72 protein-coding genes and 3 pseudogenes are annotated in these 81095 nt (G+C 61.5%); 50 read left to right on the forward strand and 25 right to left on the reverse strand.

The features are described 5' to 3' along the window. The 4 genes from ACTJKM_RS30120 to ACTJKM_RS30135 form a co-directional block, all read left to right on the forward strand. A partial coding sequence (locus tag ACTJKM_RS30120) for a cadherin domain-containing protein (protein ID WP_440661562.1) occupies positions 1–1979 on the forward strand: 1979 nt, incomplete at its 5' end. Between the two features lie 462 nt (positions 1980–2441). After that, entirely contained in the window at positions 2442–4214 is a 1773-nt protein-coding gene (locus tag ACTJKM_RS30125) for a type I secretion system permease/ATPase (protein ID WP_440638819.1), read from the forward strand. Next, positions 4198–5511, forward strand: a complete 1314-nt coding sequence (locus ACTJKM_RS30130) for an HlyD family type I secretion periplasmic adaptor subunit (RefSeq protein WP_440638817.1) — start codon at positions 4198–4200, stop codon at positions 5509–5511. The genes ACTJKM_RS30125 and ACTJKM_RS30130 overlap by 17 nt, the downstream gene beginning before the upstream one ends. Positions 5512–5870: 359 nt before the next feature. Continuing rightward, entirely contained in the window at positions 5871–7085 is a 1215-nt protein-coding gene (locus ACTJKM_RS30135) for a GGDEF domain-containing protein (protein ID WP_440661564.1), read from the forward strand. A gap of 351 nt (positions 7086–7436) precedes the next feature. On the opposite strand, the gene ACTJKM_RS30140 is transcribed toward ACTJKM_RS30135, so the two are convergent. Beyond that, positions 7437–7736, reverse strand: coding sequence for a HigA family addiction module antitoxin (locus ACTJKM_RS30140; RefSeq protein ID WP_440638844.1), 300 nt, complete (start codon positions 7734–7736; stop codon positions 7437–7439). Positions 7737–7766: 30 nt separating this feature from the next. After that, positions 7767–7925, reverse strand: a pseudogene (locus tag ACTJKM_RS30145) (type II toxin-antitoxin system RelE/ParE family toxin); the annotation flags it as partial. A gap of 126 nt (positions 7926–8051) precedes the next feature. Here ACTJKM_RS30145 and ACTJKM_RS30150 point away from each other — a divergent pair. From ACTJKM_RS30150 to ACTJKM_RS30160, 3 genes are all read left to right on the forward strand, one after another. Further along, positions 8052–9101 carry an IS110 family transposase gene (locus ACTJKM_RS30150; RefSeq protein WP_440638811.1) on the forward strand — a complete coding sequence of 350 codons (1050 nt, stop codon included), beginning with the start codon at positions 8052–8054 and terminating at the stop codon, positions 9099–9101. A 448-nt stretch (positions 9102–9549) separates the two neighbouring features. Next, positions 9550–10641: a nucleotidyltransferase family protein gene (locus ACTJKM_RS30155; RefSeq protein ID WP_440638809.1), complete on the forward strand. Its 1092-nt coding sequence runs from the start codon at positions 9550–9552 to the stop codon at positions 10639–10641. A 136-nt stretch (positions 10642–10777) separates the two neighbouring features. Further along, positions 10778–11044, forward strand: a complete 267-nt coding sequence (locus ACTJKM_RS30160; protein WP_440638807.1) for a type II toxin-antitoxin system Phd/YefM family antitoxin — start codon at positions 10778–10780, stop codon at positions 11042–11044. Positions 11045–11275: 231 nt separating this feature from the next. Here the strand turns inward: ACTJKM_RS30160 and ACTJKM_RS30165 are convergent, their stop codons facing one another. The 4 genes and pseudogenes from ACTJKM_RS30165 to ACTJKM_RS30180 form a co-directional block, all read right to left on the reverse strand. Then, positions 11276–11554, reverse strand: coding sequence for an HU family DNA-binding protein (locus ACTJKM_RS30165; protein ID WP_058322636.1), 279 nt, complete (start codon positions 11552–11554; stop codon positions 11276–11278). Between the two features lie 339 nt (positions 11555–11893). Next, positions 11894–13240, reverse strand: coding sequence for an SLC13 family permease (locus ACTJKM_RS30170; RefSeq protein WP_058328091.1), 1347 nt, complete (start codon positions 13238–13240; stop codon positions 11894–11896). Between the two features lie 104 nt (positions 13241–13344). Then, positions 13345–14853: a malonate--CoA ligase gene (locus tag ACTJKM_RS30175; protein WP_440638804.1), complete on the reverse strand. Its 1509-nt coding sequence runs from the start codon at positions 14851–14853 to the stop codon at positions 13345–13347. Next, positions 14807–16263, reverse strand: a pseudogene (locus tag ACTJKM_RS30180) (malonyl-CoA decarboxylase). The gene ACTJKM_RS30175 and the pseudogene ACTJKM_RS30180 overlap by 47 nt, the downstream one beginning before the upstream one ends. 151 nt (positions 16264–16414) lie before the next feature. Between ACTJKM_RS30180 and ACTJKM_RS30185 the strand changes: the two are divergent. Then, positions 16415–17065, forward strand: coding sequence for a GntR family transcriptional regulator (locus ACTJKM_RS30185; RefSeq protein WP_058328139.1), 651 nt, complete (start codon positions 16415–16417; stop codon positions 17063–17065). A gap of 149 nt (positions 17066–17214) precedes the next feature. Here the strand turns inward: ACTJKM_RS30185 and ACTJKM_RS30190 are convergent, their stop codons facing one another. Both ACTJKM_RS30190 and ACTJKM_RS30195 read right to left on the reverse strand, forming a co-directional pair. Beyond that, entirely contained in the window at positions 17215–18276 is a 1062-nt protein-coding gene (locus tag ACTJKM_RS30190; protein ID WP_058328093.1) for an aldo/keto reductase, read from the reverse strand. Between the two features lie 17 nt (positions 18277–18293). Continuing rightward, positions 18294–19379, reverse strand: coding sequence for a LacI family DNA-binding transcriptional regulator (locus tag ACTJKM_RS30195; protein WP_058328094.1), 1086 nt, complete (start codon positions 19377–19379; stop codon positions 18294–18296). 196 nt (positions 19380–19575) lie between these two features. On the opposite strand from ACTJKM_RS30195, the gene ACTJKM_RS30200 reads away from it, so the two are divergent. The 7 genes from ACTJKM_RS30200 to ACTJKM_RS30230 all read left to right on the forward strand — a co-directional run bounded on the left by ACTJKM_RS30200 (position 19576) and on the right by ACTJKM_RS30230 (position 27650). Next, a complete protein-coding gene (locus ACTJKM_RS30200) occupies positions 19576–20598 on the forward strand; it encodes an ABC transporter permease (RefSeq protein WP_058328095.1) in 1023 nt (340 codons plus the stop codon). Between the two features lie 29 nt (positions 20599–20627). Further along, positions 20628–21638: a substrate-binding domain-containing protein gene (locus tag ACTJKM_RS30205; protein WP_058328140.1), complete on the forward strand. Its 1011-nt coding sequence runs from the start codon at positions 20628–20630 to the stop codon at positions 21636–21638. A 75-nt stretch (positions 21639–21713) separates the two neighbouring features. Beyond that, complete coding sequence (locus ACTJKM_RS30210) at positions 21714–23282, forward strand: sugar ABC transporter ATP-binding protein (protein WP_440638801.1); 1569 nt, start codon at positions 21714–21716, stop codon at positions 23280–23282. After that, the gene (locus ACTJKM_RS30215) at positions 23279–24313 is read left to right on the forward strand and encodes an ABC transporter permease (RefSeq protein WP_058328097.1); all 1035 of its coding nucleotides are present in this window, start codon (positions 23279–23281) and stop codon (positions 24311–24313) included. Before ACTJKM_RS30210 ends, ACTJKM_RS30215 begins: the two co-directional genes overlap by 4 nt. Before the next feature lie 23 nt (positions 24314–24336). Continuing rightward, positions 24337–25338: a dihydroxyacetone kinase subunit DhaK gene (locus tag ACTJKM_RS30220; RefSeq protein WP_058328098.1), complete on the forward strand. Its 1002-nt coding sequence runs from the start codon at positions 24337–24339 to the stop codon at positions 25336–25338. 4 nt (positions 25339–25342) lie between these two features. Further along, the gene (locus ACTJKM_RS30225) at positions 25343–26014 is read left to right on the forward strand and encodes a dihydroxyacetone kinase family protein (RefSeq protein ID WP_440638798.1); all 672 of its coding nucleotides are present in this window, start codon (positions 25343–25345) and stop codon (positions 26012–26014) included. 10 nt (positions 26015–26024) lie between these two features. Further along, positions 26025–27650: an FGGY-family carbohydrate kinase gene (locus tag ACTJKM_RS30230; RefSeq protein WP_440638796.1), complete on the forward strand. Its 1626-nt coding sequence runs from the start codon at positions 26025–26027 to the stop codon at positions 27648–27650. A 106-nt stretch (positions 27651–27756) separates the two neighbouring features. Here the strand turns inward: ACTJKM_RS30230 and ACTJKM_RS30235 are convergent, their stop codons facing one another. Beyond that, a complete protein-coding gene (locus tag ACTJKM_RS30235) occupies positions 27757–28725 on the reverse strand; it encodes an EamA/RhaT family transporter (RefSeq protein WP_440638794.1) in 969 nt (322 codons plus the stop codon). A gap of 381 nt (positions 28726–29106) precedes the next feature. Between ACTJKM_RS30235 and ACTJKM_RS30240 the strand changes: the two are divergent. From ACTJKM_RS30240 to ACTJKM_RS30255, 4 genes and pseudogenes are all read left to right on the forward strand, one after another. After that, positions 29107–29309 (forward strand): annotated as a pseudogene (locus tag ACTJKM_RS30240) (XRE family transcriptional regulator); the annotation flags it as partial. 375 nt (positions 29310–29684) lie between these two features. Further along, positions 29685–30605 carry a nucleotidyltransferase and HEPN domain-containing protein gene (locus ACTJKM_RS30245; RefSeq protein WP_058328101.1) on the forward strand — a complete coding sequence of 307 codons (921 nt, stop codon included), beginning with the start codon at positions 29685–29687 and terminating at the stop codon, positions 30603–30605. Between the two features lie 571 nt (positions 30606–31176). Further along, positions 31177–34056, forward strand: a complete 2880-nt coding sequence (locus ACTJKM_RS30250; RefSeq protein WP_440638792.1) for a DNA translocase FtsK — start codon at positions 31177–31179, stop codon at positions 34054–34056. A gap of 171 nt (positions 34057–34227) precedes the next feature. After that, positions 34228–34908 carry a DUF930 domain-containing protein gene (locus ACTJKM_RS30255; protein WP_440638790.1) on the forward strand — a complete coding sequence of 227 codons (681 nt, stop codon included), beginning with the start codon at positions 34228–34230 and terminating at the stop codon, positions 34906–34908. A gap of 75 nt (positions 34909–34983) precedes the next feature. Here the strand turns inward: ACTJKM_RS30255 and ACTJKM_RS30260 are convergent, their stop codons facing one another. The 6 genes from ACTJKM_RS30260 to ACTJKM_RS30285 form a co-directional block, all read right to left on the reverse strand. Continuing rightward, entirely contained in the window at positions 34984–35862 is an 879-nt protein-coding gene (locus ACTJKM_RS30260) for an SDR family NAD(P)-dependent oxidoreductase (RefSeq protein WP_058328103.1), read from the reverse strand. After that, positions 35859–36641 carry a hypothetical protein gene (locus ACTJKM_RS30265; protein ID WP_113513139.1) on the reverse strand — a complete coding sequence of 261 codons (783 nt, stop codon included), beginning with the start codon at positions 36639–36641 and terminating at the stop codon, positions 35859–35861. Before ACTJKM_RS30265 ends, ACTJKM_RS30260 begins: the two co-directional genes overlap by 4 nt. Positions 36642–36651: 10 nt before the next feature. Continuing rightward, on the reverse strand, positions 36652–37239 hold the full coding sequence (locus ACTJKM_RS30270; protein ID WP_058328105.1) for a protein-S-isoprenylcysteine O-methyltransferase: 588 nt from the start codon (positions 37237–37239) through the stop codon (positions 36652–36654). Between the two features lie 225 nt (positions 37240–37464). After that, positions 37465–38037, reverse strand: a complete 573-nt coding sequence (locus tag ACTJKM_RS30275) for a hypothetical protein (protein WP_113513137.1) — start codon at positions 38035–38037, stop codon at positions 37465–37467. Between the two features lie 147 nt (positions 38038–38184). Then, positions 38185–38316, reverse strand: a complete 132-nt coding sequence (locus ACTJKM_RS30280) for an ABC transporter (RefSeq protein WP_082640836.1) — start codon at positions 38314–38316, stop codon at positions 38185–38187. A gap of 186 nt (positions 38317–38502) precedes the next feature. Next, the gene (locus ACTJKM_RS30285) at positions 38503–39090 is read right to left on the reverse strand and encodes a L,D-transpeptidase (RefSeq protein WP_058322622.1); all 588 of its coding nucleotides are present in this window, start codon (positions 39088–39090) and stop codon (positions 38503–38505) included. Positions 39091–39421: 331 nt separating this feature from the next. Here ACTJKM_RS30285 and ACTJKM_RS30290 point away from each other — a divergent pair, with 331 nt between their 5' ends. The 18 genes from ACTJKM_RS30290 (at position 39422) to ACTJKM_RS30375 (ending at position 60940) form a co-directional block, all read left to right on the forward strand. Further along, the gene (locus tag ACTJKM_RS30290; protein ID WP_113513135.1) at positions 39422–40177 is read left to right on the forward strand and encodes a glucose 1-dehydrogenase; all 756 of its coding nucleotides are present in this window, start codon (positions 39422–39424) and stop codon (positions 40175–40177) included. Between the two features lie 194 nt (positions 40178–40371). Further along, positions 40372–41445 (forward strand): LacI family DNA-binding transcriptional regulator, encoded by a 1074-nt coding sequence (locus ACTJKM_RS30295; RefSeq protein ID WP_440661565.1) that lies wholly within the window; start codon positions 40372–40374, stop codon positions 41443–41445. 19 nt (positions 41446–41464) lie between these two features. Beyond that, entirely contained in the window at positions 41465–42211 is a 747-nt protein-coding gene (locus ACTJKM_RS30300) for a transporter substrate-binding domain-containing protein (protein ID WP_057251726.1), read from the forward strand. Between the two features lie 80 nt (positions 42212–42291). After that, a complete protein-coding gene (locus ACTJKM_RS30305) occupies positions 42292–43947 on the forward strand; it encodes an amino acid ABC transporter permease (protein WP_113513131.1) in 1656 nt (551 codons plus the stop codon). Continuing rightward, positions 43928–44620, forward strand: a complete 693-nt coding sequence (locus ACTJKM_RS30310; protein ID WP_113513129.1) for an SDR family oxidoreductase — start codon at positions 43928–43930, stop codon at positions 44618–44620. Before ACTJKM_RS30305 ends, ACTJKM_RS30310 begins: the two co-directional genes overlap by 20 nt. A 17-nt stretch (positions 44621–44637) precedes the next feature. Further along, positions 44638–47670 carry an aminotransferase class III-fold pyridoxal phosphate-dependent enzyme gene (locus tag ACTJKM_RS30315; RefSeq protein ID WP_440661567.1) on the forward strand — a complete coding sequence of 1011 codons (3033 nt, stop codon included), beginning with the start codon at positions 44638–44640 and terminating at the stop codon, positions 47668–47670. Positions 47671–47866: 196 nt separating this feature from the next. Then, entirely contained in the window at positions 47867–49015 is a 1149-nt protein-coding gene (locus ACTJKM_RS30320) for a sn-glycerol-3-phosphate ABC transporter ATP-binding protein UgpC (RefSeq protein ID WP_113513125.1), read from the forward strand. Positions 49016–49035: 20 nt separating this feature from the next. Further along, positions 49036–50265, forward strand: coding sequence for an ABC transporter substrate-binding protein (locus tag ACTJKM_RS30325; protein WP_113513123.1), 1230 nt, complete (start codon positions 49036–49038; stop codon positions 50263–50265). Between the two features lie 19 nt (positions 50266–50284). Continuing rightward, the gene (locus ACTJKM_RS30330) at positions 50285–51241 is read left to right on the forward strand and encodes a carbohydrate ABC transporter permease (RefSeq protein ID WP_058328115.1); all 957 of its coding nucleotides are present in this window, start codon (positions 50285–50287) and stop codon (positions 51239–51241) included. Then, the gene (locus tag ACTJKM_RS30335; RefSeq protein WP_058328116.1) at positions 51234–52046 is read left to right on the forward strand and encodes a carbohydrate ABC transporter permease; all 813 of its coding nucleotides are present in this window, start codon (positions 51234–51236) and stop codon (positions 52044–52046) included. The genes ACTJKM_RS30330 and ACTJKM_RS30335 overlap by 8 nt, the downstream gene beginning before the upstream one ends. Positions 52047–52050: 4 nt before the next feature. Next, positions 52051–53757, forward strand: a complete 1707-nt coding sequence (locus tag ACTJKM_RS30340; protein ID WP_113513121.1) for an MGH1-like glycoside hydrolase domain-containing protein — start codon at positions 52051–52053, stop codon at positions 53755–53757. A 29-nt stretch (positions 53758–53786) separates the two neighbouring features. Next, on the forward strand, positions 53787–54821 hold the full coding sequence (locus ACTJKM_RS30345; protein WP_113513119.1) for a LacI family DNA-binding transcriptional regulator: 1035 nt from the start codon (positions 53787–53789) through the stop codon (positions 54819–54821). A 127-nt stretch (positions 54822–54948) separates the two neighbouring features. Then, positions 54949–56961 carry a beta-galactosidase gene (locus tag ACTJKM_RS30350; RefSeq protein WP_440638841.1) on the forward strand — a complete coding sequence of 671 codons (2013 nt, stop codon included), beginning with the start codon at positions 54949–54951 and terminating at the stop codon, positions 56959–56961. A gap of 335 nt (positions 56962–57296) precedes the next feature. Then, positions 57297–58046, forward strand: a complete 750-nt coding sequence (locus ACTJKM_RS30355) for a GntR family transcriptional regulator (RefSeq protein ID WP_058328119.1) — start codon at positions 57297–57299, stop codon at positions 58044–58046. A gap of 4 nt (positions 58047–58050) precedes the next feature. After that, a complete protein-coding gene (locus tag ACTJKM_RS30360; protein WP_057251715.1) occupies positions 58051–58836 on the forward strand; it encodes a transporter substrate-binding domain-containing protein in 786 nt (261 codons plus the stop codon). Positions 58837–58909: 73 nt separating this feature from the next. Then, positions 58910–59581 (forward strand): amino acid ABC transporter permease, encoded by a 672-nt coding sequence (locus ACTJKM_RS30365; RefSeq protein ID WP_057251714.1) that lies wholly within the window; start codon positions 58910–58912, stop codon positions 59579–59581. Further along, a complete protein-coding gene (locus tag ACTJKM_RS30370) occupies positions 59578–60237 on the forward strand; it encodes an amino acid ABC transporter permease (protein ID WP_057251713.1) in 660 nt (219 codons plus the stop codon). The genes ACTJKM_RS30365 and ACTJKM_RS30370 overlap by 4 nt, the downstream gene beginning before the upstream one ends. Then, positions 60215–60940 carry an amino acid ABC transporter ATP-binding protein gene (locus ACTJKM_RS30375; protein WP_057251712.1) on the forward strand — a complete coding sequence of 242 codons (726 nt, stop codon included), beginning with the start codon at positions 60215–60217 and terminating at the stop codon, positions 60938–60940. The genes ACTJKM_RS30370 and ACTJKM_RS30375 overlap by 23 nt, the downstream gene beginning before the upstream one ends. 45 nt (positions 60941–60985) lie before the next feature. Here the strand turns inward: ACTJKM_RS30375 and pcaF are convergent, their stop codons facing one another. The 3 genes from pcaF to ACTJKM_RS30390 are packed head-to-tail and all read right to left on the reverse strand — an operon-like array spanning position 60986 to position 63846. Beyond that, positions 60986–62191 (reverse strand): 3-oxoadipyl-CoA thiolase, encoded by a 1206-nt coding sequence (gene pcaF, locus ACTJKM_RS30380; protein WP_057251711.1) that lies wholly within the window; start codon positions 62189–62191, stop codon positions 60986–60988. Next, positions 62191–62973 carry a CoA-transferase subunit beta gene (locus ACTJKM_RS30385; protein WP_113132220.1) on the reverse strand — a complete coding sequence of 261 codons (783 nt, stop codon included), beginning with the start codon at positions 62971–62973 and terminating at the stop codon, positions 62191–62193. Before ACTJKM_RS30385 ends, pcaF begins: the two co-directional genes overlap by 1 nt. A gap of 12 nt (positions 62974–62985) precedes the next feature. Next, positions 62986–63846 carry a CoA transferase subunit A gene (locus tag ACTJKM_RS30390; RefSeq protein ID WP_057251709.1) on the reverse strand — a complete coding sequence of 287 codons (861 nt, stop codon included), beginning with the start codon at positions 63844–63846 and terminating at the stop codon, positions 62986–62988. Between the two features lie 177 nt (positions 63847–64023). Between ACTJKM_RS30390 and ACTJKM_RS30395 the strand changes: the two genes are divergently transcribed. Continuing rightward, complete coding sequence (locus ACTJKM_RS30395) at positions 64024–64779, forward strand: IclR family transcriptional regulator (RefSeq protein ID WP_057251708.1); 756 nt, start codon at positions 64024–64026, stop codon at positions 64777–64779. An 88-nt stretch (positions 64780–64867) separates the two neighbouring features. Continuing rightward, entirely contained in the window at positions 64868–65530 is a 663-nt protein-coding gene (locus tag ACTJKM_RS30400) for a sulfite oxidase-like oxidoreductase (RefSeq protein ID WP_057251707.1), read from the forward strand. A 20-nt stretch (positions 65531–65550) separates the two neighbouring features. Here the strand turns inward: ACTJKM_RS30400 and ACTJKM_RS30405 are convergent, their stop codons facing one another. Further along, positions 65551–65757: a hypothetical protein gene (locus ACTJKM_RS30405; protein ID WP_156414669.1), complete on the reverse strand. Its 207-nt coding sequence runs from the start codon at positions 65755–65757 to the stop codon at positions 65551–65553. Positions 65758–66280: 523 nt separating this feature from the next. Here ACTJKM_RS30405 and ACTJKM_RS30410 point away from each other — a divergent pair. After that, positions 66281–67222, forward strand: coding sequence for a sterol desaturase family protein (locus ACTJKM_RS30410; protein ID WP_113513115.1), 942 nt, complete (start codon positions 66281–66283; stop codon positions 67220–67222). Between the two features lie 49 nt (positions 67223–67271). Here ACTJKM_RS30410 and ACTJKM_RS30415 read toward each other — a convergent pair whose 3' ends face one another. After that, complete coding sequence (locus ACTJKM_RS30415) at positions 67272–68720, reverse strand: NCS1 family nucleobase:cation symporter-1 (protein ID WP_058328125.1); 1449 nt, start codon at positions 68718–68720, stop codon at positions 67272–67274. Between the two features lie 248 nt (positions 68721–68968). Between ACTJKM_RS30415 and vapB the strand changes: the two genes are divergently transcribed. Together vapB and vapC are read left to right on the forward strand one after the other, a co-directional pair. Then, complete coding sequence (vapB, locus tag ACTJKM_RS30420) at positions 68969–69202, forward strand: type II toxin-antitoxin system VapB family antitoxin (protein ID WP_058328126.1); 234 nt, start codon at positions 68969–68971, stop codon at positions 69200–69202. Further along, positions 69202–69609: a type II toxin-antitoxin system tRNA(fMet)-specific endonuclease VapC gene (vapC, locus tag ACTJKM_RS30425; RefSeq protein ID WP_057251702.1), complete on the forward strand. Its 408-nt coding sequence runs from the start codon at positions 69202–69204 to the stop codon at positions 69607–69609. Before vapB ends, vapC begins: the two co-directional genes overlap by 1 nt. A gap of 29 nt (positions 69610–69638) precedes the next feature. On the opposite strand, the gene ACTJKM_RS30430 is transcribed toward vapC, so the two are convergent. After that, complete coding sequence (locus ACTJKM_RS30430) at positions 69639–70526, reverse strand: helix-turn-helix domain-containing protein (RefSeq protein ID WP_440638773.1); 888 nt, start codon at positions 70524–70526, stop codon at positions 69639–69641. 112 nt (positions 70527–70638) lie between these two features. On the opposite strand from ACTJKM_RS30430, the gene pobA reads away from it, so the two are divergent. Continuing rightward, positions 70639–71811 carry a 4-hydroxybenzoate 3-monooxygenase gene (gene pobA / locus ACTJKM_RS30435; RefSeq protein WP_440638771.1) on the forward strand — a complete coding sequence of 391 codons (1173 nt, stop codon included), beginning with the start codon at positions 70639–70641 and terminating at the stop codon, positions 71809–71811. Positions 71812–71826: 15 nt separating this feature from the next. On the opposite strand, the gene ACTJKM_RS30440 is transcribed toward pobA, so the two are convergent. After that, a complete protein-coding gene (locus tag ACTJKM_RS30440) occupies positions 71827–72348 on the reverse strand; it encodes a GNAT family N-acetyltransferase (protein ID WP_058328130.1) in 522 nt (173 codons plus the stop codon). 79 nt (positions 72349–72427) lie between these two features. After that, positions 72428–73354 carry a pca operon transcription factor PcaQ gene (gene pcaQ, locus ACTJKM_RS30445; protein WP_113513187.1) on the reverse strand — a complete coding sequence of 309 codons (927 nt, stop codon included), beginning with the start codon at positions 73352–73354 and terminating at the stop codon, positions 72428–72430. Between the two features lie 93 nt (positions 73355–73447). Between pcaQ and pcaD the strand changes: the two genes are divergently transcribed. The 5 genes from pcaD (at position 73448) to ACTJKM_RS30470 (ending at position 77178) form a co-directional block, all read left to right on the forward strand. Continuing rightward, complete coding sequence (gene pcaD / locus ACTJKM_RS30450; RefSeq protein WP_440638769.1) at positions 73448–74260, forward strand: 3-oxoadipate enol-lactonase; 813 nt, start codon at positions 73448–73450, stop codon at positions 74258–74260. After that, positions 74253–74657 carry a 4-carboxymuconolactone decarboxylase gene (pcaC, locus tag ACTJKM_RS30455; protein ID WP_058328133.1) on the forward strand — a complete coding sequence of 135 codons (405 nt, stop codon included), beginning with the start codon at positions 74253–74255 and terminating at the stop codon, positions 74655–74657. The genes pcaD and pcaC overlap by 8 nt, the downstream gene beginning before the upstream one ends. A gap of 12 nt (positions 74658–74669) precedes the next feature. Then, complete coding sequence (gene pcaH, locus ACTJKM_RS30460; protein ID WP_440638767.1) at positions 74670–75419, forward strand: protocatechuate 3,4-dioxygenase subunit beta; 750 nt, start codon at positions 74670–74672, stop codon at positions 75417–75419. Continuing rightward, complete coding sequence (pcaG, locus tag ACTJKM_RS30465; protein ID WP_058328134.1) at positions 75419–76033, forward strand: protocatechuate 3,4-dioxygenase subunit alpha; 615 nt, start codon at positions 75419–75421, stop codon at positions 76031–76033. Before pcaH ends, pcaG begins: the two co-directional genes overlap by 1 nt. 89 nt (positions 76034–76122) lie before the next feature. Beyond that, positions 76123–77178, forward strand: a complete 1056-nt coding sequence (locus ACTJKM_RS30470; protein ID WP_058328135.1) for a 3-carboxy-cis,cis-muconate cycloisomerase — start codon at positions 76123–76125, stop codon at positions 77176–77178. A gap of 10 nt (positions 77179–77188) precedes the next feature. On the opposite strand, the gene ACTJKM_RS30475 is transcribed toward ACTJKM_RS30470, so the two are convergent. Then, positions 77189–77926 carry a FadR/GntR family transcriptional regulator gene (locus ACTJKM_RS30475; protein ID WP_058328136.1) on the reverse strand — a complete coding sequence of 246 codons (738 nt, stop codon included), beginning with the start codon at positions 77924–77926 and terminating at the stop codon, positions 77189–77191. Between the two features lie 86 nt (positions 77927–78012). Then, a complete protein-coding gene (locus ACTJKM_RS30480; protein ID WP_440638764.1) occupies positions 78013–78807 on the reverse strand; it encodes an NAD-dependent epimerase/dehydratase family protein in 795 nt (264 codons plus the stop codon). A 297-nt stretch (positions 78808–79104) separates the two neighbouring features. Here ACTJKM_RS30480 and kdgD point away from each other — a divergent pair, with 297 nt between their 5' ends. Further along, positions 79105–80016 carry a 5-dehydro-4-deoxyglucarate dehydratase gene (gene kdgD / locus ACTJKM_RS30485; RefSeq protein ID WP_440661568.1) on the forward strand — a complete coding sequence of 304 codons (912 nt, stop codon included), beginning with the start codon at positions 79105–79107 and terminating at the stop codon, positions 80014–80016. Positions 80017–80034: 18 nt separating this feature from the next. Continuing rightward, a partial coding sequence (locus ACTJKM_RS30490; protein WP_440661570.1) for a mandelate racemase/muconate lactonizing enzyme family protein occupies positions 80035–81095 on the forward strand: 1061 nt, incomplete at its 3' end.

The raw sequence follows: 81095 nt of genomic DNA on the forward strand, positions 1-81095 counted from the left end.
CGCTGTCCGGCACGGACGCCGCGCTGTTCGACATCGACGCCGCGACCGGTGTTGTCACCTTCAAGGCGGCGCCCGACTTCGAGGCACCGGCCGACGCCGATGGCGACAATGTCTACGATATCGTCGTCACGGCCTCCGACGGCACGCTCGCCACTGACCGGGCGGTCGCCATCACGGTCACCAACGTCAACGACAATGCCCCGGTGTTCTCGTCTGGAGCGACGGCAAGCTTCGCCGAAAACGGGACCGGCGTCGTCTATGATGCCGACGCCAGCGATGCCGACAATCTCGGCGCCCTGAGCTATTCGCTGTCCGGCACGGACTCCGCGCTGTTCGATATCGACGCCGCGACCGGTGTTGTCACCTTCAAGGCGGCGCCCGACTTCGAGACACCGGCCGACGTCGATGGCGACAATGTCTACGACATCGTCGTTACCGCCTCCGACGTCACGCTCACTACCGATCGGGCCGTTGCCATCACGGTCACCAACCAGAACGAGAACGGATCACCTTCGATCACCTCGAATGGCGGTGCTGAAACGGTACAGATCTCGGTGCCTGAGAACACCACGGCAGTAACTACCATAACGGCGACCGATCCGGACGCCGGCGACACGCTGACCTACACTGTCGTCGCGGGGGCGGACTACGCTCTGTTCCAGATCGACGCACTCACCGGAGTGTTGAGGTTCAAGGCCGCTCCCGATTACGAGATGCCGGCTGATCAGAATGGAGACAACGTATATGAGGTCGTCGTTCAGGTTTCGGACGGCGCGCTTCATGACAGCCAGGCGATTTCGGTGGCAGTAACTGATGTTAGTGGCGTGACAGTCTCGGGGAGTGCGAGCAAGGGCGATGCCCTTACTGGAACCGGGGAGGGCGACACGCTCAATGGCCTTGGTGGCAATGATACGCTCTCTGGATTGGCCGGAAATGACCTTCTCGACGGGGGAGCAGGTAAGGACACGCTTGTTGGCGGCACTGGCAACGACACGTTCGTCGTGGATAACACGGGTGACGTTGTATCCGAGAACCCAAATGAAGGAGTTGACACCATTCGATCGAGCATAACCTACACGCTTGGAGCATATGTCGAAAACCTGCAATTGACAGGTTCGACGAACATCAATGGTACTGGGAATGAACTCGATAACGTGATTGTCGGTAACAGCGGCAACAATGCCCTCTTCGGGATGGCGGGCGCCGATGTTCTCGATGGTCAGGAAGGTATTGATACCGCATCCTACGTCGCTTCGTCATCTGCGGTGAATGTAAGCCTGGCCGCCGGAACAGCCATTGGCGGCGATGCGCAAGGAGATTCGCTGATCAGTATTGAGAACCTGATTGGCTCGGCGTTTGATGATGTCCTGGAGGGTAATTCCGGCGACAACCAACTTACCGGCGGAGCGGGTCTAGACACCATTACATATCAGCACGCCGTAAGCGGGGTTACGATCAATTTAGCCGCAACGGTGGCCCAAAACACCGTCGGTGCTGGCATGGATACGCTCTTCTCCTTTGAAAACCTCACGGGCTCGGCTCTCTCCGATCAGCTTGCCGGAAACGCGGGTTCAAACGTTCTGAACGGCCTGGACGGGGATGACGTCCTGATCGGAGGTGGCGGAGGAGATACGCTTTTCGGTGGCTCCGGGCGGGATAGGTTCGTGTTGAATGAGGTGGCCGACAGTCTGTCCAGTGCGTCGGACATAATTCGGGACTTTCTGCATGGCGTTGACCAGATCGACCTCAGACTGATCGATGCTAATATCTCAGGTAAGGCGAAAGGAGATCAGGCGTTTGCTTTCGCAGGTCAAAACGCCGGCGTTGTTGCAAATAGTGTCACCTGGCATGAAACGACCATAGACGGCTCGTCCTTCACAACTATTCAGGCAGATGTTGACGGTAAAGGGGGAGCCGATCTCGTCATTCAGCTTACTGGAACAGGCTTGAATCTCACGGCGTCCGACTTTTGGCTATAGAGGCCCACGCCGCGGAGAATGCCGTCAAGCGGCTGTCAGCCCCTCGCACCGACGAAGGCGGCTGCCATCCCGAATGCATCGCAGGGTACAAGTCTGCGCATTATCTGTTGAAGATCGCGCCGATGACCCGCAGTAGGTGGCGGGTTCACCTCAGGGCCAGAAGCTATTGGAGAAGGGTAGATTTGCAGCGGTCGTTGTCGCGTCACTTGCCTTGCTCGCATGTCCGGCCATTGCAACGAAAGATAATTAGAAAGGACTAATATTTAAGGCAACCATCCCGTGATAAAGATGTGCATGCGAACTTAAAGGCGAGTGGCGCCTCCGATCCTCTCGGGGAATTCTCGATTGATCTATTTCAGGCTCTGAGACTGTGGGCCGACGCTGTCGACTGCCCGAGATCAAAGTGGCCTGATTGAACAGAATATTGATTGTGGAGCTATGCGTTTGTGGAGTTAACAGCCGGTGGCAGAATTTGCAGCAGCATCGAACCGCAGGAATACCGATCCCGCCTCTCCCCTGCGTGATTGCCGTAGCGCCTTCATTGGCGTCGGTATCGCCAGTGCCTTTATCAACATTCTCTATCTCACGGGCTCGTTCTTCATGCTCGAAGTCTATGACAGGGTTCTGCCGAGTCGAAGCATTCCCTCGCTGATCGCGCTGAGCCTCCTCGCGTTGCTGCTCTACAGCTTCCAGGGCGCGTTCGAACTTATCCGCGGCCGAATGTTAGTGCGCGTTGCGGAGGTCCTCGACGAGACAATGAGCGGGCGCATACACCGAGCCCTCGTCAAAGCGCCGTTGATGCTCGAGATGCGTGGAGACGGTCTTCAGGCGCTACGTGATTTCGATCAGGTCCGTTTGTTCCTTTCGAGCTCCGGTCCAGCCGCATTCTTCGACCTACCGTGGTTGCCGTTCTACGTCGCCATCTGCTTCCTGTTCCACCCCATTATCGGCCTTGTTGCAATCGGTGGCGTGCTGGTCCTGACAGTGCTCACCTATCTCACCGAGCGCGGCTCGCAAGTGCCCGCCAAGAAGGCGTTCGAGGCAGGTGGGTTGCGCAATTCGCTCGCCCAGGCATCGCAGCGCAATGCCGAGGTGGTCCAAGCCATGGGTATGTCGGCACGCCTGACGGCGCTTTGGGAGAGCCGCAATGCCGTCTTCCGGGAAGGGAACCGGCGCACGTCCGACGTTGGCAACGGCTATGGCGCGCTGTCGAAGGTTTTCCGCATGGTGCTGCAGTCTGGCGTGCTCGGCGCAGGTGCGATACTTGTTATCGAAGGGCAGGCATCGCCCGGCATCATAATCGCCGGCTCAATTCTGACGGCGCGGGCGTTTGCTCCAGTGGAGCTTGCGATCGGAAACTGGCGCAGCCTCGTCGCCGCGCGGCAGAGCTGGAAGCGACTGAGGGAACTTCTCAGGGCATTGCCGGAAACCCAACCGCCGCTGCCGCTACCGGCTCCGCGTGAAAGTCTGAGCGTTGAGGGGCTGGCGAGCGGTCCGCCGGCACCAAAGCACATAGTGTTCACGGATATGAACTTCACCATCCACGCTGGCAGTGCGCTTGGTATCATCGGCCCCAGCGCATCAGGAAAATCATCGCTCGCGCGCGCCATCCTCGGCGTCTGGCCCGTCTATCGCGGCTCCGTGCGGCTAGACGGCGCAGGCCTCGACCAATGGGACCCAGAGGCGCTCGGCAAATATGTCGGCTATTTACCACAGGACGTCGAGCTTTTCGCTGGAACTGTGGCGCAGAACATCTGCCGTTTCGCCGAGGATATGGCCTCCGAGCTTATCGTCGCCGCCGCCAAGGCGGCGGGTGTGAACGACCTGATACTCAGGCTCCCAAGCGGCTATGACACCGAAATCGGCGAGGGAGGCATGTCACTTTCGGCCGGCCAGCGCCAGCGCGTTGCGCTTGCGAGGGCCCTTTATGACGACCCCTTCCTCGTTGTCCTCGATGAACCCAATTCGAATCTCGATGCAGAGGGCGAGCAGGCGCTGAGTAATGCGATCAAGAACGTGCGTGCGCGCGGCGGCATCGTCGTCGTAATCGCCCACCGCCCGAGTGCCCTGGCTAACGTGGATTTGGTTTTAGTGATGAGCGAGGGACGCATGCAGACCTTCGGCTCGAAGGACGACGTGTTGGGTAACGTGCTCCGCCCGCAGCAGATAACGGCGCCCCCGCAGCTAAGATCGTCACAGAGGGCGAGGAGCCGAGGCAATGAGCGGCAGCATTAGACAGGCGCAAAGTGCACATCGTTCGCTTTCGCGACATATGATCGGAGTATCGGTGCTTACACTCGCGCTTGTGGCTGGTGTCGGCGGTTGGGCCGCGACGACGAAACTTTCAAGCGCGGTCGTAGCAGCTGGTGTCGTCGTGGTCGACGACAACGTTAAGAAAGTCCAGCACCTAACCGGGGGGATCGTCGGCGAACTGCTGGTCAAGGAAGGCGACCGCGTCAAGGCAGGGCAGGTCTTGCTACGTTTGGACGGTACGACGGTCCGAGCGAATCTCGCGATTATCGAAAGCACACTCGCGCAGCTCTATGCCCGCCGCGCCCGCCTCCAGGCCGAACGCATCGGTGCGACAACCATCGATACCGCCGACGAAGGTAGATTCATCCCCGGCCAGGCCGCATTGAAGCTCATCGACGGTGAGCACAAGCTCTTTGAAAGCCGCCGCGCAGCGCTCATCAGCATGAAGGGGCAGCTGGCGTCGCGAAAGGAGCAGCTCGCGGACGAAATCAAAGGACTAACGGTACAACTGAAGGCAATCGAGGAGGCGTTAAAGCTGATTGCAGAGGAACTTTCGGGCGTCGATTTCCTCTATAATCGGGGCTTGGTGCCGATGCAGCGGGTGACAACTCTGAAACGCCAGCGTACTGAACTCGAGGGCGAGCGCGGGCGGCACATTGCGGCCAGGGCCCAGGCCCGCGGCAGGCAGAGCGAGGTCGACCTGCAGATTTTGCAACTTGATGAAGATCGACGCGCCGAAGTCTCCAAAGAACTTGCGGATGTCGAAGTGAAGGTCACCGAGTTTGAGGAGCGCCGAACCGCTGCGGCCGACCAGTTGCGACGGCTTGACATTACTGCTCCCCTGCCAGGGCGCATCTACCAACTTGTGGTCCACACCATCAACGGCGTCGTCAACGCTGGCGAGACGCTGATGCTTGTTGTTCCGGATGCTGGCGATCTTACCGTCGAGGCCCGGGTGGCGACCCGCGACATCGATCAGATCCGTGTTGGCCAGGTAGTAGACGTCCGTTTCAGTGCCTTCAATCAGCGCACCACACCCGAAGTCGAAGCGGAGGTCATGACCGTCGCTCCTGATCTCGTGACGGACGAGCGGACCGGTGCTAGCTACTATCCACTCAGAATTCGCCCCAAGCTAGAAAGTCTCGCCAAACTCAAGGGCCTTTCCCTCTATCCCGGTATGCCGGCCGAGGTATTCATCAAGATCGCCGACCGCACGGTCATGTCCTACCTTACCAAGCCCCTAACCGATCAGATGCGGCATGCGTTCCGCGAGGATTGAGATCGTTAACTCGAAGGTAGCGAGTGAGCGTGGGCCTTGCGAAACGAAGCGTCTTCGGTGTCCAGGCGCAAACGTCGTTGCCTCAATGAATGCGCGACCGGACTTTCCCAGCAGCTTCGCCGCGTCGCATGCAGTCCCATCCGGCAACGACAAACCAAGTCCTTGATCTGCGATCGCGCTGATTGCGTGTGAAGGGGTGAAATCACCATTGACGCACTCGTCGCTCCATAAGCCGCAGGTGACGAAGCTACTCGATCGATTGAAATTTCTCTTTTTGGTCAATCACTTCAGTGAATTTTAATTTCGCAACGGTAGGCAATCATTGCAGCCACGAATATTGTTTCGGATTGTCGCCGCCCATGGATACAAACAACATCATCGTATATTTGCCGCCTGTGATGCTTGGCGTGGTCGCATTCGCCTTTCTTTTACTTTGGCACCTCAAAATATCGACGTCATGGCAGTGGAGCGCAGCGTTCGCGCAAGCGGGACTAGGGTTTGCGCTCGTGCCATTTCCCGTGTCTCCGACATTCGACATCTTCGTAGCTGGCTTGCTCTACATCGGAGCGGCCTATTGCTATGGCAGCGCCATACTTCTCCATTTCGGTGCGCCGATGCAAAGGAGTGTACGGAGGTTGTTCGTCGGCGGTTACATCGTGGTCCACACCATCGTTGTTCTCATCTTCGAAAGCCTCAAGGCGGAACTGTTCCTGACCGATGTCGCCTTTGCCTGTCTTTTGGGGTTTGCATTGTTCAAAGTAGTAACGAAGGCAACCAACCTCGCCGATCGAGCCATGATCGTTTCGGGCGTGCTTTTGGTGCTCGACACGTTGACCCGCACCGTCGTTTTCACCTTCTTCATACGAACCAGCGACCAAATGGCGGATTTTTCGGCATCGGACTACAACCTGGCTGTCACGGTCACGACCATCACGATCGGGCTGTCGTTTCCGTTCACAGCGCTGGGGGCCATGGCATCGGCGACTATACGAAGACATCGCGAGGCTTCCGAGAGAGACCCATTGACAGGACTCCTCAACCGACGTGGCTTCGAGCTAGCCGTACACCGCGCGACGAAAGACACTGTGACTCGCGGCGCGGTCATTGTCTGCGACATAGACCACTTCAAACAGGTGAATGATGGTTATGGGCACGCTGCAGGCGACAACGTCATTGCCGAACTCGCGGCTGAACTTCAGCGACATCTTGGTTCGCGCACGGTCACCGCCCGATTTGGCGGAGAAGAGTTCGTGGCCTTCTTGCCGCACGCCTCGCTCGCAGAAGCTTCTGTTCTCGCGCATTCCGTCCGCATTCGCTTTGCCGGAAGAGATTGGCGTCCGGCCGGCATTGACCGGCAGATTACGGTGAGCATCGCCGATGGCGAAGTTTCCGAAGCTGCCGCAATTGAGCGCGCCGACCGTGCACTTTACGCTGCCAAAACCGCGGGTCGCAATCGCGTGGTTCTGGCCGAGGGTGAGAGTGATTGCATCGAAGCGGTCGCTATGAATGCGATCAGAACGCCCTCAAGCGTCGCCCTCGATCCGTTCGGGGGCTCCCGAGTGTCGATTGCGTGAAGTACGCTTTTGCGCTTACCGGCCCTCCGGAGGAATGACAAGGTCGAGGGATATCACGTCGAAATGGACGGCCGATCCGCGTATTCGCGAATGGCGGACATGGTCTATGCGGGAAGAACCGAACATGAAGATGTTCGGATGCAAGAGAAGACGGCGGCCGCCGCGATCGTGTTTCGCTAGCCTCTTTCGCGATGACACGGAACGCCCGCCTGATAACCCTCGAAACTTTTGCCCGCACACCCGTTGAGCGCAGGCTTCAACATTCCGTCCTGATTCATTGATTGTTCCCGCTTTGTGCCTTTAAGATCGCATAATGTATCGACTGGAATGTACGGTACTGGGCAGCTTCGCTCATGCTGTTCTATCGATTTCCGGGATCAACTCCAGTTCGCCATGCAGCGCTATTTCCTCTGTCTTGAGGTTGAAGCTGGTCTGCATGTTCATCCAAAATTCCGGCGTCGTGCGGAAATACTTGGCGAGGCGCAGAGCGGTATCCGTGGTTATCGGCGTCTGCTCCGCCGCTATACGTTCGATGCGGGTGCGAGGGACATTGAGCTTCTTCGCCAGTGCACCGGCGCTCATCTTCAGGGGGAGTAGATACTCCTCGCGGAGGATTTCGCCCGGATGGATCGACGGAAGGATATGAGTCATCTCAAGCTCCCTGTCTGCCACGTTTGGCCTTCAATGGTAGTCAACTATTTCAACGTCCTCGATTCCGGCATTTGGCCATATGAAACATATGCGCCACTGGTCATTGATCCGGATCGAATGTTGGCCTTCTCTCTTGCCCTTAAGGGCTTCTAACCGATTGCCCGGAGGAGAACGCAAGTCCTCGAGAAGCACTTTAGAACGTGCGATTAGGGGAGGCAGCTTACAGTTCGATTTGACACTTCATATGCCTGGAAGCCTGATGGAGCCGGCCCCGCAACGCCAATGGGTGAATGGGCCGACTTGGAGGAAAGGTCAATGAAGAACGTAGCGACAATCGGATTAGACATCGCAAAAGAAGTTTTTCAGGTTCATGGCGCCGATGCCGATGGTGCGCCACTGTTCAATCGGAAGCTTCGACGGGCGGAACTCTTGGAGTTTTTCGGGAAGTTACCACCGTGCGTGGTCGGTATTGAGGCCTGCAGCACCTCACATGATTGGGCGCGGCGCATCGCCCAGTTCGGTCATGAGGTGCGCTTGATCCATCCCATTTATGTGAAGCCATTTGTAAAGCGTGGCAAGACTGATGCCGCCGACGCTGAAGCAATTAACGAAGCTCTGACGCGCAAGGCCATGCGGTTCGTTCCTGTCAAATCCATGGAACAGCAAGCGTCCGCGATGGTGTTTCGAGCACGTGCAATGTTCGTCCGGCAAAGGACTCAGGCGGTGAATGCTCTGCGTGGCCACTTAGCTGAGCTGGGGATCGCGACGGGGCGGGGGATGGCAAATGTCCGAGCGCTCACCAAACTTGTTGGCAATGGGAGCGAGGATGGATTGCCTGCTGCAGCCCGTTTTGCAATGTCCGAGATCGCCGACCAGATCGAATTTTTGCAGCAGCGTATCGCTAAACTGGATCACGAGATCCTCGTTCGAGCGCGGGACGACGGTGTAACCAAACGACTAATGACGGTTCCGGGGATTGGAGCGATAACCGCGCTTGCCATCAAATCGCTAGTCCACGATCCCGATAGTTTCAAATCCGCACGCCACTTTGCCGCGTGGATTGGCCTGACCCCGAAGAGTCATTCGAGCGGGGCAAGCCAGACCTTGGTCGGTATTTCAAAGATGGGGAACAGCCAGTTGAGAACCTTGCTTGTTACTGGCGCTATGTCGGTTCTCATGCATCTCAAAGCCGACGATAAGACAGAACCGTGGCTCAGCAGGCTCAAGAACCGGCGTCCTTTCAAAGTCGCGGCCGTCGCGCTGGCCAACAAGACTGCACGCATTGTCTGGGCCTTGTTGACAAAGGGCGGGATCTACAGAGAACGGCGGGTCATTCCCACATTGGTCGCCACGACCTCCGCATAGACGGTCTTACGAAACGTTTTACCAGAACCGGCATAGGTGAGATGCTGACCTGACTCCTTGTCTTCGAGACGACACAGAAGAGCACGGAATACCGGAAGGGCGCTAGTGTATCATAATACGCATAATTGTTGGGCCGTTGCTCGGCGAGGCGAACATTGGTGGGGTGGCGAGAACCGCCACGACATACCGTCCTCATGAAAGCAACGTTTTGAACCAGGTAATTAAGGCCAGACATCTCTCCGGACGGGTCGCCTCACTTTCGGGGCGGCCCGCTCTACGGTCCAGTTCGAAAGACTTGCTCCGCCGTGAACGGAGGTGGTGAAGCAGCTCGCGCGTCGCCCGTGAGATGCGTCGCCAACCTGCGCATACGGCGCTTACTCTCATTTTTGTGCGTCTGGTTTTCTAACTCGAAATCTATTATACCTTTTATCAAAAAGGGTATAACCACATGAAAACCATTGACCTGATGTATCAGACGATGCTTGCTGAGCTCGGCCAGCGATCGCTCGACGCGGCATGGACAGCCGACTTTCCACCTGAAGGCCGCTTCACGCCCGTCACGGTAAAGGCGCGTCGATACTGGTATTTCGACATCCCTGATGGGCATGGCGGGAGGACCCGGCGTTACGTCGGCCCCGCAGATGATCCCGAGATTTCGGAGCGCGTCGCAGACTTTCAAGCTCAGAGGGATGATCTCCGCGCTCGGCGCCGCCTGGTTAGCACCCTCACTCGTGAAGGAGGGATGATCGCGCCCGATAAGATGTCAGGCGACGTCGTTGAGGCGTTGGCGAACGGGGGCCTGTTCCGATTGCGTGGCGTGCTGATCGGCACGGTGGCATTCCAATGCTACGCGGGTCTCCTTGGCGTGCGTCTGCCAATGGCCGCAGTCCTGACAGGGGACGCGGACATTGCCCAAGACTACGCCATTAGTCATGAGGTCGAAGACAGCCTACCTCCAATCGTCGATCTGTTGCAATCGGTCGATCCGACCTTCCGGCCCGTCCCGCACCGATCGGGAGCCGCAGCTTCGTCTGCATTTGTCAGCAGCTCCGGATATCGGGTCGAGTTCCTGACTTCGAACAGAGGCAGCGACGACTACATCGATCAACCCGCAAAGATGCCTGCCTTGGGCGGCGCGGGCGCGGATCCACTGCGCTTTCTCGACTTTTTGATCAGGGACCCCATTCGGACGATCCTGCTCCACAAGTCGGGTGTTCCTGTGACAGTCCCAGCCCCAGAGCGCTATGCCGTCCATAAGCTTATTGTCGCGTCGCGTCGCCACACCGATGGCCAGAGCGCGGTCAAGCGAGACAAGGATGTTCGGCAGGCCGCGCTCCTGTTCGAAGCGCTCCAGCAGACACGACGGACGTCCGACCTTGCCCTGGTTTATAACGAAGCATGGGAACGCGGCGCAGGTTGGCAAGAAGGCATCCGTGCCGGGGCAGGAATGCTTACAGCCGACGAAAGAAACCGCCTCAGGGACTGTCTCCAGACAGGAGCCTCGGAAATCGGCGAAGAGGTTACCGTGCCGTTCCAATAGTGGGATGTGACTACGCGACTTGCCATCAACCGCGACCAGCAAGACGCAGGCGGTGAGGCAATGGGCGAATTCGGCCTTCGAGTGAATAGAGGCTTCTGGTATCCTGCTGCGATGCACTAGTTGGATATCTAGCTACATGGAGACGACCGTAAAAATCACGACCCTTTCCAGCCGGGAACTCACCAGGGATATCAGTCGCGCCAAAAAGGCGGCGGAAGCCGGGCCGGTTATAATTACTGACCACGGTAGGCCTCGTTTTGTCCTGATAACCTACGATGAATTCGAGCGATTGAGCGGCAAACGTCGCAACCTTGTCGATGCTCTTGCTATGCTTGGTCTATCGACAGTCGATATCGAGCCGAGCCGCATTACAATCGAGCCGCGCGAAGCGGACCTATCTTGAAACGTTGGGTGGCTTCGAACCGATTGCGGAACGACAAAGATCTGCGACGAAAACTGATGTCAGTCTGGCTGCCTGCTAGGAGCGGAAAGAGCCGGCTCGCTGACGGGCCGGTTCTGTCACAGAACTTGCAATCGGCGAAGGATCGGGTGAAGCATTTTGACCGATCAAGGCCATAACGACCTCAATAGCCTTCGCGTCTCCGCCGTCAACGCCCCGAACCTTCCGGCCCCGTCAGCCGTTCAGTGCGTCCTTAAGCGCCTTGGCCGGAGCGAAGGTCAACTTCTTCGCAGCCGCGACCTTGATGGTCGCACCGGTTGCCGGATTGCGCGCGTCGCGCTCAGGCGTGTCCTTGACCTTGAATTTGCCAAAGCCCGGGATCGATGTTTCGGCGCCGGATGTGGCGGCGGCGGTCACGGCGGCAAAGACCGCCTCGACAACCGCCTTGCTCTGGACCTTGGTCAAGCCATGCTCGGTCGCGATCTTATCTGCAATCTCATTGGTTGTTGTCATTGTTTTCCCCTCATGATGACGCGGGAATTCTCGCCCGACGGGATCCCTTTTGTCATCTGGCGTCCCAGCGAGCAGGGCTAAATCCGGACGATTTCCACAGCGCAATCGTGGCATTTCGTAAAAGTTGTTCCTTCGGCCCTGGGGCTGTGCCTGTTCGCTGGAGGCAGGGGCATTCAACGGTGTCTGGTCATCTGGTGCAGCAGGGTATCGCCCGCCAATTCGAATGACGAGCGTTGAGCAAAGTCGAATTCCCATCCACCACGAGCCACAGCTCGTTGCCCAGGGCACGGACCGTGAGCGGTTTCCGTCTCTCCTGAATGCCTTTCGCCGGTCCTGCCATTATATGAGGCCCGGCACGACGAACACCGACCAGGCAACGATCGGTCCGATGATCGCGATCAGTGCACTGTAGATCAGCAGTTGCCGCAGTACCTGCTCGCGCTCATCGTCCGGCGCGTTGGCGACGACGAGCGCGCCATTGGTGGAGAACGGGCTGGTGTCGACGATGGTCGTCGATATGGCGATTGCTGCCACGACGCCGATGGCGCTGATGTGCCCTTGCAACAGGAACGGAACGGCGAGCGGGATGATGGCGCCGAGCAGCGCGGTCGATGAGGCAAAGGCCGAAACGATGGCGCCGGTGAAGCAAAGCAGCAGCGCCACCAGGAGCGGCATGCCAAGGCTCGATATGCCGCTGGCCACATAATTGACCGTGCCGGCCTTCTCCATGACGCCGACATAGGTGATGATGCCGGCGATCAGAAGCACGGTCGACCAGCTGACCTTGTCGATTGCCGCTTTCTGCGTCTTCGGCGAGATGAGGGCGAGGGCGACGGCTACGGTGATCGCGACCAGACCGACATTGAACTTGAAGACGAGCGCGCCAACGCCGAGCGCCGTCAAACCGATCAAAGTGAAGACCTTTTCCGGGCTCAGGCGCAATGTCTGTAGAGTGTCCGCCGCCGTACCGTAGGCGTGCTCTCTGATCGGCTTGGCAGGCGTGCCGCCATGGCCCCGGATCGACGCCGATACACCCTCGGGATGCAATTCGGGCAGAGGACCGGAGACTGCTGGTTTCTGCTTCATGACGCGCGCGCCGCCGAAGACGAAGAAGACCAGCACGGCTATCGCCAGGTTGAAGAAGAAGCTGGACAGGAACAGCGATGTCGGCGCGAAGGGCAGGCCGGCCTTGACGACAATCTGGTTGGTGATGCCGCCATAGACACTGATCGGCGAGAAGCCGCCGGCCTGCGCGCCGTGGATGACCATCAGTCCCATCATCACCGGATGGATGCGGTATTGCACGGCAAAGCTGAGCGCAACAGGGGCGAGGATCGCCACAGCCGCCGGGCCGAGTGCGCCAAAACCGGTGATGATGGCGGCAACGACGAACATCACCCAGGGGATCCAGGCGACATGTCCGCGCACCAGCCGCACGGCGCATTCGACGAGCCAGTCGATGGTGCCGTTAATCTGCGCGATGGCGAAGAGGTAAGTGACGGCGACAAGCGTCAGGAACAGGTCGCTTGGGAAGCCGGCGAAAATGTCATTGGCCTTCATGCCGATGATCAGCGAGCCGAGCAGGAAGGTGCAGCCGAATGCCAGCGCACCCATGTTGATCGGTTGGACCGTCGCGATGACGAACATGGCGATAAGCAGCAGTATGGATAGGATTTCGATACCCATGATTCCCCTCCCTCCGACGCGTCGAGCGCCGGCAGCTAGTGTTCTTCAAGATTGGATTGTTCCCCGCGCCTTCCTCCCAGAGGGCGCAGGGACGGATCACGTCGTTATGTGTAAAGGTCGGCGTATTTCTGCCGCAGGACGTTCTTCTGGACCTTGCCCATGGTGTTGCGCGGCAGATCCTCGGTGAAGATGATGCGCTTGGGTTGCTTGTAGCGGGCGAGCCGGTCCTGGAGCGCGCCCAGGATCGCCTTTTCATCGAGCGTCGCGTCGGGCTTGCAAACGACGATGGCGGTGACGCCCTCGCCGAAATCGGGATGCGGAACGCCGATGACCGCGCTCTCGGCGACCCCCTCAAGCTGGTCGATCTCGCCTTCGACCTCCTTGGGATAGATGTTGTATCCGCCCGAAATCACCAGGTCCTTGCTGCGGCCGACGATGTGGACATAGCCTTGCCCGTCGATCTTACCGAGGTCGCCGCTGATGAAGAACCCGTCGGCGGTGAATTCCGCGGCCGTCTTCTCCGGCATGCGCCAATAGCCCTTGAAGACGTTCGGTCCCTTGATTTCGATCATGCCGGTTTCTCCCGGCGCAACCTCGCTGCCGGTCGCCGAATCGGTGACGCGCACCGTCACGCCGGGCAGCGGAAAGCCGACCGTTCCGGCAATCCGATCTCCATCATACGGGTTCGACGTGTTCATGTTGGTTTCGGTCATGCCGTAGCGTTCCAGGATCGCAAGACCGGTGCGCTTCCTGAATTCCACATGCGTTTCGGCGAGCAGCGGCGCCGAACCGGAGATGAAAAGGCGCATGTTCGCGACGGCCTGCCGGTCGAGGCGCGGGCTCTGCAGCAGGCGCACGTAAAAGGTCGGGACGCCCATCAGGAGAGTCGCCTGCACCATCAACGACACGACCTCGTCCGGGTCAAATTTCGGTAGCAGGAACATCGAGGCGCCGGCAAGCAATGTGACGTTGGTGGCGACGAACAGGCCATGGGTGTGGAAGATCGGCAAGGCATGGATCAACCGATCGTCAGCCGTGACGCGCCAGTAGTCGCGCAAGGTCAGGGCGTTCGAGAGCAGGTTGCCGTGGGTGAGCATCGCCCCCTTGGAACGTCCGGTCGTTCCCGACGTATAGAGGATCGCTGCCAGATCGTCGGCCGTGCGCGAAGCATCGACGAAGTCGGCTTGTTCGTCTCTCGCGAGATCGAGAAGCGAGCCGGTACCATCGGCGTCAAGGGTTTCGACAATCGCACCGTGAGGCTCGGCGATCGTTGAGACGCCTTCTCGGGCACTCGAGGACACGACAACCAGCCGCGGTTCGGCGTCGCTGATGAAATAGTCGAGCTCGGCAAGCGTATAGGCGGTATTGAGCGGCAGATAAACCGCGCCTGAGCGAAGGCACGCGAGATAGAGGATCAAGGCCTCGGAACTCTTGTCGATCTGCACGGCAACCCGGTCGCCTGGGCGGATGCCGAGCGTATCCATCGCGCTTGCGATGCGGCCCGACAGATCGAGCGCATCCTTATAGGTCCAGGTACGGCCGCCGTTCACCCGAATGAATGGCGCGTCACCCGATGCAGCGGCCCTTATGGCGTCGAAAAGATGGTTGCTCACGTTCGCCTCCTCCGATCCTTGAATTCACCATTTGCGCGAACGGCTGACAGCCTTGCTGGCGACAGTGCCGCGGCGGCCTTCGCCGTTCTGATTGAGCAAGCCCTTGACCGCCGGTGAGGCAACCACTTCGCCGCGCTGCGCCAGGGCCTCGTGGTTGGCGACGATGTCATCGAGCTGATAGAGATAGTTGACCATAAGGCCATGCGCCTGCTGCATCGCCTTGGCCGAGCGGTCGCCGAGAAAGTTCAGCCTCTCCAGTCGGGCGCCGTTGCCGAGATGAAACCGCGCCACCGGGTCGATCGGGCGACCCTCCGGTGTCCGTTCCATAAGGAAATAGCGCGCCGCAAGCGGCAACAGCACGCGCTCCACCTCGACCGCCATGTTCTCGTCATCAGTCCATTTCGGGTCATCGAGCAGCGTCAGAGCCCTGCAATCCGCAGCCGACAGCTCACTTGCGGCGTCGCGGGACTTGAGCCATCGGGCAAAGCCTGGAACGGGCGAGAGCGTGACGAATTTCTTCAGCGATGGCAGGTCCTTGCGCAGGTCTTCCACCACTTGCTTGATCAGGAAATTGCCGAAGGAAATCCCGCGCAAACCGTCCTGGCAATTGGAGATCGAATAGAAGACGGCGGTGGTCGCCTCGTCGGCGTTGATTTGCTCGCGGCCCTCGTCGAGAACGTCGCCAATAGCACTCGGCATCCATCGCGTGAGCGCCACTTCGACGAAGACAAGCGGTTCGTCCGTGAGCCTTGGATGGAAGAAGGCGAAGCAGCGGCGGTCGGCGGGGGCCAACCGGCGGCGCAATTCTTCCCAGCCGGAAATCTCGTGCACGGCTTCGTATTTGATGATCTTTTCCAGGACGTGAGCCGGCGTCGACCAATCGATCGGCCGAAGCGTCAGGAAGCCGCGGTTGAACCAAGAGCCGAAGAGGTGGGCGAAATCGGCGTCGAGCGCCTGGAAGCCGGTGGCTTGCTCTTTGGAGGCAAGCAGCTGCTCACGCATCCGGACAAGCTTGGCCGTACCGCTCGGCGCGTGGTTCAACCGGCGCAGCAGTTCCTGTCGCCGCGGTTCGGCCGCCTGGTGGAGTGCAATAATCGCGGTTGAACTCTTGTCGGTGCGGTAATTTTCAATCGCCTGGTCGAGTTTCACCGTGTCGGGTCCGAACTTGTCGGAAAGCATGTGAAAGAACCGCTGTACCCCGTCCGCGTCGAGTGCGTCCCAGCGGGCGAGTATTTCGGCGGCAAGAGCCATGCCAGAAGCTTCGCCCCGGCTCGATAGCAGCATCTCGCAGAGAGTTTCGAGATCGGCCTTGGCTGCGACCTCGGAGGCGCGTGAACCCGAAAACAGCAGCTTGCGTCCGCGATCGGTGATGCTCTGCAGCATGTCCGTGAAAAAAGAGGTCTCAGGCATGCCCATTCTCCCCTTCTCAAATTGCCGACCTGGTTGCGTTCTGCTTCCCATCGAGCGGCCTCGTCTGTAGTATGTAAACTGTCACAATGCGTATGCGACGTCAATAATCTTGTATGCAAGATAGATGTTTATGTATGAGGAAACGGAACAGATGTCCGAAAATGTCGGCCGGTGGCTTCGGGACGAGATTGAAAACGCAATTCTTTCCAATGAGTTCTCCCCTGGCGAGCGCTTGGACGAAATGGTGCTTGCCAATCGGTTCGGAGTCTCGCGGACGCCGGTGCGCGAAGCGCTGATGCAGCTCGACGCCATCGGCCTGATCGAAATCCGACCTCGCAGAGGGGCCGTCGTCATCGATCCGGGGCCGCACCGCATCTACGAAATGTTCGAGGTGATGGCGGAGCTGGAGGGGCTCGCCGGATCGCTCGCCGCCCGCCGGCTGGACGATGCGGCGCGCGAAGCAATCGCGGCAGCACACAAGCGTTGCGAGCTTTCGGCCGGAGCCGGCGACAGCGACGCCTATTATTACGACAACGAGGCATTTCATAATGCGATCTACGCCGCGAGCCGGAGCGACTTCCTCGCGGAGCAGTGCACGCAATTGCACCGCCGCCTGCGCCCCTATCGACGGCTTCAACTGCGGGTGCGCAATCGTCTGGCGACCTCCTTCACGGAACATTGTGCCATTGTCGACGCCATCTTTGCCGGGGACGGGGAGGAGGCGCGGCGCCTGCTCAGGGCGCATGTCGGGATACAGGGCGAGAGGTTCAGCGATCTGGTTGCAAGCATGGCGACCAGATGACCCGTCACCTGCTTCTTCGCGCTGCCGGAGGGCATGTGAGAACGACAGAGTTGCCAGCGGTTCGAATCTATTCAAGGCGATATATATATTTATGTGTGCGTCATTGTCGATCGATATGAGCACTTCTCTTCGACCGCTGGGCGACGCACTTAAATCAATCCGAGGTCAATGTAGCTATCATGCAGTGCCCAGTCGCCGGGGCCGAAACGGTCGCCGGCGAAATTGTGCTGGTGCCAGTACGGATAGATGTAGGGCGGGCGGCTGACCTTGTTCAGCGTGTCCAGCTCTTCCTCTGTCAGCTTTAGGTTGACGGCAGCGATATTGTCGCGGAACTGCTCTTCGCTGAGACCGCCGACCACGAGGCTGGCGATTGCTGGACGCGATAGCGTCCAGGCCAGCGAGACCTGTGCCACCGTGACGCCACGGACCTTTGCGATGATTTCGAGCGCATCGACGATCGTCCACAGGCGCTCTTGGTCGCGGATCGGCGGCTCGCTCCAGCCGGCAGCCTGGCGGGAATCGGCCGGCGCCCTGCCGCGGCCAAAGGCGCCGGAGAGGAGCCCGGCGGCGAGCGGGCTCCAGACCATGACGCCGAGGCCCTGATCGACGGAAATCGGTAGCAGCTCGTATTCAGCCTCGCGCGCTTCGAGCGTGTAGTGAATCTGCTGAGTCACGAAGCGTGGCAGGTTCTTCGCCTCCGCCACGCCCAGTGCCTTCATGATGTGCCAGCCGGAATAGTTGGAGCAGCCGATATAGCGGATCTTGCCCTGCTGGCGCAGCGTTTCGAGCGCGCCGAGCATTTCCTCGACCGGTGTCACGCCGTCCCATTCGTGCATGAAGTAGATGTCGATATGGTCGGTCTTCAGCCGCTTGAGGCTGAGTTCGCATTCGCGGATGACGTGGTAGCGCGAGGTGCCTTCGTCGTTCGGCCCGTCGCCGATGCGCATGCGTGCCTTGGACGAAATTAGCACCTTGTCACGCTTTTCGCCGAGGGCCTCGCCGAGAATTTCCTCCGAGCGGCCGAGCGAATACATGTTGGCCGTGTCGAAAAGGTTGACGCCACCGTCGATGCAGCAGTCGATGAGGCGGCGGGCTTCCGCCACGCTCTGGTTCGCCACGCGAGAAAACGCGCCGACCCCGCCGAAGGAGAAGGTGCCCATGGCGATGGCCGAAACCTTCAGGCCCGTGCGGCCGAGTGTCCTGTATTCCATGGTCTTCCTCTGCGTTTCTAATGCGCCTGCTGCCGTGCTGTCCGCCGTGGGCGATCCTGCGCGGTGTTCGATACGCCGTGCTCGTGGCTGGCACGCAGGACAAGCTCCGCGCCCACGAGGATCTTGACTGGCGGCTGCGGCTCGGCGGCGGCGATCAGGTCGTCGAGCACGGTGACGGCGAGGTAGCCGATCTTGCGCTTCGACACATCGATGGTCGTTAGGCCCGGCTCCATGGTCGCGCTCTGCGGCAGGTTGTCGAAGCCGATGATCGAAACGTCTTGCGGGATCGAGACGCCGTGTTCGCGCAGCGCCCGGATGAAGCCGTACGCAATGATGTCGTTGGTGCAGAAATAGCATTCCGCAAGGTCGAGGCCGGTGGAAAGCAGGGCGCGCGTATCGGTATAGGCCCCGTCATAGGTGGATTCCACCGAGAGGATGTCGGCCTCGTTCACCGGCAAGCCGAGCCGCGCCATGTTCTTGAAGAAGGCCTCGCGGCGCAGGCGGAAGTTGGTCGTGTCGACATGGGAAGCGACGAAGCCGATGCGCTGGAAACCCTGCATGCGGAAGCGCGACAGCGCTTTATAGACGGCGTCCTCGTTGTTCATATCGACGAAATTGGCGTCGAGCACGTCGTAGAACGTATCGATGAAGACGGTCGGCAGGCCGAGGCCCTGGATGAGGCGGATATCGGCCTCCGTCAGCTCCGTGCCGAGTGCGATGACGCCGGATATCGGTGCGCCGGCGAGCGATTCCGCCACGGTGCTGATCGGCTGGCCCTCGAAGCTTACCACTTCCAGCGTGTAGTTGCGCCGCGTCGCCTCGGCCGACATGCCGTCGATATAGTCGGAGATGAAGACGCTGTGGTCGCGGTTGACCGTGTGGCCATGCTTGGCGATCTTCAGGAAGCGTAGGGTTTCGCCTGGTTCCGCGCTGCTGCGTGTTGCCCGCGGCACGTAGTTGAGGCTCGCCACCGCCTCCAGCACCCGCGCCCGCGTCACACCGGAAATCTCTCCCTTGCCGTTCAATACAAGCGAGACCGTCGCGGCCGATACGCCCGCCGCCTCGGCGATGTCCCTGATGGTCAGTTTTCCCGGTTTCTTCATGCGGAGACAGGCTGCCTTTTATGCTGCGACTGCGAACAAGTTTACTAAACGATTTAGATGAACTTTGCGAGACGTAGGGCAATTTGGCGCGGATCGCAACCGATTTGCCGCCTAAACGGGGCTTGTCAGAACAAATTTCCTTTGATAGCGTTTTAGTGAAGTAATGGTTTGTTTAGTAAACAAATGGGAGGAGATCATGCAAAAAACCGGCGGGCAGCTGGCGATGCTGGTTGTCATAAACGGCCTATTGCTTGTGGCGGGCGCCCTGATCTCCGGCGGCTCGTTCCTTTCCGTTTTCAATCTCCAGTCCATGGCGAGCCAGGTGCCGGAAATCGGCCTTTTGGCCATCGGCGTGATGCTGGCCATGTGCGCCGGCAATGGCGGCATCGATCTTTCGGGCATCGCGCTTGCCAATCTCTCAGGCGTGCTGTCCGCTGTCATCGTCTCCTCCTTTCTGTCGGCGACGGACGGCGGCACGGCCTTCAGCCTCGCCTTCATCGCGGGCGCACTCCTCGTCGGCCTCGCCGGCGGCGTCATCAACGGCCTTCTCATCTCGCGGCTGAACATCACGCCCATCCTCTGCACGCTCGGCACCCAGATGGCCTTCATGGGGCTCGCGGTCGTGGTTTCCGGCGGCAAGGCCGTGACGGTTGGCAGCCCGGCACTGCTCTCCAGCGTGGGCAACGACATGATCGCCGCTGTCCCGATCAGCTTCATCGTCTTCGTGCTGGTCGCCGGCGTCATCGCCGCGCTCTTGAAGTTCACGCCCTATGGCCTGTGGCTGATGCTGATGGGCACCAATCCCAAGGCCGCCGTCTATGCGGGCTTTCCGAAGAACGGCGTGATCGTCGCCACCTATGCGATTTCCGGCACGCTGTCGGGTCTCGTCGGCGTCATCATTGCGGCGCGCAACGTCAACGTAAAGTTCGATTACGGCAGCTCCTATCTGCTTATTGCTATCCTGATTGCCGTGATGGCGGGCGTGAAGCCGGAGGGCGGCTACGGGCGCGTCGTCTGTGTCGTGCTTTCCGCCATCGCCCTGCAGCTCATGTCGAGCCTGCTCAATTTCGGCGGCCTTTCCAATTTCGTGCGCGATTTTGCCTGGGGCCTGCTGCTGCTCACGTTCCTGGCCGTCGGCCGCTACGACATCGCCGGCTTCCTGTCCCCGGGGCGCCGCTCGCAAACCCCTTCGGTGCCTGTCCCTCAAGCGCCGAAGTGAAACAGGAGGGAAAATTCGTGGAGGAAAACATGAAGTCGTTTTCGAAGAAGGTACTGGCTGGAACCACGGTTGCGGCCGTCGCGCTCGCAGGTTCTATCGGCGTGTTGGCTGCCCAGGAAAAGCCCGTCATCGCTACCGTGGTAAAGATCAGCGGCATTCCGTGGTTCGACCGCATGAACACGGGCGTTGTCGCCTATCAGGACGCCAATCCTGACGTCGTTGCAAGCCAGAGCGGTCCGGCGACGGCGGACTCGGCTCAGCAGTTGCAGATCGTCAACGACCTCGTCGCCAAGGGCGTCAACGCGCTTGCCGTCGTGCCGATGGACCCGGCTGTTCTGGAAGGCACGTTCCAGCGCGCCATGGAGCGCGGCATCGTGGTCGTGACGCACGAAGCCGACAACCAGATGAACACCAATGCCGACGTCGAAGCCTTCGACAATGCCGACTATGGCGCGGCGCTGAACGAGCGTCTGGCCGAGTGCATGGGCAAGGAAGGCAAGTGGACGACCTTCGTCGGTTCCCTAGGCAGCCGCACGCATATGCAGTGGGTCGGCGCCGGCGAGGAAAATGCCGAGAAGTATGCTGGCATGGAACTCGTCGACCCGAACAATGAATCCTTCGACGACGCCAACGGCACCTATGAAAAGGCCAAGGAAATCCTGCGCAAGCACCCTGATATTAAGGGCTTCCAAACCTCGGCGGGCAACGACGTCCTCGGCGTCGGCCGCGCCATTGACGAAGCGGGCTTGAGCGGCAAGGTTTGCCTCGTCGGCACCGGTCTGCCGAACCCGTCGGCCGACCTTCTCGAATCCGGCGCCATCACGGCGATCGGCTTCTGGGATCCGCAGAAGGCCGGCATGGCGATGAACGCCGTCGCCAAGCTGCTGCTGGCGAAGAAGGAAGTCACCGACGGCACAGACCTCGGCGTCGAAGGCTACAACAAGGTCTCGGTCAAGCAGGGCCCGGGCAAGGGTCTGCTGATCCTCGGCAACGGCATGGTCCTTGCCGACAAGGCGACCTACAAGGAACACCTGTTCTAATCCGGCAAACCGTCAGCCGGCCGGGAGGTTCACCTTCTGGCCGGAACCGTCCGGCGTGGCAACGCGCCGGTCAGCATGAGGACAATTTCCGTGGCGGCACAAGCACATACCGCGCAGCAATCGGCGGCGCTCCTTGAACTTAGAAACATCCAGAAATGGTTCGGCGGCGTCCATGCCCTGCGCGGCATCGACCTGACGCTCCAGCCGGGCGAAGCCTATCATCTTCTGGGTGAAAACGGCTGCGGCAAGAGCACCGTCATCAAGATCATGTCGGGCGCGCATGTGCCGTCCTCGGGCGAGATCGTGCTTGGCGGCGAGACCTTCTCGTCGCTGACGCCGATCCAGTCGCTCGCTGCCGGCATCGAGACCGTCTACCAGGACCTGTCGCTGCTGCCGAACCTCACCGTCGCCGAAAACGTCGCGCTGAACGAGCAGTTGGTGAACGGCAACGGCCGTCTCGCGCGCCTTTTCGATCGGAAGCGGTTGAGGGAGACGGCGGAGCGCGCGCTCGCCGCCACCGGCCTTCCAACCGACCGCGGCTTCCTCAACACCATCGTTTCCGACCTGCCGCTCGCCTCGCGCCAGCTCGTCGCTATCGCGCGCGCCATAGCGACCCGCGCCAAGCTCGTCATTATGGACGAGCCGACGACATCTCTGACGCGCCGCGAGGTGGATAATCTCATCCGCGTCGTCGAGCGGCTGCGCTCGGACAACGTCGCCGTGCTCTTCGTCACCCACAAGCTGGACGAATGTTACCGTATCGGCGGCCATGCCGTTGTCTTCCGCGACGGCCAGTGCGTGGCGCAAGGCCCCATCGCGAATTACAGCAAGAAGGAACTGGCCGAACTGATGACCGGCCGTTCCATCGATGCCCAGCGCTACCGCACCGGGAAACCCTCCGACGCCGAACTCCTCAAGGTCGACCGCCTTGTCGCTGATGGTGTGCGGGAGATCAGCTTTTCCATGAAGAAGGGCGAAATTCTCGGCATCACCGGCCTTGCCGATTCCGGCCGCAACGAACTCGCCATGGCCCTGACCGGCGTCGCGCCCGCGAGCGGCGGTGCGGTCAAGCTCGACGGCAAGACCGTCTCCGTGCGCTCGCCCGCCAAAGCCATCGAGCAGGGCATCGGCTATGTGCCGGAGGACCGGCTGGCGGAAGGCCTCTTCCTTGACAAGTCGATCCTTGAGAACGAGATCGCGCTCGTCGTCTCGCGCCTCGCCAATTCCCTCGGCGTCGTCGACCGGGAGGAGGGGCGCAAGATCGCCGCCCGGCTTTCCGAGGAAATGCGTCTCAACACGAAAAATCTCGACCTGCCGGTCGGCGCGCTTTCGGGCGGCAACCAGCAGCGCGTGCTGATCGGCCGCTGGCTGAGCATCGCACCGAAGCTGCTCGTGCTGCATGGGCCGACCGTCGGCGTCGATGTCGGCTCCAAGGACACGATCTACCGCGTCATCCAGATGCTTGCGGAAGCGGGCATGGGCCTCGTCATTGTCAGCGACGACCTGCCCGAGCTCCTGGAGAACACCGACCGCATCCTCGTTATGAACAGCGGCCGGGTGGTCGCGGAGATGGATGCGGGACAGGCAACAGAAGACCAACTCTACAAGGCGATGCTGGCGACCACGACGGAGACTGTGCAATGAGCGTTTCACGGACCGATGAATTCCACGACGCTGCCGACCCGTCGCGTTCCTTCAGCTTCGGTGACCTCGTTCGCCGCCGACCGGAGACCATCACCTTCCTGCTGCTGGTGGCGATCTGCGTGGCCGTCGCCATCGTCAACCCGGCTTTCCTCCAGCCCTCGACGCTCATAGACATCGGCCGCGCCAGTGTGGTCATGGGCCTGTTCGCGCTCGGCGTCTTCATCATCCTGGCGGCGGGCGGTATCGACGTGTCCTTTACGGCGATCGCGGCCTTCACCATGTATTCAATGACGGTGCTGGTGCAGACCTACCTGCCGAACCTGCCCATCGTCGTCGTCATCCTCATGGCGACGCTCGGCGGTGCGGCGCTCGGCATCATCAACGGTCTGCTGGTCCATCACCTGAAGGTGCCGTCGCTGATCGTCACCATCGGCACGCAGTATCTGTTCCGCGGCTTTCTGCTCTCCTTCATCGGCACGGTCTGGATAATGTCCCTTCCGCCGCAGATGGGCGCCTTCGGCCGCATGCCGCTCGTCCAGTTCGAGGCCGCCAACGGCGCGCTGATCACGCTGCCGTTCTACTTTCTCGTGCTGCCTGTTGCGGCCTTCGTGACCTGGTGGATCCTCAACCGCACCTTGATGGGACGCGCCATCTTCGCCGTCGGCGGCAATGCCGATATAGCAAGCCGCCTCGGCTACAGCCTGCGCACCGTGCATGTTTTCCTGTTCGGCTATGCGGGCGCGCTCGCGGGCCTTGCCGGCATCATCCATGTTTGCGCCAACCGGCAGGCCAATCCCTTCGATCTCGTCGGCACCGAGATCAACGTCATCGCCGCCGTCGTGCTCGGCGGCGCGCGCATCACCGGCGGCACGGGCACGGTCCTCGGCACCCTTCTCGGCGTGCTCCTGATCGTCGTGCTCAACAGCGTGCTCGTCATGGTCGGCATTCCTAGCACCTGGCAGCGGCTCGTCGTCGGCAGCTTCATCCTGCTCGCCGCCGCCTTCTTCGTCACGCGCCAGCGCAAGAAATAACCCCCCACTCCCGGAGGAAACTTATGAAGAAGTTCCTGAACGACCCCGTCAACTTCGTCGACGAAATGCTCGAAGGCATCTACAAGGCGCATCCCACCGTCACCTATACGGCCGATGACTTGCGCTGCCTCGTGACGGCCAAGACCATGCCCGGCAAGGTCGGCATCGCCACCGGCGGCGGTTCGGGGCACCTGCCTACCTTCCTCGGCTTCGTCGGTGACGGCATGCTGGACGGCGCGGCAGTCGGCGGCGTCTTCCAGTCGCCCAGCGCCGAGCAGATGTACCAGGTGACCAAGCACATCGATCAGGGCGCCGGCGTCCTCTACATCTACGGCAACTATACCGGCGACATCATCAACTTCGACATGGCGGCCGAACTTGCCGATCTCGACGGCATCGCCGTCAAGCAGGTCGTCGGCAACGACGACGTCGCCTCGTCCATCGTTGGCGAAGAGCACAAGCGTCGCGGCGTGGCGGGCATCTTCTTCATCTACAAGACCGCCGGCGCCGCCGCCGCCGAGGGCCTATCGCTGGATGAGGTGGCGCGCCTTGCCGACAAGGCACGTTTGCGCACCCGCACCATGGGCGTCGCGCTTTCGAGCTGTGTCGTCCCGGAAATCGGCCACGCCACCTTCTCCATCGGCGAGGACGAGATGGAGATTGGCATGGGCATCCATGGCGAGCCCGGCATCAGCCGCAAGAGGCTCGCGCCGGCTGATGCCGTCGTCGACGAGATGATGGAGCGCGTCTTTGCGGAAACGGACTACAAGCAGGGCGACAATGTTGCAGTGCTGATGAACGGCCTCGGCGGCACGCCGCTCGAAGAACTCTACATCCTCTTCCGCCGTGTCTCGCAGCTTCTAGAAGCGCGCGGCGTTACCGCCAAGTATGTCTGGGTCGGAGAGTTCGCCACTTCGATGGAAATGGCCGGCGCTTCGATTTCGATCCTGCATCTCGACGAGGAGCTGGATCGCCTGATCGCCGCCCCGGCGAACACGCCCTTCTTTCAGCATGTTGCGGGTTGATGCCATGACGCTCCAGACATTGAATGCAGCCGATCTCATCGACCTCTTCAAGAGCTGGAAGGAGCTCTTTGCCGAACAGCGCGAATTCCTTATCGCCCTCGACGGCAAGGTGGGTGACAGCGATCTCGGCATCACCATGAGCAAGTCCTTCGCCGCCGCCGCCGAAGCGCTGGAAGCCGAAGGTGAAGCGGCGGGCATCGCCAAGCTGCTGCGCACCGCCGGCGCCACCATGGCCCGCAAAGCGCCCTCCACCATGGGCACGCTGACGGCGACCGGGTTCCTGCGCGCAAGCAAGGCCGTCGAAGGCAAGGATGTGTTGGACACCGCCGGCATGGCCGCCTTCTGGCGCGCCTATCGTGACGGCGTTGCCGAACGCGGCAAGGCGAAGGTCGGCGACAAGACGCTGCTTGACGTGCTCGACCCCATCGCGACGACGCTGGAAGCGCAGGCGTCCGCCGGTGTCTCGCTTTCGGATGCGCTGAACGTGACGGCGGATGCAGCCGAACAGGCGCTGGAGGCCACCAAGTCCATGCTCGCGCAGCATGGCAAGGCGGCGGCGTTCCAGGAAAAGACGGTCGGCTTGCAGGATGCCGGCGCGACAGTCGGCGCTTTCCTGATCCGTCGCATGGCGCAATTCGTGACGGGCGATAGAACTCGGTCATCCAACCGTCAGTGAGTATGGCCTCATGACCCAGTCCCCGGATCGCAACTCCCGCTATGTCGTCGGTGTCGATGTCGGCACCGCCAACGCACGGGCCGGCCTGTTCGACCTTTCGGGGGCGATGCTCGCTTCCGCCAAGCGGGACATTTCGCTGTTCCGTGAGGCGGGAGCAATCGTCGAGCAATCGAGCGCCGAGATCTGGGATGCGGTCTGCTCGAGCGTCCGCGAGGCGGTCACTTCCGCGGGCGTCGATCCGGCCGCGGTGATCGGCCTCGGCTTCGACGCCACCTGCTCGCTCGTCGTGCTCGGCGACGGGGGGGCACCGCTCGCGGTCGGCCCGTCGGAGCGACCGGAACGCGACATCATCATGTGGATGGACCACCGCGCCGTCGGCCAGGCGGAGCGGATCAACGCGGTGGGCCACGAGGTGCTGCGATATGTCGGCGGGCGCGTCTCGCCGGAAATGCAGACGCCGAAGCTGCTCTGGCTGAAGGAAAACCGGCCGCAGGTTTTCGCCACCGCCTGGCAGTTCTTCGACCTTGCCGATTTTCTCACCTGGAAAGCGACGGGTGACCTCGCCCGTTCGACCTGCACGGTCACCTGCAAATGGACCTATCTCGCGCATGAGAACCGTTGGGATCCAAGCTATTTTGAGAAGATAGGTCTTGGGGAGCTTGCCGAAGAAGGTTTTGGCCGGATTGGCACTCGTATCGTCGAGCCGGGCACGCGGCTTGGGTATGGGCTGACGCAGGAAGCAGCGGCCGCGATGGGCATGCAACGTGGAACGGCCGTAGCGGCGGGTATGATCGATGCCCACGCAGGCGGAATTGGCACAGTCGGCATCGGCGGCCGTCCGACGGAAAACCTAGCCTATGTGTTCGGCACCTCATCATGCACAATGACCTCGACGCAAGATCCTGTCTTTGTGCCCGGCGTCTGGGGTCCGTATTACTCGGCCATGGTGCCCGGCGTGTGGCTCAATGAAGGCGGCCAGAGCGCTGCGGGCGCTGCCATCGATCAGCTGCTTGCCTTTCATCCGGCCGCACCGGAAGCGGCCGCGCGGGCGCAAGCGCGAGGAATTCCGCTACCTGTCCTCCTGGCCGAGGCAGTCTCCGCCAAGGCGCCGTCGTTGTCTGAGGCCGTGCACCTTGCTGCCGACCTACATGTGGTGCCCGAGTTCCTCGGCAATCGCGCGCCCTTTGCAGATCCGCATGCAAGGGCCGTCATAGCCGGTCTTGGCATGGAACGGGATTTTGATAGCCTCGTTGCGCTTTACGTCGCCGGTCTATGCGGCATCGGCTACGGATTGCGGCAGATCATCGAGACGCAGGCTAGGGAGGGAGCCTCTGTCGAGCGGGTAGTCATTAGCGGTGGGGCGGGGCGTAGCGGCTTCGTTCGCCAACTCCTTGCCGATGCCTGCGGCAAGGCTGTCGTTGCGCCGTACGCGGAAGAACCGGTCTTGCTCGGCTCTGCCATTCTTGGGGCCGTTGCCTCCGGCGCCTTTGCCGACGTTGCGGCTGCCATGGCGACGCTCAGCACCGTCTCCGCGGCCTATGAGCCTGCTGGCGGCGAAATCGCCGAGAAGCATCAAAGACGCTTCTGCTTCTTCGAGGGTCTTCAGACTTTCGCGCGCTCGACGCTGGGCCTTTAACAGTCTGGGCCTTGTGGGCTTTCCGACTTCAGCGCCTGGGTGTGGCAGGCTCCTGCGACTGATATCTGCGAGCAGCGATTTTAGCTCGGCCAATTCTGCCGGAAAATCAAGAAACCTGCGGAATAGCTTCATTGTATTGCGTGTGGCCGCGATGGAAGATGCGGATGGCGAAAACGACGCCAACAATCAGAACACCAACGCCGGCAGTCTCAACTCCCGTCGGCCACCGCGTGTGAACAACAAGGCCGCCGATGACGCCGAAGGCTGTCTCTGAAACGATCAGCTGAGCCGCTAACGCCACGGGCAAGCGTCGGGACGCGACATTCCACGCCCACACCCCGCCTACGGTCGCCATCAGCGCAAGCGATGAACCCCAAAGGTAGAGGGAGCCGGCAGAGCCCCAACCGAACCCGAGTGCGGGCAGCTGGAACAGCCCAACCGCAGCACCGATCGGAAAAAAGACGAGCATCTCGACGCCGCCACTGACCAGTATGAGCGCGGACCATGTGCCCAAGGGCATATCAGGTCGGACAGCAAGCGCTGCCTGATTGGCGATGGCAAACCAGACCCAAAGCGCGACAGCTGTGAGTGCCAACGGAATGCCGATCCAGAGCGTTTCATCCAATCTCAAGCTTTCGGCCGTGAAGGCGGTACCGTTTACCAAGAGGAGGCCAATCAGCACCAGCCCGAGCGGTATCACTAGAAGGTGCCAAGGCAGTGATCCCTGACGTCGATTGCCGACGATTGCCAGGACGATCGGCACGAGGCCCAGAAAGGCGGGTGCGATGACCGGCCCGCAGAAGATGGCGGCGCCGGTCACCGCGAGGAAGTAGCCGACATAGCCGATGAAGGCCAACGTTGCCGTGGCAAGCCAGTTTCGAAGCGTGAGATGTCGCAACGGATCCTTTTCGGAGACCAGAATGGCGACGCCCACCATCGCCGCGACGAGATGGCGGACAAGGGCGAAATCGAACGTGGAATAGTCGCCGATGATGAAGGGAACGATAAAGTTGAGCGAAAAGCCGAAGGCCGCGAATAGGGCCGCAAGTACGCCGATGGTGAATTGCTTGTCCATGGTGTGATCTACCTAACGTATCGATCGGGGGCGGTTACCGATGCCTCTTGGCGGGCAAAGCATGGATGCGTGGCGGCCCTGGGGAGGACGAGGTCGTTCCGCTCGCGGCAAGCGCGAACCATTTCGGCTTCGTCCTTCGCGGCGGCCCGTAAAATGGAGCCGGTTTTCAGCTCGATACTCACGGGGATGGTCCTTTCTCGATTGCGTCGAACGTATCCTGTGCGCCCCTGTCGGTGGCTATGCAAGCGAGTTTAGAACCGTGCCGGCTTTGCGAGAATTGCCACCGCTTGGCAGGCACTCAACCGTTTTTCGGCATAATCAGGCGTGTCTGTTCTCGCACAACGGGGCCGTGCGAACCGTAGGTGCGAACGTTGGGCATCGATTCTCGGTCTCGACGGAGCCAAGCGGGGCTTCCGTTTTCCGTCATGCAACTCGATCGGGACGGTCGGACTTATGCCGCGCTTCCGACACTGCACGACGTCCTCGGCGATGCCTGGGCGGCTTACCGCTTCCTTGTCACGCCGCACGCCGCCTTGGACGGTCGGACGGGTCTCGACGCGCTGATACGCGGTCGACATCGAGACCATTGCTGCCCGTCGTCGATTTGGACGTATCTATGCGAGCGCCTTTCCCGACCCGTTAGGATGCGGAAAGGCGCCGAGCCGGTTCAGTGCCCCCCGCCGGCGTAACCCGGCAGGGCGGTTTGGCGTCGCCCCCGGAAATTGAGCTTTTCGTGACAAACGTGGCCCTCAAGAATGATTGGCTTAAGCTCTCAGTCCTTCAAGCCGCCCAATTTCATCCAGACCAATCAAGTGGAACGTCGGGTCGCTTCGACTACCATTTGTGAAGTTCTTGCGAAGGGATCGTCACGGTTGCTTCGTTGAATTGGCCGGCACCTTTCGGCAAGGTGTCACTGACCATCTGGCGCGATTCCCGCGTGAAGGACTGACCGTTTGTTGATGAAGACGAGCCTTGATCACCTCCCCGAAGCCAAGCGGCGCCATCTCGCCAGAGCGCTCGAAATCCTGCGCGAGGAGTTTGAGGACGCGTTGGCTGGGGGCGAGGCTGATTTCAAAAAGAAAGGGCGCATCCTTAAAGTCATTCTCTTTGGTAGCCATGCCCGCGGCGACTGGGTCGATGAAGCGCATACCGGCAAGGGCTATCGCTCCGATTACGACCTGTTGGTGATTGTCAACAATCGCAAACTGACGGACTTTACCAGATTCTGGAACAACGCCGCCGACCGGCTGTTGAATGAGCGGGAACTGAAGGGCATCCAAGTGTCGTTCATCGTACATTCGCGCCGGGAGGTGAATACGGAAATCAAGCGTGGGCATGGTTTCTTCTGTGACATCCGTCAGCAAGGTATTGTGCTTTACGAGCTCGACAGCGAGCCGCTGGCCGAGCCGCAGCCGATGTCTGTTGCCGAACAGCTGAAGGTCGCTCAAAGTCACTATGAGAACCGTTTCCCACATGCAGAAGGGTTCGTCATAGGCGCAGAGTTTCATTGGAAGGGTGGTCGTCCCAACCACGCCGCTTTCGAACTTCATCAAGCCATCGAGCACGCTTACTCAACCGTGCTTCTTGTGCTGAAAAACTACGGCCCACCGTCTCACAACTTGCGCTTTTTGCGCGGGCTTGCCGAGGATCTCGATCGTCGCCTCGTCGAGGCTTGGCCGAATGATCAGCAACGCTTTGTTTCCTGGTTCAACACCATCAACGAGGCCTACGTGAAGGCGCGTTACTCCAAGCACTATCAGATCAGCGAGGAAGCCTTGTCCTTTCTGGTGGAGCGCACGCAGGTTCTTCACGCGCTAGTCAAAACGGTCTGCGAAGATCACTTGGCTCGGTTGGGCGAGGAAACCCAAGATAAGTTGTGATTTGCAGACCATGCCGCGTTGACGGACCTTCTGTCCGGAAAGCGGTGACGCCCGTCGCAAGACGAGAGGCCGCGAACCTCATGGATGTCCATGAGATGAACGTGCGGCGGGGGTGCAGGATCACAGGAGTGAAACAGGTACGGCGATGTCTCTCTCGCGGCGTCTATCGTGATGCGATCGTTGCCCCCGTCACCAGTCGTTGCGATTGGCGGTCGCGCGGCAGAATGCAGGCGTGGCATTTGCCTGAAAGTCGTGCGATCGGGCCGACGGGACAACTGCGCGCCGGCCCGATTCGTTTTCCTGGTGGCACTGATAGCGCGCCACCACAGGCGCTGGCCCCACGCGCCAATTTGGCTCTTCCTCCAGAAATATTTTCTGCTGAGTGACCGCGACGACAGAACGTCCCGGAGCCCGTTAGTGTCCCGGGCCTTCGGGGCGTTTCCGGCGCCGAAGAAAGCGGCGTTAGACCCCGGTTGCCGGCTCGAAACGGGGCGTTGGAAGGGACTTGTTAACCTTCATTTCCTATCGCTTAGAAGGCCCCTCGGCGATGTCTCTAGCTCTTCCAGGACCCATGCGTATTCCCAGGACAAACTTCTCACAGGCTGCTTTGCATGATGCAAACCAGGCGGATTATTTCGATGGTCCGCAGGATGATGCGTTGAGCGGTATGCCCACCCATGAGGCGGCGACCGCCGACCCCTATCAGTTGTACGAGGCGCCCGCGGCGCCCCGCAAGCCGGCCAACCAGCAGACCGAAACCATGAGCCGCGCGACGCGGCTCTACGGGCATGGTTCCGCCTATGCGCCGGCACAGGTGACGGCGACGACCAGCGAGCCTTTGCCGACCCTCTCGGAGATCGCCGGGCACTATGGCGACTCGACCTGGGAGAGCCATTTCTTCCTGGCGCCGAACGTCCGCTTTACCCGTACGCCGGAGCGCGAATTCATGAAGCGGCGCGCTCCGCAGGTCGAGGAAAGCGATACGGCCACCGAAGATATGTCGGCGGCCGAAATCGAAGCGGCAACCGTCGAGGTGACGGTGGAGCCTGCGCCGGTTTCTGCAGAGACTGTCGAGTCCGTCGTGATCGCTCCGGTTGAACCGGTGCAGGCGGAAGCGTCGGCTCCCGCCGCTGACGGTGCGCCGCAGGCCGAGGTCACGCTGCCGTCCTATAGCCCGTCCGAACTGTTGCGGATGCTGACCAACCAGCTGCCGACCTGGACGGCGGCGCAAAACACGATCGAGCCGCCGATGCTCGAGCGCGTCGAGGCTCCGGCCGATGACAGCGTCGCACTTGCCCCGGTTCTGACGACGCCGATCGCCGTTTCCGAGGTCGTCACGGAGGTTCAGCCCGCACCGTCTCAAGCGGCCAGCACTGTCGCCGATGATGGCGCCGCGCATTCGAGCTTCCTGTCCGACTTTGCCTTCTTCGAATTCGGCCCGGCCGACGACGTCGAGGTTGCCGGCGAAGAAGACACGCATCCGAAGCCCTTTGTCGAGACGCCCGCCCCGGCACCGATGACACCCGTCGTTGCATCCGCCGCCGTGGCGCACGCTGCGATCACTCCGCCGGCGCCCGTACGCCCGGTTGAGATCCGCCGCATGCCGCCGACGGCGATCACCTCGCTGTTCCGCGTCGTCGACGTCCGTGGCGCAAAGCCAGAAGAGATTCCGGCACCGCAATCGCTTGCCGCCGCTGCCGAGGTCGTTGCCGACGTTGCGCCGGTCGCCGTTGCCGCGGAACCCGTGTCCGTCGCCCCAGCTGAAATCATCGCCGCAGAACGCGTCGAAAGCGATCCGGCACCCGTCGCGTCGAAAGCCGCGATCACCATGCCGGCACAGGTCACTCGCGCGCCGAACACAATGCCGGCGATCGGTGTAGTCGAACGCACATTTGCCGGGGACGCCTACGAGTTTCCGTCCGAGGACCTCCTGCAGGAGGCGCCTGTCGGCCAGGGCTTCTTCATGACCCAGGAGCAACTCGAGCAGAATGCCGGCCTGCTTGAGAGCGTGCTGGAAGATTTCGGTGTCAAGGGCGAGATCATTCACGTCCGCCCGGGCCCGGTCGTAACCCTCTATGAATTCGAGCCGGCGCCGGGCGTGAAATCGTCCCGTGTTATCAACCTCGCAGACGATATCGCCCGCTCCATGTCGGCGCTTTCGGCCCGTGTCGCGGTGGTTCCCGGCCGTAACGTCATCGGCATCGAACTGCCGAACGCGACGCGCGAGACCGTCTACTTCCGCGAGCTGATCGAATCCGTCGATTTCCGCAAGACCGGCTACAAGCTGGCGCTTTGCCTGGGCAAGACGATCGGTGGTGAACCTGTCATCGCCGAGCTTGCGAAGATGCCGCACCTGCTCGTTGCCGGCACCACCGGTTCGGGCAAGTCGGTCGCGATCAACACCATGATCCTGTCGCTGCTCTACCGGCTGAAGCCGGAAGAATGCCGCCTGATCATGGTCGATCCGAAGATGCTCGAACTTTCCGTCTATGACGGCATCCCGCACCTGCTGACGCCGGTTGTTACCGATCCGAAGAAGGCGGTGATGGCGCTGAAGTGGGCCGTGCGCGAGATGGAGGACCGTTACCGCAAGATGTCGCGGCTCGGGGTGCGCAACATCGACGGCTACAACCAGCGTGCCGCTGCCGCCCGCGAAAAGGGCGAGCCTGTAATGTGCACGGTCCAGGCTGGCTTCGAGAAGGGCACCGGCGAGCCGCTGTTCGAGCAGCAGGAAATGGATCTGGCGCCGATGCCCTACATCGTCGTCATCGTCGACGAGATGGCCGACCTGATGATGGTCGCCGGCAAGGAGATCGAAGGTGCGATCCAGCGGCTGGCGCAGATGGCGCGTGCCGCCGGTATCCACCTGATCATGGCGACGCAGCGTCCCTCGGTCGACGTCATCACCGGCACGATCAAGGCCAACTTCCCGACCCGCATCTCGTTCCAGGTCACCTCGAAGATCGACAGCCGCACGATCCTTGGCGAACAGGGCGCCGAACAGCTGCTCGGCCAGGGCGACATGCTGCACATGCAGGGCGGCGGACGCATCGCCCGTGTACACGGTCCCTTCGTCTCCGATCTGGAAGTCGAACACGTGGTCGCGCATCTGAAGACCCAGGGACGCCCGGAATACCTCGAGACCGTTACGGCCGACGAGGAGGAAGAGGAGCCCGAGGAGGAGACGCCGGTCTTCGACAAGAGCGCACTTGCGTCCGAGGACGGCAACGAACTCTACGACCAGGCGGTCAAGGTGGTCCTGCGCGACAAGAAGTGCTCGACCTCCTACATACAGCGCCGTCTTGGCGTCGGCTACAATCGTGCTGCTTCGCTGGTCGAGCGCATGGAGAAGGAGGGGCTGGTCGGTCCCGCCAACCATGTCGGCAAGCGCGAGATCATCTACGGCAATCGCGACCACATGAGCGCGCCCGACAACGACGATATGGATTGATTTCGGTCGGTTGGTGTGCCGGCGGGCTACTTCGGCACTATCGCATTAAAACCAGGGCCGCCGTCGACAAGTTGTTGGCGGCGGCTTTCTTATGCAGATTTCGGTGGTAATCTCCCCGCGGCCACCGGGCGTGTCTACCCTCTGGGCGTCGCCAATGGGATGATGTGATCGATGCAGGCAGCAGGGCAGCGCCGCCATGGCGCAACGATTTGGTACAGTCTTGCGCTCGCCATTGTCCTTCATGCCATCGTCATCCTGGCACTCTGCTTCGTTCCTGAACCTGAGCCCCCAATTCCTCTCCCGGAGGAAAGCGTCGCCGTTGAAATAGTGTACCTGCCGACGGTTGCTGCGGAAACAACCAAGCCAAAGTCCGGTGCCTCTCGGGTCGGCGAGGCAGTTGCGCAAGAAGCCGCGCCCGAACGGGCCGTACCTGCGGCGACATTGCCGGACGTGCAGCCGGCAATTCAAGCCAAGCAGTTCTTTTCGGCGGCAATTCTCGCCGACCCGCGCAGCAAGCAGGCGCTGAAGGGGCTCTCCCAGCTCGCGGCGGATGAACGCATTGTCCAGATTTGCAGTCTCGAGGCTATGGAGCAGGTTCATCGCTGGCGAGTTGATTTCAAACCGGATTTTCTCGTTGCCTACGCCATGGCGGATATCCGATTGGCAGGTACGAACCTGCGCGCCGATGGTGCTGCATTTCGCAGCAACGACCGCTGGTACAACATTAAGTTCGACTGCGAAGCTGCCCCGGATATCAAGAGCGTCGTCGCGTTCGAATTTCAGGTTGGCGATGAGATTCCTGAAAGTGAGTGGGAGGCGCACTTCCTCTCCGCTGGCACCAGAGCCCGCTGATCGCGGCAATGGTCGACGTCCGACCGCTCGGTGCGTGCTTTGGCCTTATCCCACGGAAGCTGGCTGCGAGGCGGATCAAGCCGAGACTATCCCGCTTTTTGGGTGACCCGCGCGGCAGCAATGCTTGAGCATCTTGCCAGATCCGCAAGGGCAAGGGTCGTTGCCGCGCAGTTGCAGGCGGCCAATCAGCGGCAATAGCGCCGCGGACGGAAGCATCCCTGAAATCAGTATCGCCAATCTGGCAGACATGCCGGGAATGACCAGCCGTCGGCCGGCCTTGAAGCCACTCCAAGCGCGTTTTGCCACGTATTCCGGAGTGGCTTTAGGCAAAACCTTGAACAGTGCAGCCCTGTTGGCGCCGGATTTTTCGAGGAATTCGGTCGACACCGGCCCCGGCGCGACGCAGGTCACCGTCACGCCCGTCCTGCGCGTCTCCTGGTACAACGCCTCGGAAAAGGAACGCACGAACGCTTTGCTCGCGTAATACATTGCCATGTACGGGCCGGGGGTGAAGCTGGCCACAGAGGCGAGGTTGATAACGCCGCCACGGCCTCGCTCGACCATGCCCGGCAACAGGTGCAATGTCAGGTCGGCGAGGGCACGGATATTGACGTCGATCATTCCAACCTGGTCGGCAATCGGCAACGCGGTTGCCGCGCCACGCAGGCCGTAGCCGGCGCTGTTGACGAGGACGTCGCAGACGAGGCTTTCCCGCGCGAGGAACTCTTCGAGAACCGTCTTCGCATCGTCAGCGGTGAGATCGACTGGTAGGGAGAATGCCTCGCCGCCCGCCTGCTTGATGGAGGATTCCACCGCGTGCAGCCCGCCAGGTGAGCGTGCGACCAATACGACAGGTGCACCATCTCGCGCGGCAAGTTCGGCAATGGCTCTGCCTATGCCTCGTGACGCTCCGACTACAACAATCGCGAGTCGTGGTTTTTGATCCGATATCATGATGACGGTTCCGACGCCGTGCTTGGCAGGATTTGAGCCGCGGAAAGGCCCGCCACCTCTTCAGCGATCTCCCCGTTCAGTATTTCCTCGAAACGAGCCAATGCGCGCGCGACATTGGCGCCGTCCATGACGCGGTGGTCGTAGTGAATTCGTACGGTAACCGATCCGTCTTCGCCAATCGGGCCATAGTTGAAGATCGTCGTGAGCGGCGTCAGCGGATTGAGCGACTCCGCACCCAGGCCGGAATAGACCGACAACTGGAAAGTCCCGAATCGGTGCCCCCGCTGACGTCCCATGTTGAGGCCGAGCCACATCAACAGCCTCCGCAGCGGCGCGGGTAAGCGCGCAATCTTCAGCGCACGCCGGAATTCCCTGATCTCAAGAACGGGACGGGATCGAGCCTCCTGAAGCAGGGCGCTCAACTCGGGGATCGACCGCTGCTCGGGTGTCTTGATCGTACTGAGAAGTACAACCCGTTCGCCTTCGTGTTCGCGCTCGTGCGCCACGGACGCGACGCTTCCCGGGTACTCATAGAGTTGCGATCTCGGCAGCTTGACATAGGCCCGGCGGAGCTCCGGTGTTTCCTTGGACAGTAGCCCGTACCCCTTGAGGAACAACACTGTCCAGGAGGGGCGTTCCGACTGGCTCGTCCTGGCTTCCTGCAATCCACTGATATTCATCTGTCGCTGTACCGTGACTCGCGGCACGGAGATCGAAAATCGCATCAGATCCCCGACAAGGCGTCGTGCCGCAGAAAGCTTCACCGGTCGGCCCCGCATCGCGCCACCTCTAGTAAAGATAGGGTATAATTCGCTTGGTCCTGTCCATGTAGGCGCGATACTCAGGGCCGAAGAATTCCAGCATCAGGCGCTCCTCCTTGTCCACACGCAGGAAAAAAAGCACGGCGAAACCAGCGACGCCCAAGAGGCCAGCCACCCAGTTCGACAGCAGAAACATCTGGCCAATCGCCATGAGCAGGAAGCTTGTATACATCGGATGGCGCACGACGGCATACGGGCCCTTGCTGATCAGCTGATGTTTTTCGCGGATTTCCAGCGAGATCGACCAGTTTCGGCCGAGTTCCTTGTGGGTGCGACGGAACGTCCACAGAGCCACGGCAAAGATGAGGCCCCCAAGCCCCACCATCCATGCATGCGCGGGATAGTCCGCAAATGCGGGAATTCCTGTTGCAACGTAGAACCCAGGCAAGATGGCAAGGCCTAGCAAAGCGGCAGCCAAGCCAATCGTATCGGTCACCGAGCGGCGGCTGCTCGCCACCCGCACACGCTTTGCACGGCGCTCGAATGGGTACCGAACCACATACCAGGCAACGATGCCTATGACCCACACGATTTCGCCGATGGAAGCGACAGACATGTTCACGTTGAATCACCTAAGCTTTTGTTGCGGTTGCTGGCCACAACGGCTAGCAAGGACGAGACTGCCATGAGGCGCTCTGCCCTGACAAGGCGCTAAAGCTACGGTCGCAAATGGCGAGGGTCGGTTGTCGATCTGCCATTCAAGAGTACTGGTGGGAGCCAGTGACGGTGCAAGCGATCTTTGGGCGTCAGATAAGGCGCGCGGCGCGTGCGCCAATCAAGCTTATCCGCCGTTCATCTCGCGAAGTCTTGTGATGAATTCCTGCGGCCTCAGCCAGATCCCAGGTGTCTTGTATCCCATGGAACGCGCGATATCGGCCACAAACGCGTTGCAGTTATAGAGCGACGCATGCCAGAACTTGGCTTCGGCCTTGAGTTTTCGGATTTTGGCGACGACGTCTCTGTACTCCGGTTCGGTCAACATGACGCGCCAGCTTGCAGACCTGTATTGGTCCTCAAGGTCGCCGTCGCTAGCGCCAGTCTCGGCCGGGACGGGGAGAACATGACCGAGAACATAGGGAGCGGTATCGTTAGTTGCAGGGGCAAGTCCAGCTACTTCCGGATTGACCATTGCTCCCGACTGGCTCAAGCGCCCGAAAACCACATAGGAGTGGCCGTAGCTGAGCGCGTAACGAGAGCGAAATTCGATGAAATAGCCCTGATCGCGCTGTTGCGATGGGCTGCCCGCAACGCTTGAGACATACCGTGGCTGAGGGCCCTTGTCCTGCGATTGGCACGCCGCAACCGCCATGGCGGCTAAGACGACGAACGGAATACGACCTAGTACACGCGTCATTACTGCGCCAAATCTCCCGAATTCCAATGGGCACTTGAACTTGCCGCCTGGGCTTATCGATCCACGCGCCACGACGCATGGCCAAGGCGGCCACGATCATTCAGGGCGGGGAGGACCGTGAGATCCTCCCCGAATTAGCGTCAGTCACTATTTGTAGACGGGCGCCGGTTCTTCGGCCACCGGTGGCGGGGCCTTGCCTTTGCCTTTGCCGATTGTTCCGCAAGCGGAGAGGCTGGCAACGGAAAGCAACGCAACTGTTACGATTAGAATTCTGCTCATCAATATTTCCTTCCCTCTGTGATCGGAATGGTTATTCGAAGGCAACATTCATAGTATTAGTGGCATTTCGAGATTCGGCCTAGTGCGGAAAGGGCACACTCGTCAGTCGGATTATCGTTACCAAACTTTGAAGATTTAAATGCATGTCGGCCTTACCCCAATACCGCACTCAGATAGAGTACATTATCAAATGATCAATACCGGAGTTCCAACAGGCGTCCGCGCGTAGAGATCAACGATATCGTCGTTCGTAAGTCGGATGCAGCCGTTGGAAACCGCCTGCCCTATGGTCCAAGGTGCGTTCGTGCCGTGGAGGCGGAACTTGGTATCCTGACCGTTGCGATAAAGGTATAGGGCTGAGGCCCCCAACGGGTTGTGGGGACCGCCGGAAACTCCACCGGCGTATTGCGCCAGCTCCGGCTTGCGTCTGATCATGCTTGCGGTCGGCGTCCATGACGGCCATTCGGCCTTTCGGCCGACAACGGCCTGGCCTTTGAGGGTAAGGCCCTCCTCTCCGACGCCTATTCCGTAGCGCATCGCCCATCCACCATCTTCGATCGAGTAGAGGTAGCGTTGCGTGGTGTCCACAACAATCGTTCCGGCTGGCTCGTTGCCGTCGTATCGGACGTGTTGTTTTCGGTAGCGGCGATCGACGCCGGGCGTTCCGCCATACAGGGATGGGAAGGAAACACCCCGCCAACTTGAGCCGCACCCGGCCAACAGGCCAAGGCTGCCGATGACCAGGAATCTCCGTGTAATGCGGTGATTGTCCATCTTTACCTGCTGAGAAAAATGGTGCGCCCCGATTCGTTTTTTAGCATTACAATATTCTCTGTCCAGTTCCAATGAACTACACCCAGCGACAGGATAGATAATGACACTCCAGGTTTTTCGCCCGCGTTCCGGGTGAAATGGACAGAAAGGACTGTATATCTGGAAAGAGGGCCTGGGTGCAGTGCATGAATCGGGTAAAAAAATATCGCGATTCTTGTGTGTTGCTGCTGCTGTTTGATTGGAAGATCGGGGCTTCGAGTGCATTTCATGGAATGACTTGCGATGTCGCGCGCGCTCGATTAGTCGAAAGCTAAACGTTAGGAATGACAGTATGAATCTAGGCTTCGCTGGGAAGGTTGCGCTTGTGACGGGCGCCGGTTCCGGAATTGGCGCAGCCGTGTGCCGGCAACTCGCTGCTGAGGGAGCGGAAGTGGTTGCTGCGGATGTTGACGCTGTCGCCGTGCACCTGGTTGCCGAGGAGATTCGCTCGAACGGGGGCAAGGCCCATGATGTCGCGGCCGACGTCGCCGATGCCCAGGCGGTGGAAAAGCTGGTGACGTTCGCCGTGCAGACCTGCGGCGGCCTGCATCTGGCGGTCAACAATGCCGGCATCGAAGGCATCCGCAAGGCGACGGCCGACTATCCGCTCGATGGCTGGCATGCATTGATGAACGTAAATCTGCATGGCGTCTTCTACTGTATGAAGTACGAGATCGCGGCCATGGTGGCACAGGGTGGGGGCGCCATCGTCAACACGTCTTCCATTCTGGGCTCAGTCGCGCTGCCCACTGCCGCCGCCTATACGGCCGCCAAGCACGCAGTGGTTGGGCTGACGAAGGCGGCCGCGATCGAGTATGCCCGCACGGGTATTCGCATCAATGCTGTGGCGCCGGGATGGATCGACACGCCGCTGTCCGCCTCGAATTCGGAGGTGGCAACCAGTAGACGCATGATGTCGCTGCAGCCTATGGGGCGTCGCGGTACGCCAGACGAGGTAGCGGCTCTGATCTGTTTCCTGTTGTCGGAGCAGGCGAGTTTCATCACTGGAAGCGTTCACCTCGTAGACGGCGCCTATACTGCTCACTGAGCAAGCTGCACCACTCAATCGTTGAAATTCACTGCCCCGCGGGTCAAGGCCTGTATCGCCGGTGCCGCTAGTGGCGACTGCGCTCTTTTTGCATGCATATCATCCAAAATAAAAACGTTTTTATTTTTCTTGAAAACGTTTTTATTGGCTGCTACCTCTAATCTCCAGGAGAAGGCCGGGGCTTGGGAGGGTGCATGGCGACTGAGATCCACAGGGCGCGGCGCGCACCGACGCCAACGATAAAGACCTTGGCCGAGTTGACGGGCTATTCCATCGCCACGATCTCGAAGGCGCTGCGCGAATCTCCCGTGGTCGCCCCGGCGACAAGAGACATCATCTACAAGGCGGCACGCGAAGTCGGTTACCAGGCCAATGCGCGCGGCATGGCGCTTCGCACCGGCAAGAGTTTTCAAGCCGCCGTGCTGATGCCGGTCACCGCAGCGCGTGACTATGAGTGGGACGGCGTCGAATACACCCAGACCTTGAGCGGCATCAGCCAGGCGCTCGAAGGCACGGACTATCGGATGTCGGTGCATGTCATCCGCGACGCGGCCGATGGAGCCGAAGCCGCGCGCCGGATCGTCGATCAGGGGTTGGCCGACGGTCTGATTTTCTCCGGTATTCTCGCCGAAGACCCGCGCATCGATCTGCTCGTCGCCGAGCAGTTTCCCTTCGTCTCGATGGGGCGTTGCCGCAAGGATCTCTCTTACGCCCATGTCGATATTGACAACGAATGGGCGGCGTATGCGGCAACCGCGCGGTTGATCGCCGGTGGCCACCGGCGGATCGCGCTCGTCAATCCGGAGCGGCGGCTCTCCTACGCGATCGACAGGATCGATGGCTTTTCCAGGGCGTTCAGTGAGGCGGGCCTGGATGCGCCGGTGGAGTTGATCGCCGAGGGCGATCTTTCGACGCATTTCGGCCGACAGACAGTGATCGATTTCCAGCAGTTCGACGACGCCCCGACGGCGTTTGTTTGCATCAACGAATCCACCACGCTCGGTGTGCTCTCCGGGCTTGGCAGTCTCGGGCGCCAGGTCGGCGTCGATGTCGACGTCATTGCCTATGACGACATCAACGTCAGTGCCTATTTCACGCCGCCGATCACCACCTTTTACCAGCCGATCGAGGTGCTCGGACGCACACTCGGACAATTCCTGCTGCGCCTTATGGAGGGTGAGGACCCCACGGCGTTCCGGCAGGTCTTTAGGCCGACGTTGATCGCACGGCAGCCCGACAATCTCGGCGGCCGTCTGGTCCAAAGTTAATCATCCAAGGAGGAGAACCATGAAAAAACTGATGATTGCCCTGGCTGTAGCAGCCCTTGCTTCGAGCGTGTCTCACGCTGCCGATCTCGGCGGCAAACTGCTGAAGGTCGGCTCCGACACGACCTCGCCGCCGATGGAGAGCATCGATCCGGCGACCGGACAGGTCGTCGGCTTCGATGTCGATGTGGTCAACGCCGTCTGCGCCAAGATCAACTGCCAGGCCGAATTCGTCACGACCGGCTGGGACGGCATCTTCGCAGCCCTCGACCAGGGCAGCTTCGACCTCGTCGCGTCGGGTGTCTCGATCACCGAGGAACGCAAGAAGGCGATGGATTTTTCCGATCCCTACATCGTCAACAGCCAGGCGGTGCTGATGCGCGTTGAAGACCAGGGCATCACGCTCGACCGCTTCAAGGACGCCGGCAGAAAGCTGTCCGCCCAGGCGAACACGACAGATGCCCAGGTTGCCGAGGGTGTCGTCGGCAAGGAGAACGTCGCCGCCTACGATACCTTCAGCGCCGCGATCATCGCGCTCAAGAACAAGGACGTCGACGGCGTCGTCATCAACGGCGCCAATGCGGCCGCCTACGAACGCGAATTCGCCGGTGAGCTCGTCGTTGCGATCAAGGACCTCGAATCCGACCCGCTCGGTCTCGTCTTCCGCAAGGGCGATGAAAACGTCGCGGCCTTCAATGAGGGCCTGAAGATGATCAAGGACGACGGCACGCTCGACCAGCTCGTCAACAAATACTGGGGCCTCAAGTAAGCTCACAATGCCGATCGGACCCGGAGCGCGTGCTCGCGCTCCGGGTCTTCCGTCTGTCTACTATGCCCCCGGAGGAATGAATGTCGTTCCTGAGAAGCGTGCGTCCGAGCAATCTCATCATCCTGACCGCGCTGCCCTTCATCATCTATCTCTTCATTTCCTCCGGCGACTACCAGCGCTCGCTGCGGGCGATCCTCGGCGTCGAAAACGGCTCATCGGCCTTCGTGCCGGGCTTTCTGGCGCTGGCGATCGCGTTTGCGTCAGGGATCGCTTTGCTCGTTTTCTCGCGCGCCAAGGCGCCGCGTCCGCGACTGGCCAATGTCGCAGCCGTGCTCAATCTTGCCGCTGCGGCCGTCCTCGTCATCGGCCACAACATCCATCCCTTCGTCGCATCCGTCGTTGCCAACGGTGTCGATCCGTTCAAGTCGACACTGATCGCCAAGGGCGTGACGCCACGGCAATTGACCGAGGCGGCCGATCTGATGGTGCGTGGCGTCGAAGCGTGGTTGTTCCCATTTTATTTCGCGGTTACCGTGATCGGCCTCGGCCTTTTCTTCCTGAGCAAACGTTCAGGCTCAGCGCCTGACGACCGGGTGCGGCGCCTTGCCCGCTGGATCATTGGTCTGGTCAACGGCGCGGGCCTCGTGTTCGTCTTCTTCTTCGCCCACATCGCATTTGCCGCAGGCGTCGCGACCACCATCCGTGCGGCGATAGCGGCCTACATCCTGGCAGCGCTCATGGGCCTTGTCTGGGTCGGGTTGCTGCAACTCAGATCGACGGTCAGGACCAGCCTCTACTTCGCCATTGCTACGCTGGTGCTGGCGCTGGCCGCCGGCTGGTTCCTTCTGCAGCCACGCGATACCTACGTGCTCGCCGGCACGCTCGAGGGCAAGGTCGGCATCGTGACCAACACACCGGCGGGACTGATCAGCGCCGTGCGCTTCGGCCAGTATGACGGCGCGCCGCAGACTGAGACCCCGGTGCGTACCTTCGTCGGCCCGACCGAGGCGCTGGCCTCGATCGCCAAGGGCGAGGGCGTTTCGGCGGCACTGCTGCCGGCAGCTTCGGCTCCGGCCGATATGCCCGTGCTCTGGAAGACCGAAACGCTGAACGACCGCGATCGGGCGGCGGGCGTCACAGTCGCAGTGCTTGCGATCATCCTCGGCCTCTTGACCTTCGGCGGCTATCTGCATCAGCGCCATCCGCTGGCAATCGGATCGGAGTTCATCGTCGATACGATCCGCGGTATCCCCATGCTGGTGATCGTACTCTATGTCGGCCTGCCCTTGAGCGGCGCGCTCAAGGATGCGTCCCAAGGCGTGCTCGACCCGCCAAACCTGATGCGCGGCATCGTCGCGATGGCGCTTGCCTATTCGGCCTATCTCGCCGAAATCTTCCGCTCCGGCATCAACGCCATTCCGGTCGGCCAGGTCGAGGCGGCGCGCAGCATTGGCCTCAACCGCTGGCAGACGGCACGCCTCGTCGTGCTGCCGCAGGCCTTCCGCATCATCATTCCGCCGCTCGGCAACGAACTGATCGCCATCCTCAAGGACACGTCGCTGCTGTCGATCCTGTCGATCCGCGACATCACCCAACGCATGCGCGAGTTCCAGTCGGCGAGCTTCCTGCCGTTCGCGCCCTATAACTCGGCTGCAATCTTCTACATCTTCCTGACGCTGGCGGCGGCCAGCCTCGTCAACATGATCGAGCGGAAATATGACATCAAGCACCGCTAGGCGACCGACGGTCCTGATCACAGGCGCCTCCCGCGGGCTCGGCGCCGAATTGGCACGGATATATGCCGTGGACGGCTGGCGCGTTATCGCCTGCCAGCGGGGGGCACTTCCGACCGAAGGCGGTGCCGATCGACTGCCGCTCGATGTCGCCGATCCCCCTTCGATCGATGCTCTGGGGCAAGCGCTCCAGGGCGTGGCGATTGACGTGCTGATCAACAATGCGGGCGTGCGTGGTGATACGGGTGGTCTTTCCAGCCTCGAAACGGAAGACTTCCTGGAAGTGATGCGGGTCAACGCGCTGGCGCCGCTTCTGTTGACGCGGGCGCTTCATAGCAACCTCAAGGCCGGTGAGCGCCGGATCGTCGCCAATATCAGCAGCCGCGCCGGCTCACTTGCCGAGGGCACGCTCGACGACGATGACGGCGACTACGCCTATCGCTGCTCCAAGGCGGCGCTGAACATGGCGACGGTCAAGCTCGCGCAGGATCTGAGGGGCGACGGCATTTCGGTGCTGTCGCTGCACCCAGGCTGGGTGCAGACGGACATGGGCGGCAGCGACGCCGTCGTTTCGGTCGCGTCCAGTGCGGCCGGGCTGAAGGCGATCATCGACAGGGCAGATATGGCCGATAGCGGCAGTTTCCGCGCCTATGACGGGCGGCGGGTTTCGTGGTGACAGGACAGGCGGAGACAATGGCAGCGAGAGAGTTGAAGACCGAGCAGGAACTGGCGACGATCCGGGCGTGGCTGAGCGCCACTTACGGCATCGAGGCAAGCCTTTCGCCGCTGCCGGGCGAACATGATCTCAACTATCGGGTCTCGGCCGCCGATGGCCAGGAATACCTGCTGAAGCTGCACGCGGCCGGCGATGCGGACGAGCTCGACATGCAGGTGTCGGTGCTCGAGCACCTTGCCGCCAAGGCATCGGATCTGTCGGTTTCGCGCGCGTTGCGCGATCGTTCCGGCGCCGTCACCGGCAAGATCGAACTTCGCGGTCCGCGCACGGCGCGGCTCCTCTCCTGGCTTCCCGGCGACATCTGGGCCAAGGCGCCGGTGCGCAACGCCGCCAGTGCCGAGAGCCTCGGACGGTTGCTGGCTGGTCTTGATCGCAGCCTCGAAGGCTTCATGCACGCTGGCACCAAGCGGCTCTATGCTTGGGACATCGGCCGGGCCGACATGCATCGCAAACACTTGGAATTGATCGACGGCCCGGACAAGCGCGCGGCGGTCGACGCGATCCTTGATCATTTCGCTTTGGCTGTCCTGCCTCGCCTTGCGACCTGCCCGATGCAGGTCATTCACAACGACGCCAACGATTACAATGTGCTGCTCGACGGCCAAGGCCAGGTCAGTGGTCTGCTCGACTTCGGCGACATGGTCGAGACCTGGCGCGTTATCGAGATCGCCGTCGCTTCGGCCTATGCGCTGATCGGAGCAGCGGATCCGATCGGGACCATTGCAGCATTGGCCGGCGCCTATCACCAGGTCAATCGCTTGAGCGAAACCGAAGTCGAGCTGGTCTTCGATCTCGTCATGACCCGCTACGCCGTCAGCATGTGCATGGCGGCAAAACAGATCCGCGACAATCCTGAAAATACCTATCTGCTCGTCAGCCAGGAGGATGTCTGGCGCGAACTGAAGTGGCTCCAGAGCGAGAACCGGGCGATCGCCATCGCCCGCATCCGCGATGCCTGCGGTTTGGCGCCGATTCCGCATGCGGCCGCGGTCGTCCGTTGGCTCGAGAAGAACGCGCACGATTTTGCGCCGATCGTTCGTCCTGACGTCGCCAAGCCGGAGGTCGCGGTCTTCGACTTCTCCGCATCCGGCCCGGAGGCCGCGCAATGGGCGAGCCCTGATGCAGCAGAAGCCGAAGCGCGCATAGCGGCGAGGATCGGCAGCGAGCGTGCGGCCTTCGGCATAGGTCTTTATGGCGAAGACCGGGGCATCTATCAGGGTGAGGCTTATCAGACGTCGGTCGAAGGCGCGCGTCGCTCCGTGCATCTCGGCGTCGATATCTTCGCGCCGGTGCACGAGCCGGTTTCGGCACCCTTTGCCGGCAAGGTCGCCTTCATTCACGATGACGCCGTCCCTTACGGCTTCGGCCCGACCGTGCTGCTCGAGCACGAGATCGATGGTGGTGTCTGCTTCTGGACGCTCTACGGCCACCTGTCGCGCGAAATCGTCGCCAAGCTCTCCGAGGGGCAGGCGATCGCCAAGGGCGAGGTCTTCGCCGCCTTCGGCGCGGCCGAGGAAAATGGCAACTGGGCGCCGCATCTGCATTTCCAGATCGTCACCGATCATCTCGGCCTCGGCGGACGCATGCATGGCGTCGGCGTGCGCGACCAGTGGCAGGTGTGGCGCGATGTGAGCCCGGACCCGAGCGTGGTGCTCGGCCTCTCCGTGCCGGTCTCGGTGATCGTGCCCCGCGACAATGAGTTTCTGGTGCGCGAACGTCATCGCCGCATCGGCCGGTCGCTCAGCATCGCCTATAGCGTAGCACCGCTGAAGATCGTCGGCGGCGAGGGCGCACACCTGATCGACGAGGAGGGCACGCGCTGGCTCGACATGGTCAACAATGTCTGCCACGTCGGCCATTGCCATCCCCGCGTCGTTAGGGCGGCGCAGGCGCAGATGCGGCGGCTCAACACCAATTCGCGCTACCTGCACGATTCGCTGGTCGAGTACTCCCGCCGGCTTGCCGCGCAGTTTCCGGATCCGCTCAACGTCTGCTTCTTCGTCAATTCCGGCAGCGAGGCGAACGATCTCGCCATCCGCTTGGCGCGTGCCTATACCGGCAACCGCGACATCATCACGGTCGACCATGCCTATCACGGCCACCTGTCGAGCCTGATCGACGTCAGCCCCTACAAGTTTGCCGGCAAGGGCGGGGAGGGGCAGCAGGCGCATGTGAAGGTCGCCGAGATGCCCGACCTCTATCGCGGGCGCTACCGTTACGGCGACGTCCATGCCGGCAGGAAGTATGCCGAGGACGTGCGCAGGCAGGTTGAGGCTCTCGCTGCAAACGGTCGTAGCCCGGCGCTGTTCTTCAGTGAAGGCATTCTCGGCACCGGCGGACAACTATCGCTGCCGGAGGGTTATCTGCGTGAGGCCTATGCGCATGTGCGCGCGGCAGGCGGACTCTGCCTTGCCGACGAAGTACAGGTCGGCTTCGGCCGCGTCGGCAGTCATATGTGGGCGCACGAGTTGCAGGGTGTTACGCCTGATATCGTCACAATGGGCAAGCCGATCGGTAACGGCCACCCGATGGCAGCCGTCGTCACCACGGAGGCGATTGCCGCCTCGTTCGCCAACGGCATGGAGTATTTCAACACCTTCGGCGGCAATCCGGTTTCGGCCGAAATCGGCCTTGCCGTGCTCGACGTCATCCGCGACGAGCGGCTGATGCACCATTGCCGGGTCGTCGGCGACCGGTTGATGGACGGTGCCCGAGTGCTCGCCGGAAAACATGCGATCATCGGCGACGTCAGAGGCTACGGTCTCTTCACCGGCATCGAGCTGGTGCGCGATCGCGAGACGCTGGAGCCGGCCGCGCGTGAGCTCGATTTCGTCATCGCCGAGATGAAGCGCGAGCACCGAATTCTGCTCAGCAGCGAGGGGCCGCACCACAATGTGCTGAAGGTAAAGCCGCCGGCACCGTTCAGCGTCGAGGATTGTGACCGCTTCCTCAATGCGCTCGACGAGACGCTCGGTCGTCTAACCGTCTGAGACAAAAGCCCAAAACGGCCGCCCTCCGAGCGGCCGTTTTGTTATTGCTCCTGGCCTTCAACAGCAAAATCGGACCCATGCGATTTTCCGCTTTACAAGAAAGTTAAACGTTTTTATCGTTCATATAAACGTTTAACTAGGCGCATAGCTCATGCCGTTGGCCTTTGCTAAGCGCTCCGCCGGCAGGGAGGGCCCGTTGGCAGCGATCCGTATCGAAAATTTGCGCAAAGGCTTTGGTTCGCTTGAAGTCTTGAAGGGTATCAACCTCGATATCGCCGACGGCGAGTTTGTCTGCTTCCTTGGCCCGTCGGGCTGCGGCAAGAGCACGCTCCTGCGCTCCATCGCCGGGCTCGAGGAGCTGGATAGTGGCTCCATCCGCCTCGGAGAGCGCGACATCACCGACGTTTCCTCGGCCAGGCGTGACATCGCCATGGTCTTCCAGAACTACGCGCTCTATCCGCACATGAATGTGCGCAAGAACTTGTCCTTCGGCCTGGCGCTGAACGGCATGAAGCGCGACGAGATCGACCGCCGCGTGAACAATGCGGCCGACATCCTGCGCATCAACGAATTGCTTGCCCGCAAGCCGCGTCAGCTTTCCGGCGGCCAGCGCCAGCGCGTGGCGATCGGTCGAGCGATCGTGCGCGAGCCGAAGCTCTTCCTGCTCGATGAGCCGCTGTCGAACCTCGATGCGGGCTTGCGCGTCACCATGCGCGTCGAGCTTGCAGCGCTGCATGAGCGCCTCGGCGTGACGATGATCTATGTGACCCACGACCAGGTGGAGGCGATGACGCTCTCCGATCGCGTCGTGGTCCTCGACAAGGGCAAGGTCAGCCAGTTCGGCACGCCGCTCGAGCTTTTCTACCAGCCGGCGAACCTGTTCGTCGCCGGCTTCATTGGCTCGCCAAAGATGAACTTCGTCGCCGCGAACCTGGTCCGCCAGGACCGTTCCGAATTGACGCTTTCGGGCGGTGGCCTGGTGCGGGACCTGACGCTCGAAACGCTGTCTTCGGCTGTCGTCACCAAGGACAAGCCAATCACCATCGGTATCCGGCCGGACAAGCTCGAGCTTGTTTCGCCCGAGGAAGCGCATCTGGTCGGCGAGGTTCGCCTGGTCGAGCGCCTCGGTACCGAAAGCCACGTCCATATCGGCCTTGAAAACGGTTCCGACATGACCGCGGTCGTGCGCGGCACGCACCCGGTTTCAAACCGCGAGCGCATCTATCTGCGCATCCCTGCCGAGCATTGCCATCTGTTCGATGTCGACGGCAAGGCGATTGCGCGGGCGCTCGATCCCGAGACGCAGATGCTGATCAATCAGGAAAAAAGCAAAAGGGTCGCGTGACCCGAATGAGGAGGAGAAGCATGCTCAACAGGAAGTCGATCATCGGCTCGCTGATGGTTCTGGCAATGGCCGGAACCGCCACGGCCCGCGCGGAAGAAGTGCTGCGCTTTGCGACCTGGGACACGGAGGAAAGCCTGGCGATCCAGCAGGAAATCGCCAAGAAGTTCGAGGAAAAGCACCCGGGCGTGAAGGTCCAGGTGGAGCCCTATGCGGATGGTTACGATCAGAAACTGATCGCCGCCTTCGGCGCCGGCAACCCGCCTGACGTGATGTATATGTGGAACTTTCCGCAATACTACACGTCGCTAGAGCCGCTCGACGACCTGATCGCCAAGGACGCGGCCGAGATCAAGCCGGACGATTTCCCGAAGGGCCTGATGAACACTGTTCGTGTCGAGGGCAAGACCTACGGCATGCCGTCGGGCTTCACCACCCAGGTGGTGTTCTACAACAAGGACATGTTCGCCAAGGCTGGCGTCGAGGAGCCGAAGGACGGCTGGACTTGGGACGACCTGCGCGCCAAGGCGGCCAAGTTCCGCGATGAGCCGAACAAGGTCTATGGCTTCGCCGTCGACGCCAAGCCGGACCCTTACGACTTCGAGCAGTTCCTCTGGTCTAACGGCACCAAGTACATCTCCGACGACGGCAAGCAGGTCGACGGCTACATGAACAGCGATGCGGCAGCGCAGGTGCTCGACATGTTCGGCGACATGGCCAAGAAGCAGGAAGCGATCACGCTGAACCTCGGTGACGACACGTCTGGTAGCACGCTCTTCAAGGGCGGCAAGATCGCCATGTTCCAGAGCGCCATGTGGTCGAAGTCCGGCATCGATGCTTCGGGCATCAAGTATGGCGTCGCGCCGCTGCCGAAGTTCGGCGACAAGACCGCCCATTCGGCGCTCGGCGTTTCGGCGATCTCGATCGCCAAGGACGCGGCGCATCCGGATCTCGCCTGGGAATTCGTCAAGTTCTTCTCTTCGCCCGAAGCCGTCGCCATGCGCGTCAACGACCTGCCGGTGCGCACCAGCGTTGCGGAAGAAAAGGGCATGACCAGGGACCCGATCTACAAGCCCTTCTTCGACATTCTCGCCACCTCGAACACCGAGACCCATGCGTTCCTAAAGAATGCCAACTGGGGCAAGGTCCAGGACAATCTCGCCCGCGCCATCGAAGCGACCATGATCGACCAGGGTAATGCCAAGCAGCATCTCGACGATGCGGTCAACCGCTCGAAGCGGCTGATGAAGTAAGAAAAGGGAGTACGGGGAGATGGATATGACCTATGCCGGTGCAGAGCCAAAGGTGGCAAGGCGCAAGCGCTCCGCCATCGCGCGCTATGCGGCGCCCTATCTGTTCATCTCCCCGTGGATCCTCGGGTTCCTGTTCTTCACGCTCGGCCCGCTCGTCTTCTCGCTGACGATGAGCTTCTACGACTGGCCTGTTGTCGGTGAGCGTACCTTCGTCGGGCTCGAAAACTACCGCTCCATGCTGTTCGAGGATCCGCAGTTCTGGGAAAGCCTCTGGATTACGGTGAAGTTTGCGGCGATCTACGTGCCGTTCAACATCGTCATGTCGTTCCTGCTGGCGCTGATGCTGCACCACATCACCTTTGCCAGCGGCTTCTTCCGCACCGCCTTCTACCTGCCGAGCGTCATTTCCGGCGTCGCGCTGGTGACGATCTGGAGCTGGATCTACAGCAGGGAATACGGCCTCTTAAACTTCATGCTGTCCTTCGTCGGCATCGAAGGGCCGAACTGGCTCGGCGATCCGAACCTTGCGATCGTCGCCATCATCATCGCCAGTCTCTGGGGCCTTGGCGGCACCATGCTGATCTTGCTTACCGGCCTCAAGGCGATCCCGAAGGAACTCTACGAGGCGGCGACCGTCTCCGGCGTTCCCGGCTGGGCGCAGATGGTGTTCATCACCCTGCCGATGCTCGGGCCGATGCTGCTCTTCACCTTCATCACCTCGATCATCTCGGCCTTCCAGCAGCTGACGATCGCGCTGCTATTGACCAAGGGCGGGCCGCTCGGCTCCACCTATTTCTTCGCCATGTACATCTACGACAACGCCTTCAAATATTTCGACATGGGCTACGCTGCCGCCGGCTCCTGGGTGATGTTCATCATCGTTCTGCTGCTCAGCCTTGGCGTCATGCGCTGGTCGGCCGCCTGGGTCTATTACGAAGGTGAAGTCCGCCAGAACGATGGAGACGGCCATGCGTAAGACGCTGCTCTATTCCGCGCTCATCCTGCTCTCGGCGCTGTTCATCGCGCCGTTCTATTGGACCTTCATGACGGCGATCAAAAGCAGCGCCGAGCTCTACCAGTTCCCGCCGGTCTTCTGGCCGTCCGAATGGCATTGGGGGAACTTTGCCGCCGCCTGGAACAAGCAGCCCTTCGGCACCTACCTCACCAATTCGCTGATCGTGGTGGTGCTGTCGACCGTCGGCCAACTCATCTCCTCCTCGCTGGTGGCCTATGGCTTCGCCCGCTTCCGTTTCCCCGGCCGCGACCCGTTGTTCATCCTGCTCTTGGCGACGATGATGATCCCGTGGGACGTGAAGATGATCCCGCTCTATATGGAGTTCAACCTGCTCGGCTGGATCAACACGCTGAAGCCCTTGATCGTGCCCGCCTATTTCGCCGACGCCTTCTTCGTCTTCCTGCTTCGCCAGTACATCATGACCGTGCCGATGGAGATCGACGAGGCCGCGCGCATGGATGGCGCCAACGCCTTCGACATCTACTGGCGCATCCATCTGCCGCTGATGATGCCGGCGCTGGTGCTGGTCGGCACCTTCCACTTCATGAACGCCTGGAACGACTATCTCGGCCCGTTGATCTTCCTCAACGATCAGTCGAAATACACGCTGACGCTCGGCCTCTCGATGTTCAAGGGCCTGCACGAGGTGGACGTGACGTCGATTGCCGCAATCACCGTCATCCTCTGCCTGCCGCCGCTCGCGCTCTTCTTCGTCGCCCAGCGCTACATCATGGATGGCGCGGTCGGATCGTCGGTGAAGGGATAAAGGCATGCTGTTCGATATCGACTACGTCCCCTTCAGCCGCAGGGGCCGGTTCCTGACGCTCTCGATGATGCGGGTGCCGGGCCGCGACGGCGAGCGTGCGCTCTATCTGCGCCATGTCGCCGGCGGCGACGAGCGGCGGTCCCTCGGTCGCCTCTGCCGTGTCGAATTCCTCGATGCGGCGGGCAAGACCGCGACGCCCGTGCTCGTGCTTTCGCCGGAACGGCTCGACGCCCGCATCGGCGAGGGGGAGGTCACCTTCGTCATCGGCGAAGGAGAGCGGCTGCACATCGCCGGCAAACGGGCCGGCGTGCGCTTCTATCTCGAAGGCTCGCGCTACGACTATGTCTACCGCACGCCGAACGGCGAGGATTGCCTCGTTGCCGCGGTTGAGAACGTCAAGTTCATCCCGCGCGCGATCACAGGCGACCTTAAGGTCACCGGTGCCTGGCAGCGCGACCATTCGGAGGACGTATCCTTTTCTTTCTCGGGCACCGATGCCTTCGAGGGCCATGTCGATTTCTTCCGCACGGTGCCGCCTGTTGATCGACCCGGCCGTTTCGCTGAGGCCCTTTCGGGTGCAACGGCCGATTTCGCCCAGTGGCACGCGCGCGTTCCGAAGGGCGTCGCAGGCCAGGACGAGGCACATCGCCTGGCGAGCTATCTGCTCTGGGCGAACGGCGTACCGACCGGCGGCGCGCTGACGCGGCCGGCGATCTACATGTCGAAGAACCACATGATCAACATCTGGAGCTGGGACAACGCCTTTTCCGCCCTTGGCGTCGCCGCCTTCGATCAGGACCTTGCCTTCGATCAGTTGGCAGTGATCTTCGACCATCAGGACGCGTCCGGACTGCTGCCGGATTATATCAACGACCGCGACGTACTCTTCGCCTTCACCAAGCCGCCGGTGCATGGGTGGGCGGTGTCGCTGATCGCTGCCGCCGACCCGTCCTTCCTGACGGCAGAGCGCAAGCGTTACCTGCGCGACGCGATTGGCAAGCAGGTCGACTATTGGCTGACTTATGGGCGCAAGGATGCAGCGAGCCTGCCGTCCTACTTCCACGGCAACGACAGCGGCTGGGACAATGCCACCTTCTTTGCCGAAGGCGGCCCGGTAATCTCGCCGGATCTGCCCGTTTTTCTGATCCTTGCCTGCGAGGCGCTGGCGACCCTCTTGGAGGACGACGCGGGCCCTCAGGCGATGTGGCGGCAAAAGGCCGACGGTCTGCAGACCCTACTGTTCGAGCGGCTGTGGACCGGGGAGACCTTCGGTGCACGGCTTGCCGCGGATCCGGAGCGGATCCTGCCGGGAGACAACCTCATCCAGTTCATGCCGCTGCTCTTGGGTGCGCGACTGACTTCTGAGATGCGCAAGAAACTCGTGGCGCGGCTCGTGGCCGGCGGCTTCATCACGGAATGGGGCCCCGCCACCGAGAGCCCGCAGAGTTCGTATTACGAGGACGATGGCTATTGGCGCGGACCCATCTGGGCCCCGACTACCCTTCTCCTCTGGGACGGTCTTCGCCGGCAAGGGAAGATTGAACTTGCGCGCGATGTCGCGGAAAAGTTCTGTTCACTTGCCAGCAAAAGCGGTATGGCCGAAAACTTCGATGCGCGCTCGGGGAGGGGCCTTCGCGATCGGGCATTCGCCTGGACATCCGCAGTCTACCTTCAGCTGGCGGCATCGCTCAGCCGACCCAAATCATCGTGATCTAGCAACCCGTGACGAACAGAGACGCCATGCAGAGACCGACGATCAAGACCATCGCGCAGGAGACGGGGCTTTCCATCGCCACCGTGTCCAAGGCCCTGAAGCATTCGCCTCAGGTTCGCCCGGAAACGCGCGCGATCGTGATCGAGGCGGCCGAGCGCGTCGGCTACGAACTCAACATGCATGGCGTGCAGTTGCGCACCGGCAAGACCTACCAGGTTGCCGCGATCATGACCGCACCTGGCCCGAAGCAGAACGAGTGGGAAGGCGTCGAATACGCCCAGCTCTTGAGCGGCATTTCCTGGGCGCTTGAAGACAGCCCCTATCGCGTTTCGCTCTATGCCGTCCGAAATTTCGAGGAAAGCCAGGCGGTCATCAAGCAGATCGTGTCGCTGAAGAAGGCCGACGGCATCATCATCTCGGGCACGCGCGCCGACGATCCGCGCATCCGCACCATGCAGGCGGCGGACTTTCCCTTCGTCACCTACGGCACCAGCATCCACAACGCGCCACACGCCTATGTCGACGCCGACAATGAACAGATGATCCGGGTGTCGATGGCGCGGCTGGTCGAGCGCGGCCATCGCCGCATCGCGCTGCTCAATCCGCTTTCTGACTTGAGCTACGGCATCACCCGGCTCGAAGCCTACAAGCGTGCCCTTGAAGTCGCTGGCCTGCCCTATGATCCGGCCCTCGTCGCCCATGGCCGGCTGACGCCGGCCTTCGGCCGCGAGAACGTGCTCACGATGTCTGAACTCAGCAATGCGCCGACCGCCTATATCTGCGCCAACGAAGCCTCAGCGCTCGGCGCTTTCTCCGGCTTCCATGAGCGCGGTCTGGTGCATGGGCGTGATGCGGTGATCAATGCCACCGACGACCTCAATGTCAGCCAGTATTTCGCGCCGCCGATCACCACCTATTACCTGCCGATCAGTGAGCCGAGTAGCCTGCTCGGCGCCTATATTTTGAGGCGCATGGAAGGCGAACCGCCGGAGGCGCTGCAGACGCTCCTGATGCCTAACCTCATCGAACGCTGCGACGATCGCTTGAACCCGAACCGTTGACGATTTTTTTGCCCGAACAGGGCGCCCTTTCATGCTCGTGGATATAAACGTTTATATCCACGACAAGCAGACAAAACCCGAGGCTGGAACCAACCGGCCGAATGAAATGACGAAGGACCGGACCCCCGTGCACATGCCCCTGACGAGATCGAACCGCTTCAACGCCAAAGAGCAGCAGACCGACATGCTGGAACTCGGCGTCTGCTACTATCCAGAGCAGTGGCCGCGCGCGAAGTGGGAGGAGGACGCGCGCCGCATGGTCGAGCTCGGGCTTGCCTGGGTGCGCATCGGTGAATTCGCCTGGGCGAAGATCGAGCCGAGGTCGGGTGAGTTCCATTGGGAATGGCTGGACGAGGCGATCGAAGTGCTCGGCAATGCCGGCCTCAAGGTGATCCTCGGCACGCCGACCGCCGCCCCGCCGAAGTGGCTGATCGATCGCTATCCGGATATCCTGCCCGTCGACGTCAAGGGCGTGGTGCGCAAGTTCGGTGCCCGCCGTCACTACTGCTTTTCCAGCCGCCGCTACCGCATCGAAGCGGCGCGCATCTCGCAAGCCATGGCCGAGCGCTACGGCAATAATGCCTTCGTGCACGCCTGGCAGACGGATAACGAATATGGCGACCACGACACGATCTACAGCTATTCCGACGAGGCGCTGCGCGCCTTCCGCGAATGGCTGGCTGAGCGCTACGGCACGGTCGAGGAACTGAACCGGGCTTGGGGCACGGCATTCTGGGCAATGAACTATCTGAGCTTCGACGAGGTCGAACTTCCCAACAATCTTGTGGAAGAGCCGAGCCCGACTCATATCGTCGACTATATCCGCTTCTCCTCCGACCAGGTGAAGAGCTTCAACAAGGCGCAGGTCGATATCATCCGCAAACACTCGCCGGGCCGTCCGGTGACGCACAATTTCATGTCGCAAAATACCGATTTCGATCACTACAAGGTCGGCGAGGACATCGATATCGCGTCGTGGGACGTCTATCCGATGGGTGGACTGCTCAACGGCCGTCTCTCCTCCGAAGACAAGGGCCGTTACCTCCGCGTCGGCGATCCGGATCAGCCGGCCTTCAACCACGATCTCTACCGCGCCGTCGGCAACGGTCGCGTCTGGGTGATGGAGCAGCAGCCGGGTCCGGTGAACTGGGCTTCGCACAACCAGTCGCCGGCCGACGGCATGGTCCGGCTCTGGACCTGGCTCGCCTATGCCCATGGCGTCGACATGGTTTCCTATTTCCGCTGGCGTCAGGTGCCGTTTGCGCAGGAACAGTTCCATGCCGGACTGCTCTTGCCGAACAGCGAGGCGGACCAGGGATATCTCGAAGTTGCGCAGGTCGCCGAGGAGATGAAGCGGCTGCCGAAGGGCGAGCGCCGCGAGAAGGCCAAGCTCGCGATCCTGCTCGACTATAATTCGCGCTGGGCGACCCGGGCGCTGCCGCAGGGCCGCACCTATCTGGCGTCGCAGATCGCGCTCGACTGGTACTCGACCGTCGCTCGCTTCGGCGTCGACGTCGACATCATCGGCCAGCACTCGGATCTCGAGGGCTACCAGTTGGTGCTGGCGCCCGACCTCGTAATTCCGGATCAGGCGTTCGTTCAGAACCTAGCCGCTTCCGGCGCCAAGGTTCTGTTCGGACCGCGCAGTGGAAGCAAGACCGAGGATATGCACATTCCCGAAGGCTTGCCGCCAGGGCCGCTCGCCTCGCTGATCGACGTCAGCGTCGCGCGCGTCGAGTCGCTTCCGGAGTTTCATGCCGAGAGCGTGCTTTACGGCAACGAGACTTACCCGGCTGGCGTCTGGCGCGAGACGGTCAGGACCAGAGAGAGCGTGCTTGCGACCTTCGAGGGTGACTACCGCAATGGTGCCCCGGCGCTAGTCGGCAACGACAAGGCGCGGTATCTGGCAACCGCGGCACGCGGTGAATTCTTGAGCAAGGTGATCGGCGATGCGCTTGGTTGGGCTTCGGTCGAGGCGCTCGCAGATCTCGGCGATCTGCGCATCACCCGTCGCGGCAAGCTTACCTTCGCCTTCAACTACGGCAAGACGGCCGTCGACGTGCCGGCAGCGGCCGGTGCGACCTTCCATGTCGGCGGCCGCAGGCTCGATCCGGTCGACGTCGCGATCTGGACGGAGTGATAGGGAAGCGGGCAACAGACCCGCTTTCCAACCGATCTCGCTCGTCACGCCGTGCATAGATCCGGGTGCGCGGTGTGGCGACGATGGCCTGTTTTGGCGCGAGACTCATGTCCGGTCGGCTTCGACCTGAGGATGCGATGAGTGGCAGCCAGCGCAGAGGAGAATGCTCGCTCCGACCGGACGTGGGTGGCGCGCCGATATCTGCTGCCTGAAAAACGGTGCCCAGAAAGCGAGCTGACTGCATCCGGATAGGCGAAAGATGAGAACGGATCTCCCGCAAGCCTTTGAAGACGCGGGTATATGAGACTGGCACAGGCTTTGCATTCCTGTCTTGTATGCAAGATAGAGCAGCACCGACGTTCCATAATCCGATCGAGAAGGCCATCGTCTCCGGCATCCTCTCGGGCCGCATAAAGCCCGGCACACGGCTCAGCGAGAACCAACTGGCCTCTCTCTTCGGCGTGTCGCGGACTCGTGTGCGCGAAGCGATGATGCGCCTCGAGACACGCTGCATCGTTCATGTCAGCCCGCGTAGAGGCTGGTTCGTCGCGGAACCGTCTGCCGAAGAGGCGACGATGGTCTACGGCGCGCGACGCGTCATCGAAGCTGGGCTGCTGCGCAGCATGCGGCGGCTGGCGGAGAGCGGCCGCGACAGGCTGCATGCCCACCTTGCCGAAGAGAAAGCGGCGATCGAAGCCGGCGATCGCCAGCGCCTCACCTGCCTGATGGGCGATTTCCATATTCGTGTGGCCGAATTGGCGGATAACGCCGTTCTCATCGAGATCCTTCGCGATCTCACGGCCAGAACCATTCTGATCTCGATGCTCTATCAGTCGGATTTTCACGCCGTGCAATCCCACCTCGGGCATTGCCGCATCGTCGAAGCGATGGAGCAAGGGGATTTTTCGAAAGCAGCCGCGCTTTCCGTCGAGCACCTGGACGAGGTGGAGACCGGGCTGGACCTGACGCAACACCCCGATCCCCTGGCCGACCTCCGGCGGTCGCTCGCGCTTCCTCCCCAGACCGTGACCCCGCCGTCAAGGACGTCACGCAGCAAAACACCGCGAACCCAAAAAGGAGAATGACCCAATGCTCGCAAGACGACTGTTCATAGCCATGGCGGCGATGGCCGCCACCATCGGCTTCGGCTCGGTTTCCCACGCCGACGCGCTTGGCGATATCACGTCCCGCGGCACGCTTCGCGTTGCCGTTCCCCAGGATTTTCCGCCTTTTGGTAGCGTTGGCACGGACATGGCGCCAATGGGCTATGACGTCGACATGGCCAATCTGATCGGCGACAAGCTCGGCGTGAAGGTCGAGCTGGTACCGGTCACTAGCGCGAACCGGATTCCCTATCTGCAGACAAACAAGGTCGACCTGGTGATTTCGAGCCTCGGCAAAAATCCAGATCGGGAAAAGGTCATCGATTTCTCCGCCGCCTATGCCCCCTTCTTCAATGGCGTGTTCGCGCCCGCGGAACTCGGGGTCACCAAGCCGGAGGAACTTACAGGCAAGGTCGTAGGCGTCACGCGCGGCGCGGTCGAAGACCTGGAACTGACCAAGATCGTGCCGGCCGATACCGTCATCAAGCGTTATGAAGACAACAACGGCACCATCTCTGCCTTCCTGTCCGGGCAGGTCGAGGCGGTTGCAACCGGCAACGTGGTGGCCGCTGCCATTCTCGCCAAGAACCCACCGAAGCGTCCGGAGCTGAAGTTCCTTATCAAGAACTCGCCCTGCTATATCGGGCTCAGCAAGGAGCAACCCGCCCTTCTCGAAAAGGTCAATGGCATCATCGCCGCCGCCAAGGCCGACGGCTCGCTGAACGCCATTGCGCAGAAGTGGCTCGGCACCGACCTGCCGACAGATCTCTGATCAACCGTCGCCGCGCCGTCTCGCCGCAGTGCGGGACGGCGCCACTGGATGTTCGTCAAACCAGGGGTGCATCTTGAATTACCATTTCGAATTTGGCTGGCTGCTCGAATATTATCCTCAGATTGGCAAAGGGATAGGCATCACCGCTGAACTGATCGCGGTTGGCGCAGTCGCCGGTATTTCGCTCGGAATCTGCTGCGCCTGGGTGAGGGCGCTTGGTCCGGCCTGGCTAAAGCCGGTGGTCGCAGCCTATGTCGAGCTGATCCGCAACACGCCATTCCTGATCCAGCTTTTCTTCGTCTTCTTCGGCCTCCCATCGTTGGGCCTGCAGCTCAGCGAATTGCAAGCCGCCAATATCGCCATGATCGTCAATCTCGGGGCCTATAGTTGCGAGATTATTCGAGCCGGCATTCAGGCGACGCCAAGGGGCCAGTTTGAAGCTGGCGCCAGTCTCGCCATGACTCGCTTCGAGACCTTTCGACATGTCATTCTGGTGCCGTCGCTTCAGCGCATCTGGCCCGCCCTGTCATCCCAAGTGGTCATCGTCATGCTCGGCTCCGCCGTCGTGTCGCAGATCGCTGCCGAAGACCTGACCTTCGCCGCCAACTTCATCCAGTCGAGAACTTTCCGCGCATTCGAGGCTTACATCGTTTCCACGATCATCTACCTCGCGTTGGCGATCTTGCTTCGCCAAGCGCTGGCGATCATCGGCGGGTTCATTTTCCCACGGAGGACCGCGCGATGATCGAGTTCACCCTTTGGGATATATTGCGCAACCTGCTGCTCGCAACTCGCTGGACGGTCGTCCTTTCGCTCGTCTCTTTCCTGGGCGGTGGCATCGTCGGGCTCGCTTTGCTTTTCCTGCGCATCAGCAAACGCAAATCGCTGCGATCGCTCGCCAAATATTACATTGAGCTGTTTCAGGGCACGCCGCTCCTGATGCAGCTCTTCATCGCCTTCTTCGGGCTCGGCCTATTTGGCATCGACGTACCGGCCTGGCTTGCTGCAGGATTGGCGCTGGTCCTCTGGACCGCGGCCTTCCTGGGCGAAATCTGGCGCGGTTGTGTCGAGGCGGTCGCCAAGGGGCAATGGGAGGCCTCCGCCAGCCTCGGCATGGGCTGGCTGCAACAGATGCGTTACGTCATCCTGCCGCAGGCGATGAAAGTCGCCGTTCCGCCGACCGTCGGCTTTTCGGTGCAGGTCATAAAGGGTACCGCGCTGACCTCGATCATCGGCTTTGTCGAACTGTCGAAGGCCGGCACTGTCGTCACCAACGCCACCTTCCAGCCCTTCACCGTCTACGGCCTCGTGGCCCTCATCTATTTCGCGCTCTGCTGGCCCCTGTCGAAGAGCAGCCAGATCCTCGAAAGGAAGCTCAATGTCGCTCATCGAAATCACTGAAGTCCGCAAGAGTTATGGCGCGACGGAAGTGTTGAAAGGCATCAATCTTGATGTCGCGTCAGGCGAAGTCATTGCCATCATTGGCAAGAGCGGTTCGGGTAAATCGACGCTGCTTCGCTGTATCAATGGCCTTGAGACGATCAACAGAGGCTCGATTTCAGTTGCGGGTGCGCAGCTCCTGGACGACGAGGTGCATCTGAAGGCGCTGCGGTTGAAGGTCGGAATGATCTTTCAACAGTTCAATCTTTTTCCTCATCAGACGGTCGGTGGCAACGTTATGCTGTCGCAGACGGTCGTGAAAAAGACGCCGAAGCCAGAGGCGGAGGCGATCGCCCGCAAGATGCTGGAGCGCGTCGGCCTCGCACACAAGTTCGACGCCTATCCCGACGAGCTTTCAGGCGGGCAGCAGCAGCGCGTGGCAATTGCACGCGCGCTTGCCATGCAGCCGATCGCGCTGCTTTGTGACGAGATCACCTCGGCGCTGGACCCGGAGCTGGTCTCGGAAGTCCTGGCGGTTGTGCGCGAACTTGCCGCCGAGGGCATGACGCTGCTAATGGTGACGCATGAGATGAAATTCGCACGCGACGTCTGCTCGCGGGTCGTGTTCATGCATCAGGGCCGTGTCCACGAAGTCGGGCCGCCGGAAGAGGTTTTCGCCCGTCCGCAGACACCGGAACTGAAACAGTTTCTCGGCCTTCATTGAGAGGCCGAGCCAACCGGGGTCCCGCGTCGCAGCTTGGCGCGGCGGCTAGACGCGCTCCAATGCCACCGCGATGCCCTGGCCGACGCCAATGCACATGGTGGACAGCGAATAGCGCCCGCCGGTTTCGTGCAACTCCAAGGCCGCCGTGCCGGTGATGCGCGCGCCGGACATGCCGAGCGGATGGCCGAGTGCGATGGCGCCGCCGTTGCGGTTGACGCGCGCATCGTCGTCGGCGATGCCGAGGTCGCGCAGCACGGCAAGGCCCTGCGACGCGAAGGCTTCGTTGAGTTCGATGACGTCGAACTGCGACTGCTTGAGGCCGAGGCGCGCCATCAGCTTCTTCGATGCGGGGGCCGGGCCCATGCCCATGATGCGCGGCGGTACGCCAGCGGTCGCGCCGCCCAGAATGCGAGCGATCGGCCGCAGCCCATATTTCTTCACTGCTGCTTCCGACGCGATGATCAGGGCGGTCGCGCCATCGTTGACGCCGGAGGCATTGCCGGCCGTCACCGTACCGCCTTCCTTCTTGAAAGGCGTGCCAAGCTTGGCGAGCGCCTCCATCGTCGTTGCGCGCGGGTGTTCGTCGCGGTCGACGACGACAGGCTCGCCCTTGCGCTGCGGGATCGTCACCGAGACGATCTCCTTTGCCAGCCGGCCATTGCCTTGAGCTGCAGCAGCCTTCGCCTGGCTGCGGACGGCAAAGGCGTCCTGGTCTTCGCGGCTAACGTGAAAATCCGCCGCGACGTTCTCGCCGGTCTCGGGCATGGAGTCGACGCCGTACTGCTTCTTCATGAGCGGGTTGACGAAACGCCAGCCGATCGTCGTGTCGTAGATCTCGGCGTTGCGCGAGAAGGCGGTATCCGCCTTCGGCATGACGAAGGGTGCGCGCGACATGCTCTCGACGCCGCCGGCGATCATCAACTCGGCTTCGCCCGACTTGATCGCCCGCGCTGCAGCGATCACCGCATCCATACCGGAACCGCAGAGCCGGTTGATCGTCGTGCCGGACACGCCGACCGGCAGGCCGGCGAGCAGCAACGACATGCGCGCGACGTTGCGGTTGTCCTCGCCCGCCTGGTTGGCGCAGCCAAAGATCACGTCATCGACCGCGTCCCAGTCGACATCGGTGTTGCGTTCGAGGAGTGCCTTGAGTGGGATCGCGCCGAGGTCGTCGGCTCGCACCGAGGAGAGTGAACCGCCGAAGCGGCCGATCGGGGTGCGGATGTAGTCGCAGATGAATGCCTCGGCCATTACGCAGCCTCCTTGTCGCCCTGATGCGCCTTCTTGGTGCGGGCATTGATGTCGCGAAGGGTTGTCAATTCCAGTTCCGTCGGCGCTGGCGTCTCGATCACATGCGCGGCGAACTTGATCGCCCAGCCGCAGTTCTCGACGATCTGCTCGCGGGTCACGCCCGGGTGGATCGAAACGACCGTCAGTTCTTTCGTCTCTGGATCCGGTTCCAGGATGCAAAGATCGGTGATGACGCGGGTCGGTCCCTTGGTCTTCATGCCCAGCCGCTCGCGCTGATCGCCGCCCTCGCCATGGCCCATGGAGGTGATGAACGGCAGCTTCTCGACGAAGCCGCGCTTCGACAGTGCCATGGTGATGAAGATGCGGCCGCAATTGGAAGCGATCTCCGGAGCGCCGCCGCCGCCGGGCAGCCGCACCTTCGGATGGTCATAGGGGCCGACGACCGTGGTATTGAGGTTGGCGAACCTGTCGATCTGGGCGCCGCCGAGGAAGCCGGTGGTGATGCGGCCGCCCTGCAGCCAGTAGCGGAACATCTCTGGCACCGAGACAGTGAAAAGTGCCGTGTCACAGAGTTCGCCGTCGCCGATCGAAAGCGGCAGCACGTCCGGCTTGGTTCCGACCGTACCGCTCTCGTAGATCAAGGTGATATCCGGCGCATGCGTCAGCCGCGCGACGTTGCAGGCGGCAGAAGGCGCGCCGATGCCGACAAAGCAGACATCGTCATTGGAGAGCGCCCGCGCGGCGGCGATGGTCATCATTTCGGTGGGGGTGAAGTCGCTCATTCTATCCTCCCTTTAGGCCGCTCTTGCCGGCTTGGTGCCGGCATGCTTGGCGAAGTCTTCCGGCTTGGCGTCGAGCACGTTTTCCTTGATCCATGCGGTGAAGCTGTCGCGGTCGCGGGCGATCTCGTCCCAGCCGATGTAGAAGGCGTTGGAACGCGGGTAGTAGCCGTGCGCATAGGATGGGAAGGCGCCGCCCGGGACTTGGGCAACTGATGTAACCGCCCAGCCCGGGAGCACGAGGGAGTTGGGAGATGGCGGGTTGAGTTCGTCGACGATCTCCTCGACCGTGACGATCGAGCGCTTGGCCGCGAGAACGGCTTCCTTCTGCACGCCGACGATGCCTTCGATCAGCACGTTGCCCTTCCTGTCGGCGCGCTGGGCGTGAATGATCGTCACATCAGGGCGGATCGCCGGCACGGCGGCGAGCACCTCGCCGGTGAAGGGGCAGGTGACCGACTTGATGTTGGGGTTCACTTTCGGCAGGTCGGCGCCGATGTAGCCGCGCAGCGTCGCGAAGGGCAGGTTGGCAGCACCCGCCTCATAGGCGTTGGCCATGGCCGCATGGGAATGTTCCTCGATCTCCAGCGGACGCGGCCACTGGTTTTCGACAGCATCACGGAAGCGGTGTAGCGAGCCGACGCCCGGATTGCCGCCCCAGGAGAACTTCATGCCACGCGCAGCACCGACGCCAATCAATTGGTCGTAGAGAATGTCAGGCGTCATGCGCACGAGATAGAGATCCTTGCGGCCCTGGCGGATCACCTCATGGCCCGCGGCATAGGGGATCAGGTGGGTGAAGCCTTCCATGGCGACGGTGTCGCCATCCCTGACATTGTCGCCGACGGCCTCGGCGAGCGAAACGATCTTCGCCATGTTTCCTCTCTTCGCTGCTGTTTGGTGCGCCTGCGGCCTGTCGGGCGGCGGGGCGGCTTGCTCTCTTCCGCATGCCAATAAGCGCCGATCGAACCGAACCGTCAAATATTTTGTGCGATATTTGACTTTTGTTCGTATATCGCACAAAATGCCGGCGGATAGATCGAGGGATGTCAGATGCGAGAGACGGATTTCGTCAGCGGCTTTGCGCGAGGGCTGACGGTGATCGAAGCCTTCGACGAGACCCGTCCGAAGCTGTCGATCGCCGAGGCGTCGAAGATCACGGGCCTTGACCGGGCGACCGTCAGACGGTCGCTTCTGACGCTCTCCGAGCTCGGCTATGCCGACTACGACGGCAAGTTCTTCGCGCTGACGCCAAAGATCCTGAGATTGGGCCATGCCTATCTCTCGGCGACGCCGCTGCCGACAATCATACAGCCCTACCTCGACCAGCTTTCGGATCGCGCCGGGCAGAGCGCGTCGGCCTCAGTGCTTGATGGTACCGAAATCGTCTATATTGCCCGGGCCTCGCAAAAGCGGGTGATGTCGATCAACCTGACGACTGGTTCGCGTCTACCGGCCTATTGCGCGTCGATGGGGCGGGTGTGGCTGGCGGCACTGCCGGAGCACGAGGCGCGCGAGATCCTGGCGCGTTCGAACCTGAAGGCGAACACGCCCCATACGAAAACCGATCCTGACGATTTGATCGCCGAGCTTCGTCGGGTGCGCGATCAGGGCTATGCCCTCATCGATCAGGAACTGGAACTTGGTCTCTGCTCCATCGCCGTTCCGCTCGAGAACGACCGCGGCCGGATCGTTGCGGCGCTGAACATCGGTGCGCCGGCCGCGCATGTGGCCGCAGCGGAGATGGCGGAGCGTTACCTGCCGCTGCTCAAGGAAACGCAAGCCGCGTTGCGCTTGGTCCTAAGATAGCAACTTCGCGCTCCTGCGCTTGACGTTCTGCAGCGGCGCCCTTCTTATTTCCGCTTGGCGAGTGAATTCGGGCCGGGAGTAAAGATTCATGACCGACGACACGCATCCGCCGGAAACCAAACTCACGACGACGAAGCGACGCTGGGCCGCAGACGGCAAGTTCCTGACCGGACGGATCGCCCGGCCGGAAGACGAACGCCTGCCGCCCGGCCAGCACCTGGTCAAGGATTGGCCGGTGCTCGACCTCGGCCAGCAGCCGATCATTCGGACGGAAAGCTGGCGGCTCGATGTTACCGGCCTTGTCGAGCATTCCTTGTCGCTCGGATGGGCGGCCTTCAAGGCGTTGCCACAAAGCGACAGGCTTTCTGACATGCACTGCGTCACCACCTGGTCGCGCTATGACAACCGCTGGCAGGGTGTCGCGACCCGCGACCTGCTGGATCATGTGATGCCGAAGCCCGAGGCCAGCCACGTCATGCTGACGAGCTATGACGGTTACACTGCCAACCTGCCGCTTGAAGACTTCGCCTCCGAGGACGCGATCCTGGCGACGGACTGGGAGGGGCAGCCGATCAGCCGCACCCATGGCGGACCGATGCGGCTCGTTGTTCCGCATCTCTATCTGTGGAAGAGCGCCAAGTGGCTGACGCGGATTGATTTTCGCGCGGGTGATGCCGCTGGGTTCTGGGAGAAGAATGGCTATCACATGCGTGGCGACCCGTGGCGCGAGGAGCGCTATTCGGACGACTGAGAGCCTGGCCCACCCTTACCTCAATGCTTGGGAGCCATGAGCGACTTCAGTCCTGCCAGCTGGTAGCGCCAGACGAGGTCGATCGCCGCCTGAAAGGACGGTCCGTCCTCATATTGGCCGAGCGTGTCGGCAATGGTGTCGATGGTTGGGGTAAGGCGCGCTCCAGCACGAAGGGCATCAGGGGCGACAGCGCTGCCTCGCCCTGTGTTTCGATCATGTATCGCCACGCAAGCCGGGTCATCTCGCGAAGGACGACGAGCCGCTGCTTGATCCAGAACGCCAGCAGGGCGCGCGCGTGCTCCGAACCCCGGGCATCTGCCGTCAGTCGATGAATTGCTTCGGGACGTGTCAGGTTGCATCCTTCGGCTTCCCGCAATGCTCGTGTAATCCGCTCCCCCCAAAGCTCGGCAATAACGCTTTCAAACAAGGACGGTTGTCGATGCGGTTGGTCGTCTTACCAATGTGGATGATGCTTTTCGGCGCGGGTCCGGGTCATGCCGACGACAAAGGGCTGTGGATTGCGGACGATCCGCACCGCACCGCACAGCACCTGTACGATCCCTGTCGTGATGGTCGGCTAAGTGACGGAAAGCCACGCACCTGCGCCGAGGTCAGGCGCATGTACGGCGGCAAGAGGTGGGGCGATCGGTCCGAGCCGGACCTTAGCCTGGATCCATGTTCGGATGGGCGCGTCAGCGATGGCCGCCCGCGCACGTGCCGCGAGTTGCTGGAATAGATGGAGCGTCATTGATGATTTCAGAGCGCAGCCGCGCCCTTTCGAAGGCCAGGTATCTGCTAAAGCGAATACTGCGATATCTGTCCTGGCCTTTGGTGTTCTTCTCCGGACTGTTGGGTTCTTATTTTGCCTTCGCAAGCACCCATCCGATGATCGCCTTCGCGACGGTCTATGCCGCCGCGGTCTTTGTCTTGTTCCTTCTCGAACGCTACATCCCCTACGAGCGACGCTGGTTGTTGTCGGATGGCGAGACGGTAAACGACATCGGGCATACGCTGGCGACAAAGGGGTTGCTGCAAGGGGCAGGCTTGATCGCCGCCGTCTTCCCCATGTACGCCGCCAACATTCTGCAGCCACTTGCCGCGCTGAAGTTTGGCTTGTGGCCCGCGGATTGGCCGATGGTGGTTCAGGTGGCGTTGGCAGTGCTGATTGCCGAACTGGGACTCTACTGGGCGCACCGCATTGCCCATGAAAAACTGTTCTTTTGGCGGTTCCACGCGCTGCACCACAGTGTCGTCCGGCTCTGGGTCATCAATACCGGCCGCTTCCACGTTGCCGATTCGCTCTTCAAGCTCGCGATGAGCCAGATCCCGCTCTATTGCCTCGGTGCGCCGCTCGACGTTTTCTGGTGGCTTGGGGCCGTTACGGCCTTCATGGGCATCCTCACCCATTGCAACGTCGATATGCGCACCGGCATTTTCGATCTCGTCTTCAGCACGCCGCGCCTTCATCGCTGGCATCATTCGAAAGACCTTCGCGAAGGCAACATGAACTACGGCGAGAACGTCGTGATCTGGGATTTGATCTTCAGGACCTACTACAACCCCAACCGTCCATCCTCGATCGATATCGGCATCAAGGGACAGATCGCACCGGGATTTCTAAAGCAACTGGCTCAGCCCTTCACCAAAGAAGGTGTCCGCCAAATTCTCGGTCGCCCAAGCCGAGGCTCGTGATGTCGTGGATGCCGTACCCGATCGTCCGACCGGGTACGGCATTGAACGACTAGGAGGCAAAGGCAGGTTTGCGTGCGCCGATCCTTAAGACGTAGTAGATTGCCCCACCGATCGCGACGCCGAAAAACCAGCCGTAGGTCCCCCACCAGGCCGGCAGGATGTTCGTGAACGTCGGCAGGATCGACGAAAACAGCGCCCCGATCGCAAAGGCGATGAAGGCGCTGCCATGCCATCCGCCCTGGAAGCGGAATTCGCCATTCTCGTGGTAAAGCGCCTCGACGTCGAGCTGGCCTCTGCGGATGAGATAATAATCAACCATCATCACCCCGAAGATCGGCCCCATCGTCGAGCCGATGAAGTTGACGAAATGTGCCGCACCCGTTTCCCACGGCGCGAAGGGATAAAGGATGAGGGCAATCAGGGCGGCGATGTAGCCGCCGCGTTTGAAGTTGATCTGCCGCGGGAAGACATTGGCGAAGTCAAAGGCCGGGGACACGAAGTTTGCCACGACGTTGATGCCGAGGGTCGCGACCGCAAAGGTGAGCGCTGCGAGCAGAGCCAGGAACCAGCTGTCGAACTTCGCCGAAATCTGGTCCGGATGCAGCAGCACTTCGCCATAGACGGCAAAGGCCGCCGTCGTCGTCACGCCGGCGACCAGGCAGAAGGCGAGCAGGTTGATCGGCAGGCCCCAGAGATTGCCCTTGCGCAGCGTCTTTACGTCCGTCGCATAGCGCGAGAAGTCGCAGAAGTTCAGGTAGAGCGCGGCGAAATAGGTGATCCAGGTGGCGGCGACCGCAGCCAGCGCCGGGAAGGTGCCGGGTTCCCAGGGAACGCCCGCGTCTTTTGTCTTCTCGATGAGAACGTCGCGCGGGATTTCAGAGCCGAAGGAGAAGGTTCCCGATTTGACGATGAGATAGACGGCAAGGATCAGCATCATGATCCAGACTGCAGGGCCTGCCCAGTCCTGGAATTTGCGAACGGTCTCCATGCCCCGCTGGATGATGAGCAGCTGCAGCGACCAGACGACGACGTAGCAGATGACCTCAAGCGTCGAATGGCCGAGCATGTGGCTATTCTGGTGGAAGGCCAGCATGCCTTCGTTGCGGATCAGAAGGGCGACGATTGCGCCCGAGGCGGCGGCCGTCTGTGCGCCATACCAGAAGCAGGCGACGACCGCGCGCACGAGGGCAGGGACGTTGGCGCCGAACGTGCCGAAGGAGGCGCGCGCGAGTACGGGGAAGGGCACGCCGGTGCGCACGCCCGCATTGCCGACGAGGCTCATCAGGAAGAAGATCACCAGCGACCCGATCCCGATCGCGATGACGAAGTTCACGAAGCTGCCGCAGAGCAGAAATAGGCTCGCGGCGAGATAATAGCCCCACAGGCTATGCACGTCGGATGTCCACACATTGAAGATGCTGAAAGCGCCCCACCGGCGTTCCTCGGCCGGTGCCAGATCCTCGTTATACAACGAGGGCGACGGATCGCGTACTGCCATGTCTTCCTCCGTATATCCTCCGGGTCCCCCTCGGACCCGAGTATTGATTCTGCTCCTGTTTTGAGTCGTTGCAAAAATCTTTTTGACCTTGGGAAGGCGAGCGGGCCTATGGCGACCAGCGGTGGGCCACGCGGCCCTGCCAACGTCGATGAAGATGCTATCGCTGCGAGTGATTTTGTATATCCCGTTGACATATCCCGCAACCGATACCATCTTGGATATACGTAAAGCATATCCCGGAGATAGAGATGTCGGAGCAAGGCGCTGTTTTCCTCAGCAATCGTAGTCAGGCGATCCGGCTGCCGAAGGCCGTCGCACTTCCAGAGGATGTCAAACGCGTCGATATCGTCGCGGTGGGGCGAACGCGGATCATTGCGCCCGCAGGCGAAGCCTGGGACAGTTGGTTCGATGGCGAGTCCGTAACGACCGATTTCATGACAGAGAGAGAGCAGCCGCCTCCACAGGAGCGCGAGGCTCTCTGATGCTGAAATATATGCTCGACACCAATATCTGTATTTTTACGGTGAAGAACCGGCCACAGCAGGTTCGCGAGGCGTTCAACAGGCACCACGGCCAACTATGCATCAGCTCGATCAGTCTCATGGAGTTGATCTATGGGGCGGAAAGATCCGCCATGCCCGAGCGCAACCTTTCCGTCATAGAAGGCTTTTCTGCGCGTCTTGAGGTTCTCAACTACGACCAGGCAGCAGCGACCCATACAGGCCAGTTGCGCGCCGAACTCGCGCGCAGTGGGACACCCATAGGCCCTTACGATCAATTGATTGCCGGTCACGCGCGATCGCAGGGCCTGATACTGGTGACAAACAACAGGAGGGAATTCGATCGTGTGCCCGGTCTGCGGGTCGAGGATTGGACGACCGCTCCTTAATCCCAGCGTCTATTGCGTCGCCGTAGCTCCTATGCGCCGAGCCTTTCCCGCTCAGCCATGCGCCAGGCGCGCGGTGTCATGCCCGTCTGGCGCAGGAAGAAGCGGGAGAAGTAGGCGGGATCGGCAAAGCCGAGGCGGAAGCTGATTTCCTGCACGCTGGCCCTGGTGAAAACGAGTTCGCGCCTCGCTTCGCCGATAAGCTTTCGCGAGATCATCTCGTGGGCGCTGAGCCCCATGATAACACGCGTTATCCGGTTCAGATGCGTCAGCGACAGGCCGAGTTCGCGGGCATAGGCGGCGGCCGGCCAATGCGAGCGGTGGTGCTGCTGCAAAAGAGCCTGGAAGCGCTGGACCCGCTGTTCGTTTTCGCTATCGGCTGTATCGTCTCGGCTGTCGCTTGCCTCGTCGAGACGTGCCGCCAGCGTCAGCACGGAGGTAAGGTAGGCATCCAACAGGTCGGTGCGATTGCTGCGGTTGGTTTCCCATTCCCTGGCCAGACGCGTGAGGGTTGCTGCGACATAGGCCGCATCCTCGCGGCCATCGAGCCGGGTCAGATGAGGGGTCGCAAGAAAGGAGCCGAGACGACTGCGTTCCCCGGGGGTTGTCTTCAGATGCGACGCTAGGATGGTGAAGACGAAGCCGTCGATGTCGCGCGAGAAGCGGAAGCCGTGGCTGAGGCCTGGCGGAACGGTGATAACCATAGGCGGCTCGATCGTGTGCACCGCGTAGCCAAAGACCGCGTCGCCGGAGCCGCCGGCAATGTACAAGATCTGAAAGAAGCTTTCGTGGCGGTGCAGCCCGATCTCCCAGTGGTAGAGGCTGCTTCGTGACGGAATAGTCTCGCAATGCAGCCAGAAATCCGGCCGTTCGCCGGTCCGTTCGCCGTAAAGCTCATAGGTCGGAACCGTCTTCTTCATATCACGTTCCCTGAAGTCATGTTCGATTTGTGCAATTTCATGGCGGATTTGTCCATTGAGAGCGAAGCCCGCTCGGCGCAGATTTTGTCAAAAGACAATTCTGGAGGAGAGCATGCGCACCAAGGTCGTCATCATCGGGTCAGGCCCATCAGGGCTCTTGCTTGGGCAATTGCTGACGGAAGCCAGCATCGACAACGTCATTCTCGACCGCGTCAGCCAGGATTACATCCTTGGCCGCGTGCGCGCCGGCGTGCTCGAGGAAGGCACGGTCGGATTGATGGATCGCGCCAGGGCCGGCGAGCGGATGCACAAGGAGGGGCTGCCGCATGACGGTTTCTCGCTTGCCTTCGACGGCCGCGACCACCGCATCGATCTGTTGCATCTGACCGGCGGCAAGCGCGTCATGGTCTATGGCCAAACGGAACTGACGCGCGATCTGATGGAGCATCGCGAGCACTCCGGCGCGACGACGATCTATGAAGCTCCCAATGTCGAACCGCATGATTTCGACAGCCATCAACCCTACGTCACCTTTGAGAAGGATGGTGCGACCCGGCGTATCGATTGCGACTTCATCGCGGGCTGCGACGGCTTTCACGGTGTCAGCCGCAAGTCAGTTCCCGAAAAGGCCCTGCACACCTTCGAAAAGGTCTATCCTTTCGGCTGGCTCGGCATCCTCGCCGACGTGCCGCCGGTCGATCACGAACTCATCTACGCCAACCATCCGCGTGGTTTCGCACTGTGCTCGATGCGCTCTCAGACGCGCAGCCGCTACTACATTCAATGCTCGCTGAACGAAAAGATCGAGGACTGGTCCGACGAGCGCTTCTGGGACGAGTTGCGACGGCGGCTGCCGCAGCATCATGCCGAGGCGATGGTGACCGGACCGTCCTTCGAGAAGTCGATCGCGCCGCTCCGATCCTTCGTCGCCGAGCCGATGCGCTTCGGCCGGCTTTTCCTCGTCGGCGATGCCGCCCATATCGTGCCGCCAACCGGCGCGAAAGGGCTCAATCTCGCGGCCAGCGACGTGCACTATCTTTTCGAAGGGATGCTTGAACACTATCAGGACCGCTCGAATGCGGGGATCGATGCCTATTCGGCACGGGCGCTCGCGCGTGTCTGGAAGGCGGTGCGTTTCTCCTGGTGGATGACGACGATGCTGCATCGTTTTCCGGATACCGGCGATTTCGACCAGCGCATCCAGGAGGCCGAACTCGACTACCTGACCCATTCGGTCGCCGCCGAGACGGCGCTGGCGGAGAACTATGTCGGGCTGCCGTTCTGACGCTTCGCCGCGCGGTCAGTTCCATTCATTCCGGAGCAGGCCGTAGATCGCCGTGTCCCACCTGACGTCACCGACCTTGGCCGACGACCGGCGCACACCTTCCTCGCGAAAGCCGAGGCTGCGGTAGGTGCGGATCGCCGCCTCGTTGAAGGTGTAGACGTTCAGCTCCAGCCGCTCGAAGGCGGGATGGGCGAAGAAGCGGCTGGTCACCTCACGGAGAAACGGCCGGGCGAGGCCGCGGCCCCGCATGCGCGGATTAATGGCAACCCGGCTGAGGCGGCCGACGCCGTTTTGCCAATCGAGTGCCACCTGCGCATGACCGGCGAGCTTTTCGTCGGCCAGGCCGGCGAACATCCATCGCGTGGGCTCGACGGTCGTTGTCTCTGCGAGCATTGCCTCGAGCTGCGCGGCCTCCAGTGGAAACGAGAGGCCGGGGCCGCCCCATTGCACCAGCGCTTCGAGGTTCGAAAACCAGTCGAGCATTTCGGGAACGTGCTTTTGGGAAAAGGCTTCAACGGGGAGGGGAGCAGTCGGCATGGGATCACCAGTCTGTCGGAACCCGCAATCTCGGTCGCTGGCCGGGGCTTGTAAAGCCGTGAATTCCCGGCATGCCTCCTTACAGTTTGGTGGCGACGATGGTCGCTGCCTCGCGAATGGTCTGCATCAGGATCGAGAGAGCCGCTGACGGTGCCGCATCGGCGCGCATGGTGAGGCCGACGGGGCCCTTCGTCTCGCTGGTGTCGATCGGCAGGATTGCGATCGTTCCATCGTCGACGTCGCTGGCGACGACGCCGGCGGAGATGATCCAGATCGCGTCGCTCGCCCGGACGAAGGCACGGCCGAAGGCATCGGACACGGTCTCGATCTGGTTCGGCAGGCTGGCGATGCCGTTGGTGATCAGGAAACGCTCGACGAAGGGGCGGATGATCGAGGCACGTGTAGGCATCAGTACAGGAAAATCTGCGAGCCGCGCAAACGTGGAATGCGAGCCCGCAAGCAGCGGATGGCCGGCCCGGACGGCAAAGACAACCTGTTCGGAATAGAGGTGCTCGAAGGAGAAGCCAGCCATCTTCTCCGGTGCCGCAAGCCGCCCGACGACTAGATCGAGATCGCCGACGCGCAGCTGTTCGAGGAGAACTGCGTTTTCGCCGGTGATGATCTTGATGCGCGCGCCGGTATCCTCCTGGAGGAAAAGCGTCATGGCGTGCGGCATGATCCGGGTCGAGACTGTCGGCAGCGCTCCGACCCGCACCGGTACACCGTCGCCGGCGCGTTCCTGCGACACGGAATCGAGCCCTTGCCGCAGCGCCGTCAGCGCTGCGCCAGCGTGGCGCAGGAAGACCTCGCCGTAACGTGTTATCTTGATGCCGCGCCCGTCGCGCTCGAAAACCGCGACGCCAAGAACCTCTTCCAGCTCGCGGATCGTCTTGGTCACGGCCGGCTGGCTGACATGCAGCAGCTCCGCCGCCTTCATCACGCTCTTCTGCCGGGAGACCTCGACAAAAGTCTGCAGATGGCGAAACTTAACCCGGGTGTCGATCATGGAATTCATAACCCTCAAGTTAATGAAATGCCATGAAATATCATTTTACCTAACCAGATTAAATATCCAATTTGGTGTCGGAGGAGAGAGCCCGTGCAGTTTGCCCGCATCAACGACATCACGATCCACTATCAGGTGATCGGCGCGACCGGCGACCGACCGGTGCTGGTTTTTGCCAATTCGCTCGGCACGGATTTTCGCATCTGGCGCGACGTCGTGGTCCGGCTCGCCGGCGACTATGCCATCGTCCTCTATGACAAGCGCGGCCATGGCCTCTCCGATATCGGGCCGATCCCTTACGCGATCGAGGATCACGCCAACGACCTGGCCGGTCTGCTCGACATGCTCTCCGTCAAGCAGGCGATCATCTGCGGCCTGTCGGTCGGAGGGTTGATCGCACAGTCGCTCTACCAGCGGCGGCCCGATCTCGTTCGTGCGCTGGTTCTTTGCGACACGGCGCACAAGATCGGCACCGCCGAGATGTGGGCGGCACGCATCGCTGCCATCGAGGAACTTGGTATCGAGGGGATCGCCGACGGCGTGCTTGAGCGCTGGTTCACGCCAGCCTTCCGCCGGCCGGAAAACACCGCCTATGCCGGCTATCGCAACATGCTGGTGCGCCAGCCGGTGACCGGCTATGTCGCCACCTGCGCCGCCATCCGCGATGCCGACTATACCGAGGCGGCCGCCCGCATTGTGGTGCCCACACTCTGCGTGGTCGGCGACCAGGACGGTTCGACGCCGCCCGATGTCGTGTTGTCGACCGCCCGCCTCATTCCCGGCGCGCGCTACGAAGTTATCCGCGACGCCGGCCACATCCCCTGCGTCGAAAACCCGGAGGCTTTGACCGCGGTGCTTCGCGCCTTCTTCGAAATCGCAATGCATGGAGACAAGCCGCATGAGTGACGCCTTCACGCCCTCGGACCGTTATCGCCAGGGCATGGCCACGCGCCGGGCCGTTCTGGGCGACAATCATGTGGACCGGACCCAGTCGGCTTCCACCGATTTCGATCGCCCGTTTCAGGAACTGATCACTGAGGCCGCTTGGGGCCACGTCTGGTCGCGACCGACCTGGACGAAGCGGGAGCGTTCGATTGTGACGATCGCGCTGCTCGCAGCCCTTGGTCAGGATGACGAGGTGGCCATGCATGTGCGCGCGACCGTCAACACGGGCGCCAGCCGCGACGATATCTGCGAGGCGCTGCTGCATGTGGCGATCTATGCCGGCGTGCCGGCGGCCAATCATGCGATCAAGATCGCCAAGCAGGTCTTTGCCGAGATCGATGCCGGCAAGGCTGCCTGACGGGGGAAGATGATGACCGACAGATCGAACGGAAAGCCGGAGACGGGTGCCTTTTTCCCCCGCGACCGGCAATGGCATGCGCCGGCGTTGACGCCGGGCTACAAGACCTCGGTGCTGCGCTCACCACAGAAGGCATTGTTGTCGCTCGACGGCACGATCTCGGAAATCACCGGCCCTGTCTTTGGCCATTCTGTCATCGGTGACCTCGACAACGACCTGATCCACAATTTCGCGCGGGCAGGCGAAAGCGCCATTGGCGAGCGCATCATCGTGCATGGGCGGGTGCTCGACGAGCGCGGCCGCGCCGTGCCGGGCGCGCTGCTCGAATTCTGGCAGGCCAATGCCGGCGGCCGCTACCGCCATAAGAAGGAAAGCTACCTCGCGCCGCTCGACCCGAATTTCGGCGGTTGCGGCCGCACGATCACTGACGACGAGGGGTTCTATGCTTTCCGCACGATCAAGCCCGGCCCCTATCCCTGGCCGAACGGCGTCAACGACTGGCGGCCAGCCCACATCCATTTCTCGGTCTTCGGCCACGGATTTGCACAGCGCCTGATCACCCAGATGTATTTCGAGGGTGATCCGATGATCTGGAAGTGTCCGATCGTCAACACGATCCCGGATCGCCAGGCGATCGAGCAACTGATCGCGCCGCTCGACTGGGCAAACACGATCCCATTTGATGCGCGCGCCTACAAATTCGACATCGTACTGCGCGGTCGCCGCTCGACCCTTTTCGAGAACCGGCTGGAGGGCAACTGATGGTGCAGCAGCTGAACTATCTCAAGGAAACGCCGTCGCAGACGGCCGGGCCTTACGTGCACATCGGACTAACGCCAAACTTCTGTGGGATCGGCGGCGTTTATCAAGCCGACCTCGGATCGTGCATGGTGAATGAGCAGACGAAAGGGCAGCGCATTACCATTACTGGCCGCGTGATCGACGGCGCCGGCATGCCGCTCAGGGACGCGCTCGTTGAGATCTGGCAGGCGGATGCTGCCGGCCTCTATAATTCGCCGACCGAAATTCGTGGCTCCGCCGACCCGAACTTCTCCGGTTGGGGGCGTTGTGCGACCGGTGCCGAGGATGGTGTCTTCACGTTCGAAACGGTGAAGCCCGGGGTCGTGCCTTACAGCCGTGACCGGAAGATGGCGCCGCATATCAGCTTCTGGATCGTGGCGCGTGGCATCAATGTCGGCCTGCAGACGCGCATGTACTTTCCGGACGAGGCGGAAGCCAACGCCGCCGATCCGCTGCTTGCGCGGATTGAACATCGTCATCGCGTCGCGACGCTTGTCGCGACGGGAGCGGCGCCTAATTATGTTTTTGACATTCACCTGCAGGGTGAGAAGGAAACGGTCTTCCTCGACATCTGAACAGGAATGTCACGCCTGGACATGGGGCGGTGATTGATACCGCCATGCAGCAGGTGGCATTTCGTTCGGCAAGCAGAAACGGGGAACCCATGACCTATTCCGCCTTCGACCATCCTTATCTCTCCGGGCTTCTGGGTGATGAGGCGGTAGCCGCCGAGTTTTCGGCCTCCGCCGACATCCATGCGATGCTCGCATTCGAGGCGGCGCTTGCGCGGGCGGAAGCCGTGCACGGTATCATCCCAGCGAGCGCTGCGGATCGGATCACCGAGGCCTGTCGCGCCTTTTCGCCCGATGTCATCGCACTGAAGCGCGTCATGGCGGTGGATGGCGTGGTCGTGCCGGAACTCGTCCGGCAATTGCGCGCCGCCGTCGGGGGCGAGGCGGCGGAATACGTGCATTTCGGCGCCACCAGCCAGGATGTGATCGACACCAGCCTGATGTTGCGGATGAAGGCGGTCGCCGAGCTTTTCGCCGTGCGCCTCGGCAATGTCGTCTCGGTGCTCGAAGAATGCGACAGCGAATGGGGGGATCGCGCGCTGATGGGGCGTACCCGCATGCAGGCGGCAATCCCGATCACCGTCTCCGACCGGTTGCGCAGCTGGATCGAGCCGCTGCTCGATCATATCGATCGGCTCGAGGCGATGGACCGTGATCTGTTCGCCGTGCAGTTCGGCGGCGCCGCGGGGACGCTCGATAAACTTGACGATCGAGCCGACGAAGTGCGCGCCACGCTCGCCGAAGAGCTCGGCCTTGCCGATTTTCCGCAATGGCACAGCCAGCGCTCGGAGGTCGCGGATTTTGCCAGCGCGCTGTCGCTGGTGACCGGCAGCCTCGGCAAATTCGGTCAGGATGTCGCGCTGATGGCGCAGCAAGGCGATGAGATCGAGCTTGCCGGCGGCGGTGGTTCCTCGGCGATGGCGCACAAGCAGAACCCCGTAGCGGCGGAGGTTCTGGTGTCCTTGGCGCGGTTCAACGCGACCCAGCTCTCCGGCATGCACCACGCGCTGGTACACGAGCAGGAGCGCTCCGGTGCCGCCTGGACGCTCGAATGGCTGATCATGCCGCAGATGGCCGGCGCGACGGCGGCCGCACTTCGCCTGGCGGCCGAGCTTGCGAGCAACATACGCCGGCTTGGCCGCGCCTGAGTGGGATGCTCTAGCGGGCCGCGCGCAACATCGAACGATAGCGCACCTGGCTGTTCTTGAGGTGCTGGCGCATGGCGCTGCGCGCCTGTTCCTCGTCGCCATCCTGGATCGCGATGAGAATGGCCTCGTGTTCCGAGATCAATCGCGACAGTTCCGCCGCCGCCAGAACGGTTTCCTCGCCGCTTTCGGAAACCGCGCGTCGGGGAATGAGCGCCGTGCCCAGCATCTGCAGGAACTCGCTGAAGCGCGGATTGTTGGTCGCCTGGGAAATCGCCAGGTGAAAGTTGAAATCGGCTTCCGCAGTAGGGCGACCCTCAGCAGCACTCGCGCAGAAGCTGTCGAAGGCTTCGACGATTTTTTCTTCCTGGGCCGGCGAGCGGCGCAGGGCGGCAAGGGCGGCGGCATCACCTTCGACGGCGGTCCTGAGTTCCAGCATTTCGATCAGCGAAGAGACGCGCGCGAGATCCACGCCATGGAAAGGCAGCGGAGCCACTGGCGTGGGTTCCAGCACGAAAACGCCGATACCGTGTCTCGCTTCGACCAGCCCGCCGGAGCGTAGCGCCGCGATCGCTTCGCGCACGACCGTGCGGCTGACGCCGAACTCCTGGGTAAGCTGCGCCTCCGATGGCAGGCGATCGCCCGGCTTATAGTGTCCGCCAGCGATCTGTCCGCCAAGTGCGTCGGTCACCCGGGCCACCAGCGTCTTGCCTTGCGGGGTTGTGTTGTCGGGGGCGGTGACGTTGCTCATGGGTATGGCCGTTTCTGGGACTTGGTGTGAGTTTCTGGATACGCCATTGCCGATCAAGGGCGCAATCCATTGGCAAGGCGTAGAACCTACTCCTCAAAGATCGGATCATCGACGAATGCGCCGCCCTGATACCGCACGAGCGAGTCGCTCGGGTCCGGCTTCGGGCTGCTTGCGGCAATCTTGTCGCGGAAGACTTCGGCATTGTCCTTCGGTCGCCAGCCGAGCCATCCAATGTGCGAATTGTCCCACCAGCCGGCGTCGTTGGCAGACGCGCCCCAGACGACCGGGCAGCCGAGAACCGGGACGCGGAATACGGCTTCGATCAGGGATGCGAAGTCGTCATGCGAAAGCCAGGTGGACAGCATGCGGTAGTTGATGGGCTCCGGCAGGCACGAGCCTATGCGCACCAGCGCCGTCTCCTGGCCGACCTTCTCGAAGTACATGCGGGCAAGTGCTTCGCCGAAGCACTTCGACACACCGTAGAGCCCGTCCGGCCGGTAGGGGGCATTCGGGCCGAGCCGCTCGTTTTGCGGATAGTAGCCGATCGTGTGGTTGGTGCTGGCGAACAGGATGCGCGGCTTGTCGTTGGCGCGCGCAGCTTCGTAGAGGTTGTAGAGGCCGAGAATGTTGCCGTCGAGGATTTCGGAAAAGGGCCGTTCGACGGATATGCCTCCCAGATGCAGGATTGCATCGCAGCCGGCAACAAGGTCATGGACAGCGCCGGCATCGGCGAGGTCGCACTGAACGCATTCTTCGTTCTCACCGGGTGGGTCGAGCTGCGAACGGTCGGAAAGTCGGATCACCTTTGCCATCGGGGCGAGCTTTTTGCGCATGACGCGGCCCAATTGGCCTGCTGCGCCGGTGATCAGAAGTCGTTCCATCGCCCATCTCCTTCATGTCGGCGGGTAGGGTCCCGTCGACCATCAGTCAGTCACATCATACAATATCGGCTAACATATAATATATGTTATCTGCAACATGAATGGAGAGCCTGGCGCGTTTGAATACCTAGCTCGCTGGGGTTTTGTGCTGCGTGGCAGATGAAACGAGATTCGGCGCCGAAGGCGTGGGTCATTGAATTTCGAAGGTCATATGATAACTTGTATTATGACATATTGACATGTGTGTGATCACTTGCTTAGTAGGGCGCGTCGAGTATTAGGGAGGAGCCGCGCGAAATGACCCCAGAACAGATCAAGGCCGCGCTTGGATCGGGCCTCCTTTCCTTCCCGGTCACGCACTTCGACAAAGACGGTCGCTTTGCGCCGGAGAGCTACAAGGCACATGTCGAGTGGCTGGCCGGCTACAAGGCGCCGGTGCTGTTTGCGGCCGGCGGAACTGGCGAGTTCTTCTCGCTGAAGCCCGATGAAATCCCCGGCATCGTCGCCGCCGCCAAGGAGGTTGCCGGCGATACGGCGATCGTATCCGGCTGCGGCTACGGCACCGAGGTTGCGGTCGATATTGCCCGCTCGGTCGAGCGGGTGGGTGCGGACGGTATTCTGCTTCTGCCGCACTACCTGATCGATGCGCCGCAGGAAGGGCTCTACGCCCATGTGAAGACGATCTGCCAGTCGGTCGGCATCGGTGTCATGGTCTATAACCGTGACAACTCCGTGCTGCAGCCCGACACGCTGGCGCGGCTCTGTGACGAATGCCCGAACCTGATCGGCTTCAAGGATGGCACCGGTGATATCGGCCTCGTGCGCCAGGTCACCGCCAAGATGGGCGACCGGCTGATGTATCTCGGCGGCATGCCGACCGCCGAGCTTTTTGCCGAGGCCTATCTCGGTGCTGGCTTCACCACCTATTCGTCCGCCGTCTTCAACTTCGTTCCGGGTCTTGCCAACGAGTTCTACGCGGCGCTGCGCAGCGGCGACCGCGCCACCTGCGAGCGCATCCTCAACGATTTCTTCTATCCGTTCATGGCCATCCGCAACCGCGCCAAGGGCTATGCCGTTTCGGCGGTCAAGGCGGGCGTGCGCCTGCAGGGGTTCAATGCGGGTCCGGTGCGCAGCCCGCTCAAGGACCTGACGGGGGCCGAAGTCGAGCTGCTCGACGCCCTCATCGGCAGTCACAAGCGCAAAGCGTGACGGGCAGGGAGGAGTGGCATGAAGATCACCGCCGTCCGCACCCATCTCCTCGAGCACCGGCTGGCGGTGCCGTTCGAAAGCGCGTCGATGCGCTTTGATCGGCGCGCGCATGTGCTAGTCGAGATCGAATGCGATGACGGGACCGTCGGCTGGGGCGAATGCCTTGGGCCGGCGAGACCCAATGCGGCCGTGGTCGCCGCCTATTCCCCCTGGCTGATCGGCCAGGACCCGCGCCAGACCGAAAAACTCTGGGCGATCCTCTATAATGCGCTGCGTGATCAGGGGCAGCGCGGTCTGGCGATCACGGCGCTGTCCGGCATCGACATCGCGCTCTGGGATATCAAGGGCAAACATCACGGTGCCTCGGTCTCCATGCTGCTCGGTGGCCGCTGGCGCGAGAGCGTGCGCGCCTATGCGACCGGCAGCTTCAAGCGCGACGGGGTCGACCGCGTCTCCGACAATGCCATGGAGATGGCGGAACGCCGGGCGCAGGGGTTTCACGCCTGCAAGATCAAGATCGGCTTTAGCATCGACGAAGACCTGCGCGTCATCCGCGCCGTGCGCGAGGCGATCGGCGATGAAATGCGGCTGATGATCGACGCCAACCACGGCTACACCGTCACCGAGGCGATCCGCCTCGGCAAGGCGGCGGCGGACTACGATATCGACTGGTTCGAGGAGCCAGTGGTGCCGGAACAGCTTTCGGCCTATTGCGAGGTGAGAGCCGGGCAGCCCATCCCGGTCGCCGGCGGCGAGACCTGGCATACACGCTACGGCATGTGGCCAGCGATCGAGAGCCGCGCCGTCGATATCCTGCAGCCGGATCTCTGCGGCTGCGGTGGGTTCTCCGAGATGGCGAAGATTGCAAGTCTTGCTACGTTGCACGGCGTGCGCATCGTGCCGCATGTCTGGGGTACCGGCGTGCATCTTGCCGCGGCGCTACAGTTCATGGCGGCGATGACGCCAGATCCGGTGCGGGTAAACCCGATCGAGCCGATCATGGAGTTCGACCGGACGGAGAATCCCTTCCGCCAGGCGGTGCTGAAGACGCCGATCGAGGCCGTGAATGGTGTCGTTGC

Source organism: Ensifer sp. 22460 (assembly GCF_052044935.1).
GTDB lineage: Bacteria > Pseudomonadota > Alphaproteobacteria > Rhizobiales > Rhizobiaceae > Ensifer.

Bases quoted from the DNA above. Each gene is read 5' to 3' on its own strand.
- ACTJKM_RS30160 (WP_440638807.1), top strand. From the start codon at position 10,778: ATGGAGACGACCGTAAAAATCACGACCCTTTCCAGCCGGGAACTCACC.
- ACTJKM_RS30210 (WP_440638801.1), top strand. From the start codon at position 21,714: ATGAGGACAATTTCCGTGGCGGCACAAGCACATACCGCGCAGCAATCG.
- ACTJKM_RS30355 (WP_058328119.1), top strand. From the start codon at position 57,297: ATGCAAGATAGAGCAGCACCGACGTTCCATAATCCGATCGAGAAGGCC.
- ACTJKM_RS30130 (WP_440638817.1), top strand. From the start codon at position 4,198: ATGAGCGGCAGCATTAGACAGGCGCAAAGTGCACATCGTTCGCTTTCG.
- ACTJKM_RS30480 (WP_440638764.1), bottom strand. From the start codon at position 78,807: ATGGAACGACTTCTGATCACCGGCGCAGCAGGCCAATTGGGCCGCGTC.
- ACTJKM_RS30265 (WP_113513139.1), bottom strand. From the start codon at position 36,641: ATGCGGGGCCGACCGGTGAAGCTTTCTGCGGCACGACGCCTTGTCGGG.
- pcaQ (WP_113513187.1), bottom strand. From the start codon at position 73,354: ATGATCGACACCCGGGTTAAGTTTCGCCATCTGCAGACTTTTGTCGAG.
- ACTJKM_RS30400 (WP_057251707.1), top strand. From the start codon at position 64,868: ATGACCGACGACACGCATCCGCCGGAAACCAAACTCACGACGACGAAG.
- ACTJKM_RS30155 (WP_440638809.1), top strand. From the start codon at position 9,550: ATGAAAACCATTGACCTGATGTATCAGACGATGCTTGCTGAGCTCGGC.
- ACTJKM_RS30430 (WP_440638773.1), bottom strand. From the start codon at position 70,526: ATGAAGAAGACGGTTCCGACCTATGAGCTTTACGGCGAACGGACCGGC.
- ACTJKM_RS30300 (WP_057251726.1), top strand. From the start codon at position 41,465: ATGAAAAAACTGATGATTGCCCTGGCTGTAGCAGCCCTTGCTTCGAGC.
- ACTJKM_RS30165 (WP_058322636.1), bottom strand. From the start codon at position 11,554: ATGACAACAACCAATGAGATTGCAGATAAGATCGCGACCGAGCATGGC.
- ACTJKM_RS30205 (WP_058328140.1), top strand. From the start codon at position 20,628: ATGAAGTCGTTTTCGAAGAAGGTACTGGCTGGAACCACGGTTGCGGCC.
- vapC (WP_057251702.1), top strand. From the start codon at position 69,202: ATGCTGAAATATATGCTCGACACCAATATCTGTATTTTTACGGTGAAG.
- ACTJKM_RS30295 (WP_440661565.1), top strand. From the start codon at position 40,372: ATGGCGACTGAGATCCACAGGGCGCGGCGCGCACCGACGCCAACGATA.
- ACTJKM_RS30255 (WP_440638790.1), top strand. From the start codon at position 34,228: ATGCAGGCAGCAGGGCAGCGCCGCCATGGCGCAACGATTTGGTACAGT.
- ACTJKM_RS30135 (WP_440661564.1), top strand. From the start codon at position 5,871: ATGGATACAAACAACATCATCGTATATTTGCCGCCTGTGATGCTTGGC.
- ACTJKM_RS30470 (WP_058328135.1), top strand. From the start codon at position 76,123: ATGACCTATTCCGCCTTCGACCATCCTTATCTCTCCGGGCTTCTGGGT.
- ACTJKM_RS30345 (WP_113513119.1), top strand. From the start codon at position 53,787: ATGCAGAGACCGACGATCAAGACCATCGCGCAGGAGACGGGGCTTTCC.
- ACTJKM_RS30410 (WP_113513115.1), top strand. From the start codon at position 66,281: ATGATTTCAGAGCGCAGCCGCGCCCTTTCGAAGGCCAGGTATCTGCTA.
- ACTJKM_RS30220 (WP_058328098.1), top strand. From the start codon at position 24,337: ATGAAGAAGTTCCTGAACGACCCCGTCAACTTCGTCGACGAAATGCTC.
- ACTJKM_RS30475 (WP_058328136.1), bottom strand. From the start codon at position 77,926: ATGAGCAACGTCACCGCCCCCGACAACACAACCCCGCAAGGCAAGACG.
- ACTJKM_RS30340 (WP_113513121.1), top strand. From the start codon at position 52,051: ATGCTGTTCGATATCGACTACGTCCCCTTCAGCCGCAGGGGCCGGTTC.
- ACTJKM_RS30325 (WP_113513123.1), top strand. From the start codon at position 49,036: ATGCTCAACAGGAAGTCGATCATCGGCTCGCTGATGGTTCTGGCAATG.
- ACTJKM_RS30285 (WP_058322622.1), bottom strand. From the start codon at position 39,090: ATGGACAATCACCGCATTACACGGAGATTCCTGGTCATCGGCAGCCTT.
- ACTJKM_RS30245 (WP_058328101.1), top strand. From the start codon at position 29,685: ATGAAGACGAGCCTTGATCACCTCCCCGAAGCCAAGCGGCGCCATCTC.
- vapB (WP_058328126.1), top strand. From the start codon at position 68,969: ATGTCGGAGCAAGGCGCTGTTTTCCTCAGCAATCGTAGTCAGGCGATC.
- ACTJKM_RS30200 (WP_058328095.1), top strand. From the start codon at position 19,576: ATGCAAAAAACCGGCGGGCAGCTGGCGATGCTGGTTGTCATAAACGGC.
- ACTJKM_RS30370 (WP_057251713.1), top strand. From the start codon at position 59,578: ATGATCGAGTTCACCCTTTGGGATATATTGCGCAACCTGCTGCTCGCA.
- ACTJKM_RS30330 (WP_058328115.1), top strand. From the start codon at position 50,285: ATGGATATGACCTATGCCGGTGCAGAGCCAAAGGTGGCAAGGCGCAAG.
- ACTJKM_RS30390 (WP_057251709.1), bottom strand. From the start codon at position 63,846: ATGGCGAAGATCGTTTCGCTCGCCGAGGCCGTCGGCGACAATGTCAGG.
- ACTJKM_RS30440 (WP_058328130.1), bottom strand. From the start codon at position 72,348: ATGCCGACTGCTCCCCTCCCCGTTGAAGCCTTTTCCCAAAAGCACGTT.
- ACTJKM_RS30215 (WP_058328097.1), top strand. From the start codon at position 23,279: ATGAGCGTTTCACGGACCGATGAATTCCACGACGCTGCCGACCCGTCG.
- pcaG (WP_058328134.1), top strand. From the start codon at position 75,419: ATGGTGCAGCAGCTGAACTATCTCAAGGAAACGCCGTCGCAGACGGCC.
- ACTJKM_RS30395 (WP_057251708.1), top strand. From the start codon at position 64,024: ATGCGAGAGACGGATTTCGTCAGCGGCTTTGCGCGAGGGCTGACGGTG.
- pcaC (WP_058328133.1), top strand. From the start codon at position 74,253: ATGAGTGACGCCTTCACGCCCTCGGACCGTTATCGCCAGGGCATGGCC.
- ACTJKM_RS30360 (WP_057251715.1), top strand. From the start codon at position 58,051: ATGCTCGCAAGACGACTGTTCATAGCCATGGCGGCGATGGCCGCCACC.
- ACTJKM_RS30235 (WP_440638794.1), bottom strand. From the start codon at position 28,725: ATGGACAAGCAATTCACCATCGGCGTACTTGCGGCCCTATTCGCGGCC.
- pcaF (WP_057251711.1), bottom strand. From the start codon at position 62,191: ATGGCCGAGGCATTCATCTGCGACTACATCCGCACCCCGATCGGCCGC.
- kdgD (WP_440661568.1), top strand. From the start codon at position 79,105: ATGACCCCAGAACAGATCAAGGCCGCGCTTGGATCGGGCCTCCTTTCC.
- ACTJKM_RS30310 (WP_113513129.1), top strand. From the start codon at position 43,928: ATGACATCAAGCACCGCTAGGCGACCGACGGTCCTGATCACAGGCGCC.
- ACTJKM_RS30415 (WP_058328125.1), bottom strand. From the start codon at position 68,720: ATGGCAGTACGCGATCCGTCGCCCTCGTTGTATAACGAGGATCTGGCA.
- pcaH (WP_440638767.1), top strand. From the start codon at position 74,670: ATGACCGACAGATCGAACGGAAAGCCGGAGACGGGTGCCTTTTTCCCC.
- ACTJKM_RS30335 (WP_058328116.1), top strand. From the start codon at position 51,234: ATGCGTAAGACGCTGCTCTATTCCGCGCTCATCCTGCTCTCGGCGCTG.
- ACTJKM_RS30190 (WP_058328093.1), bottom strand. From the start codon at position 18,276: ATGGAATACAGGACACTCGGCCGCACGGGCCTGAAGGTTTCGGCCATC.
- ACTJKM_RS30315 (WP_440661567.1), top strand. From the start codon at position 44,638: ATGGCAGCGAGAGAGTTGAAGACCGAGCAGGAACTGGCGACGATCCGG.
- ACTJKM_RS30230 (WP_440638796.1), top strand. From the start codon at position 26,025: ATGACCCAGTCCCCGGATCGCAACTCCCGCTATGTCGTCGGTGTCGAT.
- ACTJKM_RS30375 (WP_057251712.1), top strand. From the start codon at position 60,215: ATGTCGCTCATCGAAATCACTGAAGTCCGCAAGAGTTATGGCGCGACG.
- ACTJKM_RS30290 (WP_113513135.1), top strand. From the start codon at position 39,422: ATGAATCTAGGCTTCGCTGGGAAGGTTGCGCTTGTGACGGGCGCCGGT.
- ACTJKM_RS30280 (WP_082640836.1), bottom strand. From the start codon at position 38,316: ATGAGCAGAATTCTAATCGTAACAGTTGCGTTGCTTTCCGTTGCCAGC.
- ACTJKM_RS30385 (WP_113132220.1), bottom strand. From the start codon at position 62,973: ATGAGCGACTTCACCCCCACCGAAATGATGACCATCGCCGCCGCGCGG.
- ACTJKM_RS30150 (WP_440638811.1), top strand. From the start codon at position 8,052: ATGAAGAACGTAGCGACAATCGGATTAGACATCGCAAAAGAAGTTTTT.
- pobA (WP_440638771.1), top strand. From the start codon at position 70,639: ATGCGCACCAAGGTCGTCATCATCGGGTCAGGCCCATCAGGGCTCTTG.
- ACTJKM_RS30275 (WP_113513137.1), bottom strand. From the start codon at position 38,037: ATGACGCGTGTACTAGGTCGTATTCCGTTCGTCGTCTTAGCCGCCATG.
- ACTJKM_RS30225 (WP_440638798.1), top strand. From the start codon at position 25,343: ATGACGCTCCAGACATTGAATGCAGCCGATCTCATCGACCTCTTCAAG.
- ACTJKM_RS30305 (WP_113513131.1), top strand. From the start codon at position 42,292: ATGTCGTTCCTGAGAAGCGTGCGTCCGAGCAATCTCATCATCCTGACC.
- ACTJKM_RS30260 (WP_058328103.1), bottom strand. From the start codon at position 35,862: ATGATATCGGATCAAAAACCACGACTCGCGATTGTTGTAGTCGGAGCG.
- ACTJKM_RS30185 (WP_058328139.1), top strand. From the start codon at position 16,415: ATGTCCGAAAATGTCGGCCGGTGGCTTCGGGACGAGATTGAAAACGCA.
- ACTJKM_RS30270 (WP_058328105.1), bottom strand. From the start codon at position 37,239: ATGTCTGTCGCTTCCATCGGCGAAATCGTGTGGGTCATAGGCATCGTT.
- ACTJKM_RS30195 (WP_058328094.1), bottom strand. From the start codon at position 19,379: ATGAAGAAACCGGGAAAACTGACCATCAGGGACATCGCCGAGGCGGCG.
- ACTJKM_RS30170 (WP_058328091.1), bottom strand. From the start codon at position 13,240: ATGGGTATCGAAATCCTATCCATACTGCTGCTTATCGCCATGTTCGTC.
- ACTJKM_RS30140 (WP_440638844.1), bottom strand. From the start codon at position 7,736: ATGACTCATATCCTTCCGTCGATCCATCCGGGCGAAATCCTCCGCGAG.
- ACTJKM_RS30250 (WP_440638792.1), top strand. From the start codon at position 31,177: ATGCGTATTCCCAGGACAAACTTCTCACAGGCTGCTTTGCATGATGCA.